This window comes from Variovorax sp. YR634, assembly GCF_900106655.1.
In the GTDB taxonomy this organism is placed as follows: Bacteria; Pseudomonadota; Gammaproteobacteria; order Burkholderiales; family Burkholderiaceae_C; genus Variovorax.
Map to the genome: position 1 here is coordinate 1 of NZ_FNOL01000018.1, position 112,613 is coordinate 112,613.

At 66.3% G+C, this 112,613-nt stretch carries 102 protein-coding genes and 2 tRNA genes (1 of these 104 running past the window's edge); 48 read left to right on the forward strand and 56 right to left on the reverse strand.

Annotation, left to right across the window (positions count from 1 at the left end; genetic code table 11):
* Positions 1-202: 202 nt before the first annotated feature.
* The 23 genes from BLV60_RS34175 to flgB form a co-directional block, all read right to left on the reverse strand.
* Positions 203-673: a hypothetical protein gene (locus BLV60_RS34175; RefSeq protein WP_143042634.1), complete on the reverse strand. Its 471-nt coding sequence runs from the start codon at positions 671-673 to the stop codon at positions 203-205.
* A gap of 497 nt (positions 674-1,170) precedes the next feature.
* Complete coding sequence (locus tag BLV60_RS24715; protein ID WP_218132249.1) at positions 1,171-1,686, reverse strand: HEAT repeat domain-containing protein; 516 nt, start codon at positions 1,684-1,686, stop codon at positions 1,171-1,173.
* Between the two features lie 19 nt (positions 1,687-1,705).
* Positions 1,706-6,322 (reverse strand): RHS repeat-associated core domain-containing protein, encoded by a 4,617-nt coding sequence (locus tag BLV60_RS24720; RefSeq protein WP_093057934.1) that lies wholly within the window; start codon positions 6,320-6,322, stop codon positions 1,706-1,708.
* 730 nt (positions 6,323-7,052) lie between these two features.
* Entirely contained in the window at positions 7,053-8,264 is a 1,212-nt protein-coding gene (gene flgL / locus BLV60_RS24725; protein ID WP_093057935.1) for a flagellar hook-associated protein FlgL, read from the reverse strand.
* Between the two features lie 38 nt (positions 8,265-8,302).
* The gene (gene flgK / locus BLV60_RS24730) at positions 8,303-10,267 is read right to left on the reverse strand and encodes a flagellar hook-associated protein FlgK (RefSeq protein ID WP_093057936.1); all 1,965 of its coding nucleotides are present in this window, start codon (positions 10,265-10,267) and stop codon (positions 8,303-8,305) included.
* A gap of 102 nt (positions 10,268-10,369) precedes the next feature.
* A complete protein-coding gene (locus tag BLV60_RS24735) occupies positions 10,370-12,085 on the reverse strand; it encodes a methyl-accepting chemotaxis protein (protein ID WP_093057937.1) in 1,716 nt (571 codons plus the stop codon).
* Between the two features lie 19 nt (positions 12,086-12,104).
* Positions 12,105-13,826, reverse strand: coding sequence for a methyl-accepting chemotaxis protein (locus BLV60_RS24740; protein ID WP_093057938.1), 1,722 nt, complete (start codon positions 13,824-13,826; stop codon positions 12,105-12,107).
* 3 nt (positions 13,827-13,829) lie between these two features.
* On the reverse strand, positions 13,830-15,770 hold the full coding sequence (locus BLV60_RS24745; protein ID WP_305449917.1) for a methyl-accepting chemotaxis protein: 1,941 nt from the start codon (positions 15,768-15,770) through the stop codon (positions 13,830-13,832).
* 77 nt (positions 15,771-15,847) lie between these two features.
* The gene (locus BLV60_RS24750) at positions 15,848-17,515 is read right to left on the reverse strand and encodes a methyl-accepting chemotaxis protein (RefSeq protein WP_093057940.1); all 1,668 of its coding nucleotides are present in this window, start codon (positions 17,513-17,515) and stop codon (positions 15,848-15,850) included.
* Positions 17,516-17,578: 63 nt separating this feature from the next.
* Complete coding sequence (locus tag BLV60_RS24755) at positions 17,579-18,103, reverse strand: chemotaxis protein CheW (RefSeq protein WP_093057941.1); 525 nt, start codon at positions 18,101-18,103, stop codon at positions 17,579-17,581.
* Between the two features lie 77 nt (positions 18,104-18,180).
* A complete protein-coding gene (locus tag BLV60_RS24760; RefSeq protein ID WP_093057942.1) occupies positions 18,181-19,899 on the reverse strand; it encodes a methyl-accepting chemotaxis protein in 1,719 nt (572 codons plus the stop codon).
* 18 nt (positions 19,900-19,917) lie between these two features.
* Positions 19,918-20,199: a hypothetical protein gene (locus tag BLV60_RS24765; RefSeq protein WP_093057943.1), complete on the reverse strand. Its 282-nt coding sequence runs from the start codon at positions 20,197-20,199 to the stop codon at positions 19,918-19,920.
* A gap of 7 nt (positions 20,200-20,206) precedes the next feature.
* On the reverse strand, positions 20,207-21,772 hold the full coding sequence (locus BLV60_RS24770) for a methyl-accepting chemotaxis protein (protein ID WP_093058057.1): 1,566 nt from the start codon (positions 21,770-21,772) through the stop codon (positions 20,207-20,209).
* A gap of 66 nt (positions 21,773-21,838) precedes the next feature.
* On the reverse strand, positions 21,839-22,321 hold the full coding sequence (locus BLV60_RS24775) for a chemotaxis protein CheW (protein WP_093057944.1): 483 nt from the start codon (positions 22,319-22,321) through the stop codon (positions 21,839-21,841).
* A gap of 34 nt (positions 22,322-22,355) precedes the next feature.
* Positions 22,356-23,336, reverse strand: a complete 981-nt coding sequence (gene flgJ, locus BLV60_RS24780; protein WP_093057945.1) for a flagellar assembly peptidoglycan hydrolase FlgJ — start codon at positions 23,334-23,336, stop codon at positions 22,356-22,358.
* 10 nt (positions 23,337-23,346) lie between these two features.
* Complete coding sequence (locus BLV60_RS24785) at positions 23,347-24,438, reverse strand: flagellar basal body P-ring protein FlgI (protein WP_093057946.1); 1,092 nt, start codon at positions 24,436-24,438, stop codon at positions 23,347-23,349.
* Positions 24,439-24,557: 119 nt separating this feature from the next.
* Positions 24,558-25,271 carry a flagellar basal body L-ring protein FlgH gene (locus BLV60_RS24790; RefSeq protein ID WP_371127402.1) on the reverse strand — a complete coding sequence of 238 codons (714 nt, stop codon included), beginning with the start codon at positions 25,269-25,271 and terminating at the stop codon, positions 24,558-24,560.
* Positions 25,271-26,053 (reverse strand): flagellar basal-body rod protein FlgG, encoded by a 783-nt coding sequence (flgG, locus tag BLV60_RS24795; protein ID WP_093057947.1) that lies wholly within the window; start codon positions 26,051-26,053, stop codon positions 25,271-25,273. Before flgG ends, BLV60_RS24790 begins: the two co-directional genes overlap by 1 nt.
* 54 nt (positions 26,054-26,107) lie before the next feature.
* Complete coding sequence (gene flgF, locus BLV60_RS24800; RefSeq protein ID WP_093057948.1) at positions 26,108-26,854, reverse strand: flagellar basal-body rod protein FlgF; 747 nt, start codon at positions 26,852-26,854, stop codon at positions 26,108-26,110.
* A 43-nt stretch (positions 26,855-26,897) separates the two neighbouring features.
* Positions 26,898-28,118, reverse strand: coding sequence for a flagellar hook protein FlgE (gene flgE, locus BLV60_RS24805; protein ID WP_093057949.1), 1,221 nt, complete (start codon positions 28,116-28,118; stop codon positions 26,898-26,900).
* Between the two features lie 49 nt (positions 28,119-28,167).
* Complete coding sequence (locus BLV60_RS24810) at positions 28,168-28,851, reverse strand: flagellar hook assembly protein FlgD (RefSeq protein WP_093057950.1); 684 nt, start codon at positions 28,849-28,851, stop codon at positions 28,168-28,170.
* A 50-nt stretch (positions 28,852-28,901) separates the two neighbouring features.
* The gene (gene flgC / locus BLV60_RS24815) at positions 28,902-29,324 is read right to left on the reverse strand and encodes a flagellar basal body rod protein FlgC (RefSeq protein WP_093057951.1); all 423 of its coding nucleotides are present in this window, start codon (positions 29,322-29,324) and stop codon (positions 28,902-28,904) included.
* A 24-nt stretch (positions 29,325-29,348) separates the two neighbouring features.
* Positions 29,349-29,759, reverse strand: a complete 411-nt coding sequence (gene flgB, locus BLV60_RS24820) for a flagellar basal body rod protein FlgB (RefSeq protein WP_093057952.1) — start codon at positions 29,757-29,759, stop codon at positions 29,349-29,351.
* Positions 29,760-29,979: 220 nt separating this feature from the next.
* Between flgB and flgA the strand changes: the two genes are divergently transcribed.
* From flgA to BLV60_RS24845, 5 genes are all read left to right on the forward strand, one after another.
* Positions 29,980-30,684 (forward strand): flagellar basal body P-ring formation chaperone FlgA, encoded by a 705-nt coding sequence (gene flgA, locus BLV60_RS24825; RefSeq protein ID WP_093057953.1) that lies wholly within the window; start codon positions 29,980-29,982, stop codon positions 30,682-30,684.
* 74 nt (positions 30,685-30,758) lie between these two features.
* Positions 30,759-31,082, forward strand: a complete 324-nt coding sequence (flgM, locus tag BLV60_RS24830; protein WP_093057954.1) for a flagellar biosynthesis anti-sigma factor FlgM — start codon at positions 30,759-30,761, stop codon at positions 31,080-31,082.
* Positions 31,079-31,537, forward strand: a complete 459-nt coding sequence (locus tag BLV60_RS24835) for a flagella synthesis protein FlgN (RefSeq protein WP_176928919.1) — start codon at positions 31,079-31,081, stop codon at positions 31,535-31,537. The genes flgM and BLV60_RS24835 overlap by 4 nt, the downstream gene beginning before the upstream one ends.
* A gap of 5 nt (positions 31,538-31,542) precedes the next feature.
* Positions 31,543-31,965, forward strand: a complete 423-nt coding sequence (locus tag BLV60_RS24840; RefSeq protein ID WP_256329568.1) for a YadA-like family protein — start codon at positions 31,543-31,545, stop codon at positions 31,963-31,965.
* A gap of 49 nt (positions 31,966-32,014) precedes the next feature.
* The gene (locus tag BLV60_RS24845) at positions 32,015-32,848 is read left to right on the forward strand and encodes a winged helix-turn-helix domain-containing protein (protein WP_093077324.1); all 834 of its coding nucleotides are present in this window, start codon (positions 32,015-32,017) and stop codon (positions 32,846-32,848) included.
* A 7-nt stretch (positions 32,849-32,855) separates the two neighbouring features.
* Here BLV60_RS24845 and BLV60_RS24850 read toward each other — a convergent pair whose 3' ends face one another.
* On the reverse strand, positions 32,856-33,104 hold the full coding sequence (locus BLV60_RS24850) for a hypothetical protein (protein WP_093057956.1): 249 nt from the start codon (positions 33,102-33,104) through the stop codon (positions 32,856-32,858).
* Between the two features lie 216 nt (positions 33,105-33,320).
* Between BLV60_RS24850 and BLV60_RS24855 the strand changes: the two genes are divergently transcribed.
* Positions 33,321-34,112 (forward strand): 4'-phosphopantetheinyl transferase family protein, encoded by a 792-nt coding sequence (locus tag BLV60_RS24855; protein ID WP_093057957.1) that lies wholly within the window; start codon positions 33,321-33,323, stop codon positions 34,110-34,112.
* Here the strand turns inward: BLV60_RS24855 and BLV60_RS24860 are convergent, their stop codons facing one another.
* Positions 34,113-34,940, reverse strand: coding sequence for a DUF7822 domain-containing protein (locus BLV60_RS24860; RefSeq protein WP_093057958.1), 828 nt, complete (start codon positions 34,938-34,940; stop codon positions 34,113-34,115).
* A 437-nt stretch (positions 34,941-35,377) separates the two neighbouring features.
* Between BLV60_RS24860 and BLV60_RS24865 the strand changes: the two genes are divergently transcribed.
* The 4 genes from BLV60_RS24865 (at position 35,378) to BLV60_RS24880 (ending at position 42,939) form a co-directional block, all read left to right on the forward strand.
* Positions 35,378-39,739 carry an ESPR-type extended signal peptide-containing protein gene (locus BLV60_RS24865; RefSeq protein WP_093057959.1) on the forward strand — a complete coding sequence of 1,454 codons (4,362 nt, stop codon included), beginning with the start codon at positions 35,378-35,380 and terminating at the stop codon, positions 39,737-39,739.
* 32 nt (positions 39,740-39,771) lie between these two features.
* Positions 39,772-40,641 (forward strand): OmpA family protein, encoded by an 870-nt coding sequence (locus BLV60_RS24870; RefSeq protein ID WP_256329569.1) that lies wholly within the window; start codon positions 39,772-39,774, stop codon positions 40,639-40,641.
* 129 nt (positions 40,642-40,770) lie between these two features.
* On the forward strand, positions 40,771-41,742 hold the full coding sequence (locus BLV60_RS24875) for a Bug family tripartite tricarboxylate transporter substrate binding protein (protein ID WP_176928921.1): 972 nt from the start codon (positions 40,771-40,773) through the stop codon (positions 41,740-41,742).
* Between the two features lie 147 nt (positions 41,743-41,889).
* Entirely contained in the window at positions 41,890-42,939 is a 1,050-nt protein-coding gene (locus BLV60_RS24880; protein WP_093057962.1) for a porin, read from the forward strand.
* A 121-nt stretch (positions 42,940-43,060) separates the two neighbouring features.
* Here BLV60_RS24880 and BLV60_RS24885 read toward each other — a convergent pair.
* Positions 43,061-43,150 (reverse strand) — tRNA-Ser (locus BLV60_RS24885).
* Positions 43,151-43,209: 59 nt separating this feature from the next.
* Positions 43,210-44,541 (reverse strand): serine--tRNA ligase, encoded by a 1,332-nt coding sequence (gene serS / locus BLV60_RS24890; RefSeq protein ID WP_093057963.1) that lies wholly within the window; start codon positions 44,539-44,541, stop codon positions 43,210-43,212.
* 61 nt (positions 44,542-44,602) lie between these two features.
* On the opposite strand from serS, the gene BLV60_RS24895 reads away from it, so the two are divergent.
* Positions 44,603-45,004, forward strand: coding sequence for a VOC family protein (locus BLV60_RS24895; RefSeq protein WP_093057964.1), 402 nt, complete (start codon positions 44,603-44,605; stop codon positions 45,002-45,004).
* A 7-nt stretch (positions 45,005-45,011) separates the two neighbouring features.
* Here the strand turns inward: BLV60_RS24895 and BLV60_RS24900 are convergent, their stop codons facing one another.
* Genes BLV60_RS24900 through BLV60_RS24910 form a run of 3 tightly spaced genes read right to left on the reverse strand, consistent with a single transcriptional unit; the run spans position 45,012 to position 47,382 of the window.
* Positions 45,012-45,977: a threonine/serine dehydratase gene (locus BLV60_RS24900; protein WP_093057965.1), complete on the reverse strand. Its 966-nt coding sequence runs from the start codon at positions 45,975-45,977 to the stop codon at positions 45,012-45,014.
* Positions 45,974-46,942: a 4-hydroxy-3-methylbut-2-enyl diphosphate reductase gene (ispH, locus tag BLV60_RS24905; RefSeq protein ID WP_093057966.1), complete on the reverse strand. Its 969-nt coding sequence runs from the start codon at positions 46,940-46,942 to the stop codon at positions 45,974-45,976. The genes BLV60_RS24900 and ispH overlap by 4 nt, the downstream gene beginning before the upstream one ends.
* Positions 46,939-47,382 carry an FKBP-type peptidyl-prolyl cis-trans isomerase gene (locus BLV60_RS24910; protein WP_093057967.1) on the reverse strand — a complete coding sequence of 148 codons (444 nt, stop codon included), beginning with the start codon at positions 47,380-47,382 and terminating at the stop codon, positions 46,939-46,941. The genes ispH and BLV60_RS24910 overlap by 4 nt, the downstream gene beginning before the upstream one ends.
* Positions 47,383-47,491: 109 nt before the next feature.
* Between BLV60_RS24910 and radC the strand changes: the two genes are divergently transcribed.
* Both radC and BLV60_RS24920 read left to right on the forward strand, forming a co-directional pair.
* Positions 47,492-48,169, forward strand: a complete 678-nt coding sequence (gene radC, locus BLV60_RS24915; protein ID WP_093057968.1) for a RadC family protein — start codon at positions 47,492-47,494, stop codon at positions 48,167-48,169.
* A complete protein-coding gene (locus BLV60_RS24920) occupies positions 48,169-48,825 on the forward strand; it encodes a Smr/MutS family protein (RefSeq protein WP_093057969.1) in 657 nt (218 codons plus the stop codon). Before radC ends, BLV60_RS24920 begins: the two co-directional genes overlap by 1 nt.
* A 30-nt stretch (positions 48,826-48,855) precedes the next feature.
* Here BLV60_RS24920 and BLV60_RS24925 read toward each other — a convergent pair whose 3' ends face one another.
* From BLV60_RS24925 to fabV, 4 genes are all read right to left on the reverse strand, one after another.
* Positions 48,856-50,919 carry a bifunctional 2',3'-cyclic-nucleotide 2'-phosphodiesterase/3'-nucleotidase gene (locus tag BLV60_RS24925; protein WP_093058061.1) on the reverse strand — a complete coding sequence of 688 codons (2,064 nt, stop codon included), beginning with the start codon at positions 50,917-50,919 and terminating at the stop codon, positions 48,856-48,858.
* A 142-nt stretch (positions 50,920-51,061) separates the two neighbouring features.
* Positions 51,062-52,285, reverse strand: a complete 1,224-nt coding sequence (locus BLV60_RS24930; RefSeq protein ID WP_093057970.1) for an NAD(P)/FAD-dependent oxidoreductase — start codon at positions 52,283-52,285, stop codon at positions 51,062-51,064.
* A 39-nt stretch (positions 52,286-52,324) separates the two neighbouring features.
* Positions 52,325-52,744 (reverse strand): group II truncated hemoglobin, encoded by a 420-nt coding sequence (locus BLV60_RS24935; protein ID WP_093057971.1) that lies wholly within the window; start codon positions 52,742-52,744, stop codon positions 52,325-52,327.
* A 27-nt stretch (positions 52,745-52,771) separates the two neighbouring features.
* Entirely contained in the window at positions 52,772-53,968 is a 1,197-nt protein-coding gene (gene fabV, locus BLV60_RS24940) for an enoyl-ACP reductase FabV (protein ID WP_093057972.1), read from the reverse strand.
* A gap of 186 nt (positions 53,969-54,154) precedes the next feature.
* Here fabV and BLV60_RS24945 point away from each other — a divergent pair, with 186 nt between their 5' ends.
* The 5 genes from BLV60_RS24945 to BLV60_RS24965 all read left to right on the forward strand — a co-directional run bounded on the left by BLV60_RS24945 (position 54,155) and on the right by BLV60_RS24965 (position 58,228).
* Positions 54,155-54,982: an ABC transporter substrate-binding protein gene (locus BLV60_RS24945; RefSeq protein ID WP_093057973.1), complete on the forward strand. Its 828-nt coding sequence runs from the start codon at positions 54,155-54,157 to the stop codon at positions 54,980-54,982.
* An 88-nt stretch (positions 54,983-55,070) separates the two neighbouring features.
* On the forward strand, positions 55,071-55,766 hold the full coding sequence (locus BLV60_RS24950; RefSeq protein WP_093057974.1) for an amino acid ABC transporter permease: 696 nt from the start codon (positions 55,071-55,073) through the stop codon (positions 55,764-55,766).
* 13 nt (positions 55,767-55,779) lie between these two features.
* A complete protein-coding gene (locus BLV60_RS24955; RefSeq protein ID WP_081265922.1) occupies positions 55,780-56,490 on the forward strand; it encodes an amino acid ABC transporter permease in 711 nt (236 codons plus the stop codon).
* Positions 56,487-57,230 carry an amino acid ABC transporter ATP-binding protein gene (locus BLV60_RS24960; protein WP_093057975.1) on the forward strand — a complete coding sequence of 248 codons (744 nt, stop codon included), beginning with the start codon at positions 56,487-56,489 and terminating at the stop codon, positions 57,228-57,230. The genes BLV60_RS24955 and BLV60_RS24960 overlap by 4 nt, the downstream gene beginning before the upstream one ends.
* Positions 57,227-58,228, forward strand: a complete 1,002-nt coding sequence (locus tag BLV60_RS24965) for an isopenicillin N synthase family dioxygenase (RefSeq protein WP_093057976.1) — start codon at positions 57,227-57,229, stop codon at positions 58,226-58,228. Before BLV60_RS24960 ends, BLV60_RS24965 begins: the two co-directional genes overlap by 4 nt.
* A gap of 267 nt (positions 58,229-58,495) precedes the next feature.
* Here BLV60_RS24965 and BLV60_RS24975 read toward each other — a convergent pair whose 3' ends face one another.
* Both BLV60_RS24975 and BLV60_RS24980 read right to left on the reverse strand, forming a co-directional pair.
* Positions 58,496-59,182: an HAD family hydrolase gene (locus BLV60_RS24975; protein WP_093057977.1), complete on the reverse strand. Its 687-nt coding sequence runs from the start codon at positions 59,180-59,182 to the stop codon at positions 58,496-58,498.
* Between the two features lie 79 nt (positions 59,183-59,261).
* Positions 59,262-60,602 carry an MFS transporter gene (locus tag BLV60_RS24980; RefSeq protein ID WP_093057978.1) on the reverse strand — a complete coding sequence of 447 codons (1,341 nt, stop codon included), beginning with the start codon at positions 60,600-60,602 and terminating at the stop codon, positions 59,262-59,264.
* A gap of 179 nt (positions 60,603-60,781) precedes the next feature.
* On the opposite strand from BLV60_RS24980, the gene cyoA reads away from it, so the two are divergent.
* From cyoA to BLV60_RS25020, 8 genes are read left to right on the forward strand one after another with little or no spacing between them, the layout of a single operon-like run.
* Positions 60,782-61,807 (forward strand): ubiquinol oxidase subunit II, encoded by a 1,026-nt coding sequence (gene cyoA, locus BLV60_RS24985; RefSeq protein WP_093057979.1) that lies wholly within the window; start codon positions 60,782-60,784, stop codon positions 61,805-61,807.
* A 1-nt stretch (position 61,808) separates the two neighbouring features.
* The gene (gene cyoB, locus BLV60_RS24990; RefSeq protein WP_093057980.1) at positions 61,809-63,812 is read left to right on the forward strand and encodes a cytochrome o ubiquinol oxidase subunit I; all 2,004 of its coding nucleotides are present in this window, start codon (positions 61,809-61,811) and stop codon (positions 63,810-63,812) included.
* Positions 63,805-64,458: a cytochrome o ubiquinol oxidase subunit III gene (cyoC, locus tag BLV60_RS24995; protein WP_093057981.1), complete on the forward strand. Its 654-nt coding sequence runs from the start codon at positions 63,805-63,807 to the stop codon at positions 64,456-64,458. Before cyoB ends, cyoC begins: the two co-directional genes overlap by 8 nt.
* On the forward strand, positions 64,455-64,853 hold the full coding sequence (cyoD, locus tag BLV60_RS25000) for a cytochrome o ubiquinol oxidase subunit IV (RefSeq protein ID WP_093057982.1): 399 nt from the start codon (positions 64,455-64,457) through the stop codon (positions 64,851-64,853). The genes cyoC and cyoD overlap by 4 nt, the downstream gene beginning before the upstream one ends.
* The gene (locus BLV60_RS25005; protein ID WP_093057983.1) at positions 64,853-65,647 is read left to right on the forward strand and encodes an SURF1 family protein; all 795 of its coding nucleotides are present in this window, start codon (positions 64,853-64,855) and stop codon (positions 65,645-65,647) included. The genes cyoD and BLV60_RS25005 overlap by 1 nt, the downstream gene beginning before the upstream one ends.
* Positions 65,604-67,040, forward strand: a complete 1,437-nt coding sequence (locus BLV60_RS25010) for an ATP-binding protein (protein WP_176928923.1) — start codon at positions 65,604-65,606, stop codon at positions 67,038-67,040. The genes BLV60_RS25005 and BLV60_RS25010 overlap by 44 nt, the downstream gene beginning before the upstream one ends.
* Entirely contained in the window at positions 67,021-67,566 is a 546-nt protein-coding gene (locus BLV60_RS25015; RefSeq protein ID WP_093057984.1) for a response regulator transcription factor, read from the forward strand. The genes BLV60_RS25010 and BLV60_RS25015 overlap by 20 nt, the downstream gene beginning before the upstream one ends.
* A 36-nt stretch (positions 67,567-67,602) precedes the next feature.
* The gene (locus BLV60_RS25020; RefSeq protein ID WP_176928925.1) at positions 67,603-68,292 is read left to right on the forward strand and encodes a PAQR family membrane homeostasis protein TrhA; all 690 of its coding nucleotides are present in this window, start codon (positions 67,603-67,605) and stop codon (positions 68,290-68,292) included.
* Between the two features lie 10 nt (positions 68,293-68,302).
* Here the strand turns inward: BLV60_RS25020 and BLV60_RS25025 are convergent, their stop codons facing one another.
* The 3 genes from BLV60_RS25025 to BLV60_RS25035 all read right to left on the reverse strand — a co-directional run bounded on the left by BLV60_RS25025 (position 68,303) and on the right by BLV60_RS25035 (position 70,278).
* Entirely contained in the window at positions 68,303-68,527 is a 225-nt protein-coding gene (locus BLV60_RS25025) for a SlyX family protein (protein ID WP_093057985.1), read from the reverse strand.
* A gap of 65 nt (positions 68,528-68,592) precedes the next feature.
* A complete protein-coding gene (locus BLV60_RS25030; protein ID WP_093057986.1) occupies positions 68,593-69,489 on the reverse strand; it encodes an SDR family oxidoreductase in 897 nt (298 codons plus the stop codon).
* Positions 69,490-69,534: 45 nt separating this feature from the next.
* Complete coding sequence (locus tag BLV60_RS25035) at positions 69,535-70,278, reverse strand: SDR family oxidoreductase (protein WP_093057987.1); 744 nt, start codon at positions 70,276-70,278, stop codon at positions 69,535-69,537.
* A 125-nt stretch (positions 70,279-70,403) separates the two neighbouring features.
* On the opposite strand from BLV60_RS25035, the gene BLV60_RS25040 reads away from it, so the two are divergent.
* Positions 70,404-71,300, forward strand: a complete 897-nt coding sequence (locus tag BLV60_RS25040; protein WP_093057988.1) for a LysR family transcriptional regulator — start codon at positions 70,404-70,406, stop codon at positions 71,298-71,300.
* A 7-nt stretch (positions 71,301-71,307) separates the two neighbouring features.
* Here the strand turns inward: BLV60_RS25040 and BLV60_RS25045 are convergent, their stop codons facing one another.
* The gene (locus tag BLV60_RS25045) at positions 71,308-72,819 is read right to left on the reverse strand and encodes an MFS transporter (RefSeq protein WP_093057989.1); all 1,512 of its coding nucleotides are present in this window, start codon (positions 72,817-72,819) and stop codon (positions 71,308-71,310) included.
* 107 nt (positions 72,820-72,926) lie between these two features.
* Here BLV60_RS25045 and BLV60_RS25050 point away from each other — a divergent pair, with 107 nt between their 5' ends.
* Entirely contained in the window at positions 72,927-73,853 is a 927-nt protein-coding gene (locus BLV60_RS25050) for a LysR family transcriptional regulator (protein WP_093057990.1), read from the forward strand.
* Here the strand turns inward: BLV60_RS25050 and BLV60_RS25055 are convergent, their stop codons facing one another.
* Positions 73,854-75,527, reverse strand: a complete 1,674-nt coding sequence (locus BLV60_RS25055) for an AAA family ATPase (RefSeq protein WP_256329571.1) — start codon at positions 75,525-75,527, stop codon at positions 73,854-73,856.
* A 93-nt stretch (positions 75,528-75,620) separates the two neighbouring features.
* Positions 75,621-78,137 (reverse strand): ABC transporter permease, encoded by a 2,517-nt coding sequence (locus tag BLV60_RS25060; protein WP_093057991.1) that lies wholly within the window; start codon positions 78,135-78,137, stop codon positions 75,621-75,623.
* A gap of 202 nt (positions 78,138-78,339) precedes the next feature.
* Between BLV60_RS25060 and BLV60_RS25065 the strand changes: the two genes are divergently transcribed.
* The 11 genes from BLV60_RS25065 to BLV60_RS25120 all read left to right on the forward strand — a co-directional run bounded on the left by BLV60_RS25065 (position 78,340) and on the right by BLV60_RS25120 (position 91,123).
* The gene (locus BLV60_RS25065) at positions 78,340-78,636 is read left to right on the forward strand and encodes a hypothetical protein (protein ID WP_093057992.1); all 297 of its coding nucleotides are present in this window, start codon (positions 78,340-78,342) and stop codon (positions 78,634-78,636) included.
* A 90-nt stretch (positions 78,637-78,726) separates the two neighbouring features.
* The gene (fdnG, locus tag BLV60_RS25075; RefSeq protein ID WP_143042635.1) at positions 78,727-81,804 is read left to right on the forward strand and encodes a formate dehydrogenase-N subunit alpha; all 3,078 of its coding nucleotides are present in this window, start codon (positions 78,727-78,729) and stop codon (positions 81,802-81,804) included.
* A gap of 3 nt (positions 81,805-81,807) precedes the next feature.
* On the forward strand, positions 81,808-82,773 hold the full coding sequence (gene fdxH, locus BLV60_RS25080; RefSeq protein ID WP_093057995.1) for a formate dehydrogenase subunit beta: 966 nt from the start codon (positions 81,808-81,810) through the stop codon (positions 82,771-82,773).
* Between the two features lie 10 nt (positions 82,774-82,783).
* Positions 82,784-83,407, forward strand: coding sequence for a formate dehydrogenase subunit gamma (locus BLV60_RS25085; RefSeq protein WP_093057996.1), 624 nt, complete (start codon positions 82,784-82,786; stop codon positions 83,405-83,407).
* A gap of 10 nt (positions 83,408-83,417) precedes the next feature.
* Complete coding sequence (gene fdhE / locus BLV60_RS25090; protein WP_093057997.1) at positions 83,418-84,446, forward strand: formate dehydrogenase accessory protein FdhE; 1,029 nt, start codon at positions 83,418-83,420, stop codon at positions 84,444-84,446.
* On the forward strand, positions 84,446-85,894 hold the full coding sequence (selA, locus tag BLV60_RS25095; protein ID WP_093057998.1) for an L-seryl-tRNA(Sec) selenium transferase: 1,449 nt from the start codon (positions 84,446-84,448) through the stop codon (positions 85,892-85,894). The genes fdhE and selA overlap by 1 nt, the downstream gene beginning before the upstream one ends.
* Before the next feature lie 41 nt (positions 85,895-85,935).
* Positions 85,936-87,051 carry an acyl-CoA dehydrogenase family protein gene (locus BLV60_RS25100; protein ID WP_093057999.1) on the forward strand — a complete coding sequence of 372 codons (1,116 nt, stop codon included), beginning with the start codon at positions 85,936-85,938 and terminating at the stop codon, positions 87,049-87,051.
* Between the two features lie 12 nt (positions 87,052-87,063).
* Entirely contained in the window at positions 87,064-87,924 is an 861-nt protein-coding gene (locus tag BLV60_RS25105; protein ID WP_093058000.1) for a phosphate/phosphite/phosphonate ABC transporter substrate-binding protein, read from the forward strand.
* Positions 87,890-89,095 (forward strand): ferritin-like domain-containing protein, encoded by a 1,206-nt coding sequence (locus tag BLV60_RS25110; protein WP_093058001.1) that lies wholly within the window; start codon positions 87,890-87,892, stop codon positions 89,093-89,095. The genes BLV60_RS25105 and BLV60_RS25110 overlap by 35 nt, the downstream gene beginning before the upstream one ends.
* A gap of 13 nt (positions 89,096-89,108) precedes the next feature.
* On the forward strand, positions 89,109-91,016 hold the full coding sequence (gene selB, locus BLV60_RS25115) for a selenocysteine-specific translation elongation factor (RefSeq protein ID WP_093058002.1): 1,908 nt from the start codon (positions 89,109-89,111) through the stop codon (positions 91,014-91,016).
* Positions 91,017-91,030: 14 nt separating this feature from the next.
* A tRNA-Sec gene (locus BLV60_RS25120) sits at positions 91,031-91,123 on the forward strand.
* Positions 91,124-91,270: 147 nt separating this feature from the next.
* Here the strand turns inward: BLV60_RS25120 and selD are convergent.
* Complete coding sequence (selD, locus tag BLV60_RS25125; protein WP_256329572.1) at positions 91,271-92,338, reverse strand: selenide, water dikinase SelD; 1,068 nt, start codon at positions 92,336-92,338, stop codon at positions 91,271-91,273.
* 83 nt (positions 92,339-92,421) lie between these two features.
* Between selD and BLV60_RS25130 the strand changes: the two genes are divergently transcribed.
* From BLV60_RS25130 to mnmH, 5 genes are read left to right on the forward strand one after another with little or no spacing between them, the layout of a single operon-like run.
* A complete protein-coding gene (locus tag BLV60_RS25130; RefSeq protein WP_093058003.1) occupies positions 92,422-93,279 on the forward strand; it encodes a putative selenate ABC transporter substrate-binding protein in 858 nt (285 codons plus the stop codon).
* 10 nt (positions 93,280-93,289) lie between these two features.
* Complete coding sequence (locus tag BLV60_RS25135) at positions 93,290-94,105, forward strand: phosphonate ABC transporter ATP-binding protein (protein ID WP_093058004.1); 816 nt, start codon at positions 93,290-93,292, stop codon at positions 94,103-94,105.
* The gene (locus tag BLV60_RS25140) at positions 94,102-94,932 is read left to right on the forward strand and encodes a PhnE/PtxC family ABC transporter permease (RefSeq protein WP_093058005.1); all 831 of its coding nucleotides are present in this window, start codon (positions 94,102-94,104) and stop codon (positions 94,930-94,932) included. The genes BLV60_RS25135 and BLV60_RS25140 overlap by 4 nt, the downstream gene beginning before the upstream one ends.
* Entirely contained in the window at positions 94,929-95,729 is an 801-nt protein-coding gene (gene phnE / locus BLV60_RS25145; RefSeq protein ID WP_093058006.1) for a phosphonate ABC transporter, permease protein PhnE, read from the forward strand. Before BLV60_RS25140 ends, phnE begins: the two co-directional genes overlap by 4 nt.
* Positions 95,730-95,762: 33 nt before the next feature.
* Positions 95,763-96,833 (forward strand): tRNA 2-selenouridine(34) synthase MnmH, encoded by a 1,071-nt coding sequence (gene mnmH / locus BLV60_RS25150; RefSeq protein ID WP_093058007.1) that lies wholly within the window; start codon positions 95,763-95,765, stop codon positions 96,831-96,833.
* Here mnmH and fdhD read toward each other — a convergent pair.
* From fdhD to modB, 6 genes are all read right to left on the reverse strand, one after another.
* Complete coding sequence (fdhD, locus tag BLV60_RS25155; RefSeq protein WP_093058008.1) at positions 96,767-97,684, reverse strand: formate dehydrogenase accessory sulfurtransferase FdhD; 918 nt, start codon at positions 97,682-97,684, stop codon at positions 96,767-96,769. The genes mnmH and fdhD overlap by 67 nt on opposite strands.
* A 31-nt stretch (positions 97,685-97,715) precedes the next feature.
* Positions 97,716-98,003 (reverse strand): hypothetical protein, encoded by a 288-nt coding sequence (locus tag BLV60_RS25160; RefSeq protein ID WP_093058009.1) that lies wholly within the window; start codon positions 98,001-98,003, stop codon positions 97,716-97,718.
* 28 nt (positions 98,004-98,031) lie between these two features.
* Complete coding sequence (locus tag BLV60_RS25165; protein ID WP_093058010.1) at positions 98,032-100,392, reverse strand: FdhF/YdeP family oxidoreductase; 2,361 nt, start codon at positions 100,390-100,392, stop codon at positions 98,032-98,034.
* An 84-nt stretch (positions 100,393-100,476) separates the two neighbouring features.
* Positions 100,477-101,268: an ABC transporter ATP-binding protein gene (locus BLV60_RS25170; RefSeq protein ID WP_093058011.1), complete on the reverse strand. Its 792-nt coding sequence runs from the start codon at positions 101,266-101,268 to the stop codon at positions 100,477-100,479.
* A complete protein-coding gene (gene modA, locus BLV60_RS25175) occupies positions 101,265-102,014 on the reverse strand; it encodes a molybdate ABC transporter substrate-binding protein (protein ID WP_093058012.1) in 750 nt (249 codons plus the stop codon). The genes BLV60_RS25170 and modA overlap by 4 nt, the downstream gene beginning before the upstream one ends.
* Before the next feature lie 28 nt (positions 102,015-102,042).
* Positions 102,043-102,726, reverse strand: a complete 684-nt coding sequence (modB, locus tag BLV60_RS25180) for a molybdate ABC transporter permease subunit (protein ID WP_093058013.1) — start codon at positions 102,724-102,726, stop codon at positions 102,043-102,045.
* 108 nt (positions 102,727-102,834) lie between these two features.
* Between modB and BLV60_RS25185 the strand changes: the two genes are divergently transcribed.
* Together BLV60_RS25185 and BLV60_RS25190 are read left to right on the forward strand one after the other, a co-directional pair.
* A complete protein-coding gene (locus BLV60_RS25185) occupies positions 102,835-103,077 on the forward strand; it encodes a hypothetical protein (RefSeq protein ID WP_093058014.1) in 243 nt (80 codons plus the stop codon).
* 17 nt (positions 103,078-103,094) lie between these two features.
* The gene (locus tag BLV60_RS25190) at positions 103,095-103,742 is read left to right on the forward strand and encodes a nitroreductase family protein (RefSeq protein WP_256329573.1); all 648 of its coding nucleotides are present in this window, start codon (positions 103,095-103,097) and stop codon (positions 103,740-103,742) included.
* Here BLV60_RS25190 and tsaA read toward each other — a convergent pair.
* Both tsaA and BLV60_RS25200 read right to left on the reverse strand, forming a co-directional pair.
* Positions 103,703-104,197, reverse strand: coding sequence for a tRNA (N6-threonylcarbamoyladenosine(37)-N6)-methyltransferase TrmO (gene tsaA, locus BLV60_RS25195; protein ID WP_093058015.1), 495 nt, complete (start codon positions 104,195-104,197; stop codon positions 103,703-103,705). The two genes, BLV60_RS25190 and tsaA, sit on opposite strands and share 40 nt — an antisense overlap.
* Positions 104,194-104,541: a winged helix-turn-helix domain-containing protein gene (locus BLV60_RS25200; RefSeq protein ID WP_093058016.1), complete on the reverse strand. Its 348-nt coding sequence runs from the start codon at positions 104,539-104,541 to the stop codon at positions 104,194-104,196. The genes tsaA and BLV60_RS25200 overlap by 4 nt, the downstream gene beginning before the upstream one ends.
* A 113-nt stretch (positions 104,542-104,654) precedes the next feature.
* Here BLV60_RS25200 and BLV60_RS25205 point away from each other — a divergent pair, with 113 nt between their 5' ends.
* Positions 104,655-105,197 carry a molybdopterin-dependent oxidoreductase gene (locus BLV60_RS25205; protein ID WP_143042636.1) on the forward strand — a complete coding sequence of 181 codons (543 nt, stop codon included), beginning with the start codon at positions 104,655-104,657 and terminating at the stop codon, positions 105,195-105,197.
* 12 nt (positions 105,198-105,209) lie between these two features.
* Here the strand turns inward: BLV60_RS25205 and BLV60_RS25210 are convergent, their stop codons facing one another.
* The 3 genes from BLV60_RS25210 to apbC form a co-directional block, all read right to left on the reverse strand.
* Positions 105,210-106,907, reverse strand: coding sequence for an OFA family MFS transporter (locus BLV60_RS25210; RefSeq protein WP_093058018.1), 1,698 nt, complete (start codon positions 106,905-106,907; stop codon positions 105,210-105,212).
* A 136-nt stretch (positions 106,908-107,043) separates the two neighbouring features.
* Complete coding sequence (locus BLV60_RS25215) at positions 107,044-107,988, reverse strand: LysR family transcriptional regulator (protein WP_093058019.1); 945 nt, start codon at positions 107,986-107,988, stop codon at positions 107,044-107,046.
* A 14-nt stretch (positions 107,989-108,002) separates the two neighbouring features.
* Positions 108,003-109,094 (reverse strand): iron-sulfur cluster carrier protein ApbC, encoded by a 1,092-nt coding sequence (apbC, locus tag BLV60_RS25220; protein WP_093058020.1) that lies wholly within the window; start codon positions 109,092-109,094, stop codon positions 108,003-108,005.
* Positions 109,095-109,169: 75 nt separating this feature from the next.
* On the opposite strand from apbC, the gene BLV60_RS25225 reads away from it, so the two are divergent.
* On the forward strand, positions 109,170-110,366 hold the full coding sequence (locus tag BLV60_RS25225) for a patatin-like phospholipase family protein (protein WP_093058021.1): 1,197 nt from the start codon (positions 109,170-109,172) through the stop codon (positions 110,364-110,366).
* A gap of 13 nt (positions 110,367-110,379) precedes the next feature.
* Here the strand turns inward: BLV60_RS25225 and BLV60_RS25230 are convergent, their stop codons facing one another.
* Both BLV60_RS25230 and BLV60_RS25235 read right to left on the reverse strand, forming a co-directional pair.
* Positions 110,380-111,624 (reverse strand): diaminopropionate ammonia-lyase, encoded by a 1,245-nt coding sequence (locus tag BLV60_RS25230; RefSeq protein WP_093058022.1) that lies wholly within the window; start codon positions 111,622-111,624, stop codon positions 110,380-110,382.
* 5 nt (positions 111,625-111,629) lie between these two features.
* On the reverse strand, positions 111,630-112,613 hold the 3' portion of the coding sequence (locus tag BLV60_RS25235) for a M20 aminoacylase family protein (protein ID WP_093058023.1). It continues 204 nt past the right edge of the window; the window shows 984 of its 1,188 coding nt (coding positions 205-1,188); the start codon falls outside the window, past its right edge — the gene reads right to left on this strand; it ends in the stop codon at positions 111,630-111,632.

The window sequence follows — 112,613 nt, forward strand, 5'->3', positions numbered from 1 at the left end:
CATCGCCCAGTTCTACGACGACGGGCAAGCCATCGACGAGATCAATGGTGTTTGACGCGGTATCCGCGTCAAGATGACATGACCGGTCGCTTACGATGCAGTCGCTGCGTGTTGCCCTAAGCAAAGTAAGTTCGCAATGAACACATTCAGCATCAACGGCAAGGACCTTCGCTGAGAAAAAACTGATCGAACGAGCATCCGACTAATGCCGTTCAGTGATCCAGGTTGCGATGTCGTATGCCATGACGACTTCGCCCGGAGTTTCTTGAAAAGCAAGGGGATCGTTGCGTTTCAATAGTTCTCTCTGCTTTGGTGGTAGAGACTCTTTGAGCCATGTCTCCAGCATCTCGTGCGTTTCTGTTTCAAGAGCAGAGCCCCTTTCCACAACCCGTCGCCACGGGAAGAACCAGAAAACGGCGTTGACCAAATACATCTTCTGTTGTGAGCGTTCTACTTCCAGGCTCCCAACTCGCTCAATGGCTAGCCTCTTGCCATTTGCTCCGCGAACTTCAAGCTGAATTGATCCACCATCCGCCCACGCTTGTGCGCCGAGGATCGTAAGTGGTTGCGTCAACTCGTGAGGATCAACACGAAATACAGGAAGGAGCGCAACCACGAACCCGATCATCAGAACTGCAATCAACAAGAGAGCTTGGCACTTTTTCAGCTTCATGTGTCACTTCTGTGGCGAGTGGGTGATCATCGATCCGGGAGACCCTTTGAAACCCCAAAGATACCAACTCCAAATGCCAGCGTATCCATAGCCTCCACGCAGCGTAGGCAGCATCGCCAGATAGCCATCTGGCCCTGTGACTTGCACGCCTAGCAACGCCGCCCGCCAACCCCAGTCTTAACGGCTAAGGAGTGGCAGGCGGCTTTTTTCTGTTGAAGATCAGGGGCAACGAGCAAGAACTGACCTTGACCCCCGCTAACTGCTGTATTCGAGAACTGGCTTCCCAAGTGCAGCAAGGTACAAATCGCAGTTGACTCGTAGCTCTTCAACGGTTTCGCCCGCAGGAACTGCCGGTTCCGCGCTGTGACCCCGCACCCTAGCGTCTTCATAGTAGTAGACCTCGTAGATAGCAACCGCGCCATCTCGGCTCATTACTCGATATTCCCAAGTCATAGAATTAGCGGGAGTCTGACTCCGATTACTACTTGAGACCGCCATCAATCCTCAGCCCAATAGCGCACCTTCTCATCAGAATCGCGGCTGAGCTTGTCGAGGCAAGCTATGGTTTTTTTGCTGCGAGGAAATCTGGCAAGAGCTGAGGCGACGCCCGCGCGAACTTCAGGGCTGCGATCAGTCGCTGCAGCGATCAGGGATTCAACGACCTCTATCGCTCTTAAATGCCCAAGAGCCGCAGCCGCCGACGCCCGCACGCAGGCCGCGGAATCTATCTTCAGTACCTCATTCAGCAACGGGATGCTTTGTTCTCGATATGGCAAGCTAGGTGTGCCAAGTTGACCAAGAATGAAGGCGCCCAATTCTCGGTCATGACGCTTTGCTGCTCTCAGCAAACCACGGGCAAGCTCAAACTCGGAGTCTCCGCCTTTCAATTGAATCGCTCTCGCCGCAGCCATTCGCACTCGGGTGCTTCCATCGGTGAGGAACTGGGGCAGCAAATCTACTGAATACAGTTCCAAAGCCTGCCAGATCAAGGTGTCAATTGCAGTGTTTGTCATATCAAGATGGGTGTGAATCTTAGCGACTCCTACCCCCTTTTCCATACCGAGAGCCTCGGCATCCCCATGCCTTTTGAGTGGCTTTTACTTGGTCTGGCCGGTACCTGCTCGCGTTTTGCGCGAGCCACGCGCATCGGTCCATCGGTACTCTCCCACAGAGCCGTTCATTCGCTGCATATGCTTCGTAGTCTTTGGCGATTTCAGTGTCCGCTTGATTGCCAGGGGCGGTCATCTGCGCCGGTTCAGATACAGACGGATCTGGCCAAGTTATTCCATTCCAATTCCACGTAGGCAACAGCGGGCTTGGCTTTGTCCAGCTCGATGGCACGGGACTTTGATTTTGAGTGGATCCGCCGCCAGGAACAACCGGCGGCCCAGGCATCGGACCAAAGGGTGTAGGCCACACCGTCTGCAATCCCAGCGGATCGGTCGCATTTAGCGGATCGCCATCCACATACCCGTATCTGTTGAATCCCCCATCAAGCCCAATGGGATCGGACTGGCTGTATCGGCCTGTCCTGCTGTCATAGCTGCGGAAATAGTTGTAGTTGAGCCCCGACTCCTCATCCGCATACTGCCCCGGATACCTCAGGTTGAACTTCACCTCCGAGAGGTTCGTGGTGCCCGGATTCGGCGTCGCCTCCAGATTGGCGAACCTGTTTCTTGCCGTGGTGGGCTTGTCCTCCCCGAACGCGCTGTAGCCCCACTGCCAGACAGCTTGCCCGTCTGCGTTGGTGAGCTTCCTCGGGGTGTTCAGGTGATCGCTGTGCACGGCATAGGTGCTGCCATTGATCACCGCCGCAACCGGCATCGGCCCATTGCCCGTCGGCAGATAGATGTACTGGCTCTGCCCCGCACTGTTCGTGCCCCCGCTGCCCACCTCCGCGATCAGCGTGCCCTGCTCGTTGTAGACGTAGGCATAGCCCAACTGCTCGGCCTGCGTCGTGCTCGGGCTCCACAGCTTCGTGAAGAACGCGATCAGGCTCTGCATGAAGCCCGGATCGGCCTCATCGCCCTGGCTGGGCGGGTACAGCGGCTCCGTCTTGAACACCCGCTGCCCCAGCGCGTTGTGCGCATAGCGCGTGGTCGGGCTGACATCGGTCGCACCCGTCGTCGCCGCGGCCAGCCGCCCTTCGGCGTCGTAGGCGTAGCTGCGCAGGCCGTCGCTCACCATGTCGCCGTTGGCGTTGTAGCCGTAGGTGACGCTCGTGCTGCTCGCGCCGTTGATGGTCTGGCTGAAGCCCGTGAGCTGGTTGCTTGTCGATCCCACCGTGTAGGTGCGGCTGGTGCTCGTGCCATCGACAGCGCGGGTGCTGCTGCTGCGGTTGCCGTTGGCGTCGTAGCCGAAGCCGGCCGTGTTGCCCGTGGCGTTGAAGCTGGTGATGCGCCCCACGCTGTTGTAGCCCACGCTCCAGGTGACGTTGGCATTGGCGATGGTGCTGTGGGTCGGGTCGGTGTCGCCGGGCTGGTAGAGGTTCTGCGTCAGGCTGGTGATGCGCCCGGCCGCGTCGTAGGTGTAGCTGCTGAACTCGGTGGCGGTCAGCCGGCCTGCGGTGTCGTAGGTGCGGCTGGCCGCGATGGAGGGGCTGGAGAACGCCCAGCTCCACGCCGTGGGCTGGCCCAGCGGGTTCCAGGCGATGCCGGTGACGAGCGGGTTGCCGTTCAGGCTCAGGCCTGTGAGGCGGCCGGTGCTGTCGTAGGTGTGCGTGAGCACGCCGCCGCCGTTGGGGTAGCCGATGCTCGCCAGCGTGCCATTGGGGTTGTAGGCGTAGCTGACCTGCTGGACGCTTCCATTGGCCAGGGTCTGCTTCTTGAGGGTGACCCGGCCGAAGGTGTCGCGGGTGTACTCGGTGGTGCCGCTGCGGTCGACGATCTCGGACAGATAGCCCTTGCTGGTGGCCGTGAGGTCGTAGCGCAGGGTGGTGGTTTTGCCGTCGGCGAAGACCAGGCCAGTTGGGCGGCCCAAGGCATCGCGCGTAATCGTTGTCGCCTGGCCGAGGGCGTCGGTGATCTGGCTGGGCAGGCCGAGGTTGTCGTACTGGGTGCTGGCGGTGCCTGTATCGGCGCTGGCTTCGACGGTGGCGTTGCCCTGGGCGTCGCGGGTGTAGGCGGTGGCCACGCCCTTGAAGTCCTTGGCTTCGGTGACGGCGTCGAGGGCGTTGTACTTCAGGGTGGCGTTGGCGTTGGCTGCGTCGGTTACCGCCTTGACGCGACGCAGATTGTCCAAGCCGTACTGGGTGCTCTGGCTCAGGCCGTTGGTCGAGCTGATTAGTTCGCCGTTGGCGTCGTAGCCGAAGGTGTTGGACTGATTGGGGCCTTCGGTCTTTGAGGACAACCGGTTGATGTTGTTGACCGTGCGGGCCACGCTCCAGGCCACGTTGCCAGCGCTGTCCTTGATCTGCTCGGCGGTGCGGTTGCCCATGCCGTCCAGGGTGTAGGTGCCGCTCTCGCCTCGGTTGTTGCTCCAGCCAGTCAGGCGATGGGCTGCGTCGTAGGTGTAGGTCAGGACGAGGCCGGCGGGCAACGTGACTGTCTCGACCGTGCCGTAGGGCTTGTAGGTCAGGACCGTGGTCAGACCGCCGACGGATTGGGTCAGCAGGCGGTCGCGCAAGTCGTAGGTGTAGGTGCTGACGAGGCCATTGGAGGCAGTCGAGCTGACGACGCGGTTGGCTGTGTCGTAGGCGTAGCTGGTGACGTGGCCCAGGGCGTTCGTGACGGTGAGAACGTTGCCTCGGGTGTCGTAGGTGTATGTCGTCACCGCGCCGCTGGGATCGGTGGCGGTATCGACCAACTGCGAAGAGTTGTAGGTCCACTGCCAGAGCTGGGCCTTGTTGGTCGCGGTGTCGGTCACCGTCTTCGACAGGGCATTGCCGACAGCGTCGTAGGTGTAGGCGGTGGTGCGGCCGGGCTCCATCACCAGCACGGGTAGCGAGAAGGTCGCATGCCATTGCGTCGTTACCGTACGCTCGTCGGGAGTGCCAGAGGCGTAGACCACGGTGATGGGCAAGCGGCGGGCAACGTCCCACGTCGTGGTAGTCGTTACCCCATTGAAATCAGTCTCCGAAGTGATCAGGCCGTTGGCATCCTGAACGCGGTTGGCGGCATCGCTCTTGCCTTCGCCCGAGGGCAACGAGCCACCGGTGACAGCCAACTTTCCTGCGTTGGAACCATAGCTATATGTGCGGCTTGTACCAAGTGGGTCGGTAACCGTGGCTGAGCCCTTGCTGGGATAACCAACCTCGTATCGATCGATTGAACTTGCGAGTTCGGAACTGACCGCTCGGCCCTGACTGTCATAAACAAAGGTGCCCCAACGTGCGCTGGATTCGTCGTCGATACCGGTCAGCGCGTGAGGGAATGCCGTGTTCTCATAAGAGAAGGTGCGCGTCTTGCCATCAGGATAGGTAACCGTTCGGAGGCGCCATTGAGAGTCGTAGCCATAGGTGACAGTTCGACCATCGTTGGTAGTGACGGTAAGGACCTGGCCAATTCCGTTGTAAGTGAGCGCAAGACTCCTGCCGAAAGCATTGCTGATCGTGCTCAGCTGACCCGAGACGTTGTAGGAGTACGTGGTGGTCCAGCCATTGCGGGTGACTTCCCCGAGAAGCTTGCCGGCACCATTGAAGGTTTGCGTCGTGTCGGTGCTCGCTCGGCGGTATGCCCAGCCATCAACGACTTGGGTGAGCGAATCTGCAGAGCCTGCACCGGCATACCAAACCGAGGTTCCAACTTGTCGCGTGAATGAACGGAAGTAGCCTTTGGAATCGATGATCGCGACCCCTGTCGCGGCTCCATTCGACTCCGTGCTGGTCACCTTGAGGCTAGTGCCATGGTTATGAGCCCAGACCTTGGCCATGGTTCCTTGAGTGCGCGAAGGATCGACGCCCCAACTGCTGCGGTAGGTCCGAGAGAACTCGAGCGGCGCAGCTCCGACATCGATCAAGTCAATTTCGCTTCGATATTTCTCACCGGTTGCAGGAAGAATGGGGTGCCCAGCTTGTCCGCCATCTGGTTGCGAAGCGTCAATGACACACATTGGACCCGTGACTCTTTCCGGCTCTGGCGGCTTAATACAAGCCGTGCGTGATGGATCTTCGAAAAATTGATCGGCGCACAGGCAGCCGCCAGACGTGGGGAGTGAATTGGCTGGACACGCATAACTCAGATAAGAGCGCACCTCCAAGCCTCCTCCCGCGCAGCCGCCAAATCCTTCGCCGACGTATTTGTATGTACTCGTGATGCCGCTGTATGGGGTGTAAGTCCAGCAGTTAGGTGACAAATAGCCGCGCACGGCGAGAGACTGAAGCTTCGCTTCCGCGAGGGAGTGAAGCGCGTTCACCCCCTCGGTAGAGGTTGTCCAGTTTGTGCCGGCTGGAGGCTGGTAGTTGTACTGCGAAGAATCCCAGTTCCATGGAGACCACGTACTCCACGTACCGACCATCGGCACCAGAGCCCAGGAAGGTGCTCCGATCACAACAAGAATGGCGATCAACAGCTGACGGAATCGTCTCGCCACGTGCAATCTCGTCGCCCTTGCGGGGCACGTCGTCGGTCCCATCAATCTTTCCTCCCTCGTGCTTACCCGTTTACGTGTTTGGACATCGACGGCTCGCTTTTCACGAGCCATGACTCTCATGGATTTCTTGAACGGACGGTCATCCTCCTCAGGTGACGCGCACCGCCACGCAGCGTACTCCGTACAAGTTGTTTCAGACTAGCTGAAAGACCACATGCAGACAACGACGGATCGATGGCTTGAGACGTTTTGATCGCGAGATGAACATGAAAGTACGCAGCCCATCGGGGCGCTGTTGTCGATGAGCGACTCCATGCGGGCCTGAGGCCGCGCCAGCCAAACACATGTCCATATGGTCATGGCGACCAGCGCCGACGCTCAAGAAGCATCGGCACATCGGCGCGAAGCGCCATGCATCCCAAGTGATGAGACCGCTTCCACTTTCTGGTCTAGGCTAAGGTCGTGTGCGCCAGCAGGGCGAAGGAGCGAAGCGACTGAGGTACAGCAGAGATAGACCTCGATGATGAATCTCAAAGAAGCATCACCCAAGGAATGCATGCCATTCGGGCCGAATGCTCGTGGCCCTGGGCTTCTCGGCCCGGATCGGCATGTAAATCACTGCCTCAGTTAACGGGGGGCTATCTATTAAAGAGAACCACCAGACCGACGACCCCCGTTAAGTCATGCCCGTGCCCAGCCCCTTGTGGTCGCTTTCCGGCCAGGGGCGAGGGCGGGAATCAACGGCTTCGCTTCCTTCTTCACATCTTCCGAAGAGATTCATGGTCAGATTTCATCTTCACCAAAGGACCTGAGAGAGGTTTCAACTGCCCCTAAACACAGCGGCGTCCCTCTACAAGTAGTTAAACAACGAAATGCTATTCAACTTAGCAAACGTCATCTGCGTCGCCTGCAACGAAGACTGCCGCTGATAAAACTCCGCAATCGCGCTGTACGGGTCCAGGTCTTCAATGGAAGACAGATAAGACTCTTCCTGCAGCTTGCGATCCCCACCACCCGAATCCAGCGCATCGATCTCGCTCTGCCTTGAGCCCACCGACGACAGCACCGTCAGCACGTTGTCGTGCGCATTCGTCACCTTCACGTTGGCTGTGGCCAGCGCGTTCTGCAGCTTCGCCTGCGCAGCCGCGCCACCACCGCTCAGCGGCGTGCGCAGCGCACTCACCAGTTCGCCGATCGCAGCGAACACATCGGTGCCGGCATTCTTCGCGGTAGACACATCAAAGCTGTCGCCAGCCGCCGGCGTGCCGGTGATCTTGATCTGCACGCCGCCGAAGTTGATGGGCGTGTCCGCCGAGATCGGGCCGGTGGCTGCGACTACGGGCGGCGTGTCCTTGGTCGTCACCGTGTAGTCGGTGGCGCTGAAGGTGATGGTGAAGTCCTTGCCGTAGTTGGGCGCGGTGGCGTCGGTCACGCTGACGGAGCCGAACACGCCGGTGCCGGTGTTGCCCGCGGCGCCTGACGCCACATAGCCCGCGCCGCCTTGCACCGACTGGAAGACGCTGCGGCCGTCGTCCGATGTGGACATCTGGCGCGCCACGTCGACCTGCATCAGCCGCTGGCCCTGGTCGCCGACGTACTGCACGCCGCCGCTGGTCGTGGCCACGAAGGGCGGGGAGCCGCTCTTGAAGCCTGCGAACAGGTACTGGCCGTTGCCGTCGTCGGAGTTGGCGATGCCCACCAGCTGGTCGTAGCTGCTCTGGATGGTGGTGGCGAGCGATGCGCGGTCGGCATCCGACAGCGTGCCGTTGCCGGCCTGCACGGTCAGGGCCTTGATGTTCTGCAGGATCGAGGTCACCGAGTTGAGCGCGTTCTCCTCGGTGGAGAGCGATCGCGACGCGCGCTGGCGGCTGGTGGCGTACTGCGAGATTTCCGACAGCGTCTGGCTGACGCCGAGTGCGCGGGCCGCGCCCACCGGGTCGTCGCCTGCCGAGAGAAATTTTGAATTGGTCGCCAGCTGCTGCTGGACCCTGAACAGTTTCTGCTGCTGCTGGCCCATGGCCAGTACGTTCTGTTCGTAGAAGGATTGGGTGCTGATGCGCATCGCTTTGCCTTGTTGAGTCTGCTTGACGTTGGGCAGGCTCAGCTGCCGATGCCGAGGATGGTGTCGAAGATGGTCGAGGCGGTCTGGATCACCTTCGCATTCGCCTGGTACATCTGCTGGAACATCAGCAGGTTGGCGGTTTCCTCGTCCTGGTTCACGCCCGAGATGGCCTGCTGGCTGGCCTTGATCTGGCTGGTAACGCTGTCTTGCGTGGTGGCTGCCACCTTGACGGCCATGGCGCGGTTGCCGACTTCGCTGACGATCTGCGAGTAGGCGCCGTTGAAGGTTGCCGTGCCGTTGGCCATGGTGGTCTTGCGCTGCAGTGCGCCCAGCAGCAGCGCGTTGCTGCCGTCGGATACGCCCGCGGTGTTCTTGCCAATGGTGAAGGTGTCGCCTTGCGCAGGCGCGCCGGTCATGGCAACGGTGATGCCGTCGAAGCTCATCTTCGCGCCGGCGGTGTAGGGCACGGGCGTGCCGGCCGCGTAGCTGGTGCTGGTGCCATCGGCCAGCGTGACGGTCACGGCCGAGGTGGCCGGAAAGCCGGTCAGGTTGCCGGTGGTCGCGTCGTAGCTCAGCGTGACGGTGCCGCCCAGCGGCGTTGCGGGGTAGCTCGCATCCACCGTGGCCGCGCCCAGCGCGCCGGAGCCCTTGTTGCCGACGGTATTGCCGGTGACGATGGGCGATGCCGCGGCCACCTTGGCGGGGTCGAGCGTCAGCACGTCGAGGTCGCGCGCGCCGGTGCGCGTGGGCTGCACCAAAAACGAGTCGCCGGCCTGCGCGGTACCGCTGACAGCCGTGAGGCTCACGCCGTCGAAGGTAATGGGGAAGGTGGTGAAGGAGCCCATCGACTGCTTGTCCGACAGGCGGGTGACCGAGTAGGTCAGCGTGCCGGCCACGTCGGTGACGCTCACGTTGTAGTCGCTGGTCGTGAGTTGCGACGTGTTCGAGAGCGTGCCGGTGAGTTCGAGGTTGCCCGCGTTCTTTGCGTTGGAGAGCACGCCCGGCACGGACTGCGTGAAAAAGTCTTTGCCCAGTGCGCCGCTGAGGTCCACGCCCAGCTTGCTCTGCGCGTTCACGGCGTCGGCCACCGACATGGCGAGCCGGCCGATGGAGTTTTGCGTGGGAATGAGCGTGTCGCGCCGAAAGCTCATGAGCCCGCCCAGCGTGCCGCCGGTGATGACGCCGTCCGACAGCTCGGTCGTGTTGCCGGCAAAGCCCTGCAGCGCCACGGCCTTGCGCGACGGGTCGGCGGCGGAGTTAACTGCCGCCATGGTGGCGGCGTAGTCGCCCGTCACCAAAGACTGGCCGGTGGCGATGAACACGTTGTACTTGCCGTTGTCCTGCTGCAGCACCTTCACGTCGACCACCTGGCTCAGCTCGCTCACGAGCTGGTCGCGCTGGTCGAGCAGGTCGTTGGGCGGCTGGCCGCCGGCCATGGCGCTGATCTGGCTGATCTGCTGGTTGAGGCTGGCGATCTTGCTGGCGTAGGTGTTGATCTGGTCCACGCTGCCGACGATCTGCTCATTGACGGAGGAGTTCAGGTCCGACAGGTACTGGTCGGTCGCGCGAAACTTGCTGGCCAGCGCCTGCGCCGAGCTGATCATCTGCTGGCGCGCCGCCGGGTCCGCCGGTGTGTTGGCCACGCCCTGCACGCTGGTGAAAAAGCTCTGCATCAGCGGCGCGATGCCCGAGGTCTTGTCGGCCAGCAGGGTATCGATGCGGTTGATCTGCGTGCTGTTGGTGGCAAGCGCGGCCGAGGCCGACTGCGCAATAGAGAGCTGCGCCGTCAGGTAGCGGTCGTAGCTGCGCGAGACGGTCGTGACGTTGGCGCCCGAGCCGATGAAGCCCGAGCCGGTGCCAGTGGCGTTGCCCGTGGCGATTTCTGCCACCTGGCGGCTGTAGCCGGCGGTATACACGTTGGCTGTGTTGTGGGCCGTGGTCATCAGCGCGGTGCGTGCAACGCCGAGGCCGCTCAGACCCGTGTAGAACAAACTTCCGGACATATGGCTTTACCTGTCGATGAGGTGTGTGAAATGAGGTGGCATCGCCTGGATGCCTCTGGGTCTATATCGGCAGCGCCGGCCGAAAGTTGAGGGCCGATCGGGTCAGAACTCGGTCCAGTCGCCCTTGGCGTCGTTGGCCATGGCGAGTTGCGGGGCGCCAGAAGGCTCGCGCCGGGTGGGCAAGGCCTTGGCGGGGCGCTTCGGCGCTGGCTTGGCGGGCTTCGGGATCGGCGTGATGCGCGTGAAGCCGGGGCGCGTGGTGGCGACTGCGTTGGCGTCGAGCTTGAAGACGCTTACTGCCTGTACGAGGCTGCCGGCTTGCTCCTGCAGCGATTGAGCGGCTGCCGAAGCCTCTTCGACCAGCGCGGCGTTCTGCTGCGTGACCTGATCCATCTGCGTGATGGCCTGGTTGATCTGCTCGATGCCTGACGTTTGCTCCTGGCTGGCAGCGGTGATCTCGCCCATGATGTCGGTCACGCGCTTCACGCTGCCGACGATTTCGTCCATCGTGCGGCCAGCCTCTTCCACCTGCTTGCTGCCTTCTTCGACCTTTTCTACCGAGTCGCCGATCAGGGTCTTGATCTCCTTGGCTGCTGCAGCGGAACGTTGAGCCAGGCTGCGAACTTCTGAAGCCACTACGGCAAAGCCTCGGCCTTGCTCACCTGCGCGGGCAGCTTCGACCGCTGCATTCAGCGCCAGGATGTTGGTCTGGAAGGCAATGCCGTCGATCACGCCGATGATGTCGACGATCTTCTTGGACGATGCATTGATCGAGCCCATCGTGTCCACCACTTGGGAGACGACGCTGCCGCCCTTCACTGCAACTTCAGAGGCAGACACAGCCAGCTGGTTGGCTTGACGCGCGTTGTCCGCGTTCTGCTTGACGGTGCTGGTCAGCTCTTCCATCGAAGCAGCCGTCTGCTCCAGCGAACTCGCCTGCTCTTCGGTGCGCGAAGACAGATCCTGATTCCCCGAAGCGATCTGCCCCGAAGCAGTAGCTATCGTCTCCGTGCCCGTACGCACCTCACCCACTACCTTCGCCAGGCTCGCATTCATCTCTCGCAGCGCATGCATCAGCTGCCCTGTCTCATCGCGGCTTTCCACCTCGATGTGCGTGCTCAAGTCGCCGGCGGCCACCGTCTCTGCCACTTCCACCGCATGCCCCAGCGGACGCACGATGCCCAGTGTCAGGCGCCATGCAAACAACGCCCCCAGCACCAGCGCAATGCCCGACAGCACCATCAACGTGGTCTCGCCGGTCGTATGGTTGGCTTCGATGTCTTGCGCCAGTCCGTCGATGCGGTCGCGCTGATACGCCGCGAGCTTGGCCACGGCCTCCTCGTAGACGGTGAGTGCGGGCGCGAACTGGTTGTCGGCCATTTCCATGGCCTCTTCGTTCTTCCCCTCGGTCTTGAGCTTGTTGATCTTCCCGATGGTCGCGAGCACGACGCCGCGAGCGTCAGCCACGCCGGCATACAGCTTCTTCTCTTCCGGAGAGGTCAGCAGTTCCTCGAGCTTCTTCTGCACCGGGTTGATCAGCGCCGACTTGTCGGCCCGGCCCTTCTCGAAGTAGGCGACCGCCTTGGGGTCTGTCGCCTTGACCATCGCGAACGAATTGACGATTGCCGGCCCGAGCAGGTTGGACCACTGGTTGGCCAGGCGCTCCTTGACCAGCGCGTTCTGCATCATGTCTTCCGTGGCCTTGCCCACACTCGCAAGGCGCTGCATGCCGGTGGCGGCAATGACCAACATCAGGAGCAGCACGACCGCAAAGCCGAGGCCCAGGCGGGTGCCGATTTTCAGGTTCTTCAAGTTCATTTGATTTCCTCCAGCAGACTCAGAATTCCGTCCAGTCGCCCTTCGCATCCCCAGCTACGGCGAGCTGTGGGGCTGCGGCGGGTTCGCGGCGGGTGGGCAAGGCCTTGGCGGGGCGCTTCGGTTCGGGCTTGACGGGCTTGGCGATCGGGGTGATGCGCGTGAAGCCGGGGCGTGTTGTGGCCGCGGCGTTGGCGTCGAGCTTGAAGATGCTGACGGACTGCACGAGGCTGCCGGCCTGCTCCTGCAGCGACTGGGCTGCGGCCGAAGCTTCTTCGACCAGCGCTGCGTTCTGTTGCGTGACCTGGTCCATCTGCGTGATGGCCTGATTGATCTGTTCGATGCCTGACGTTTGCTCCTGGCTCGCGGCGGTGATCTCGCCCATGATGTCCGTCACGCGGCGGACACTGCCGACGATTTCATCCATCGTGCGACCAGCCTCTGCAACCTGCTTGCTGCCCTCTTCGACCTTTTCTACCGAGTCGCCGATCAGGGTCTTGATCTCCTTGGCTGCAGCAGCGGAGCGTTGAGCCAGGCTGCGAACTTCTGAAGCGACGACAGCAAAGCCACGGCCTTGCTCGCCGGCGCGTGCCGCCTCGACTGCCGCGTTCAACGCGAGGATGTTGGTCTGGAATGCGATGCCATCGATCACGCCGATGATGTCGACGATCTTCTTGGACGATGCATTGATCGAACCCATGGTGTCGACCACTTGCGAGACAACGCTGCCGCCCTTCACTGCTACTTCCGAAGCAGAAACCGCAAGCTGGTTCGCCTGCCGCGCGTTGTCCGCGTTCTGCTTCACCGTCGAGGTCAGCTCTTCCATCGAGGCAGCCGTCTGCTCCAACGAGCTAGCCTGCTCTTCCGTGCGCGAAGACAGATCCTGATTCCCCGAAGCAATCTGGCTCGAAGCCGTGGCAATGGTGTCGGTCCCCGTGCGCACTTCACTCACGATCTTCACGAGGCTGTCGTTCATGCCCTTCAGGGCCTCGAGCAGTTGCCCGGTTTCGTCCGTCGTCCGCGCCTCGATGCGGCTGGTCAAGTCGCCTGCCGCCACCGACTGCGCCACCTTCACGGCTTCCGCCAGCGGCCGCGCGACGATGCGTGCAATCCACAGCGCCAGCCCCAGGCCGAGCGCGATGCTGCCCAGCAGCAGGCCCAGCACCCAGAGCCTGGCTCGCCCGTGCACCGCGTCGGCCGTCTGGCCCGCGCGAAGGGCGCCTGCCAGGTTCACCTGCGTCAGCTTGTCCAGCGTCGCGTTCATCTCGCGGCTCAAAGTCTGCGACTTTCCGCGAATCAGATTGGCCGCCTGGTCGATGTCCTGCGTATTGGAGATGGCGACGATCTTGTTGTGCTCGAGCGCGTATTGCGCCAGCAGCTTCTCGAACACCGGATAGAGCTCGCGCTCCTCGGGCTCCGAGATGAGCGTCGCATATTCGGCGCGCTTCTTCTGTAGCACCGCCCACGACTCGTCCATCGCCTTCTCGTGCGCAGTCATTTCGGTGAACGAACCCAACAAGGCATGCTCTGTCTCCTGCGCGCGGTAGCTCGCCACCAAAGTCTTCAGCTCCAGCAGCGAGCGCGTGGCGGGCAGCCAGTTGGTCGAGAGGTCCGTGGACATCTCGTGAACCTTGCCGAGCTGCATCACCGAAATCACACCGAGGCAGGCCGTCAGCACGAGGACGGCAATGAACGACGCAAGCAGCTTGGTCGCGATCTTGAGGTTGTAGAAAGACTTGATCATTTTTCAGGCCGAGAAGGCCAATACCGTGTGTTGCCGGCCTTCGCCGAGCTTGAAGATGCTGACGGCCTGCACGAGGCTGCCGGCCTGTTCCTGCAGCGACTGGGCTGCGGCCGAGGCTTCCTCGACCAGTGCCGCGTTCTGCTGCGTGACCTGGTCCATCTGCGTGATGGCCTGGTTGATCTGTTCGATGCCCGAGGTCTGCTCGTGGCTCGCGGCGCTGATCTCACCGATGATGTCGGTCACCCGCTTCACGCTGCCCACGATCTCTTCCATGGTCCTTCCGGCTTCGCCCACCAGGGCGGTGCCCGCATCGACCTTGCCTACCGAGTCATCGATCAGGCCCTTGATTTCCTTGGCCGCTGCTGCCGAGCGCTGCGCGAGGTTGCGCACCTCGGCGGCCACCACGGCGAAGCCCCTGCCCTGCTCGCCTGCGCGCGCGGCCTCCACCGCGGCGTTGAGCGCCAGGATGTTGGTCTGGAAGGCGATGCCGTCGATCACGCCGGTGATGTCCACGATCTTTTTTGACGAGGCATGGATCGAGGCCATGGTGTCCACCACCTGGCTGACCACATCGCCGCCCTTGAGCGCCACCTCGGAGGCCGACAACGCCAGCTGGTTGGCCTGCCGCGCGTTGTCTGCGTTCTGCTTGACGGTGCTGGTGAGCTCTTCCATCGATGCAGCGGTCTGCTGCAGCGAGCTCGCCTGTTCCTCCGTGCGCGTCGAAAGATCCTGGTTGCCGGCGGAGATCTGGCCCGACGCGGTGGCGATGGCATCGGTGCCTTCGCGCACGCCGCCCACAACGCCGGCCAGGCCCTCGCGCATGCTTTCCACGGCGCGGGTGATCACGCCCATCTCGTCACGGCGGGCCGAGTCCAATCGCTGCGACAGGTCGCCCTGGCCGAGAGCCTGCACATGCTCGCTCAGCAGGCTCAGTGGCCGCACGGTGCGGCGGATGAAGACGACCAGCGCCGCCCCCAAAACGAGGGCCGCCAGCGCAATGCAGGCGCCGATCCAGGCCATCTGGCGATAGAGCCCGGCGAGCACCTCCGAAGCGGGAAGCTCGGCCACCACCAGCCAGCCCGTCGCTTCGCTCCTGGCCACAGAGGCATAGCGCCGCTGCCCGTTCGCTGCGGATGCAAGCACCGCCCGCGCGTCGTCGATCCACATGGCGTCGGGCGCCGCGACCCGCGACAGCCAGGCGGTCGACTCGTCACCAGGCAGAAGCTCACTCAGCTTCTTGCCGGCCGCCGTCGGATGAAAGACCAGCGTCGCCGCATCGGCACCGCCGCTGGGGTTGACGATGTAGAGCCCGCCGGTCTCGAAGATCCGCGTCTTGCCCACGGCTTCGCCGAAGGAAGCCTGCTGTTGAGAAATGTCCAGCCCGATGTAGAGCACCGCGACGACGCGGCCGGCCGCATCGCGCACCGGCTCGTAGACCGTCATGTAGGGGCGCCCGAACAGCATGACGCGCCCCACGAAGCGCTTGCCCTCGCGCAGCACCGGATAGGCGCCGCTCTTGCGATCCAGCAGCGTGCCGACGGCGCGTTCGCCGCTTTCCTTCTTCACCGAAGTGGTGACGCGGCGGAAATCTTCGCCTTGCGCTACGAACACCGTGGCATTGGCGCCGGGGAAATCGCGCGCGAAGGCATCCACCTCCGCGATGCGCTTGGCGTCGATGGGCGTGCCGTCGCTGCTCAGCGCTCCCTGCGCGGCTCCGTCGAGAACGAAGCTGGACGCGAATTGGCGGCGGAAGACGCCGAAGGCGTTCTCCGCCGTGAGGCGCATGGTCTGGTCGAAGATGTCCAGCGAGCGGGCGATGGCTTCGGCCTTGGCATTGGCGTACTGTGCGGCACTGCGCTGCTGCTGCGAAGAGGCCAGCGCGTAGAAGACGGCCAGCACCAGCGTCACCACCAGGAGCATGCCTGCGACGGCGCCGAGGGTCATGGTGCGAGCCAGGGAGACGAAGGCGGGATCGCGCCTCGCGGGGTTCGCGGTTTTCATAACTACAGAAAGCCTATGGTTCAAAACTCGCGCCAGTCACCGGCACCGGCCACCGCAAGCTGCGGTGTCGCAGGCAAGGGCGACCCGACGCGCTTGGCCGGCTGCGTTCTGGCCTGCGTGCGAGGCGCGGCTTGGCGGCCTTCGTCGAGCTTGAAGATGCTGACGGCCTGCACGAGGGCGCCGGCCTGCTCTTGCAGCGATTGAGCTGCGGCCGAAGCTTCTTCGACCAGCGCTGCGTTCTGCTGCGTGACCTGGTCCATCTGCGTGATGGCCTGGTTGATCTGCTCAATGCCCGACGTTTGTTCCTGGCTGGCAGCGGTGATCTCGCCCATGATGTCCGTCACGCGCTTCACGCTGCCGACGATTTCGTCCATCGTGCGGCCAGCTTCTTCCACCTGCTTGCTGCCCTCCTCGACCTTTTCTACCGAGTCGCCGATCAGCGTCTTGATCTCTTTGGCTGCAGCAGCCGAGCGTTGAGCCAGGCTACGAACTTCCGAGGCCACCACTGCGAAACCTCTGCCCTGCTCACCTGCACGCGCAGCCTCGACTGCTGCATTGAGCGCCAGGATGTTGGTCTGGAATGCGATGCCATCGATCACGCCGATGATGTCGACGATCTTCTTGGACGATGCATTGATCGAGCCCATCGTGTCGACCACTTGCGAGACGACGCTGCCGCCCTTCACTGCGACTTCCGAAGCAGAGACCGCAAGCTGATTCGCCTGCCGCGCGTTGTCGGCGTTCTGCTTGACGGTGCTGGTCAGCTCTTCCATCGAAGCAGCCGTCTGCTCCAGCGAACTCGCCTGCTCTTCAGTACGCGAAGACAGATCCTGATTGCCCGAAGCAATCTGCCCCGAAGCAGTGGCGATCGTCTCCGTGCCCGTGCGCACTTCGCCCACCACCTTCGCCAGGTTGGCGTTCATGTTCTTCAGCGCCTGCATCAGCTGCCCTGCTTCGTCGCGGCTTTCCACTTCGATGTGCATGCTCAGGTCGCCGGCAGCGACCGTCTCGGCCACCTGCACGGCTTGCGCCAGCGGGCGCACGATGCTGCGCGAGATGAAGAACGCGAAGATGCCGCCGCTGACCACCGTCAGCACCGTCAGCAGCAGTTGCAGGTTGAAGCTGCGCGTGTTCGCCGCGTCGATGGCCTGGCTCATGTCGTCGATGGCCTGGCGCTCCATCGACAGCAGGTCGAGCACGCGGGTTTCGTAGGCCTTGGCGGCCGGCTGGAACGACTCCTTGAAGGCGCGCGCGGTGTCCACCGCATTGCCGCTGGCCTTGGCCTTGCCCACGTCGTCCTTGGCGGTCTGGTACTTCGCGCGCAAATCGAGAATGGACTTCAGGACGGCCTTCTCCTCCTCCGTCACCAGCAGTTTCTCGACCTTGGCAATGGTCTCGCTGCCCTTCTTCACGCTGTCGGAGATCACGTCGGCAAAAACGACCGGCAGGGTCTCGTCGGTCGTGCGCGCGATCATCGAGGTGCGGGCGATGGCCGAGTAGGTGAGCACGTACCAATCGGAGATGAGCCGCTCCTTCGCGAGCGGGCTCTGCATCATGACCCGGGTGGCTTCCGCGTTGTTGCGCGAGGAGACCAGGGCGATCGCGGTCGAGATCACGGTCAGGCCCAGCACGATGGCGAAAGCCACGGCCAGCCGGTTGCCGATGCGGAGGTTCGAGAGAAATTTCATGGTGCAGGCCTTGAAAGGTGAAGATGTGGAGCCGAGCCTGGCCATGCGGCCATGGCACCGGTGTCAGGCAGTGGCGGCGGCTTCGACGAGCCCCATTTCTTCGCTGGACATCAGCCGGTCGATGTCCACCAGGATCAGCATCCGCTCTTCCAGCGTGCCCAGCCCGATCAGGTAGTCGGCGTCCAGCACCGAGCCCATCTCCGGCGCAGGCTTGATCTGATCGCCCGTCAGCGTGATCACGTCCGACACGCTGTCCACCACCATGCCCACCACGCGCCCTGCGATGTTCAGCACGATCACCACCGTGAACTGGTCATAGGTCGGGTCGCCCAGCTTGAACTTGATGCGCATGTCGATGATCGGAACGATGATCCCGCGCAGGTTCACCACACCCTTGATGTACTCCGGTGCATTGGCAATACGCGTCACCGCGTCGTAGCCGCGCAGCTCCTGCACCTTCTGGATGTCTATGCCGTATTCCTCTTCGCCCAGCTTGAAGGTCACGACCTCCAGGCGGTTCACGCCGGTGGACGCTGGCGAAGCCGAGGCGGCTTTCTGCAGCGGATCTCTTGCCTTGTTCAGACTCATTGCTCTCTTCCTTCGATAACAGGGAACGGGTTCATCCTGTTATCGGCATCGGATCGCTGAACTTGAGTCCTTTTTTCTCAAAACTCGGTCCAGTCGCCCTTGGCGTTGCCGGCCATGGCGAGTTGCGGAGCGCCAGAAGGCTCGCGTCGGGTGGGCAAGGCCTTGGCGGGGCGCTTCGGTGCCGGCTTGGCGGGCTTCGGAATCGGCGTGATGCGCGTGAAGCTGGGCCGCGTGGTGGCGACGGCGTTGACGTCGAGCTTGAAGACGCTCACAGCGCGCACGAGGCTGCTGGCTTGTTCCTGCAACGACTGGGCTGCAGCCGAGGCCTCTTCAACCAGTGCGGCGTTCTGCTGCGTGACCTGGTCCATCTGCGTGATGGCCTGGTTGATCTGCTCGATACCGGAGGTTTGTTCCTGACTTGCGGCAGTGATCTCGCCCATGATGTCCGTCACGCGCTTCACGCTGCCGACGATTTCGTCCATCGTGCGGCCGGCTTCTGCAACCTGCTTGCTGCCTTCTTCGACCTTCTCGACCGAGTCGCCGATGAGCGTCTTGATTTCCTTGGCGGCGGCTGCCGAGCGCTGCGCGAGGCTGCGAACTTCTGAAGCCACCACCGCAAAGCCCCTGCCTTGCTCGCCCGCGCGGGCAGCTTCGACCGCGGCGTTGAGCGCGAGGATGTTCGTCTGGAACGCAATGCCGTCGATCACGCCGATGATGTCGACGATCTTTTTCGACGACGTATTGATCGAGCCCATGGTGTCGACCACTTGGGAGACGACACTGCCGCCCTTCACCGCAACTTCCGAGGCCGAGACTGCAAGCTGGTTCGCCTGCCGCGCGTTGTCGGCGTTCTGCTTCACGGTCGAGGTCAGCTCTTCCATCGAAGCAGCCGTCTGCTCCAGCGAACTCGCCTGCTCTTCCGTGCGCGAAGACAGATCCTGATTGCCCGAGGCGATCTGGTTCGAAGCCGTCGCAATCGTCTCAGTGCCCGTGCGCACTTCACTGACGATCTTCACCAGGCTCTCGTTCATTTCCTTGAGCGCGAGCATCAGCCGGCCGGTCTCGTCCTTCGACTGCACCTCGATGCGCGAGCTGATGTCGCCCGCCGCCACCTTCTCGGCCACCTGCACGGCCTCGCCGATGGGCCGGGTGATCGAGCGCGTGATGAGCCATGCAATGGCCGCACCAGCCAGGACCGCGAGGGCGCCCAGTGCCAGCATCAGGTTGCGCGACCATACGTAGCCGGCGTGGGCCTCTTCCTCGGCCTCCTGCGACAGCTTGCCCTGGCGTTGGCTCATGGCGTCGAGCTCCTCGAGCAGCGCCCGCGTGGCCGGCTGGAACTTCGAGATGAAGATTGCAGTTGCCTCGTCGTTCCTGTTCTGCAACGCGAATTCGGACAGTTGAGCGCTCAGCGGCACGAGCACGGCCACCTTCTCGTCGATGCGCGCGAGCAGCGCCTTGCCATCGGAAGTGGCCAGCAGCTTCGCCAGCACGGCGCGGTTTTCGGTGAAGCGGTCGCGCGCGGCGGCAACCTTCTTCGACTCTTCGCGCATGGCGTCGGTGTCGGTCAGCAGGATCAGGTTGCCATCGAGGATGGCGATGTCGCGGACCGCGTCCAGCATCTTGTTGACCGAGGCCACCTTGACGTTGTTGCCGTTGACGATGCCGTCCAGCCGCAACTGGATGTTCGACATCGCGCTGAGGCCGAGGCCGGCAATGCCGGCCAGCAGCAGGAGCACGGTGGCAAAGCCCGCGCCGAGACGGGTACCGATCTTGAGATTGATGAATGAGTTCATGGGGTGGAGAGCTTGTTTTCAGGAATCCTGGGCATTGACGTGCTGGAAGACCCTGTCGAGCCGGTCGGAGACCTTCGCGGCGTCGTGGGTCGAACGGGTGACCGAACTCGTGACGAGCCACGCGACGACACCGGCGGTGAGCAATGCAGCCACACCCAATGCACACACCGTCAGGCGCGCCCATTCGTAGCCGGCGCCGGCCTTGAAGCCGAGGCTCAGCGCGACGGCCAGCAAGAGCAACAGAATGGCGAAGCCCACGCCGAGGCGCAGGGCAAGCCTGGGGCTGAGACGTGTGCGCATGGGTGCTTCAGACCGTCTCTACTTCTTCGACGTCGGCGTCGAGCTTGAAGGTGCTGACGGCGCGCACGAGGTTGTCGGCCTGCTCCTGCAGCGACTGGGCAGCGGCCGAGGCTTCTTCGACCAGCGCGGCGTTCTGCTGCGTGACCTGGTCCATCTGCGTGATGGCCTGGTTGATCTGCTCGATGCCTGATGTTTGTTCCTGGCTGGCAGCGGTGATCTCGCCCATGATGTCGGTCACGCGGCGCACGCTGCCCACGATTTCCTGCATCGTGCGGCCGGCTTCACCAACCTGCTTGCTGCCGGCCTCGACTTTTTCGACCGAGTCGCCGATGAGCGTCTTGATTTCCTTGGCCGCTGCTGCCGAGCGCTGCGCCAGGTTGCGCACTTCCGACGCGACAACGGCAAAGCCCTTGCCCTGCTCGCCGGCGCGTGCGGCTTCGACCGCCGCGTTCAGCGCGAGGATGTTGGTCTGGAACGCGATGCCGTCGATCACGCCGATGATGTCGACGATCTTTTTCGACGATGTATTGATCGAGCTCATGGTGTCGACCACTTGCGAGACGACACTGCCGCCCTTCACCGCGACCTCGGAGGCCGAGACGGCCAACTGGTTCGCCTGACGTGCGTTGTCGGCGTTCTGCTTCACCGTCGAAGTCAGCTCTTCCATCGAAGCCGCCGTCTGCTCCAGCGAGCTGGCCTGCTGCTCGGTGCGCGACGACAAGTCCTGGTTGCCGGCCGCAATCTGCCGCGAGGCCACCGCGATCGAATCGGTCGAAGCCTTGATGCGCGTCACCAGATCGGTGAGGGTGTCTTCCATCTCGCCCATACCGCGCAGCAGCCGGCCGAAGTCGCCTCCGCGCTCGGTCTCGAATTCCTGGCTCAGGTCGCCGGAGGCCACGGTCTCGGCGATCAGCAGTGCCTCGGCGATGGGCTGCACGATGCTGCGCGTCAGCAGCCATGCGATCACCGATCCGGCAACGACCGCGAAAGCAGCCAGCCCGACGAGCCAGGCCCGGCCCGACCGGTACTGCGCGCCGATGCCGGCAGCGGTCCTGTCGATCTCCTTCTGCTGGTGGCCCACCATGGCACGGATGCTCGCGTCGTAGCCGTCGAGCGCGGGCAGCAGTTGCGTGTCGGTCAGCTTCGTGGCCTCTTCCTTGCGGCCGTCGGCCTTGAGCTTAAGGATCTGGTTGCGCAGCTCGACGTATTCGCCGCGCTTCTTCTTGATGTCGGCGCTCAGCGCCAGCTCTTCTGGCGACGCCAGCATGGCCTCGAGCTTCTTTTGCGTTTCGGTGATGACGGCGCTGGTGGCCGTGATGTTCTTCTGCAGATACTCCTGCACGGCCGCGTCATCGCTCTTGAGCAGGGAGAAGGTGCGCACGCTGTTGGTGTTGGTGCCCAGCTGCCAGGCGGCCGCCAGCCGTTCCTTTGTCAGCGACTGCCCGGCCATGGCCTCCGTCGCATCGCCCACGCCCTGCAGGCGCAGCACGCCGATGGCCGCGGTGATGACCACCAGCGCCAGCACCAGTGCAAAGCCGGCACCCAGGCGCCGTCCGATCTTCCAGTCTTTCATGTGCGTCTCCTCGCGGAACCTCTGTGTGTCGTTGTTCTGATTGGCGTTGACGTGCACGCCCGGCCGTCAGGCGGCGATCTTTTCGACGAGACCCATCTCGTCGCTGGACATCAGTCGGTCGATGTCCACCAGGATCAGCATCCGCTCTTCCAGCGTGCCCAGCCCGATCAGGTAGTCGGCGTCCAGCACCGAGCCCATCTCCGGCGCAGGCTTGATCTGATCGCCCGTCAGCGTGATCACGTCCGACACGCTGTCCACCACCATGCCCACCACGCGACCTGCGATGTTCAGCACGATCACCACCGTGAACTGGTCGTACGTCGGGTCGCCCAGCTTGAACTTGATGCGCATGTCGATGATCGGCACGATGATCCCGCGCAGGTTCACCACACCCTTGATGTACTCCGGCGCGTTCGCTATGCGCGTCACCGCGTCGTAGCCGCGCAGCTCCTGCACCTTCTGGATGTCTATGCCGTATTCCTCTTCGCCCAGCTTGAAGGTCACGACCTCCAGGCGGCTGCCTGCTGCGGTTTCTTGGGTCTTTGCCATGGGGTTTCCTTGATGTGGTGTGCGCGAGCGCGGCTCACCCGAATTTCTGCATGATGCGAACGAGCTTCTCGCCGTAGCGCGGATCGGTGGCGTAGCCCGCGCGCTGCAGGCCGTGCGCGGCCTCGGTCGGGTCGTCGGTGGCCAGCACGTTCGCGTAGCGCGGGTTGCGGGTGATGAAGCGCGCGTAGTCGGTGAAGGCTTCTTCGTACGAGGCGTAGGCGCGAAACTTGGCGCGCACCTTCTGCGGCTCGCCGTCGACGTATTCGGTGGTGGTGGTTTCGACCGTTGCGCCCTTCCAGCTGCGGTCGGCCTTGATGCCGAACAGGTTGAAGCTCTGCGTGCCGTCGTCGGCGCGAATCTCCCGCTTGCCCCAGCCGGACTCGAGCGCGGCCTGCGCAAGGATCAGCGGCGCGGGCACGCCGCTAGCCGTGCTGGCAGCCTGCGCGGAAGCACCCATGCGGCCCACGAAATCATCGACCTGCCCTTGCAGCGAGGCATTCGCACTACCAGCACCGGGTGCGCGGCGCTCGCTGTTGAATTGATAGACGCTCAGGTCGGCCCCAACGCGGGCGGTCGGTGCCGAGCCAATGGGAATGCCCGCGCGCGGACCGTACGGCAAGCCGCCGCGCGGTTCGAGCGACATGGGCTTGGTGCCGATTTCGGCGTCGGCATCCGCATCGGGCGGACCCGACGGCATGCTGCGCCGCAGCTGCGCGAGCATGGCCTCGGCCAGCCCCACGCCGCGCCCCGAAAGGTTCTGCGTGAGCTGCTGGTCGAACATCGAGAGGTACACCTTCTGGTCCTGGCTCTCGAACAGCCCGCTGGAGGGCGTTGCCTCGCGCATGCTCTTGAGCACCATGTTCATGAACAGCGCCTCGAACTGCCGCGAGACCTGCTGCAGGCCTTCTTCCGGCGAAGTGCGCACGGTGCGCCGCAGGGCATCGACGCCCTGCACGTCGAGCGCAAAGCGCTGGTCGAGCGCGCCGCTGCGGTCGGTAGTGGCCGGTAGCGTCATCGCATCGACCTCAGATGATTTCCAGCTCGGCGCTCAGTGCGCCGGCCGACTTCATGGCCTGGAGGATGGACACCAGGTCCTGCGGATTCGCGCCCAGGCTGTTGAGGCCCTTGACCACGTCCGACAGCGACGCGCCACCGCGCACCATCTGGATCGCGCCGCCGCCCTGGTTCACCGAGATCTGCGATGTCTGCGCCACCACCGTGCTGCCGCCCGAAAGCGCCCCCGGCTGGCTGATGACAGGTTCGGTGTTGATGACCACCGACAGGTTGCCGTGCGCAACGGCGCAGTCCTTCACGCGAACGGCCTGGTTCATCACCACCGACCCGGTGCGCGCATTGACCACCACCCGTGCCCCGGCCTGCGTGGGCGTCACTTCAATATCTTCGAGTCGCGCGAGAAAACCCACGCGCTGCTGTGGCTCCGGCGCACGCACGCGAATCGACCGCGCATCGACCGCCTCGGCCGTGCCCGAGCCGAACTGCCGGTTGATCGCATCGACCGCGCGCTGCGTGGTGCCGAAGTCCGACCGGTTGAGCTCGATCGAGAACGTGCCTTCAGCACCCACCGGCGCTTCCACAGTGCGCTCCACCAGCGCCCCGGCCGGAATGCGCCCCGAGCTCAGCTGGTTGACCTGCACCTTGCTCCCGTTGGCCGCGGCACCCGCGCCGCCGACCACCATGTTCCCCTGCGCCACTGCATAGGTCGCCCCATCGACACCCTTCAGCGGCGTCATCAGCAACGTGCCCCCGCGCAGGCTCTTCGCATTGCCCATCGAAGACACAGTCACGTCGATGTTCTGCCCCGGCCGCGCGAACGAAGGCAGCGTGGCCGTCACCATCACCGCCGCCACGTTCTTCAGCTGCATGTTCACGCCCTGCGGAATCGTGATGCCCAGCTGCTGCAGCATGTTGTTCAGGCTCTGCGTGGTGAACGGCGTCTGCATAGTCTGGTCGCCGGTGCCGTCCAGACCCACCATCAGCCCGTACCCGATCAACGGGTTGTCGCGCACCCCCTGAATGCTGGCGAGCTCCTTGAGCCGCTCCGCATGCACAGGCGCAAAAAACAAAGCACCAAACACGGCCAACGCCGCGATGCGCAAGCGAGCCGAAAAATTCGTGGAATGCCGCGGAACCGGCTCTGCCGGGCCGCAGGCGTTGCCCCCTGCAAGGGGGGGGGAGTAGCGACACGAAGTGCGCGAAGCCTGGGGGTAAGTCATTTTTAAAATGGCATGACGTTGAGGAAGATGCGCTGCATCCATCCCATGGTCTGCGCCTCGTCGATGTAGCCCTTGGCCGAGTACTCGATGCGCGCATCGGCCACCAGCGTCGAAGGCACGGTGTTGTTGCCCGACACGGTGCGCGGGTTCACCACGCCCGAGAAGCGGATGTACTCGGTGCCCTGGTTGATGCCCATCTGCTTCTCGCCGCTCACCAGCAGGTTGCCGTTGCCCATCACGTCCGTCACCGTGACCGTGATCACGCCGTTGAAGGTGTTGTTGGCGTTGGCTCCGCCCTTGGCGTCGAGCTTGTTGGTGCCCGAGAGATTCGTGCCCTGCCCGTCGAGCAGGCCGCCGATGAGCTTGGGAATGGCGGAGAACACGCCGGTCGTGCTGCCCGTGCGGCTGGCGTTGGCGCCGGAGTTCTTGGTGGCATTGACCTTCTCGCTGATGACGATGGTCAGGATGTCGCCGACGTTGCGCGGGCGGCGGTCTTCGAACAGTGCATTGGCGCCAGGGCCGTCCTGGAAGATCGCGCCGGGCGCGCGCCGCGGCTGCATAGCCGCGTAGTTGTCGGCGCGCGCAGTCATCGGCTGGTGCACCAGCGGCTCGCGCGGAATCTGCGCGCAGCCCGTGGCCAGCACCGCGGCGGCAAGAAGCAGCAGCGCTCTCGCGGCCGCGCCACTCCCACGAAGAAGACGCACACCCCGCAACATCACAGCTGGGCCAGGCGCTGCAGCATCTGGTCCGAAGTCTGGACTGCCTTGCTGTTGATTTCGTACGAACGCTGCGTCGCGATCATGTTGACCAGCTCTTCCACCACGTTCACGTTCGAGGCTTCGACGTAGCCCTGGCTCAGCACGCCAGCGCCGTCGATGCCGGGGTTCACCTGGTTGGGCGCACCGGAAGCGTCGGTCTCGGCATACAGGTTCTCGCCCTTGCTCTGCAGGCCCGTCGGATTGACGAACGTCGCAAGCTGAAGCTGGCCGACCTGCACGGTGTTCGTGTTGCCCGCCTGCACCACCGAGACGATGCCGTCGCGGCCCACGGTGATGCTGGTGGCGTTGGCCGGAATGGTGATGGCCGGCTGCACGGGAAAGCCGCTGGCCGTAACGAGCTGGCCGTCGCGGTCGGTCTGGAACGAGCCGTCGCGCGTGTACGAGGTGGTGCCGTCGGGCATCAGCACCTGGAAGAAGCCGCTGCCGTTGATGGCCACGTCGGTGGGCTTGTCGGTCTTGGTGAGGTTGCCTTGCGAGTGGATGCGCTCGGTGGCGACCACGTGCACGCCGGTGCCGACTTGCAGGCCCGAAGGCAGGCGGGTCTGGTCCGACGACTGGCCGCCGACCTGGCGCAGGTTCTGGTAGACCAGGTCTTCGAACACGGCGCGGCTGCGCTTGAAGCCGGTGGTGCCGACGTTGGCGAGGTTGTTCGAAACCACGTCGAGCTGCGTCTGCTGCGCGTCGAGGCCGGTCTTGGCGATGTAGAGGGAGCGAATCATTTTTTGAAGAATCCTGCGGGTGTGTTGCGGGGCGCGCTGCTACGGATCAGCGGATCAGCCGTAGGCCAGCAGCTTGTTGGCGGCCTGCGCGTTGGTGTCGGCGGTCTGCAGCGACTTCATCTGCATCTCGAAGCTGCGCGCGTTGGCGATCATTGCCACCATGGCCTCGACCGGGTTGACGTTGCTGCCCTCGACCACGCCGGTAACGAGCGTGACGGCCTCGTCGGCCTCGGCGGGCGGCTGGCCGGCGCGCATGCGGAACAGGCCGTCGTCGCCGCGTTCGAGATCGGCGACCGGCGGGTTGACCAGCTTGAGGCGGCCCACTTCGGCAATGCCCGTGAGCGTGGTCGAAGATGCGTCGCGCGAACCCACCAGCCCGTTGGTGGCAATGCTCACGCTGGAGCCGGGCGGAACGGTGAGCGCGCCGTTGTCGCCGACCACCGGGCGCCCGCCCATGGTGGTGAGCTGGCCGTCGGCGCTGATCTGCAGGTTGCCCACGCGGGTGTAGGCCTCGCCGCCGTCAGCCGTCTGCACCACCAGCCAGCCCTCGCCGCTCACGGCCACGTCGAGCTCGCGGCCGGTTTCGGTCAGCGGGCCGTGGGTGAAGTCGGCGCCGGGCGTGGTGGCCGCCACGAAGGCGCGCGTGGGCGCCTCCTGGCCGACCACGGGCACCGCGCGGAAGTTGGCAATCTGCGCGCGGAAGCCCGGCGTGGAAACGTTCGCCATGTTGTTGGCAACCGAGGCCTGCTGTTCCATGACCTGCTTGGCGCCGCTCATGGCGACATACAACATTCGATCCACTGGGTGCTCCTGGTGTCAGTCGTTCTGCGTTGCTGTTGCCGCGTCAGCGGATGTTCATCAGCGTCTGCATGACCTGGTCCTGCGTCTTCACGGTCTGCGCGTTGGCCTGGTAGTTGCGCTGCGCGACGATCAGGTTGACCAGCTCGGAGGTGAGGTCGACGTTGGACGACTCGAGCGCGCCCGACTGCAGCGCGCCGAGCTTGGTGCCTTCGCCCGGGGTGCCGGTGAGCGCGTTGCCCGAGGCCTGCGTTTCAGCCCACACGTTGTCGCCCTTGGGCTCCAGGCCGTTCGGGTTGGCGAACGACGACAGCACGATCTGGCCCAGCAGCTTGGTCTGTTCGTTGGAGAACTTGCCGGTGATGGTGCCGTCGGCGTTGATCGAGAACGAGGTGAGTTCGCCCGAGCGGTAGCCGTCCTGCGCGAGCTTGCTCATGGCGTTGGCCGCGCCGAACTGCGTGGTGCCCGAAAGGTCGACCGTGGCGCTCAGCGCCGCGGCGCCGTTGGTGAAGGTGATGGGGCCGATGTTCAGCTGGCCGTTGGCCGGCGCGGTCATCTTGCCGGCGGAGTCGAAGGTCAGCGTGGTGAGCGCTGCGCCGGCGTTGAGCGCCGCGCCGTCGGAGGTGCCGTACACGCTCCAGGTGTTGGCGGGGGTGGCGCTCTTCACGAAGTACACGGACACGTCGTGCGGGTTGCCCAGCGAGTCGTAGATGGGCCCGACGGCGTTCGAGTAGTTGAAGGTGTCGGAGTCGGCCGCGTTGAAAGGCGTCTTGGTGGGCGTGGTGAGGCGCGCGTCGAGGTTGAACTCGGCGTTGATGCCGGTCGTGGCCTTGGGCGTCATGGCCGCGGTGGGGATCTGGATGGCCGCCGGCGTGCCGCCGCTGATGCCGCCGCTGGCGTTCACGCCGAAGCCGGTGAGGCGCAGGCCCGATGCGTTGACGATGTAGCCGTCCTTGTCGCGCGTGAACTGGCCGTTGCGCGAGTACATGACTTCACCGCTGGGGCTGCTCAGGCGGAAGAAGCCGTCGCCGTTGAGGATGGCCACGTCCAGCGGGCGGCTGCTCGACTGCGTCACGCCCTGCGTGAAGTTCTGCGTCACGCCCGACACCGATGCGCCCAGGCCGACGCGCGAGCCCGCGTACACGTCCTGGAAGGTGGCGGCGGCCGACTTGAAGCCGACGGTGCCCGAGTTGGCGATGTTGTTGCCGATGACGTCGAGGTTGGCTGCGGCCACGCCGAGTCCGCTGATGCCCTGGGAAAAAGCCATGTTGGTTCCTTGGTTCGATGCTGCGTTGAATGCGTTTTGAGAAGAAAGCTCAGAGGAACAGCCGCACGTCGGACAGGCTGATGTTGTTGCCCGTCATCAGTTCGAGCGAGACCCCGTTGGTGCCCTGCTTGACCGCGGCCACCTGCGAGAAGGTGAGCGAGGTGGCCTTCACGGTCGCGCTGCCGTTGGTGGCTTCGACGGTGAAGCGGTAGGCGCCCGCAGGCACCACGGCGCCCGTGTCGTCCTTGCCGTCCCATGTGACGGCGTTGACGCCTTCGGTCATGGAGCCGGCGCTGATGGTGCGAACGACCTTGCCGGTGCCGTCGACGATCTTGATGTCGACGTCGGAGGCAGTGCCCGGCAGCTCCACGGCAAAGGCCTGCGAGGCAGGTTCCTTGCCCTCTTCGGGAGCCTTGGTGGTGAGCGTGTCGCCCGGCGACAGCACGTTGTAGCCAATCAGCGAGGTGGCCTGCAGCAGCTGGTTGGAGCTGGTCTGGTTCACCAGGCCGGAGAGCGTGCTGTTGAGCTTCTCGATCCCGCTCACGGTGCTCATCTGCGCGAGCTGCGAGGTGAGCTCGGCGTTCTGCATCGGGTTGAGCGGGTCCTGGTTGTTCAGCTGCGTGACGAGCAGCTTGAGAAAGCGCTGCTCGCTGTCTTCGTTCGAGACGTTGCTGCTGGTCGCCGCTGAAGTGGCGTTCTGACCGGTGATGGACGAGGTGTCGGAGATGGCCATGGCGTGGTGCCTGTTCTGTTCTGGTGGATCTGATGAATCTGGCGAGAGGTTTACTGGCCGATGGACAGCGTCTTGACCATCAGCGTCTTGGCCGTGTTGAGCACCTCGACGTTGGCCTGGTAGCTGCGCGAGGCGGAAATCATGTTGGTCATCTCCTCGACCACGTTGACGTTGGGCATCGCCACGTAGCCTTCGGCGTTGGCGTGCGGGCTCTTCGGATCGAACACGAGCCGCGGCGGCGACTGGTCTTCGATGACGCCCGCAACCTTGACGCCGCCGATGTCCCCGGCGCCGTATGCCGACGGCTCGACCTGGAACACCACCTGCTTCGCGCGATAGGGCATGCCGTCGGGGCCGGCCACGCTCTCGGCGTTGGCCATGTTGCTGGCGGTCACGTTCATGCGCTGCGATTGCGCGGTCATGGCGGAGCCCGCCACGTTGAAGATGTTCATGGAGGTGCTGTTGAAGGGCATGGTGGCGGCCGCTCTTCTTTCTTGTTACTGCTGGATCGCCGAGAGCAGCGACTTGATCTTCGAATTGATGACGGTGAGGTTGGACTCGTAGCGCAGTGCGTTGTCGGCAAAGGCGATGCGCTCGACGTCCATCTCTACGGTGTTGCCGTCGAGGCTCGACTGGTTGGGCACGCGGTAGAGCAGGTCTTTGTCGGACGCGGCTTGCGCCTGCCCTGCAAGGTGGCGCGACGAGGTGGTGGCCAGCGACACCGACTGCGCCGACGCGCGGCCGCGCTCGACGGCTTCGCTCAGGCGCGAGCCGAAGTCGAAGTCGCGCGCCTTGTAGTTGGGCGTGTCTGCATGGGCGATATTGGCCGCGAGCACTTCCTGGCGCTCGGCGCGGAGGTTGAGGGCTTCGCGGTTGAAACGAAGCGCCGCATCCAGCTTGTCGATCATCTTTTTTCCATCCGTTGAGGCGTCGCCAATGCGCAAGCGCAGCGACAGATGGAAAGCGAGTCTATGCATGCATCGCGTTTGCAATCGCCCGAACAAAGGGGGTTTTCGCCTGCTGCTCGCACCTTCGATCGGCGGGCGGATTTCTAGAATTTCCGGGCGGCGGCATGCGCCCTCTTGCTGTGGCGCGCCGCAATCCAGGCCCTCTTTTCCGACACACCCGATGACCCTCTTCAAGCTTCGCAACCGCAGCCTGCCGGCACTGGTGGCCGTGGTGTGCACGGCGTCCGCGTTCGCCGCCGCTGCCGATGCCAATGCCGCCGATGTCGATACGGTCATCGAGAAATACCTGCGGGTGCAGACGGCGGGCTTGCCGGGCAAGGTGACGATCAACATCGACGCACGCAGCACCTCCAACCTGCCCGCCTGCGATGCGCCCGAAGCCTTTCTGCCGCCGGGCGCGACACCCTGGGGGCGCGTGTCGGTGGGCGTTCGCTGCCAGGCGGAGCGGCCGTGGACGCGCTACGTGCAGGCACACGTCGCGGTGGAAGGCAGCTATTTCGTGGCCGCGCGCGCCATCGATTCGGGCCGACCGCTGGGCGCGGGCGACGTTGCCGAGCGCACCGGTGACCTCACGCGGCTGCCGCGCTCGGTCATCACCAGCGCGGCCGAACTGGCCGGCGTGGTGACGGTCAACCGGGTGGCGCCGGGCGCGCCGCTGCGCAAGGAGCTGGTACGCGGCGTTACCGTCATCCAGCAGGGGCAGGCGGTGAAAGTCGTGGCGCAGGGCCAGGGCTTCGTCGTCAGCACCGAGGGCAAGGCCATGACCGGGGCCGTCGTCGGTGCCGTGGTGCAGGCCAAGACCCGCGACGGGCGGCTGGTCAGCGGCGTGGCGGACGAAGAGGGACAGATCCAGCTCGCCCAGTAAGCAGCTTCGTGCACGCCCTGCCTAAAGTTCTTGCCCAAGCTGCCGATATACGGGTCAGCCCCTGAGGAATCACCTTGAAAATCGATCAACCCGCCCCTTCGGCCACGCCCCCTCATCGCCCAACGCCCGCGCCGGGCGCGGCTACGGTGACCGGCGCCGAAGCCGCCCAGCGCCCCAAGGAGGCGGCGCCGGCTTCCGCGCACGTTCATTCGCTGCCCAGCGCCGCGGGCACTGCCAGCGATTTCGATGCGGCCCGCGTGGCGGCGATCCGCGAGGACATCCGCGCCGGGCGCTACCAGATCCGCCCCGAGCGCATCGCCGACGGCCTGCTGGCAAGCGTGCGAGACCTGCTCGACCCCAGGCTCGACCCGAACAGCGGCAAGGGCGGCAACGAATGAAGCCCACCCTGCTGACCCACCTGCGCACCGAGAGTGCCTGCATCGAGGAATTCCTGTCGGTGCTGGACCGCGAGGCCCAGGCAATGTCGGACGGCGCGTTCACCGACCTGGCGGCCATTGCCGGCCAGAAGACCGTGCTGCTCGACCGCATGGCCGAGCTGGACACGCAGCGCGAAGCCATGCAGGCGGCGCTGGGCTTCGAGCCTGGCCGCGTGGGTGCGGATGCTGCCGCAGCAGCCGGCGGCCCGGACGTGATGCAAGCCTGGGCTGCATTGCTGGAGCTTGCCGGGCAGGCAAGAGGCCACAACCTGCGCAACGGCTCGATGGTCTACGCGCATCTCGATTTCACGCAACAGGCCCTGCACTTCCTGCAGGCCAGCGCGCAGCTGTTCTACGGACCGGACGGCGTACGCAAGACACAGGCGGGCAGCGGCAACCGCCTCGCGGCGGGCTGATCGCCGTGCGGGCCGGGCTGCTGGTCATGCTGTGGCTGTACGCCACCGCCGTGCACGGCGTGGCGAGCGCGGCGGACGGCGTGCTTGTCACCAACGTGGCGCCGGGCGCCCTGCCGGGCGACGTGATCAACCTCGGCCAGCTGCAACAGGTGCCCGCTGCCTTGCGCGACGTGGAGCGCATCGCGTACTCAGGTACGGCGATGGCCGTGGCCATGTCGGCTGCGTACGTGCCCACGCTCTACCCCGGCGAGAAAACTGTGGGCCTGGCCGTCGGCACCTACAAGGGCTACACGGCGGCGAGCCTCGGCTTCAAGACCCTGTCGGACGACGGGCAGATGGCCTGGGGCATGGCCATCGCCAATGCAGGCCGGGACTGGGGCTTCAACGCCGGCATCGGCTGGAAGCTGCCGCGCGCGGGCGACCGCTGAAGCAGCCCTTCCACCCTCACCATCACCAACACACGGACCCCTCGACATCATGAACAACGACGCTCACGGCGGCTCGCGCCAGGTGGCCATGGTGGGTTGCGACGAGGCCCAGGCGCAGGCATGGGGACAACGGCTGAGCCTGATGGGCTGCGCGCCGGTTTCCTTCGACAGCAGCGACGACTTTCTGCGCGCGGTAACGCGCGGCACGCAAGGGAGCCACTTCGACCTGCTGCTGGTGGTGCTGAAGGACGAGGGCGCGTGGCCGGTGCTGACGTCGATGTGCAAGGCGCTGCGCCTGCCGATCTTCCTGGTCGCCAATGCGCTGCAGCGCGAGCTGCTGGCCGAGGTGCTGCTGGCGGCGGAGCCCGAAGCGCAGGGCGCGAGCATCGATTTCGCGGTGCTGCCGGTCGACGACTTCGAGGTGGAGTTGCGCGTGCGCGAAGCGCTGCGGCGCAATGAGACGCTGCTGCATCCGCCATCGGTGAATGCGCTGTTCGGCGACTACCAGTTCATCGGCAGCCGCAAGGTGGTGGTGCACAAGGGGCAGGACATCCGCCTGAAGCCGCGCGAATTCGAGCTGGCGCTGCTGCTGTTTCGCAATACCGGCCGGCTGCTGGAGCGCGACTGGCTGCTGGGCTCGCTGTGGATGGACTCGCAGGTCGAGCGCAGGAGCCGGGTGCTCGACTGCTGCGTGGCGAACATCCGTCGCAAGCTGTCGCTGCACAAGGACAGCGAGTTCATGCTGCACTCGGTGTACGGACGGGGCTACGAGCTTCGCCATGTGCCGGGCTCGCCGATTGCAGGCACCGTGGACGACTCGGGATTTCCGGACACGTCGAACGAGCCGATCTGGCTGGGGGAAATCTCCCAGGCACGGGCGTAGGAGCCTGTCAGGCCTGGGAATCGCTCCCGCGGCGGCGCCGGGTCGTCCATTCGTCGACGAAATACCGGGCGCGGGAGCGGACCCGCTCGAGCGCTGCTTCGCGCGAGGGCTGTTGCGTCAGCACGAACACGCAGCGCTGCACCCGTCCCTGCCGGAGTTCGGCCTTGCCGGCATAGGTGCCTTCCAGGGTCTTTTTGAGGTCCAGCCGGCACGTCCAGCCTTCAGGGAGATTGAAGTCGACGGGGTCTTGGGTCATGGCGTATCGAAGAATAGTTCTCCGCAGGCCGTTTGAAAATGTGACGATCGCCAGCCTCGAGGAACCGCCACCAATGGGCGGGTGCCTGAGCGACCTCTACCAACGCCAGCAGACCGTCCACCCGAGTATCAGCCGGCAACCTTAAGCCGAACTGAAGGCCGGAAAATAAGAGCGCTGGCGTCATGGAAGATCGCGCCACCCGAGCAAGAATTGCGGATGCAACAACTGCAGATCGACTCGCACCAGGTTCACCTGTGGCACCTGTACGTCCCCGAACAGGACGACGACGCCACCTGCGAAGAAAAGGGCATGGCCCTGCTGGCGCCCGAAGAGCGCGAAAGGCACGGGCGCTTTCACTTCGCCCGTGACAGGCGCCGCTATCTCATGACGCGGGGCCTGATCCGCTCGCTTCTCTCCTGCTATGCACCCATCGCCCCGCAGGACTGGGAGTTCGAGAACAACGCCTATGGGCGCCCGCGGATCGCCAACGCACTGCCGCAGGCACAGCGCCTTCGCTTCAATATTTCGCACAGCGCCTCGCTCATCGTGGCGGCGCTGACAGTGGAGCGCGAAGTGGGCGTGGACGTCGAGCACACGGCAAGGGCCGCCCCGCTGGAGATTGCTGAGAACTTCTTCTCCGCCAGGGAGGCGAAAGAGCTGCAGCAGCTTCCGGCCGGGCTTCAGCCTTCACGCTTCTGGGATCTCTGGACGCTCAAGGAAAGCTATATCAAGGCGCGCGGAATGGGGTTGTCTCTGCCGCTGGACCGGTTTTCCTTCAGCTTCGACGACGCCAATCGCGTGGCAATCGACTTCGAGGACGGCCTCGAAGATTCCGCAGCACGCTGGCAGTTCTGGCAGCTTCAGCCGGACAACGCGCACGCCGTGGCCCTCTGTCTTGAGCGAACTCAACCGCAAGACGTGCAGATCCTGTGCCGGAAGGCAACGCCGCTGCTTGCGTCGTTCGGGGAATTCCAGGGCACGGTGACGCGCCGGTCAGCAGGCAGCTGACTACTGACTGGCTGATTGGCCGCGCTCCGCCTCGAATTCGGCTCGGTTCCACAGGCCGAAATACAGCACCTCGGACCATTGCAGACCGAGCGGGTGCTCCGTGGCGCCGGTGCGGGTGCTGTCGCAGTCATCGTCCAGCCGCAGCCCGAAAAAGGCGTCGAGCGGGGCGGCGCACTTCTGCGTGGTCGCCTGTTTCAGCTGTCGCCCTGCCTCGGCGATGTCGGCCGGCAGGGCATCGATGGCAGCGCCCACGCGCAGGCACCGCGCGATCTCCTGCTCCACGCAGGCTCGCAGCGCCGCCTCATCTGATTCGGACATGGTGTCGAGCTCGATCGTCTCCAGCAGCAGGTAGCGGTCGCGATGGGCTTCGAGGAAGGCGATCGTCTCGTCGAGCCAGATGGGCAGATGCACCGGCGCCGTGGACGCACTCGCCGGTACAGCAGGGGCCGCTTCCGTCTGTGGCGAAACCAGCCGCTTGAGGCGCCCGAGGAAAGACACCGGCTGCGCTGAAACGGCAGGTTGCGGCTCGGGTGCTGATGCTTGCGCCGCGAGGAGAGACCGCACGATGTCGATGAAACGCCGCACGCGCTCGAAGCCCGGATCGAAGCTGCTGCTGATCGCATGGAGCCTGACCTTGTGCTCCGGCTCGTCGTCATCGAAGCCATCCGACACCAGCGAGGCGCACAGCTGCGGATCGCCCGACATGAGAAGCCGGTACATGAACGGCACGTCGTACGGCCATTCGGACAGGCCCGAAATTGTTTCCGGGCGGTCGGCATATGCGCCGGGCCGATTGCTGACGCTGTAGAGATAGGAACGGTTGGCCATCTGGAACTCCCTGATTCGCGCGCCATTGTTCGAGCGCTACTGCCCGATTCTAGGAGGTAGGCCCGGCTGAATGACTATTCCCAGGAAACCTGAAATTAAGAAAAAACTTCAACAAAATCAAAGACGCACCAATAAGAGGCATCACTTTTTTGTCGCCATCGATATCAAAATAGTGATTCAGAAAAATAACTACATTGAAAAAATAAAACAACTGTGATATTCATTTAATTAACTAGTATTTTCATATTACTATTCATCGATAACGCTCGATTTAAAATACAAATCAATTTGACACAATGACTCCAAAATGCGACATGGCTAGTTGCAAATACCCGCCCTCCTTTTAAGATTTATTTAGAAATAATAATTTCCAAGTGTTTCTTAAGTGGAATGGCCTCACGACCATTCAATAGTTTTCCAACGGATGGATGGGGCTCATGAACACAACTTATCGCTCGCTCTGGAACGAATCCCTTGGCGCCTGGGTAGCGGCGTCGGAACTCACTTGCGCACGCGGCAAGCGCAGTGGGAGTTGCGTGACGGCCGGTGCACTCACGCTGCCCCCGTCGAGGCGCCTGCGCTCGGGGATCATGACCGCGCTGCTGACCATGGGCGGGCTTGGAGGGGCCTCGCTGGCGCAGGCGCAAGCGATCTGCACTGCGGGGCCGTACTACGTCTATAGCGGCAGCTCGACTTGCGCAGGTCAGCAGTCCCAAGCGACTATGGGCGGAGCCACAGCTATAGGCTTTAACGCCAGCAGTACGGGGCTGAATGCCACGACTCTCGGCTACGGCGCTATTGCCTCGGCGGTCAATGCTCTTTACCTGGGCGCGCGTACCGCTGGAGGAACCGGAGCAACCGGAGAGTCGTCGATTGCCATCGGTACGGATGTCGCCTCCACTGGAGCGGGGTCCATCGGTATCGGCGTGCAGTCGAAAGCAACTGGAAACGGCGTTGCCGTGGGTGCGTCAGCCGTTGCCTCGGCGACGGGCGTGGTCGCAGTGGGCGGTGGCGCCACGAGTTCGGCAGTCAACGGTGTAGCTGTTGGCTCCGGAGCCAGTGCGTCCGGAGTCAACTCCATTTATCTAGGCGCACGCACCGCCCCGACGGCAGGTTCGCTGAGCGAGAGTTCGATCGGAATCGGTACGGACGTGACTGCGAGCGACACGTACGCAACCGCCATCGGCTTCAACACGAAGGCGACCGGGCTGCGCAGCGTTGCCCTTGGATACCTCGCAAATGCGGCCGCATTGGATACCGTTGCGCAAGGTACCCGCAGCCAGGCAACAGCTCAGAACGCCATCGCCGTCGGCTTCCAGTCGATCGCGTCCCAGCTGAATTCGGTCTACATCGGCTCGCGTACCGGCGCGGGAACGGGGGCCACTGCAGTCGGCGCCGTCGCCATCGGCACGGATGTGACGGCGTCCCAGCTCAACACCACAGCCATGGGGTTCCAGAGCCAGGCGACCGGACAAAGCGCAGTGGCTGTCGGGTCGACTGCGGTCGCTTCGGGTACCTCTGCAATGGCGCTGGGGACGGGCACGCTCGCAAACAACGTCAATGCTGTCGCGCTCGGCGCTTCCGCCAATGCCACCGCGGCCGGCGCCAGCGCCCTGGGCACCTTTGCCAATGCTTCGGGAGCGAACTCCACAGCGGTCGGTGTCAGCTCGACGGCCAGCGGCTTGCGCGGGTTCGCTGGCGGCTGGGGGAGCAACGCCGTAGGCGCCGATGCCGCAGCCATCGGCACGTCGGCCAACGCGGCAGGAACAAGCTCGGCAGCGCTCGGCAACCTCGCCAATGCTTCGGCGGATTTCTCGCTGGCCATGGGCAATCAAGCCCTCTCGAGCGGAGTCGGCTCGGTCGCGGCGGGGTCGGGAGCCAACGCCGCGGCCGACGGGACCGTGGCGATGGGCAACAACGCTGCTGCAACCGTCACGCGCGCAACCGCACTGGGATTTGGCTCGGCTGCGAGCGGCCAGAACGCTACTGCAGTGGGCGCACTCGCCAATGCGTCCGCAGCGCAGGCGGTCGCTATAGGCAACAGCGCCAATGCCTCGGCGCTCAATGCGATAGCGATGGGCACCAACACCGTCGCCGACTCCGCCGATGCGGTCGCGATCGGCAACAGTTCCAAGGCCACCGGCGGCAAGGCGGTGGCCATCGGCTCCGGCAACGTCGCCAGCGGCAATGGCGCCGTGGCGATCGGCGACCCGAACACCGCCACCGGCAACGGCGCGATCGCGAATGGCCTGGACAACACCGCCACCGGCAACGGCTCTGTGGCCATGGGCAACACCAACAAGGTCGGCGGTGGCGGCCAGGATGTGAGCGTGCCCGGCACGGCGGCTCAGGGCGCAGTCGGCATCGGCTACCAGAACACCGTGGTCGGCCAGGGCAGCGTGGCCATCGGCAGCACCAGCAAGGCGCTGGCCGCGGGCGCGGTCGCGTTCGGCGACACGGCGGTGGCGAACAATGCTCGCGACGTGGCGCTGGGCTCGGGTTCAGTGACGGCGACAGCGGTGGGAACCGCTGGCATCACGATCAACGGCACGCCTTACACCTTCCAGGGCACCACGCCAACGAGCACGGTCAGCGTCGGCTCGGCGGGCGCCGAACGCACGATCACCAACGTGGCGGCCGGCAGGATTTCCGGCACCTCGACCGATGCGATCAACGGCTCGCAGCTGTCCGCCACCAACTCGGCGATCGCCGACGTGGCAACGACGGCGGGCAAGGGGTGGAACCTGAGCGCCAACGGCGGGGCGCCGCAAAATATTGCGCCAGGCGGGACCGCGGATTTCGCCAACGGCAGCAACACGACCGTCACGCGCACGGGCAACCAGATCAGAGTCGATGTGGTGGCGGATCCGACCTTCAATTCCGTGACCACCGGCAACACAAAGATCGACAACAACGGCCTGACCATCGTGGGTGGTCCGAGCGTGACGCTGACCGGCATCGACGCTGGCAGCAAGGTAATTACCAATGTGGCGCCCGGCGTGGCAGGTACCGACGCCGTGAATATCGACCAGCTGACCACCACGGTGGCCGGCAGCAAGACCAGGTACTACCAGGTCAACTCCACAGGCGGGGGCAACGAAGCCAACGACGGCGCGACCGGCGCCGACGCCATCGCATCGGGCAAGAACGCAACGGCCGCAGGTGCCTCGAGCGTGGCCATGGGTTTGGGTGCCACGGCCGGCACCGCCAACAGCGTAGCGCTGGGCGCGGGCTCGGTCACGGCGACGGCAGTGGCGACGCCGAGCACGACGATCAACGGCACGGTCTACAACTTCCAGGGCATTGCGCCGGTGGGCACGGTCAGCGTCGGCACGTTCGGCGGCGAGCGCACGATCACCAACGTGGCGGCCGGCCGGATCTCCGGCAGCTCGACCGATGCGATCAACGGCTCGCAGCTGTCCGCAACCAATCAGTCGATCGAGGACCTCAGCACCACCGTTACTGCCAACAAGATCAGGTACTTCAGCGTCCAATCCACCGGTGGCGGCAATGAAGACAACCTCGGCGCGCAGGCAGCCGACGCTGTCGCCGTAGGCAAGGACGCCAGCTCGACCGTCAACGGCGGGGTCGCCCTCGGCGCGGGTTCCGTCTCTGACCGCGCAGTCGCAGGCAGCACCGGCAACATCCCCGCGGGCAGTTCGCTGATCCCCTTCAACACGACCGACCGCACGCTGCTCGGCGCCCTCTCTGTCGGCAGCGCCACCACCTACCGCCAGATCACCAACGTGGCCGACGGCACGCAGGCGCAGGACGCCGTCACGGTGCGCCAGCTCAGCGGCGCGCTGCAGTCGTTTGCGGTCACGCCCATCCAGTACTTCCACGCCAACTCCACGGCGGCCGACTCGCTGGCCATCGGCACGGAGTCGGTGGCGGTCGGCCCGCAGACGGTGGTCAACGGCAACAACGGCGTGGGCATCGGCAATGGCGCCATCGTGCAGCAGAGCGCACCGGGCGGCATTGCAATCGGCCAGGGTGCGACCTCGCACCTGGCCGACTCCATCGCGCTGGGCACGCAGTCGTCGGCCGCCGCGGTGCAGGGCGTGGCGCTGGGCGCAGGCACCAGCGTGACGCAGGCCGGCGGCGTGGCGCTGGGAGCTGGCTCGGTGGCTTCGACTGCGGCAGGCGTGGCAGGCTATGTGCCGCCCACCGCCACCGACGCGCAGCGCATTGCCATAGGCGCGACCACCAGCACGCTGGCGGCCGTGTCGGTGGGCAATGCCGCCAGCGGCCAGTTCCGCCAGATCACCGGCGTGGCCGCGGGCACGGCCGACAGCGACGCGGTCAACGTCTCGCAACTGCGGGGCGTGCAAGGCCAGGTGGCAGTGATCGATCAGTCGACGGTCAAGTACGACACCAACGCGGACGGCACGACCAACTACAACAGCGTGACCATGGGCGGCAGCAATGCCACCGGGCCCGTCACGGTGCACAACGTGGCGCCGGGCGTGGCGGGCACCGACGCGGTCAACGTCAACCAGCTCAATGCGGTCAGCGGCGGCCTCAACAACCGCATCAACGCCCTCAGCGACCGCCTCGACGGAGTCGAGAAGAACGCCTATGCAGGCGTTGCCGCGGCCATGGCGCTGCAGATGCCCGGAAGCTACGTTCCGGGCAAGACGGTCATGCGCATCGGCGCGGGCTCCTTCAAGGGCCAGAGCGCGGTGGGCGTCAGTTTCCGGCGTACCTCCGAGAACAACGCCTGGAGCATCACCGGCGGCGTGGCCACCAGCCGTGCCGGCGTGGGCGCCACCGTGGGCGCGGAATGGGTCTTCAACTGATCGCCGTACGAATGAACTGGACGCACCCCATCATGAACAAGCTTCTTCAAGCCAAGGCCCCTTTCACTGTTCTCTGCCTCGCGGCACTGCTGGCTGGCGGCTGCGCCAGCCCGAGCTACACCATCACGCCGGAGATGCAGGCCCGAGCCGCTTCGGAGAACCCGGCGCCGCCGAAGGACGAAGACTTTCCCGCGCTGAACTCGGCCAAATGGCAGCAGGGCGCGTTCCCGAGCCTCGAGGCCTTGCGCAACATGCGCACCGGCCTGGGCAAGGACCAGGTGCGCGAACTGCTGAGTTTTCCGCACTTCAGCGAAGGGCTGGGCGGCGTGCGCGAATGGAACTACATCTTTCACTTCCGCACCGGTGCGGGCCCGGAGTACATCACCTGCCAGTACATGGTTCGCTTCAATGCAGACGTGCTGACCAACGGGATGTACTGGAAGGGGCCGGGCTGCGCGGATGTGCTCAAGCCACCCGTGGTGACGAGGCCTGCCGCGGCCGCTCAGCCGGCGGTTGCTCCTGCGAAGACGACGCTCGGTGCCGACGGCCTCTTCCGCTTCGACGGCCGCTCGCTGGCCGACTTGCTGCCTGAAGGGCGACGCAAGCTGGACGCCCTGGCAAGCGACATCAAGGGCAGCGTCAAATCGGTGGACACGATCAGGGTCACTGGCCACACCGACCGGCTCGGCAGCAGCACCTACAACCAGGCACTCTCGCTGGCGCGCGCCAACACCGTACGCGACTACCTCGTGCAAGCTGGCGTGCCCGCGCAGAACATGCAGGTGCAAGGCAAGGGCGAATCGGAACCGAAGGTGCAATGTGCGCAGACACGGCGGGCAGAGCTGATCGACTGTCTCGCCCCGAACCGCCGCGTCGAGATCGAGGTCTTCGCGCAGCGCTGAACTCTTCGGCGGGCCTCGCATACTCATTCATCAATACGAAGGAGGTATAAAAAAGCATCTCGAATGAGTATTTCCAGATATGGATTTGTCTCCCTAGGATGCGCCCACAACTATCAGGAGACGAGACATATGAAGAGGATCACCACTCTGGCTTTGCTATGGGCCGCCGGCTTGCAATGCACCATGGGCACTGCACTTGCACAGAGCGCGCCATGGCCCCAACGAGCCATCAAGATCGTGACGCCAACGCCACCCGGCGTCGGCTCCGACATCTTCGCGCGCAGCTATGCCGACCAGCTCTCGCGATTGCTGAAGGTGCCCGTGATCGTGGAGAACAAACCGGGCGCACTATCGACCATCGGCACGGACGCGGTGGCCAAGGCAACGCCCGACGGCTACACGGTGCTGTTCTCGACGAGCAACCCGTTCACGATGACGCCGTTTCTCCTCTCGAAGCTTCCCTACAACCCGAAGGAAGATCTTGTGCCTGTGACGCAGGCACTCAAGGGCGGCTCATTCATCGTGGCGAACAACGCGGTGCCCGCGCGCAATACGGAAGAACTGGTCGCACTGGCCAAGCGCCAGCCGGGGCATGTGAGCTTCGCGTCTTACGGCTCGGGCAGCACCTCGCACCTGGGCTTTGAGCTGCTGCAGGAAGCAGCGTCCATCGAGATGCTGCACGTTCCCTACAAGCAGGGCGCCATGCCCGATGTGATCGGTGGGCAGGTGATGCTGGGCTTCGAGCCCCCGATCTCGGCATTGCCGAACATCAAGGCGGGCCGGGTGAAGGCACTGGCCTATACCGGCAGCCAGCGCAGCGCGGCACTGCCCGACGTGCCGACCGTTGCAGAGCGCTATCCCGGTTACGACGTGTCGACCTGGCTCGGCTTCTGGGTGCCCGCGCGCACGCCCGAGGTCATCGTCGAGCAATTGAACCGGGCGATCACCACCGTGACGCGCTCGCCGGAGATGGCGCGGCAGATCGCCGATGCCGGGCTGGAGCCGATGACGACGAATTCCACCGACACCCGCGCCATCATCGAGCGCGAGGCCCAGACCATGGGCCGGCTGATCAAGGCCAAGGGCATACGCATCGACTGACGATGCCCCGGCGCGGCTGAACGAACGCCGCTCCCCATTCTTCTTCTGAGGTTTTCACGCCGTGGTGCTTGCAGCGCAAGCACCGCGCGCCGACACGCGCCAACACGCGCCATTTCCGCACGCCATTTCTACAACGAGGAGACACGCATGAAGACAACAACCACCCCACCCTTTCGCCGCCGGCTGCCGCACACCATTGCGGGCGCGCTCTGCATCGCCGCCAGCGCTGGCGCGACAGCTCAATCGAGCGTCCAGCTCTTCGGCACGCTGGACATGAACCTCACGTACACGAAAAGCGACCGGCGCTCCGTCAAGTCGATGGACCAGGGAGGCAACATCTTCCCCAGCCGCCTCGGCTTTCGCGGCACGGAAGACCTGGGCGGCGGGCTGGCCGCGAGCTTCTGGCTGGAGATGGCGCTGCTGCCCGACACGGGCGAGGTCCAGGGCGTCGGCTTTCACCGGCGCTCGACGGTGAGCCTGTCGCACAACAGCGTCGGCGAGCTGCGGCTCGGGCGCGACTACACGCCCACGTTCTGGAACATCTCGCAGTTCTCGCCCTTCGGCACCGTGGGCGTCGGCGGCTCGGCCAACATCGTCGAAGGCTGGCCCTTCGGCCTCGGCGGCGCGCGCACGCTGGCGCGGGCCAACAACTCCGTGGGCTACTTCCTGCCCAAAAACCTGGGCGGCTTCTACGGCCAGGCGATGTACGCCCTGCCCGAAGGCGAGGACGGCGCCCGCTACCGCGGCGGGCGGCTGGGCTGGACCAACGGCACGGTCGATGTTGCGGCCGCCTACGGCGTGACACCGGTCGGCCCCAACGACTACAGCGTGGCGAGCCTGGGCGGCACCTACGACTTCGGGCTCGCAAAGCTCTACGCGAACTACTACCGGCAAAAGACCGAGGGCGACAAGCAGGTCAACGTGATGCTGGGCCTGGGTGTGCCGGTCGGCCCGGGCGTGATCAAGGCCTCGGTGGCCCGCTCCAACCGCTCCGGACCGGGCATCGACAGCGACGACGCGACGCAATATGCCGTCGGCTACGTGCACTACCTCAGCAAGCGCACCGCGCTGTACGGCACCTACTCGCTCGTCCGCAATCGCGGCAATGCGGCCTACACGGTTGCCGACTCGGCGCCGGCCACCACGCCGGGACGCGCAGCGCGCGGGCTGCAGTTGGGCATTTCGCACAACTTCTGATCGGGTCAGCTGCAAGAAAAAAGCCGCAGTGAAAAATCACTGCGGCTTTTGATAGTGGCTTTGCCAGCAGAAAAATGAAAGGCCAGAAGGCTTTCAGCAATCAACCGCTTGCAAGCGTATTTGGAGGAGAGGGAGGGATTCGAACCCTCGGTACTATCGCTAGTACGCCTGATTTCGAGTCAGGTACATTCGACCACTCTGCCACCTCTCCGGTGCTGTCGAGCCTGCGATTATAGCAGACAAAAATTGGGCTTTTGAAGCTCCCTGCGATCAACCGCGCAGAACTTCGAGCCCGCCGAGGTACGGACGCAACGCCGCAGGCACGTTGATCGAGCCGTCCTCGTTCTGGTGGTTTTCCAGCACGGCCACCAGCGTGCGGCCCACAGCGAGGCCGGAGCCGTTGAGCGTGTGCACGAGCTCGTTCTTGCCCTGCGCATTCTTGAAACGCGCCTGCAGGCGGCGCGCCTGGAAGGCCTCGCAGTTCGAGACGGAGCTGATCTCGCGGTAGGTGTCCTGCGCCGGCAGCCAGACTTCGAGGTCGTAGGTCTTGCCGGCGGTAAAGCCCATGTCGCCGGTGCACAGCAGCACGACGCGGTACGGCAGCTCCAGCGCCTGCAGCACGGCTTCGGCATGGCCGGTCATCTGTTCGAGCGCGTCGTAGCTCTTCTCGGGATGCACGATCTGCACCATTTCGACCTTGTCGAACTGGTGCTGGCGGATCATGCCGCGCGTGTCGCGGCCCGCGCTGCCGGCCTCGGAGCGGAAGCACGGCGTGTGGGCAGTGAGCTTGATCGGCAGTTGCGACTCGGCCACCACCTCGTCGCGCACGAAGTTGGTCAGCGGCACTTCGCTGGTGGGAATGAGGTACAGCGCCGAATGGTCGGGCGCGGGTTCGCCGTCCTGGCCGCCCTTCTTCGCGGCGAACAGGTCGCCTTCGAACTTGGGCAGCTGGCCGGTGCCGCTGAGCGTGGCGGCGTTGACGATGTAGGGCACGTAGCACTCGCTGTAGCCGTGCTTCTCGGTCTGGATGTCGAGCATGAACTGCGCGAGCGCGCGGTGCAGGCGGGCGATCGGCCCCTTCATGACGGTGAAGCGCGAACCCGCGAGCTTGGCGCCCATCTCGAAGTCGAGGCCGAGCGGCGCGCCCAGGTCGACGTGGTCCTTCGGCGCGAAGGCCAGCGGCGTGGCATTGGCGCCGGCGCCGCCTTGCGGGCTCCAGCGGCGCATTTCGACGTTGCCTGTCTCGTCCTCGCCCACCGGCACACTGGCGTGCGGCAGGTTGGGCACGGCGAGCAGCAGCGCGTGCAACTCGGGCTGGATTTCTTCGAGGCGCTTCGATTGCGACTCTTGCTCGGCCTTCAGCGCATTGACCTCGGCCATCAGCGCATCGACCGACTCGCCCTTGGCCTTGAGCGGGCCGATCTGCTTGTTCAGCGTATTGCGGCGCGCCTGGATTTCCTCGGTGCGGGTTTGCAGCGTCTTGCGTTCGGCCTCGAGCGCGGTGAACGCCGACACGTCGAGGTACGGCTGGTTCTTCTTGCGTTTTTCGAGGCCGGCCACAGCGGAGGCCAGGTCTTTGCGGAGCAGGGTGATGTCAAGCATGGGGGGATTTTAGGTGGGCGTAGCATCGCGGTCCCACTGACCCACCTCGAAGGGAAAAACGATGGAAGCCTATCTGACATTCAACGGCAATGCCGCCGAAGCGCTCGCGTTCTATGGCAAGGCGCTGGACGGCAAGGTCGTCTTCAGCATGACCTTCGGCGAAAGCCCGGCGGGAGCCCAGACGCCGGCCTCCTACAAGGACAAGATCATGCACGCCACGCTCGAGGCCCGCGGCCACAAGCTGATGGCCTCCGATGCGCCACCCGAGTGGCCTTTCGAGGGCTACAAGGGCTTCTCTCTATCGGTGCAGGCCGACAACGTCGACGAAGGCAAGAAGCTGTTCGACGCGCTCGCCGAAGGCGGCAAAGTGACGATGCCCTACGGCCCGCAGTTCTGGGCCACGGGCTTCGGCATGCTCACCGACAAGTTCGGCGTCGCCTGGATGGTCAACTGCGAGAAGTAAGAACCGATCAGGCAACCGTCGCAGGATCGACGTTCGCCCCGCAGACGATCAGGCACACCTTCTCGCCTTCGCGCGGCACGTAGGCGCCGGTCTGCAGTGCAGCGAGCGGCAGCGCGGCGGCCGGCTCCACCGCCAGCTTCAGCTCTTTCCAGAGCCACTGCTGGGCTGCGCGGATGGATTCGTCGGACAGCAGCAGCGCGTCTTGCACCTGCTGCTGCGTGATCTCCCAGGAAATGGCACCGATGCGGCGTGCGCCGAGCGAATCGGCCGCGATGCCGCCCACTTCCACGTCGACCGGCTCGCCGGCTTCGCGGGCACGGAGCAGCGTGGGCGCTTTCTCGGGTTCGAGCGCCACCACGCGGGCGCGCTTCTCGAACCAGCCGGCAAGGCCGCCGATCAGGCCGCCACCGCCCACGCTCACGAGCACCGAATCGGGCAGACCGCCCTGCTGTTCGATCTCGCGGCCCAGCGTGCCGGCGCCGGCCACCACTTCGAGCTGGTCATAGGCGTGCGTGAGCAAGGCGCCGGATTCCCTCTGGCGCGTCAGGCAGGCGGCCAGCGCATCGGGGTACAGCTCGCCGACCACGACCACTTCCGCCCCCAGCGCACGCAGACGCGCGCGCTTGGCTTCGGGCGACACGCCGGGCAGGAACACCTGGCAAGGCACACCCAGCGCGCGCGCAGCGGCGGCCGTGGCAATCCCCGCATTGCCACCCGAGGCCACGACCACGCCGCTTTGCGGAATGTCGTTGGCCAGCAGCCGGTTCATCATGCCGCGCGCCTTGAAGCTGCCGCTGACCTGCATGTGCTCGAGCTTGAGCCAGATCTCCGCGCCCGGCACCTCAATGCCGAAGGCGCTTGCCGGCAGCTTCCACAGCGGGGTTTCGCGCAGGAAGTGGCCGGCGCGTTCGCTCAGCCTTCGGGCGGCGCTGTCTATTTCAGAGCGCCAGTCGGTTGTTTTCGTATCGTTCAAGAGATGTGTCCTGGAGGCGGAATGTCGTCGAGCTTGAGGCCCTTGGGGAGCGGAAACTTGATGGTTTCCTCGATGCCGTCCATCTTGCGGACCGACACCGCGCCGAACGCGCGCACGCGGTCGATCACCTCGCGCACCAGCACTTCGGGGGCCGAGGCGCCAGCCGTGAGGCCGATGCGCGTCTTGCCCTCGAACCACTCGGGTTTCAGCTCTTCGGCCGAATCGACCATGTAGCTCTGGGTGCCCAGCCGCTGCGCCAGTTCGCGCAGCCGGTTGCTGTTGGAGCTGGTGGGGCTGCCCACCACGATCACGAGGTCGACCTGAGGGCTCATGATCTTCACCGCGTCCTGGCGGTTCTGGGTGGCGTAGCAGATGTCCTGCTGCTTGGGCTCGCGCACCTCGGGAAAGCGCGCGCGCACCGCGGCGGCGATCTCGGCGGCGTCGTCCACGCTCAGCGTGGTTTGGGTGACTACCGCCAGCTTGGAGGTCTGCGCTGGCGAGACCTTCGCCACGTCACCCACGTCCTCTACAAGGTGGATGCCGCTCGACAGCTGCCCCATCGTGCCCTCGACCTCGGGGTGCCCCTTGTGGCCGATCATGATGAACTCGTAGCCCTCTTTCGCGAGCTTGGCCACCTCGACGTGCACCTTGGTCACCAGCGGGCAGGTGGCGTCGAAGATCTCGAAGCCGCGGTCGCGCGCCTCCTGCTCCACGGCCTTGCTCACGCCGTGCGCGCTGAACACCAGCGTGGCGCCGGGAGGCACATCGGACAGTTCCTCGATGAAGATCGCGCCCTTGGCCTTGAGCTCGTTCACCACGTAGGTGTTGTGCACGATCTCGTGGCGCACGTAGATCGGCGCGCCGAACTTGGCGATGGCACGCTCGACGATCTCGATGGCGCGGTCGACGCCCGCGCAGAAGCCGCGCGGCTCGGCCAGGATGACTTCTGAGATCTCGGAGTTCATAGCACCCCGATCAGCTTCACTTCGAAGGTGACGGGCTGGCCGGCCAGCGGATGATTGAAGTCGAAGCGCACACCGGTCTCGTTCGACTCGATCACCGCGCCGGCGTAGCTGCCGGTGCCGTCGGGCGTGGGGAACTGCACGACGTCGCCAACGGCGTACTGCTCGTCGGGGTCGCCCATCTGCGCGAGCAGCTTCCTGGCCACCCACTGCTGCATGTCGGGGTTGCGGTCGCCGAAAGCCTCGCCTGCGGGCAGCTCGAAGGTGGCGTGCGTGCCCTCTTCCAGGCCCATCAGGCGCTGCTCCATGGCAGGAGAAAGCTCGCCGGTGCCGAGAGACAGGGTCGCGGGTTTGTCGGCGAAAGTATTGATGATGTCGCCCGCCGGGCCGGCCAGCCGGTAATGCAGGGTCAGAAAGGAGCCGGAAGTCACGACTTGGGACATGGGGGCAGCGGAGGTAGGCAAAGACAAGGTGGGTGTCCCGATAAACTGGGCCTCATTTTAAGGACCGGGGCTTCCACCCGGCTCCGCAAAGGTTTCACCCCAGGGTTTCATGTCATTCAAGGATCTCCCCCTAGACGCCCGTCCCCGCGAAAAACTCATCTCGCGGGGAGCGTCCGCGCTGGCCGATGCCGAGCTGCTGGCCCTGCTGCTGCGCACCGGTGTGGCGGGCAAGAACGTGCTGCAGCTGGCGCAGCAACTGCTCGAGCGCTTCGGCGGGCTCTCGGGGTTGCTGCACACCGGCGCCGAAGACCTCAAGGCCGTCAAGGGCATGGGCGGCAGCGCCAAGCGCTCCGAGCTGATCGCCGTGCTCGAACTGGCACGCCGTGCCATGGGCGAAAGGCTCAAGGAGCGCGCGGTGTTCGACTCGCCCGGCGCAGTGAAGCAATACCTGCAGTTGCACATCGGCTCCTGCTCCTATGAAGTTTTCGCGGTGGTTTTCCTCGACGTGCAGCACCGCATGATCGCGCTGGAAGAAATGTTCCGCGGCACGCTCACGCAGACCAGCGTCTACCCGCGCGAGGTCGTCACGCGCGCCATCCACCACCAGGCCGCAGCCGTGGTGCTGGCGCACAACCACCCGAGCGGCAACATCGAGCCCTCGCGTGCCGACGAGTCGCTCACGCAAACGCTGCGAGCCGCCCTGGCGCTGGTGGACGTGCGGGTGCTCGACCACATCATCGTGAGCCCCGGGCAGAGTTTTTCGATGGCCGAGAGAGGGCTGCTCTGATGGGCTCGCGCGCTCCCTCGCTCAAGAACCTCGCCGACCTCAAGCAGGTGCAGCGCGCGCTCGCCGAAACCCGCGAGCGCGAAGCCGCCGAGGCGGCCGCCAAGGCAGCGGCCGAACGCAAGCGCGCCGCCGAGAAAGACCTGTTCGCCCGGGCCATCGGCGCCACCGAACCATTGCGCCGCAAAGCCGCCGTGCCGCTCGCGCCGGAGCCGCCCGCGCCCATCCCCGTGCAGCACCAGCTGGACGAGCAGCGCGTGCTGCGCGAGTCGCTCTCCGACGAGTTCGACGTGACCACGCTGCTCGACGTGGACGACGCCATGAGCTTCCGCCGCCCCGGCATCGGCACCGATGTGACGGCGCGGCTGCGCAAGGGCGACTGGGCGATCCAGGCGCAGGTCGACCTGCACGGGCTGCGCAGCGACGAGGCGCGCGAGGCGCTCGGCGGCTTCATCCGCACGGCCTACAAGCAAGGGTTGCGCTGCGTGCGCGTGGTGCACGGCAAGGGACTGGGTTCGCCGGGCAAGCAGCCGGTGCTGAAGACCAAGACCCAGCGCTGGCTGATCCAGAAGAACGAAGTGATCGCCTTCGTACAGGCCAAGCCTGCTGAAGGCGGGGCCGGCGCCCTCGTCGTGCTGCTGGCGCCCGCGCGGCGCTGAGCCGCACGGGACGCCGGTTTCTCTTTTGCCTTACTGGCTCAGATCGAGCTTGTAGACCGAGCGGCCCTTGCCGCTGCCGTCATCGGCCGTCAGCAGCGAGATGTTCGTCAATCCGGCATCCGTCGCAGCGCTCAGTTGACCCTGCCCCGACGTGAACACCACATTCCCCGCCGTCGTCACTTGCGTGAAACGCCAGCTGCGCGCCGCACCGTTGGTTGCACGCGTGATGGTCTTCTTGGCCTTGATGTAGTCGATCAGCACGTCGCGGTTCGCATCCGGCGATGCATAGATCGTCGCGCGCCCGTCCAGCGCGGGGATGAAGCTCGCACCGCTCGTCGCACGGTAGTTGTTCGTCGCGATGACGAACTCCTTCGCCGGGTCGATCGCAGCGCCCAGGTACGTCAGGTTCTTGATCCTGCTGCCCACGTCCTGCGTCACGTCGATCTCGTACTGCACGTCGGGCGTGGTGAACATGTCGAAGTTGTAGCCCGGAAAGGTGCTGATGAGCTGCTGGTCGGCCGTGGCCGTCAGGCTGATCTTGTTGAAGCGCTTGGCCGCTGCTTCGAGCCAGCTCTTGATTTCCGCGCCCGTCACCTTCACCGCATACACCGTATTCGGGTACAGGTACAGGTCGGCCGCATTGAAGATCGCCAGGTTGCCCACGGCCACGTCGGTGTAGTCGCGACCGCCTTCGTAGCCCGACTTGAAGGGCGCGCTCACCGACAGCACCGGCAGGCTCGCGTACTGCGACAGGTTGGCCTGGATGTAGGCCTTCACGTAGTCGGCCTGCGCCTGGTTCACGATCTGGATCGCACCCGGGTCGCCCACGTCCGCGAAGAAGGTGTTCATGCGGAAGTCGGTACTGCCGATAGGCGTCTTCACGTAAGTGATCGCGGCCTTGTGCTGCGTATCGACCAGCGGAGCGATCGCAGGGTCGGCATCGACGTACACGGCCTTGTTGGCGCTGTCCTTGCCTGTCTGCGTGGAGCGCGCGTCGACCACGGTCTTGCTCTTGTCCACGCTCCAGGCCTTGCCGTCGTACTCCAGCTCCAGCTTGATGAGGCCCAGCGACTTGCCCCACGACGAAGCCATCACCGCCGGCACACCGTTGACGGTGCCGGCCGTGTTGTCCACGCCGGCCTGCGTGAAGCCGGGCTTGGCGCTGCGGTCGGGGAAAACGGCGTGCTGGTGGCCCATCATCAGCGCGTCGATGCCCGGCACCTTAGCGAGGTACAGGGCCGAGTTCTCCATCGTCGGCGAGTAGGCCGATCCGTCGATCCCGCCGTGCTGCAGCGCGACCACGATGTCGGCGCCCTTGGCGCGCAGTTCGGGGATGTACCGGGTTGCCGCTTCCACCGTGCCCTCAGTGCGCAGCTTGCCTTCGAGGTAGCGCTTGTCCCAGTTCATGATGCCGGGCGTGGTGAAGCCGATCACGCCAACCTTCAGCGGCACCGTAACGCTCTTGCCGTCGGGCCCGGTCGCGGTGAACTGCTTGTTCAGGATGACGTACGGCGCGAGCAGCGGCTTGCCGGTCTTCACGCTCTGCACGTTCGCCAGCACCAGCGGAAAGCTCGGCCCGACGCACTTCTTGGTGGCGTCCACGCCATCGACATCGAGCCCGCCGCCGATTGCCTGATTGAGAAACTCCAGGCCGTAGTTGAATTCGTGGTTGCCGAGCGTGCCGGCATCGAAGCCCGTGGCGTTCATCGCCTTGTACATCGACAGCGGCTGCGTGCACGGAATGCGGTTGATCAGCGCCTCGTAGTCGGCCAGCGCCGTGCCCTGGATGGTGTCGCCGCTGTCGAACAGCATCGTGTTGGCGAACTCCTTGCGCGCCGCGTTGATCAGCGTGGACGCGCGCTCGTAGCCGTACGACTTGTCTTCGGCAACCTTGAAGTAGTCGAAGCTCAGCACGTTGAAGTGCAGGTCGGTGGTTTCGAGCAGGGCCACCGTGGTGCGCGTGCCCTTGGCCACCGGTGCGGGCGTGGTGGGCGTGGGGTCCGACGTCACCGGCGGAATGACGACTGTGCCGCCGCCGCTTCCGCCACCGCAGGCGGTGAGCGCGGCGGCCAGGACGGCGGCACAGGTGGTCATGGGGACAAAACGCGAAAGCGACGTGGCCGCTGCATCGTTCTTCATCGAGAGGTCTCCCTGCAAATTAGAGGAAGACCAGTCTCTGAAAGCAGAGTGACAGGCCAGTGAACCGGGCCCGACCTGCGGCACTCTTACGACAGGTTCACGACAGGTGATTCTTTAGTGGTACCGCCGCATCCGCCACCGCCGCCGCATCGGGGTTGCGCCCCGCTTCGAGCAGCTTGCGGCTCATCATGTGATCGACCGGCGCATTCACCGACTCCACGCACACGAGCTGCCCGTCGACGTAATGGAACAGCGAGAACGCATCGGGCTTCGGCCCCGCGCGGCGCACGCTGCTCAGGCCCGGCGTGCCTTCGGCCGGCATCAGGCCGACCATCTGCAGGCGCATGCCGCCCTGGTCGGACCAGAACCACGCGACCGCGTCGTGCGCGCGCGCCGCGCCGGTCAGCGTGGCCACTGCGGTGCGCGCCTGGTCGTTGGCGTTCTGCACCGATTCGAGCCGTAGCACCCGGCCCGCGCGGCGGTCGGGGAAGCGCGTGCAGTCGCCCACCGCGAGCACGTCGGCCGCGCTGGTTTGCATGTGGCCGTCGACCACGATGCCGTCCGCGCATTCGATGCCAGCCGCTTGCGCGAGCGCGGTCTCGGGAACTGCGCCGATGCCGAGCAGCAGCAGGTCGACAGGCTGCTTCACGCCGTTGACCTGCACCGACACCAGCCGGTCGCCTTCGACTTCGAACGCGCCGGTCTGCGCGCCGAGCACGATGTCGATGCCGGCCGCGCGGTGCGTGGCGAGCACGTGCGCCGACAACTCGGGCGACACCGCGCGCCCCAGCAGCCGCGGCGCGCTCTCGATCACCTGCACCGACTTGCCGAGCGCCTTGGCGGTGGCCGCCACTTCGAGCCCGATGAAACCGCCGCCGAGCACCGTCACATGTTCGGCCGCCGCGAGCCGCGTGCGCAGGCGATGCGCTTCGTCGGCCGCGCGCAGGCTCGCGACGTTTTCCAGGCCCGGCTTCAGGTCGGGCATCTGGCGCGCGCGGGTGCCGGTGGCCAGCACCAGTTGCTGCCACGGCAGGATCGCGCCCGAACGCAGAGTGACGGTGTGCGCCTCGCGGTCGATGGCCACGGCGGCATCGCCCAGGTGCAGCGTGATGCCCGCCTCGCGATACCAGTCGGCGGCCTTGTGCGGCTGCGTGGTTTCTTCCGCGCTCTTGAGAAAGGCCTTGGACAGCGGCGGGCGGTGATACGGCTCGCAGGCCTCTTCGCAGACCAGGTGCACGCGCGCGCCCTGCCCTGCTTCGGCAAGGCCGGCGCAGAGCTGGGCCGCGGCATGGCCGCCGCCGATGATGACGATGGAATTCATGAGAGAAGCGTCTTTCGAAATCGTTGTGTGATCGGTCGGTCACTCGCCGCGGTTGCGCATCCAGTCGGCGGTCTTGAAGAAGGAGTCGCGCAGGCGCTCGCGCAAGTCTTCCGGCACGCCCGTCTCGCCCATGGCCTGGTCCATGCAGGCCAGCCACTGGTCGCGCTCCTTGATGCCGATGGTGTGGCCGCCGATGCTCTGCGGCAGGTGGCGCGCCCGCAGCATCGGATGGCCGAAGCGGTCGGTGTAGTGCTGCGGCCCGCCGAGCCAGCCGCACAGGAACCAGAACAGGCGCTGGCGCGCGTTGTCGAGGCTGGTGCCGTGCACTGCGCGCAGCTGCGCATAGGCGGGCTCGAGGTCCATCAGGTCGTAGAAGCGCTCGACCAGCGCCTCTACCTTCGGTTCGCCGCCGATCCAGTCGAACGGCGTGCCGGCGGGCGGCTTTTCTTGAATCTGCATGGGCGGGAGTATCCCTCCAGGCGCTTGCTAGAGCTGCACGAGGCCGGGAATGGCCACGTCGGGGTTCACGTCGGCCTCGTAGTCCACGCCCTCCACCGAGAAGCCGAAGAGGCGCAGGAACTCGGTCTTGTAGCCGGCGAAATCGGTGAGCTCGTCGAGGTTGTCGCCGGTCACCTGCGGCCAGAGCTCCAGCACGCGAGCCTGCACCTGCGGCGCCAGTTCCTTGTAGTCCGCGCGCAGGCGGCCGTCCTCGTCGATGTGCGGTGTGCTGCCGTAGAGGCTTTCGGCAAAGAGCCCGTGCACCTGCTCGATGCAGCCCTCGTGCGTGCCCTGCGCCTTCATCACCTTGAACAGCAGCGACAGGTACAGCGGCATCATCGGAATGGCCGAACTGGCCTGCGTGACGACCGCCTTCAGCACCGACACGCGCGCATCGCCGCCCTTGGCGGCCAGCTGCGCGCGGATGCCCAGCACCTTCTGGTCGAGGTCCTTCTTGGCGGCGCCGATGGAGCCGTTCCAGTAGATGTCGTGCGTGATCTGCTCGCCCAGATAGGTAAAGGCGGTGGTCTTCGCGCCGTCGGCCAGCACGCCGGCCTGCTGCAGCGCGTCGATCCACATCTGCCAGTCTTCACCGCCCATCACGGCCACGGTGTTGTCGATTTCTTCCTGCGTCGCGGGTTCGAGCACCGTTTCCTTCACGGCTCCGCTGTCGGTGTCGAGGCCGCGCAGGTTCACCGACTTGCCGATGGGCTTGAGCACCGAGTTGAAGACCTGCCCGGTCTTCGGGTGCGTGCGTCGCGGCGCGGCCAGGCTGTAGACGACGAGGTCGACCTGGCCGAGGTCGGCGCGGATGGTGTCGATGACCTGCTGCTTCACAGCATCGGAGAAGCCATCGCCGTTGATGCTCTTCGCGTAGTGGCCTTCGGCTGTCGCGGCGCGATGGAAAGCGGCGGTGTTGTACCAGCCGGGCGAGCCGGGCTTGGTTTCGCTGCCCGGGCGTTCGAAGAACACGCCGAGCGTGTCGGCGCCGCTGCCGAAAGCGGCGGTGATGCGCGCGGCCAGGCCGTAGCCGGTCGATGCGCCGATCACCAGCACCTTCTTCGGGCCGCCCGCGATGGGCCCCTGGGCCTTGACGTAGTCGATCTGCTGCCTGACGTTGGCTTCGCAGCCGGTGGGATGGGTCGTGACGCAGATGAAGCCACGTACGCGGGGTTTGATGATCATGAGGATCTCGCTGGATGAGATGCGGGAAGAAAACGGCGGGAGCGCGTTTTTGGCGCCGCGAATTTAACCCAGCCCGTAATAACCGCCTTCAGCTTGTCCATATGCATATGTCGATTGACGATTTAATAATCAGGGGTTTTATTGATATGGTTCGACCCTGAATTTCCTTTAGGAGAGAGACAACCTATGCGCCATACCATGCTCGCCGCGGCCGTCGCCGCTTCCACCTTCCTGCTCGGCACCGTCGCCCACGCCGACCAGCTGGCCGACATCAAGAAAAAGGGCGAACTGGTCGTCGGCGTGCTCGGCACCGACGAGCCCGCGACCTTCGTCGATCCGAAGACGCGTCAGATCGTCGGCTACGAAGTCGACCTGGTGAACGCCATCGCCAAGAAGATCGGCGTGAAGCCGGTGCTCAAGCAGATCGCTGTGGCCGCGCGCATTCCGGAGCTGCAGCAGGGCCACGTTGACCTGGTGGCAGCCGGCCTCACGCACAACAAGGAGCGCGAGGCGCAGATCGACTTCTCTCTCACCACCTTCGTCACCGGCCAGAAGGCCATCGTGAAGAAGGACAGCGGTATCAGCGAAGTGCCGCAGCTCGCGGGCAAGAAGGTGCTGACCATCCGCGGCGGCACGCAGGAGCCCAACATCCGCAAGGCCGTGCCCAACGTCGAGGTCGTGACCTTCGACACGAGCCAGCAGGCCTTCCAGGCGCTGCAGCAGGGCAAGGGCGTGGGCTATGTGGACGACGAGGCCGCACTGCTGCGCAGCTACGCCAAGCTGGGCGCGCAGAAGGCGCAGTACGTGGTGCTCAAGCAGAACCTGAGCACCGAGGCGCTGGCCATCGGCATCAAGAAGGGCGAGACCGGCTTGAAGGCAGTGGTGGACGACACGCTGCGCGAGCTCGAGAAGTCGGGCGAAGCGCAGAAGATCTTCATCAAGTGGTACGGCCCGACGACGGCTTCTGGCTTCCAGACGCGCGACTTCAAGCTCGACTCCGACAAGATCGACTGAGCCCGCGTTTCTCCTTCCCCCGCTGGGGGAAGGCCGGGATGGGGGCACGCGGCCCCGGCCCTTCGCGGCGGTGATACTGTCGCCCCCCATGCCCCTGTTCGACTATTCCTTGCTGCTGACCGGCAAGTACCACGATATGCTCATCGCGGGCCTGCTGCTGTCGCTGCAGCTGCTCGCGGCCGCGCTGGTGCTGGCGCTGCCCATCGCACTGGTGGTGGCGCTCCTGCGGCTGTCGCCCTTCGCGCCGCTGCGCTGGCTCGGCTTTGCGTACGTGGAGTCGATCCGCAACATCCCGCTGCTCGCGCACATGCTGTTCTGGTACTTCGGCGCGCCCGAGCTGCTGCCCGAGGGCATCAAGCAATGGCTCTACGCGGGGCATATCGAGGCCTACAGCGCTGTGATCGCGCTGGCGCTGTACACGGCCGCCTTCATGGCGGAAGACATCCGCAGCGGCATCCGCGCGATTCCTTCGGTGCAGTTCGAAGCCGGCCGCGCAATAGGCTTCAGCTACCTGGCCACCATGCGCCGCGTGGTGCTGCCGCAGGCGCTGCGCGTGACCATTCCGCCGCTCATCTCGCAGACGCTGAGCCTCTGGAAGAACACCTCCATCGCCACCGTGATCGGCGTGGCCGAGCTGATGTATCAGGCGGGCCAGGTCGAGAGCGCGACCTTCCGCAGCTTCGAGTCTTTTGCGTTCGCGAGCGCGGCGTACCTGACGGTGTCGCTGGCCATCACCGGGTTGGCGACCTGGTACCACCACCGTTACCCGGTGCGGACCATCTGAGGGCACCAACGCGATGTTGCAGATCATCAACGACTACTGGGTCTACTTCCTCATCGGGCAGTACCCCAACGGCCCGCTCGGCGGGCTGGTGCTCACGCTGCTGCTGGCCTCCTGCGGGCTGGTGCTCGCACTGCCGCTGGGCATCGTGCTCGGGCTGGCGCGCGTGAGCCCGTGGCGCTGGCTGCGCTGGCCGGTCACGGGCTTCGTGTTCGTGGTGCGCGGGCTGCCGCTGCTGATGGTGATCTTCTGGGCCTACTTCTTCCTGCCCAGCGTCACGGGCGTGAAGACCGACCAGTTCACGACCATGCTGATCGCGCTCGTGGTGTTCGATGCCGCCTACCTCGCCGAGATCGTGCGCGCCGGCATCCAGGGCCTGCCGCGCGGTCAGATGGAAACGGCCCGCGCACTGGGCCTGGGCTATGGCCGAGCGATGCGGCTCGTGGTGCTGCCGCAGGCGCTGCGCAGCATGCTGCCCTCGCTGGTGAACCAGTTCGTCTCGACCATCAAGGAAACCTCGCTGGGCTACATCATCGGGCTGGCCGAGGTGTCGTTCATCGCGACGCAGATCAACACGCAGGTGTTCACCAAGCCCGCGCAGATCTACCTGATATTGGGCGGGACGTATTTCATTCTCTGCTTCGGCCTGTCGCGCTTCGCCTACTGGCTGGAACGCCGGCTCGCGCGCCGCGGCATCTCTACAGCCACCGCCAAGGTGTCCGCATGATCGAACTCGAAAAAGTCAACAAGTGGTACGGCAGCTACCACGCGCTGGTCGACATCAGCGAGACCATCCACAAGGGCGAAGTCGTCGTGGTGTGCGGACCCTCGGGCTCTGGCAAGTCGACGCTGATCCGCACCTTCAACCGGCTGGAGCCGATTCAATCGGGCCGCATCGTCGTCGACGGGCAGGACATCCATGCGCCGGGCCTGGACGTGAACGCCTTCCGCTCGCGCATCGGCTTCGTGTTCCAGCAGTTCAACCTGTTCCCGCATCTCACGGTGTTGCAGAACTGCACGATGGCGCCGATGCAGCTGCGCGGCCTCACGCGCAAGGAGGCCGACGAGCGGGCGATGGCGCTGCTGCACCGCGTGGGCCTGTCGAACAAGGCCAACGCATGGCCGAGCGAACTGTCGGGTGGCCAGCAGCAGCGCGTGGCAATTGCACGCGCGCTCGCGATGCAGCCGCCGCTGATGCTGTTCGACGAGCCCACCAGCGCGCTCGACCCCGAAATGGTCGGCGAGGTACTGCTGGTGATGCGCGACCTGACACGCGACGGCATGACGATGGTCTGCGTGACGCACGAAATGGGCTTCGCTCGCGAGGTGGCCGACCGCGTGCTGTTCATGGACGAAGGCAAGGTGCTGGAGCGCGCCACGCCGGACGACTTCTTCAACCAGCCACAGCATCCGCGTGCGCAGCAGTTCCTGTCCGACATCCGATCGCCTTTCGCGAGAGACGCATGACCGACACCACCCTCCCCCTCATCGACGTCGCGCCGCTCGTGGCCGGCACACCCGGGCGCGACGCCGTCGCCGCGCAGATCGGCGCCGCCTGCCGCGCCCACGGCTTCTTCTACGTGACAGGCCACGGCGTCGATGCGGCGCTGGTGAAGCGGCTCGAAGAGCTGAGCCACCGCTTCTTCGAGCTGCCCGAAGAAACCAAGATGCAGTGGCGCATGGCCCTCGGCGGACGCGCCTGGCGCGGCTTCTTCCCGCTCGGCGGCGAGCTGACCTCGGGCCGGCCCGACTGGAAGGAAGGCCTCTACCTCGGCACCGAACTGCCCGCCACGCACCCACTGGTGCAGGCGAAAACGCCAGTGCACGGGCCAAACCTGTTCCCCGACGTGCCGGGCTTTCGCGAGACCATCCTCGACTACATAGCGGCTGTCACGCAGTTGGGTCACCGGCTGATGGAAGGCATTGCGCTGAGCCTCGGCCTGAGCGCGGGCTACTTCGCCGAACGCTACACGGCCGACCCGCTGATCCTGTTCCGCCTCTTCAACTATCCGACGCAGGCCGTGCCCGAAGGCCTCGACGTGCAGTGGGGCGTGGGCGAGCACACCGACTACGGGCTGCTCACGATCCTGCACCAGGACCAGATCGGCGGCCTCGCGGTGCACACGCCAGGTGGCTGGATCGACGCGCCGCCCGTGGCGGGTTCGTTCGTCTGCAACATCGGCGACATGCTCGACCGCATGACCGGCGGGCTCTACAAATCGACGCCGCACCGGGTGAAGCGCAACACTTCAGGGCACGACCGGCTGTCGTTTCCGCTGTTCTTCGACCCGAACTTCGAGGCGCGCGTGCAGCGCATCGAAGGCCTCGCAGGCGCCGAGGCGCGCGACGACAGCGCCGAGCGCTGGGACCGCGCCAACGTGCACGCCTTCAGCGGGCGCTATGGCGACTACCTGCTCGCGAAGGTGTCGAAGGTGTTCCCGCAGTTGCGCGACGAAGTGCTCTGAACGGCTGGCGAAGGCTCGTCGAGGAAGGCGTCTTCCCAGCGTTCGATCTCGGCATTGGGGTCGGAAATGGGCACGAGCTTGTCGCTGCGGCAATAGAAGGTCCAGCCCTCGAACAGCACGTCGTAGTACGTGCCGGGCAGGTAGCGCTCGCTCGGCGCCTCGTAGGGCGGCGAGACGAGACCACTTCCACGATCCGGCCCACCGCACGCTCCGTGAAGGGCGACGCCAGGCAGCTGTCGACTACATGGCAGAGCGTGCCGATCTTGATCATGAGAGCCTTGCTGCTGCCTCACCGGGAAACCAGCGCGACAGGTGCGGCACCGCTTCGTGCAGCGACTCGAGCACATGGAAGGCCCGCTCGATGATGGATGCGGGCGGGTGCTTGAGGTCGGGCACGACCACGACACGCATGCCCGCCGCGAGCGCCGCCTTGGCGCCGTTCTCGCTGTCCTCGAAGGCGATGCATTCCGCCGGGTCCACGCCCAGCCGTTCGGCCGCGAGCAGGTAGAGCGCCGGATCGGGCTTGGCGCGCGCAACCTCGTCGCCGCCCGCGAAGGCCGAGAAATGGTGCAGCACGCCCAGGCTGCCAAGGCAGGCCTGGATCTGCCCGCTGGTCGATGACGAGGCCACGGCGCAGCGCGTGCCGCGTTCGCGCAGCGCGCTCAGGAATTCGGCCGCGCCGGGCTTGATGGGAAACAGCGGCGCACCGTCAGAGCGCTCCAGCTGCAGGCGCTGGCGGACATGAGCCACGGCGTGGTTGTAGGCATCCGCACCGCCCAGCAGCGACGCGAGGATGTGTTCGGACTCGGTCATGGCCAGCCCGACGACCTGCAGGTACTGGCTGTGCGAAAGCTCGATGTCGAGCGTGCGGGCGGCCTCGATCCAGGCGGCCATGATGGGCCGCTCCGAATCGATCAGCAGCCCGTCCATGTCGAAGATTGCGGCGGCGAACATCGGAGCATCCTAATGAAAAAGGGGCCGAAACGGCCCCTTTTGAAAGAAACGGCGGCAGTTGGCTGCCTTGTGCAAGTCGTCAGTCCCGCGCCAGTGCCCGGTTCAGCCCCAGCGCGCCCAGCGTGGCGATGGCACCCGACAGCAGGTAGATACTGACGTAGGCCAGACCGAAGTGGGCCGACAGGCCGAGGGCAACCAGTGGCGCGAACGCCGCGCCGATCAGCCAGGCCAGGTCGGCCGTGAGTGCCGCGCCAACGTAGCGGTACTTGGGCGCGAAGTTCGAAGTCACGGCGCCAGCCGCCTGGCCGTACGACAAGCCCAGGATCACGAAGCCCAGCAGGATGAAGATGTCCTGCCCGACACGGCCGCCATCGAGCAGCGTGGGGGCGAAACCACTGAAAGCCGCGATCACGGCAGCCAGGCCGCCCAGCGTGAAGCGTCGGCCGATGCGGTCAGCCAGCAGGCCCGAAGCCACGATGCCGGCGGCGCCGAGCACCGCGCCGATCATCTGCACGATCAGGAATTCGGTGACCGACTGGTCGGAATACAGCGTGATCCACGACAGCGGGAACACCGTGATCAGGTGGAACAGCGCGTAGCTGGCCAGCGCGGCGAAGGCACCGATCAGCAGGTTGGCGCCCTGCGAGCGAACCAGTTCGCTCACGCTGGTGGGCTCCAGTTCACGCTCTTCGAGCAGGCGCGAGTATTCGTCGGTGGCCACCAGGCGCAGGCGGGCGAACAGCGCCACCACGTTGATCGCGAAGGCCACGTAGAAGCTGTAGCGCCAGCCCCAGTCGAGGAAGTCTTCGGACGGCAGGCTCGAATACAGGTAAGCGAACAGCGCGCTGGCAATGAAGAAGCCGATGGGCGCACCCAGCTGGCCCAGCATGGCGTACCAGCCGCGGCGGTTGGCCGGGGCATTCAGCGCCAGCAGCGACGGCAGGCCGTCCCAGGAAGCGCCCAGCGCCAGGCCCTGGCCGAAGCGGAACACCGACAGAAGCACGATGGCCGTGAAGCCCAGGCTCGCATAGCCCGGCAGGAAGGCGATGCCAGCGGTGGAGGTGCCCAGCACGAAAAGTGCCGACGTGAGCTTGGCCTCCCGCCCGAATCGTCGCTGGATGACCATCGAGATGACAGTTCCGAATGGACGCGCAATGAAGGCGAAGGAGAAGATCAGGAACGAATAGAGAACGCCCTCGAGGTGCTGCTCGAACGGAAAGAAGACCGCCGGGAACACCAGCACCGAGGCGATGCCGTAGACGAAGAAGTCGAAATATTCGGAGGCGCGGCCGATGATCACGCCGACCGCGATCTCGCCGGGGGCGATGTGCGAGTGGTCGTCGCCCTGCCGGGCGCCGCCGTGCTCGGGCGAGTTCGGCAGCGGCTGTGCGCCTTGCGGACTGATGCTGGACGTCGTCATTGCTTGCTGTAATTCAGGTGTCACGCCGGGGCGCGACACCATAAGACCATGGAGATCCCAGAGCGTCGCACCGAATCACATTTACCGCCATAGGACAAAACGTCCAATAGGCGAAACCCGTCTTCAGGCGTAGATTGTGGGGTCTTTTTGCGTCGCCCCTGCACCTCTTTTCCTTCGGCATGCACATCCTCAAGAACCTTCGCCGATCACTCCTGCTGCTTTCCGCCATGCTCCTGGCGGGCTGCAACACGGTGCTGATGAACCCATCCGGCGACATCGCCAATCAGCAGGGACGCCTCATCGTCGTCTCCACCGTGCTGATGCTGATCATCATCATCCCGGTGATCGCCCTGACCATCTTCTTTGCCTGGCGCTATCGCCAATCCAACAAAGAGGCCACCTACAGCCCCGACTGGGACCACTCGACCCAGCTCGAACTGGCGATCTGGGCGGCGCCGCTGCTCATCATCATCGCGCTCGGCGCCATCACCTGGATCAGCACCCACACGCTCGACCCCTACCAGCCGCTGCGCCGCCTCGACGCCCAGCGCGCGATTCCGGCCGAAACCAAGCCGCTGGTGGTCGAAGTGGTGGCACTCGACTGGAAGTGGCTCTTCATCTACCCCGAGCAAGGCATCGCCACGGTGAACGAGCTGGCCGCCCCGGTGGACCGCCCGATCAGCTTCAAGATCACGGCGTCTTCGGTGATGAACTCGTTCTTCATCCCCGCGCTGGCCGGCCAGATCTACGCCATGCCGGGCATGGAAACCAAGCTGCACGCGGTGATCAACAAGCCGGGCGAGTTCGAAGGCTTCTCCGCCAACTACAGCGGCGCCGGCTTCTCGGGCATGCGCTTCAAGTTCCACGGCCTGAGCAACGGCGACTTCGACCAGTGGATCCAGAAGGTCAAGGCCGGCAAGGACGGCGAACTCACGCGCGATCTCTACAAGAAGCTCGAAGTGCCGAGCGAGCGCGAGCCCGTGCGTCACTACGCCGCCGTGGACCCTGCCCTGTACGACGCCATCCTCAACCTGTGCGTGGACCGCAACAAGATGTGCATGAAGGAAATGATGGCCATCGACGCCGACGGCGGCATGGGCAAGCCCGGCGCCTTCAACGTTGCCACCAAGCAAGCCTGGCAGGTCGATTCACTCGACACGCCCAAGCGCAAGTACGTCACCGCGATGTGCACCACCGAAGAATAAGATGTTGCAGAACCTAGACCTGACGAAGCTCGTCTTCGGCCGCCTCTCATGGGAGGCGATTCCCTTCCACGAACCGATCCTGCTCGCGACCTTTGCGGGCGTGGTGCTGGGCGGCATCGCCGTCCTCGGCGCACTGACCTACTTCAAGCTGTGGGGCATGCTGTGGCGCGACTGGATCACCAGCATCGACCACAAGAAGATCGGCATCATGTACATCATCCTGGGCCTGGTGATGCTGCTGCGCGGCTTCGCCGACGCGCTGATGATGCGGGCCCAGCAGGCGATGGCCTTCGGCGACAACGCCGGCTTCCTTCCGCCGCACCACTACGACCAGGTCTTCACCGCCCACGGCGTGATCATGATCTTCTTCGTGGCGATGCCGCTGGTCACGGGCCTCATGAACTTCGTGGTGCCGCTGCAGATCGGCGCGCGCGACGTGGCCTTCCCGTTCCTGAACAACTTCAGCTTCTGGATGACCACCTTCGGCGCCGGCCTCGTGATGGCGTCGCTGTTCGTCGGTGAATTCGCCAAGACCGGCTGGCTGGCCTACCCGCCGCTGTCGGGCATTCTCTTCAGCCCCGACGTGGGGGTCGACTACTACATATGGTCATTGCAGATAGCGGGGGTGGGCACATTGCTATCCGGCGTGAACCTGCTGGCGACCATCGTGAAGATGCGAGCGCCCGGCATGACGATGATGAAGATGCCCGTGTTCACCTGGACCGCGCTGTGCACCAACGTTCTGATCGTTGCAGCCTTCCCGGTGCTGACCGCCGTGCTGGCCCTGCTGTCGCTCGACCGCTACGTCGGCACCAACTTCTTCACGAACGACCTCGGCGGCAACGCCATGATGTACGTGAACCTGATCTGGATCTGGGGCCACCCCGAGGTGTACATCCTGATCCTGCCGGCCTTCGGCATCTTCTCGGAAGTGGTCTCCACCTTCTCCGGCAAGCGCCTCTTCGGCTACGCCTCGATGGTGTACGCCACGGTCGTGATCACCATCCTGTCGTACCTCGTCTGGCTGCACCACTTCTTCACCATGGGCTCCGGTGCCAGCGTGAACTCGTTCTTCGGCATCACGACGATGATCATCTCGATCCCGACGGGCGCGAAGATCTTCAACTGGCTCTTCACCATGTACCGCGGCCGCATCCGTTTCGAGCTGCCCATGATGTGGACCATCGGCTTCATGATCACCTTCGTGATCGGCGGCATGACCGGCGTGCTGCTGGCCGTTCCCCCGGCCGACTTCGTGCTGCACAACAGCCTGTTCCTGATCGCCCACTTCCACAACGTGATCATCGGCGGCGTGCTGTTCGGCATGCTGGCGGGCATCACCTACTGGTTCCCGAAGGCCTTCGGCTACAAGCTCGACCCGTTCTGGGGCAAGTGCTCGTTCTGGTTCTGGATCGTCGGCTTCTGGTTCGCCTTCATGCCGCTGTACATCCTGGGCCTGATGGGCGTCACCCGCCGCATGAACCACTTCCAGGACATGTCGCTGCAGATCTGGTTCCAGGTTGCCGCCTTCGGCGCCGTGCTGATCGCGCTGGGCATCGCCTCGTTCATCATCCAGCTGGTGGTGAGCTTCATTCGCCGCGAATCGCTGCGCGACACCACGGGCGACCCGTGGAACGGCCGCACGCTCGAATGGTCGACCTCGTCGCCCCCGCCGGCCTACAACTTCGCGTTCACGCCGCGCGTGCATGACAACGACGCCTGGTCCGACATGAAGGCCCGCGGCTACCAGCGTCCGCTGGAAGGCTTCAGCCCGATCCACATGCCCAAGAACACGGCCGCCGGCTTCATCATCGCAGCGCTGGCCGCGGTGGGCGGCTTCGCAATGATCTGGCAGATGTGGCTCGTGGCCGGCATCGGCTTCGTCGCCATGCTCGCCGCAGTGATCATCCACACGTTCAACTACAAGCGCGACTATCACATCCCCACGGAAGAAGTCGTCAGCACCGAAGACGCGCGCACGCGCCTGCTAGCTGCCCATGTCTAACACCACCGCTCTTTCCGCCGGCAGCGCCGGCCAAGCGTCGAACGCGCCCGCGTTCGAGGTCTTCAACGTACGCAACGAAGACCATCACCCCGAGAACGGCACGCTGCTGGGCTTCTGGCTCTACCTGATGAGCGACTGCCTCATCTTCGCGTGCCTGTTCGCGGTGTACGGCGTGCTGGGCCGCAGCTACGCGGCCGGCCCCTCGGGCGCCGACCTGTTCGACCTGCCGCTGGTGGCAATCAACACCTCGCTGCTGCTGCTGTCGTCCATCACGTACGGCTTCGCCGTGCTCGAGATGCAGAAGCGCCGCATGGGCGCCGTGCTGGTCTGGCTGGCCATCACCGGCCTGCTGGGCGCGGGCTTCATCGGCCTGGAGCTGTACGAGTTCGCGCACCTGATCCACGAAGGCGCGGGCCCGCAGCGCAGCGCCTTCCTGTCGTCGTTCTTCGCACTGGTGGGCACCCACGGCCTGCACGTGACCTTCGGCATCGTCTGGCTCATCGTCCTGATGATCCAGCTGCCCAAGCACGGCTTCACCGCCGCCAACCGCCGCCGCCTGATGTGTCTGTCGATGTTCTGGCACTTTCTGGACGTGGTCTGGATCGGCGTCTTCACCTTCGTGTATCTGATGGGATCGCTGCAATGAGCGCGCACACCGAAACCGCCGGCCACGGCGCACATGGCCATGACAGCCACGACGATGGCCCGGTGAGCCACAGCACCTTCAAGGGCTACATGACCGGCTTCGTGCTGGCCGTGATCCTCACCGCCATTCCGTTCTGGCTCGTGATGGCCAAGGTCTTCGACAAGCCCAACACCACCGCCCTCGTCATCCTGGCCTTCGCCGTGGTGCAGATCGTGGTGCACATGGTGTACTTCCTGCACATGGACGCCAAGTCCGAAGGCGGCTGGAACATGCTGGCGCTGATCTTCACGCTCGTGCTCGTGGTCATCACGCTGGCCGGTTCGCTGTGGGTCATGTACCACATGAACACCAACATGATGCCGGCCTCGATGCACGACATGAAGAACATGCCCTGATGGCGGCAGCGGTCCGCCAGCGTTCCACCGCCGCGCGGGTGGCGCTGGCGGTCGGCGCAGCCCTCGCCTTTGCCGGCTTCTTCGCGCTCGGCACCTGGCAGGTCGAGCGCAGGGCCTGGAAGCTCGATCTCATCGCCCGCGTCGAACAGCGCGTGCATGCCCCGGCTGCCGCGGCGCCCGGGCGAACCGAATGGCCCACGGTCAACGCGGCCAACGATGAATATCGGCATGTCCGCCTTGCCGGCACTTTTCTCCACGACAAAGAGACGCTGGTGCAAGCCAGCACCAAGCTCGGCGCCGGCTTCTGGGTGCTGACCCCGCTGCGCAGCGCGGACGGCACCGTGGTGCTCGTCAATCGCGGGTTCGTGCCGCCTGAAGCACGCGAACGCCCGGCCCGCACCGCGCAAGAGCCGCAGGGCGAGACCACCGTGGCCGGCCTGCTGCGCCTCACCGAACCCAAGGGCGGCTTCCTGCGCAAGAACGACGCGGCCGCCGATCGCTGGTTCTCGCGCGACGTGCAGGCCATTGCCGCGGCGCGCGGCCTGAACAATGTCGCGCCCTACTTCGTCGATGCCGAGGCCGCGCCCGCGCAGGCCACAGCCAGCATCGACACCCCCGCATGGCCCGCCGCCGGCCTGACGGTCATCGCCTTTCCCAACAGCCACTTGGTTTACGCCCTGACGTGGTACGGCTTGGCCCTGATGGTGCTGGTCGCGGCCTGGTTCGTACGGCGCAGCGAAAATGCGGCCCATGCCGAAGCCCGCCCCGCCCAAGATGCTCGCCGCGACGACTGACACCGCCGCGGTCGCAGGCGAGCTGCACGCCCCCCGCGCCGGCGTCGCGAGCCTCGACAACGCCACCGGCCACCAGAACATGCAGCAGCTGATCCAGCTGCGCTGGTTCGCCGTGGTCGGGCAGGTCGTCACCATCCTGGTGGTGCACTACGGCTTCGCGATCCGGTTGCCGCTGGACCACATGCTGCAGGTGCTGACCTGCCTTGCGCTCTTCAACATGGTGAGCCTGCTGCGTTCGCGCAGCCACCGGCGCGTGACCAACGGCGAACTGTTCCTCGCGCTGCTGGTCGACGTGGCCACGCTCACGGCGCAGCTCTACCTGAGCGGCGGCGCGACCAACCCCTTCGTGTTTCTGTTCCTGCTGCAGGTGACGCTCGGCGCGGTGCTGCTGAAGCCCTGGTCGACCTGGACCATCGTGGTCATCACCAGCATCTGCTTCGCCGGGCTGGCGCTGTTTTCGCGCCCGCTCGCGCTGCCGCTGGACCACAACCGCGGCCTGTGGAGCCCCTACATCCAGGGCATGCTGGTGTGCTTCGCGCTGAACGCGGCGCTGCTCGTGATCTTCATCACCCGCATCGGCCGCAACCTGCGCGCGCGCGACGCCCGGCTGGCCGACCTGCGCCAGCGCGCCTCGGAAGAAGAACACATCGTGCGCATGGGCCTGCTGGCTTCGGGTGCGGCGCACGAGCTGGGCACGCCGCTGGCCACGCTGGCGGTGATCCTGGGCGACTGGCGCCGGCTGCCGCATTTCAGCTCCGACCCCGAGCTGCTGACTGAGGTGGCCGAGATGGAGCTGCAGATCCAGCGCTGCAAGAGCATCGTGAGCGGCATCCTGCTGTCGGCCGGCGAGGCGCGCGGCGAGTCATCGGAAGAAACCACGGTCAGCACCTTCCTCGACGACCTGATCGAAGAGTGGCGCACCACCCGCCCCGTGGAAGACTTCGAGTACGACAACCGCTTTGGCCGGGACCTGCCCATGGTCTCCGACTCGGCCCTCAAGCAGATGATCTGCAACGTGCTCGACAATGCGCTGGAGGCGTCGCCGCACTGGCTGCGCCTCGAGGCGGCGCACGACGCCGACGCGCTGACGATCACGGTCACGGACGCAGGCCCCGGCTTCCTGCCGGCCATCCTGAAGGAGTTCGGCAAACCCTATCAGTCGAGCAAGGGCCGCCCCGGCGGTGGGCTCGGGCTGTTCCTGGTCGTGAACGTGGCGCGCACTGTCGGCGGCCGCGTCGCGGCGGCCAACCGGCCCGAGGGCGGCGCCATCGTGAAGATCACGCTGCCGCTCGCGGCCATCGTGCTGGAAGAAGAAGAGACGGAAGAGGACGACGAAAAGGTCCTCGACGGCGAGACCATCGAAGTGGAAGGCAATGACCGAAACCGAAGCTGAGCGCCAGTTGCTGATCGTCGAGGACGACGACGCCTTCGCGCGCGCGCTCGGCCGCTCCTTCGAGCGCCGCGGCTATGCCGTGACGCAGGCAGGCAACCTCGCGGAAGTCGACGCCCTGCTGGCCACCGCGTCGCCCGGCTACGCGGTGGTCGACCTGAAGCTCAACGGCGAGGCCTCGGGCCTGGCCGCCGTGCAGATGCTGCACCGGCACAACCCCAAGATGCTGATCGTGGTGCTGACCGGCTTCGCCAGCATCGCCACCGCGGTGGAAGCCATCAAGCTCGGCGCCTGCCACTACCTGGCCAAGCCGTCGAACACCGACGACATCGAGGCCGCCTTCGGCCGCGCCGCCGGCACAACAGAGGTCGAGCTGACCAACCGCTCGACCTCGATCAAGACGCTCGAATGGGAGCGCATCCACGAGACGCTGGCCGAAACCGGCTTCAACATCTCGGAGACCGCGCGCAGGCTCGGCATGCACCGGCGTACGCTGGCGCGCAAGCTGGGCAAGCAGCAGGTCAAGTAGGCAACCACTACATCCCTCCATCTGCATGAGGTTCCGATGACGACAGCTCCCCCCCAGACGCAACCCTCGCAGCGCACCTCCGTGCTGGCAGCCCGCGACCAGACGGCGATGGAAGAACTCTTCAATGCCCTGAGCCACGGCCTGGGCCTGGCGCTGGCCATCGCCGCGCTGCCCATCCTGGTCTACAACGCGGTGCAGAAGGGGCAGGCCGCGGGCGTGGTCGGCGCCTGTCTTTTCGCGGGCACGGCCATCGTGCTGTACCTGATCTCCACGCTGTACCACGCACTGCCCATGGGCCGGGCCAAGGCCTGGTTCAACCGGCTGGACCACGCGGCCATCTACCTTTTCATCGCGGGCAGCTACATGCCCTTTCTCTTCGGCGTGCTGCGCGGGCCGCTGGGGTGGACGCTGTTCGGCGCCATCTGCGCGGCGGCCGTGCTGGGCGTGAGCGCCAAGCTGTTCAACCGGCTGCAGCATCCGCTGTGGTCGACCGGGCTCTATGTGGCGATGGGGTGGATGGCGCTGATGGCTGCGGTGCCGCTGTACGAGCGCATGTCACCGGCGGGGCTGGGTTGGCTCGTGGCCGGTGGGCTCTTCTATACGGCGGGAGCCGTGGTGTTCCTGTTCGACAACAAGGTGCGCTTCGCGCATTCGGTGTGGCACCTGTTCGTGCTGGCGGGCAGCACCTGCCATTTCTTCGCCGTGCTCTGGCACTCGCACGGCTGATCTTCCTGACTCAGTAATGCGGCGGTAGCTCGTCGCGCGGGTTGCGCGCGGCGCCGTCCTGCATCGCGTTCTGGCTCTGCTCCTTGAGTTGCGTCACCTGCAGGATCAGCCGGTCGATCTGCTGCTGCTGGCGGTAGATCGTCATGTTCAGCTGGTCGAGCAGGTCTTCGGCGTAGCTCGACTTGATCTCGAGCTCGGTCACGCGTTCCGCGAGGTCGTGGGGTGGGTTTTCCATGCCGCTATTGGACAGGAAGACCGACCCACCTTTTATGACGCCTCCCTTAGCCTCCTCTTGGCCTCTTAGCGCCGTACCTTCGCTTCGAGCAGATCGCCCATGCCGATGCGCTTCGCGAACTCGATGCGCACACGCTCCGACACCTCGAACACCTCCGTCGCACCGTCGCCCACGAAGTCGATCAGCGAGCGCATCGGCCGTGTGCCGGCGGGCAGGCCCACGATGCGCACGATCTCGTCGGCCACGGCCTGCGGGTCGGCGTTGTCGGGCGTCAGCGCCGAGAGGCGTTCGCCGATCTGGTCCATCACGCCGTCGTAGCGGCTGTAGGCGGCGGCGGTCGCGGCATCGGCCGGCTTGCCCGCGCTCGGGAAGTGGTCGGTGCCCCTGGTGAAGGCGCCCGGCACGACGATGGAAGTCTCGATGCCGAAGCGCGCGATCTCGTAGGCCAGCGTGACGGCCAGCGAATCCATCGCCGCCTTGGCCGCGCCATAAGGGCCCATGAACGGCGGAAAGCCGCCCTTGGTGGTGGTGCTGCTGATCCACAGCATCAGCCCCGACTCCTGCCTGCGCAGGTACGGCAGCACCGCGCGGTTCACGCGCTGCGCGCCGAGCACGTTGGTGTCGAACACCTTCACGATCTCCTCGGGCGTGAAGGCCTCGGTCGGACCGACCACGAGGTGGCCGGCGTTCTGCATCACCACGTCGAGGTGGCCCTGCTCGCGCACGATGGTCGCGGCGGCGGCATCGGCCGAGTCCTGCGAGAGCACGTCGAGTTCGAGCGGGTGCAGCTGAATGTTCTTCGCCGCAGCGAGCGAGCGCAGTTCGGCGGCGCGGCCGGCATTGCGGCCCGCGATGTCGCGCATCGACGCGTAGACGACGTGGCCGGCTTCGGCCAGCGATTGCGCGCTGAGCTTGCCAATGCCGGTGCCAGCACCGGTGACCAGGATGATCTGCTTTTGCATGAGGTTTCTCCGTATGGGTTGGGTTGATCCGAGAAAGCGAATGCCTCAGGCCACGCCGCCGTTGGCGCGCAGGACCTGCCCGTTGACCCAGCCCGCGTCCGGGCCGGCGAGGAAGGCCACCACCGAAGCGATGTCCTCGGGCTGGCCGAGGCGCTGCAGCGGGGGCATCCTGGCGAAGGTCTGGATCTGTTCTTCGGTCTTGCCGTCGAGGAACAGCGAGGTGGCGATCGGGCCCGGCGCCACGGCGTTCACCGTGATGTTTCGGCCGCGCAGTTCCTTGGCGAAGACGTGCGTGAAGGCCTCGACCGCCGCCTTGGTGGCGTTGTAGATCGCATAGCCGGGCATGTTCAGCGCGAGCGTGGTGCTCGAGAAGTTGACGACGCGCCCGCCCTCGTTGAGGCGCGGGGCGGCTTCGCGCAGCGTGTTGAAGGTACCGCGCACGTTGATGTCGAAGGTCTGGTCGTAGAGCGCGTCGGTGTGTTCGGCCAGCGGCACGGTCTTGAGCACGCCGGCGTTGTTGACCAGCACGTCGACCTTGCCGAGTTGCGCCTCGACGGCGTCGAACATGGCGCGCACTTCGCCGGCGCTGGCCACGTCGGCCTTGACCGCGAAAGCCTTGCCGCCGGCGGCCTGCAGTTCGGCGACGAGGGCGTCGGCCTGCGCCGGGCTCGACGCGTAGTTGACGGCGACCGCGAAGCCGTCCTTGGCGAGACGCCGCGCAATGGCGGCGCCGATGCCGCGCGATGCGCCAGTGACGAGGGCGACTTTGGAGTTGGAGGGCTTGTTCATGGCTGTTTTCCTTTGCAGTGGTTGGTTGGTGAGACGAATGATCGATCGTTCCCATCCAAAGATAATCAGCCTTGAATCGCCATTACCATTCCATTTACTTCAACAATAAATTCCAAGATCACCCCATGGACCGCTTCCAGGAAATGCTGGCCTTCGTGCGCATCGCCGAGCGCCAGAGCTTCACGCAGGCGTCCGAAGACCTGCAGATTCCGCGCGCCACCGTCACCAACCTGATCAAGCGCGTGGAGCAGCGCCTGGGCACCCGGCTGCTGGAGCGCACCACCCGCACCGTGCGCCTCACGCAAGACGGCGAGGCCTACTACCGCCGTTGCGTGCGGCTGCTGGCCGACGTGGAAGAGGCCGAAGGCCTGTTCCGCGACGAGGCGCCCAAGGGGCTGCTGCGCGTGAACCTGCAGGGCACGCTGGCGCGGCATTTCGTGGTGCCCGCGCTGCCGGCGTTCCTGGCGCGATATCCCGATCTGGAACTGCACATCGGCGAGGACGACCGGCTGGTCGACCTGGTGCGCGAAGGCGTCGACTGCGTCCTGCGCGCGGGCACGCTGCAAGATTCATCGATGGTCGGGCGGCGCGTGGCGCTGTTGCCGCAAGTCACGGTCGCGAGCCCGGCCTACCTGGCGCAGCGCGGCGAGCCCGAGAGCGTGGAAGCGCTGTCGGTGCACCGCGCCATCCACTACATCTCCAGCGCCACGGGCAAGGCGGTGCCGCTCGAATTCACGGTCGACGGGCGGGTGACGAGCGTGCAGCTCGGCGGCATCGTCTCGGTGACGGGCGCCGACCTGTACACCGGCTCGGCCGTCGCGGGCCTGGGGCTGGTGCAAGTGCCGCGCTACCGTGTGGCCGCGGAGCTGGCGGACGGGCGACTGAAGGTGCTGCTGCCCGGCTTCGCACCACCGCCGATGCCGGTCTCGGTGCTCTATGCGCAGAACCGGCAGCTGTCGTCGCGGGTGCGAGTGTTCACGCAGTGGCTGCGCGACATCTTCGAAGCGGCAGCGCAAACCTGAGCAGGTCTCAACAGGCCGTCGACTCCAGCGCCACGGCACCAGCCTCAGCGTGAGTCTCGCCACGCAGGAACGCAAACACCACCAGCGCCGTCACCACCGTCACGCCTGCCAGCACGCACAGCAGCGTGCCGAATGCGGCACCGTAGGCATGCAGCAGCGCCGCGCGGTCCATGCCGGGCAACAGGGCCAGCGCCTGCGACATGTTCCCGGTCGTGACGCGCTGCGCCGCCTGCGATGCGGCGGCGGCATGCCCCAGCTGCGCCGTCACAAGTGCCGTCAGTCCGGCCCCTACCAGCGCCAGCGCGATCCCCTCCCCCGCCACTCGCACGGTGTTGAAGATGCCCGATGCCATGCCCGCCCGTTCGCGCGGCACCACACTCACGGCCAGCCCGTCCATCAGGCCCCACGGCAGGCCGATGCCGGCGCCGATCAACAACAGCGGCCACACGATGTCGTGCAGCGGCGTGCCCGGCGCGCAGCGGCTGAGCCAGAACAGCCCCGCCGCACACACCAGCAGCCCCACGGCCGAAATCACGCCCGCCGAGAACCGGTACGCAAGCGATGCCGCCAGCGTCGGCACGATGAGAATCGGCCCCGAGAGCGCGAACATGAAAGTCCCCGCCTCGATCGCGCTGCGCCCTTCGAGCCCGATGAAGCGGATCGGCAGCAGCACCAGCAGCACGACGAAGCCATAGGCCGGCGCGGCAGCCAGCAGTTGCACGCCCACGAAGCGCGGAAAACGGAACAGCGACAGATCGAGCATGGGATGCGCCACGCGCCGCTCGATGGCGATGAAAGCCGTGCCCATCAGCGCCGCGCCCGCCAGCGCGCAAAGCACCCACGGGCTGCCCCAGCCGCTGTCGGGCGCCTGCAGTACGCCGAGCGTCAGCAGGCTCAGCGCGGCGGTGAAAGTCGCCGTGCCCGGCATGTCGAGCCCCATGGCATCAGGATTGCGCGACTCGCGCATGCTCGGCGCGGCGATGCACAGCGCCACGAGGCTGACCGCGCCAGGGCTCAGCATCACCGCCTGCCAGCCGAAGCTCTCGGCGAGCCAGCCCGAGAGGATGGAGCCGCACGACAGCCCCACGCCGAACGAAGTGCCGATCAGGCTGAAGGCCTGCGTGCGCGCCGCGCCGTCGAACACCTGCGCCAGCGCGGCCGTGCCCGCCGCGAAGGCCGCGGCCGAGCCCAGCCCCTGCAGGGCCCGCGCCAGATCGAAGGCGACGATGCCGGGGGCCAGCGTCAGCAGCGAGCTGCTCAGCGCCACCACCGCGAGCCCCAGCAGGAACACGCGCTTGCGCCCATAGGCATCGGCCAGCGCCCCGGCCGCCATCAGCGTGGCGCCGAAGCTCAGCATGAAGGCGTTGGTCACCCAGTTGAGCTGCACCGGGCTGCCGCCCAGCGCATCGCGGATCGCGGGCAGCACCACCGCCGGGCCGGTGAAGCTCAGCGGCATGCCCAGCGCCGCCAGGCAGACGGTGGCCAGCAGCCAGTTCTTGTTGGGGGAAGACGTGGACATCGAAGGCTTTCACGCAGGAGAAAGGAAGCCACAGAAGATAGAAAGGAATCAATGGAATGAAAATGGCGTCATTGATCCTCACACTCCCAACCCAGGGTTGCTAATCCATGGACAGCTTCAGCGGACTCGAATCCTTCGTGCGTGCGGCCGACCAGCTGAGCTTTGCCAAGGCCGGCCGGCAGCTGGGCATCTCGGCTTCGGCGGTGGGCAAGAACGTCGCACGGCTCGAGCAGCAGCTCGGCGTGCGCCTCTTCAACCGCACCACGCGCCACACGCGGCTGACGCAGGAAGGCGCGCTCTTCCACGAGCGCTGCCGCCGCATCCTCGACGAGCTGGACGATGCGCGCGCCATGATGCAAGACGCCGTCGCCGCCCCGCGCGGCCGCCTGCGCGTGAGCCTGCCGACCATCGGCTACCGCTTCCTGCTGCCGATCCTGCCGGACTTCAAGGCGCGCTACCCCGAGATCGAGCTCGACCTCGACTTCAACGACCGGCTGGTCGACGTGATCGCCGAGGGCGTCGACGTGGCAATTCGCAGCGGCGACCTGGTCGATTCGCAACTGGTGGCGCGGCGGCTCGGCCCGTTCCAGTTCGTGCTGGTGGCGTCACCGGCTTATCTCGAACGCCACGGCGTGCCGCAGGTGCCGGCCGACCTGATACAGCACGCCTGCCTGCGCTACAAGTTCGTGACCGGCGGCAAGGTCGAGGAATGGGACCTGCCCGGGCTGCCCGCGCAACTGCCGCCCGGCCTGCTGTGCAACAACATGGAAGCCATGCTGGGCGCGGCCGTGGCCGGACTCGGCGTGGCCTACATGCCCGACTTCCTGGCGCGCGATTCGCTGTACCGAGGCGAGCTTCAGCGCGTGCTGGCCACGCACCTCGTGCGGCAGGGGCAGTTCTCGGCGCTGTGGCCGTCGAGCCGGCAGTTGTCGCCGAAGGTGCGGGCGTTTGTGGACTTTGCGGGGGAGCGGATGTTCAAGGAGGGCGACGAAGTCCCGCCCACCCCGGTCACGAGGCAGGCCACGCGCGGATGATCAGCCCGGTTCCACCTGCTCGGCGACCGCCTCGGCAGGCGCGACCATCGGCGCGGGAGTCGAAGCCACGGTGACGGGTGGCACCGCGACCGGCGCGACGACCGGTGCGGCGACAGGCTCAACGACTGCGGCAACGGGCGCCACGTCGGCAGGCGCGGCCACGGCGGCAGGCATCACCTCCGCGGGCTTGGCCGCCCTGACAGGCTTCACGCCCTCTGCAGTCACCGTTTTTGCAGCCGCCGGCTTCGTCGGCTCCGCCTTCACAGCCACCGGCTCGCTCCCAAGCCGGCTCAGTGCCAGTGCAGCCTTCAGCGGGAACAGCGTGCGCTCATCGCCCTCCGCGGCATTGCTCACAGTGGTGCCGCTGGTCTCGCCGAGGCTGGCCGTGCGCACCGAGTCGAGCCGATGCGCAGGCACCATGAACGGCGAGTGCGTGGTGTAGATGATCTGGTTGCCGAAGTCTTTCTCGAAGTGCGCCAACAGGTCGGCCTGCGAGTGCGGGTGCAGGTGCAGCCCGGGTTCGTCCAACAGCAGCACCGCGTCTTCCGCACGCCCGCCCTTCGTGTCAGCAAAGAACGCGATGTAGAACGAGAAGAACCACTGGAAGCCGCGGCTGCGCTCGTCGAGGTTCACTTCGACCTCGTAGGCGCCGTTCGGGTCGGACACCAGCGTGTCGAGGTACTGGCCGTCGAGGTTGAAGCGCACTTTCAGCGGACGATCTTTCCAGAGGCGGCGGATCTCTGCCGTCACCACCGAGCCGGCACGGTTGACGAGCTGGTTGCGCGTGGCCTGGTCGTTCTTTTCGAGCAAGTTTTGCAGCTGCTGCGGGTCGAGCCCCGCGACCTTGCACAGCTTGCCGAAGCTCTGCTGCTCGGGCGTGAGCTGGCCCCAGCCCTGGCGCCCCAGGTACTCGGCAATGTTCTGGCGGCCGGGCAGTGCCGGGTATTCGTCGACATAGACGAAGCGCGGCAGCTTTTCGATCACCCAGGCCTGCGCGCGGGCGAGCGCGGGCGTGTCGTTGGAGATGGACAGGGCCATGTCTTCCAGCTCGGCCAGCATCTGCTCCTGCTTGTCGCTGAGTTCGGCGCCCGCCACGGCCAGCGCCTTGCGCAGGGCCTGCGCCGCCTTGACCGCGCCGGCCGACCACTTGATGTAGTCGGGGCTCATGATCATCGCGGCGTCGAAGGTGTCGGCCTCCTGCTCGAGCGTGGCCTTCGCTTCCTCGGCGACCTTTTCTGCGGCGGCCTTCACGGCCGGCACGATCTTGCGGACCTTGCCCTTGATGTCGCTCACGTCGAGCGACAGCGCCGTGAGCCCTTCGAGCCCGGCCTGGCGCGCCGTGCCATAGCCGCGGGCGGCGGTAACGTGGCGCACGCCCGCCGCGCGCGGCAGGATCGCGGCCAGTTCGGCCTGCTCGCTCTCGTCCAGGCTCCAGCGCGTGAAGACGACGGGGGTGTCACCGGTGCACTCTTCCAGGCGCCGGTGGCGGGGAAAGTCCTTGATGGGGCTGAGTTCGGCCAGGCCCTCTGCGGGGTTCAGGCTGTGGAGTGCGCGCAGCAGGTTCGATTTGCCGCTGTCATTTCGACCGAGGATCGCCGTGATCTGTGTGGAGTCGATGAGGCCGCTGTCGTTGATCGAGCGAAAGTTGGTGATCTGGAATGACGCCAAGCGCATGTAGAAAGATTCTTCCGAGTGAATTGAATACGGGGTCGGGGAATGTATTGCATTCCACGACCCCGTTCGGCTCGACCCCGAAGAAAAAGATGGCTACTCGGCAGCGCGTCGCAACGTGTCGACCACCGGGCGGCGCAGCACGTCGCGCAGGCCCCACCATCCCGCACCCAGCGCCAGCACCGCGCCGGCCAGTGCGCCCGCCACCGGCACGATCGGCGAAGCAGTCCAGGTGAACTCGAACACAAAGCGCGCCAGGGCCCAGCCGATCACCGAAGCCACGATGCTCGCGAGAAAGCCCGCAAGCAGCCCGACGCCCACGAGCTCGGCGCGCTGCACCTGCCGCAGCAGGCTGGCGCGCGCGCCCACCGCGCGCATCACCGCGAATTCGCGCGCCCGCTCCTCGCGCGTGGCCGTCACCGCCGCGAACAGCACCACCAGCCCGGCCGCTAGCGTGAAGCCGAACAGGAACTCGACCGCGCGGATCACCTGGTCGAGCACGCGCTGCACCTGGTTGATGGTGGCGCTCATGTCGACGTTGGTCACGTTCGGGTAGCTGCGCACCAGTGCGTTGTCGAAGCCCCGGGTCTCGGGCGCGCGGAAGGCGCCCATGTAGGTGGTAGGCACGTCGGCCAGCGAGGCCACCGTGTACATCACGAAGAAATTGGCGTGCATCGAGCCCCAGTCGACCTTGCGCAGCGAGGTGATGCGAGCCTCGTTCTGCATGCCGCCGATGTCGAAGCGCAGCATGTCGCCGAGCTTGAGGCCCAGCGCCTCGGCCAGGCCCTCTTCCACGCTCACTTCGCCCGTCGCATCGGGCGTCCACTTGCCCGAGGTGATGGTGTTGTGCGCGGGCGCATCCACGCTGTTGCTCAGATTGAACTCGCGGTCCACCAGGCGCTTGGCGCGGTCTTCGGCGTAGTCGTCGGGCGTCACGGGCTTGTCGTTGATGGCGATCAGGCGGCCACGGATCATCGGGTACCAGTCGAACTTGCCCACGCCCGCGTCGCGCAGCGACTTCTGGAAAGCGTCGCTCTGGTCGGGCATGACGTTGATGACGAAGCGGTTCGGTGCATCGGGCGGCGTGGCCTGGCGCCAGCTCGCGACGAGGTCGGTGCGCAGCAGCACCAGCAGCACCAGCGCCAGCAAGCCGACCGACAGCGCGCTGACCTGCACCACCGCGTACGCCGGCCGCGCCGAAATCTGCCGCGTGGCCAGCACCAGCCAGCGCGGCGCCGTCGTTTCGTTGACGCTGCGTCGCAGCACCTTCACCGCCAGCCAGCTCAGCAGCGCGAACACCGCCACCGCACCCGCGAAGCCGCCGACCGCGATCAGCCCCAGCTTGATGTCGCTGCTCGCCGCCATCAGCAGCGCCGCGAAGCCCGCCACGCCAACGCCCAGCACCGCGAGCGATGCCGGCTTGAGCCCGCCCACGTCGCGCCGGATCACGCGCAGCGGCGGCACTCGGGCCAGCTGCAGCACAGGCGGCAGGCCGAAGGCGAACAGCAGCGTGAGCCCCATGCCGAGCCCGAAGGCGACGGGCCACAAGGTGGCCGCGGGCAGCGCGGTTTCGACCAGCCCCGCCAGCAGCAGCACGAACACGTAGTGCACCGCGAAGCCGATCGCCACGCCCAGCCCGCTGGCCACGATGCCGATCACCGCGAACTCGAAGGAATAGGCCACGGCGATGGTGCGCTGGCTCTGGCCCAGCACCCGCAGCATCGCGCAGTCGTCGAGGTGGCTGGCCGCGAAGCCGCGCGCGGCCAGCGCCACCGCCACGGCCGACAGCAGCGCCGCGAGCAGCGCGACCAGGCTCAGGAATTTCTCGGCGCGGTCCAGGGTCTGGCGCATCTCGGGGCGGCCGCCCTCGAAGGAATCGAGCCGCACGCCGCGCAGCTCGCCCTTCTTGATGGTGGCGTCGGCCCAGTCGCTGAAGCGTTTCACCGCCGCGTCGCTGCCTGCCACCGCGTAGCGATAGCCGACGCGGCTGGCGGGCTGCACGAGCCCGGTGCGCGGCACGTCAGCCTGGTTGAGCATCACGCGTGGCGAAAAGCTCATGAAGCCGGCGCCACGGTCGGGCTCCAGCGTGATGACGCGGCCGACGCGCAGGCCGGTGTCGCCCAGCAGCATCGTGTCGCCGACCTTGAGCGCGAGCGAGTCGAGCAGCGAGGCATCGACCCACACCTCGCCCGGCGGCGGGATGTCGCGCGTGACGGCGCCCGGCCCGTCGACGGTGGTGGAGGTCTGCAGGTTGCCACGCAGTGGGTAACCAGCGGCCACGGCCTTCAGCGCCACCAGCTTGCTGGCGCCGCCCTGCGCGTCCCCGGCCCGCGCCATGGTCGGAAAGCCGTAGGTGCCGCTGCCTTCCAGGCCCAGCGATTTCGCCTGCGCCACGAAGGCCTCGGGCGTCGGGTTGTCGCTGACGATCACCGCGTCGCCGCCCAGCAGCTGGCGCGCGTCGCGCTTGAGCCCGCCCTGCAGGCGGTCGGCGAAGAAGCCGACAGCCGTGAGCGCGGCCACGGCCAGCACCACGGCAACGATCAACAGGCGCAGTTCGCCGGCGCGCAGGTCGCGCCAGAGCGTGCGCCAACCCAGGCGGAGGGAGGCATTCATGGCGCGAACGATAGCCGACGGTAGGGGGCACGGCTGGATTCAAGGGTTATTGCGCCCTTTCGGCCCTTGATCCCGACAGGATGCTGTCGCATGATGCGACAAACGTATCCCGTTTGTCGCAAACCGGGCACTCCCGGCAAGCGAAAAACGAGGCCATAAAAACAGCCCGTTGTCAGACCCGTCCTTCCCCCAAGGAGTGTCGATGCCCCGATGTCAGCGTTTGCAGATCGTCGGCCTGTGCCTTGTCGCAGGCATGCTGGCGAGTGCCTGCGATCCCAAGGTCCCCACGCCGAAGGCCGATGGCGGCACCACCGGCGCGAGCCCGACGGGCATCAAGCCCGCCGAGTCCGGCGACAAGGTCGAATCCTCCGCTTCCCACAAAGGCCCGTCCGAAGGCGGCACAGCCATCGGCGGCATGAGCGGCCCGGGCGGTGGCGGCTCTTCCGGCGGCGCGGCGCCCGCGCCGAGCGGTGGCGACGGCACTGCGGCGCCCAAGTAGCGCGGCCCGACTGATTCATTCAATCAAGTTTCCCGGCAAAAAGAAGATCACGATGAAACACCCCACTTCACCGCTGCAGGAGGTCACGTCATGGACATGAACCGCCGGCAATTCTTCCGCGTCAGCAGTGCGGGGCTGGTCGGCTCCAGCATCGTGGCGCTCGGCTTCTCGCCGACCGCCGCGCTGGCCGAGGCCCGCAACTTCAAGCTCGCGCGCACCACCGAGACCCGCAACACCTGCCCGTACTGCTCGGTGGGCTGCGGACTCATCATGTACAGCCTGGGCGACAAGGCGAAGAACGTGGTGTCCGACATCCTCCATATAGAGGGCGATGCCGACCACCCCGTGAACCGCGGCACGCTGTGCCCCAAGGGCGCGGGCCTGCTCGACTTCGTGCACAGCCCCAACCGCCTGAAGTACCCCGAGGTGCGCGAGGCCGGCAGCACCGAATGGAAGCGCATCGGCTGGAACGAGGCGCTCGACCGCATCGCCAAGCTGCTCAAGGCCGACCGCGACGCCAACTTCCAGACCACCAACGCCGAGGGCAAGACCGTGAACCGCTGGACCAGCAGCGGCATGCTCTGCGCCTCGGCCTCGTCCAACGAAACGGGCTACATCACCCACAAGGCATTCCGCTCGACCGGAATGCTGGTGTTCGACAACCAGGCACGCGTTTGACACGGACCTACGGTGGCCAGTCTGGCCCCGACGTTCGGACGAGGCGCGATGACCAACCATTGGCAGGACATCCAGAACGCGGATGTCGTGCTGATCATGGGCGGCAATGCCGCGGAGGCGCATCCGTGCGGCTTCAAGTGGGTCATCGAGGCCAAGAAGCAGAACAAGGCGCGCCTTGTCGTGGTCGACCCGCGCTTCACGCGCTCGGCCGCCATGGCCGACTACTACGCCCCGATACGCGCGGGCTCGGACATCGCGTTCCTCGCGGGCGTCATCAACTACCTGCTGGGCAACGACAAGATCCAGACGGAGTACGTGCGCAACTACACCAACGCGCCGTTCATCGTCGGGCCTGACTACAAGTTCGAGGACGGCCTGTTCAGCGGCTACAACGCCGAGAAGCGCAACTACGACCCCAAGTCGTGGGGCTACGCGCTCGACGAGCAGGGCATGGCCAAGGTCGACATGACCATGCAGGACCCGCAGTGCGTGCTGCAGGTGATGAAGCGGCACTACTCGCGCTACACGCCCGAGTTGGTGAGCCGCATCACCGGCACGCCGCAGGACAAGTTCCTGAAGGTGTGCGAGTACATCGCGAGCACCAGCACGTCCACGCGCACCATGACCATCATGTACGCGCTGGGCTGGACGCAGCACAGCCAGGGCTCGCAGATGATCCGCACCGGCGCCATCGTGCAGCTGCTGCTGGGCAACATCGGCGTGCCCGGCGGCGGCATGAACGCGCTGCGCGGCCACAGCAACATCCAGGGCCTGACCGACCTGGGGCTGCTGTCGAACTCCCTGCCCGGCTACATGTCGCTGGCGCGTGACAGCGAGCAGACGCTGGACGTCTACTACAAGACCCGCGCGCTGAAGCCGCTGCGTCCCAACCAGATGAGCTACTGGCAGAACTACCCGAAGTTCTTCGTCAGCATGCAGAAGGCGTGGTGGGGCAACGCGGCCACGGCGGAGAACGAGTGGGCCTTCCACTACCTGCCGAAGATCGACAAGCTCTACGACATCCTGCAGGCCTTCGAGCTCATGAACCAGGGCAAGCTCAACGGCTACATCTGCCAGGGCTTCAACCCGGTGGGCTCGTTCCCGGACAAGAAGAAGATCGTCGATGGGCTGTCCAAGCTCAAGTTCCTCGTCACCATCGATCCGCTGATGACCGAGACCAGCGAGTTCTGGCGCAACTTCGGCGAGTTCAACGACGTCAAGACCACCGACATCCAGACCACGGTGTTCCGACTGCCATCGACCTGCTTCGCGGAGGAAGACGGCTCGCTCACCAACTCCAGCCGCTGGCTGCAGTGGCACTGGAAGGGCGCGGAGCCGCCGGGCGAGGCCAGGGGCGACATCGAGATCATCGCGGGCATCTTCAACCGCATTCGCACGGCGTACACGAAGGACGGCGGCGCGTATCCCGACCCGATCGTCAACCTCACCTGGCCCTACAAGATTCCGCACTCGCCTTCCGCGCAGGAACTGGCGATGGAATACAACGGCCGCGCGCTGACCGACCTGCTCGACCCGAAGGACCCGACCAAGCCGCCGACAGCCAAGGCCGGCGAGCAGCTCTCGGGCTTCGGCCTGCTGCGCGACGACGGCAGCACCGCCAGCGGCTGCTGGATCTACAGCGGCGCATGGACACAGGCCGGCAACCAGATGGCACGGCGCGACAACGCCGACCCGTACGGCATCGGCATGGTGCAGAACTGGGCGTGGGCCTGGCCCGCTAACCGGCGCATCCTCTACAACGGTGCCTCGACCGATCCGGCCACCGGCAAGCCATGGATCGCCAAGCGGGGCCTCATCGCGTGGAACGGCAAGCAGTGGACCGGCGCCGACGTTCCCGACATCCGGCCCGACGCGAACCCGACGGAAGCCGACGCGGTGCGCCCCTTCATCATGACGGCCGAGGGCGTGGCCCGGCTCTTCGCACCGACGGGCATGGCCGAAGGACCGCTGCCCGAGCACTACGAACCCTTCGAGTCGCCGCTGGTCAACAACCTGATGCACCCGAACAACGAGAAGGCGCGCGCCAACCCCGCGGCACGCATCTTCAAGGGCGACCTCGAGCGTCTCGGCGTGCCGAAGGACTTCCCGTACGTGGCGACCAGCTACCGGCTCACGGAGCACTTCCACTACTGGACCAAGAACGTGCGCACCTCGGCCATCATCCAGCCGCAGCAGTTCGTCGAAATTGGCGAAGAGCTTGCCAAGGACAAAGGCATCGCCAATGGCGACATGGTGAAGGTGTCGAGCAAGCGCGGCTTCATCAAGGCCGTGGCGCTGGTCACCAAGCGCATCGTCGGGCTGCAGGTCGATGGCCGCACGGTGCACACGGTGGGGCTGCCGAACCACTGGGGCTTCGTCGGCGTGGCCAAGCCGGGGTATCTGGTGAACACGCTCACGCCTTTCGTGGGCGATGCGAACACACAGACGCCCGAGTACAAGTCGTTCACCGTGAACATCGAAAAGGCCTGAGCGATGTCTTCCCTTCAAACCCTGGACATCGCTGCCCGATCGGCCACGACCACGCCGTCGCCCGACATCCGCAGCCACCCGCAGGTGCAGCAGGTGGCCAAGCTGATCGACGTGTCGACCTGCATCGGCTGCAAGGCCTGCCAGGTCGCATGCATGCAGTGGAACGACCTGCGCGACGACGTGGGCACCATGCATGGCACCTACGACAACCCGGTCGATCTCACGCCGTCCTCATGGACGGTGATGAAGTTCTCCGAAGTCGAACCCGAGGCCGGCAAGCTCGAATGGCTGATCCGCAAGGACGGCTGCATGCACTGCGACGACCCGGGCTGCCTGAAGTCGTGCCCGGCGCCGGGTGCCATCGTCAAGTACAGCAACGGCATCGTCGACTTCATCAGCGAGCATTGCGTGGGCTGCGGCAACTGCGTGACCGGCTGCCCCTTCGACGTGCCGCGCATCAGCAAGGCCGACAACAAAGCCTACAAGTGCTCGCTGTGCTCAGATCGCGTGGGCGTGGGCCTGGAGCCGGCCTGTGTCAAGGCCTGCCCCACGGGCGCGCTGCATTTCGGCACCAAGGAAGACATGCACGAGTACGCCTCGGAGCGCATCGTCGACCTGAAGGAGCGCGGCTTTTCCAACGCCGGCGTGTACGACCCGGCCGGCGTGGGCGGCACGCACGTGATGTACGTGCTGCAGCACGCCGACCGGCCGGGCCTGTACGCCGACCTGCCGAAAGACCCGCACATCAGCCCGCTGGTGTCGCTGTGGAAGGGCGTGGCCAAGCCGCTCGCGATGGTCGCCATGATCGGCGCCGTGGTGGGCAGCTTCTTCCACTACATGAAGACCGGCCCCATCGAGCCGAAGGACGAGCATCCGGATGCCGACCGCGATGGCAAGCCCGACGACGTGGTGGTGATCGAAGAGCCGCCTGCGTCACCCCCCGCACCATCCACCGCGCCCCGTGCATGAGGAGAAAGCGATGACACGCTATTACCTTCGCCGCTACCGTGACGCCACGCGCATGAACCACTGGTTCGTCGCGATCATGTTCTTCGCGGCCGCGCTCTCGGGCCTGGCCTTCTTCCACCCTGCCCTGTTCTTCCTGAGCACGCTGTTCGGCGGCGGGCCGTGGACGCGCATCCTGCATCCGTTCATGGGGCTGCTGATGGTGCTGGGCTTCGTGTTCCTGTTCGGCGCGATGTGGCGCGAGAACATCCTCGACCGCAGCGACCGCGAGTGGATCGCCAAGGCGCCGAAGATGCTCAAGGGCGACAAGTCATCCATGCCGCCGGTGGGCAAGTACAACGCGGGGCAGAAGCTGGTGTTCTGGGCCTTCGGTGTCAGCCTGCTGCTGTTGCTGGTGACGGGCTTCATGTTCTGGAGCCCGTGGTTCGTCGGGTTCTTCCCGATCCTCCTGCGGCGCATCGCGGTGGTGGTGCATTCGGTGTCGGCCGTGGTGCTGATCATTTCGGTCATCACGCACATCTACGCGGCCATCTGGGTCAAGGGCACGCTGCGCGCGATGACGCGCGGCACGGTCACGGAAGGCTGGGCCAAGCTCAACCATCCGCTCTGGCATCGCAAAATGACGCGAGGTGAGTGATACTGCCCCGATGACGAGTTCCACCGGCAGCCCACCGCCGATCCGGACCACCCGCATCCTCGATCCTGAACAGATCGCGATGCAGGCCGGACGGCAGATGCCGTTCCTGCGTTTGCCGGTTCGGTCCCTCGTGTTCTCCGACCGGCAATTGCGGCTGCGCCAGCTCGCGGCTTCGCATTCGATGCGGGAGTACCTGATCTTCATCGCCGATCTTGCGCAGGCACAGCACCAGGTGCTGCAGGACTACGCACCGGTCACGTTGCCTGAATCCGATTCGCTCGAAGCCGCATCGAAGGTGCTGAAACCGCCGATGCCCGCTTTCGGCTGGACGCGCGATCCGGTGTGGCTGCAGGAGCTTCGCCGTCTGCTCGGCCTCTTCCGCGCACGGCTGCCCGAAGGCCCTGCACGCGGCACGCTCGACCGCGTGGTGGCGGCCGACGATGCGTGGATCAACGAGCAGGCCGACCGGCTCTCGCGCCGCATCATGTTCGGCCTCGACCTCGCAGCCGCGCCGCTGATTGCCGCAGGGCTGCAGGCCTACTGGACGCAGCTCGTGCTGCAGGTGGCCGACCGCGAAGGCGAGAACATCTTCGGCCGCACCGACCCCGGCAACGAATGCCCTTGCTGCGGCAGCGTGCCCACCGTGAGCATCACGCGCATCGGCGCCGACGAAGCGGGCTTCCGCTACCTGCACTGTTCGCTGTGCAGCACCGAGTGGCACTACGTGCGCATCAAGTGCACGCACTGCGAGAGCACCAAGGGCATTCACTTCGAATCGCTCTCCCCGCAACCCGGCGTGGAGCTGCCGGCCACCGGCGCGCGCGAAGGCGCAGTCAAGGCCGAGTGCTGCGACAGCTGCGGCCACTACCTCAAGCAGATAGCGATGGAGAAAGACCCCGAGGTCGAGCCCGTCGCCGACGACCTCGCCAGCGTCACGCTCGACCTGCTGGTGTCCGAAGCCGGCCATCAACGCAGCGGCCACAATTTGATGCTGCTGTTCGGCGACCCCGAAATCCCCGACGACGGCGGAGGCGGCTGATGGCAGCGCCCGAAGAGTCCGTGGTCCACGGCTCGACGGCAAGGCCCCAGGATCTGCCTTCTGTCGATCAACTGCTGCGCCTCGCCGTGCCGGGCGCATTGCTGGCCGAGCACGGCCATACGCTGGTGGTGAAAGAGGCCCGTGCGCTGCTCGAAGGACTTCGCGCACAGGCCGTGGCCGGCAAGCTGATGGCCGCCGACGTGCTGCACGACGCACTCGGCGATGCGCTTGCAGCGCGCATCCAGGCCCGCCTCGCACCACGCATGTGCGCCGTGCTCAACCTCACCGGCACCGTCATCCACACCAACCTCGGCCGCGCACTGCTGGCCGACGCAGCGCTGCAGCGGCTGCTCGCGGTGATGACCTCGCCCAACAACCTCGAATACGACCTCGCCACCGGCAGCCGAGGCGACCGCGACTCGCTGGTGGAAGAGTTGCTGTGCAGCATCACCGGCGCCGAGGCCGCCACGGTGGTCAACAACAACGCGGCCGCCGTGCTGCTCACCATCGCGGCACTGGCACGCGATCGCGAAGTGATCGTCTCGCGCGGCGAGCTGGTGGAGATCGGCGGCGCCTTCCGTATGCCCGACGTGATGGCCAGCGCGGGCGCGCGCATGGTCGAGGTCGGCACCACCAACCGCACGCATCCGCAGGACTACGAGCGCGCCATCAACGAACACACGGCGCTGGTCATGAAGGTGCACACCAGCAACTACGCCGTGCAGGGCTTCACCGCCGCCGTCGACGAAGCCACGCTCGCCGGCATCGCGCATGCGCGCGGCGTGCCGCTTGCCACCGACCTGGGCAGCGGCTCGCTGATCGACCTAGCCCACTACGGCCTGCCGCGCGAGCCGCTGCCGCAGGAGATGCTTGCAGCCGGCTGCGACGTGGTCACCTTCTCGGGCGACAAGCTGCTGGGCGGTCCGCAGGCCGGGCTGATCGTCGGCAGCAAGGCCGCCGTGGGCCGCATCCGCAAGTTCCCGATGAAGCGCGCGCTGCGCATGAGCAAGCTGCCGCTGGCCGCGCTCGAAGCCACGCTGTCGCTGTACCTGCGGCCCGAGCGTCTTGCGCAAGACCTGCCGACGCTGCGGCTGCTCACACGGCCCGCCGATGCGATCCGCGAAATGGCCGAGGCGTTGAAGGCGCCCGTGCAGGCAGCGGTGTCACCGCGCTTCACCGTCGAAGTCGTGCCGCTGCTCGGGCAGATCGGCTCCGGCTCTCTACCTGTCGAGCGGCTGCCCTCGGCCGGCCTTGCGCTCGCGCCGGCCGGCACCTCGAAGAAGGGCACGGGCACCGCGCTCGACGCCCTCGCCACCGCGCTGCGTGGCCTGCCGCTGCCGGTGATCGGCCGCATCGCGGAAGACCGCCTGCTGCTCGACCTGCGCTGCCTGGAAGACAGCGCGCCCTTCACGGCCCAGCTCGGCGCACTGCGCGAGCGGCTTCAGTAGACCGATCCCTCACTCAACCCACCACCTGTCTGGAGAAAGCGATGAATCCCCTCGAAGTGCTCGCCGGTATCGAAGCGCAAACGCTGCAGCCCTCGGCCCAGCGCACCGACAGCGAGGGACGCTTTCCACGAGAGACGATCCAGGCGCTGGGCCAGGCCGGCCTGCTCGGGCTGGTGTCGGCCACGTCGGTCGGCGGCCAGGGCCTGGGCCTGAAGGAAGCCGCGCAGGTGGTCTCTCGCATCGCGCAGACCTGCCCGTCCACCGCGATGGTCGTGTGCATGCACTACTGCGCCACGGCCGTGCTCGAACAGCAAGGCCCCGAGGCCGTGCGCCGCGCCATCGCCGAGGGCAAGCACCTCAGTACGCTGGCCTTTTCGGAAGCCGATTCGCGCAGCCACTTCTGGGCCCCCACCGGCACCGCCCGCGCAGATGGCGCGAACGTGGTGCTCGACGCCCGCAAGAGCTGGGTCACCTCCGCCTTCGAGGCCGACAGCTACGTGTGGTCGAGCAAGCCGCTCGCGGCCGAAGGCGCCAGCACGCTGTGGCTGGTCGATGCGAAGTCCGACGGCCTGAGCCAGCCCGGCCGCTTCGACGGACTGGGGCTGCGCGGCAACGCCTCCACGCCGATTACCGCGAAGGATGTGCGCATCGCGGCCAGCGCCCGGCTCGGTGAAGACGGCAAGGGCTTCGACGCCATGATGGGCGTGGTGCTGCCATGGTTCTCGGTGCTCAGCGCCGCCTGCTCGACGGGCCTGATGGAAGGCGCCCTGAGCCGTGCCATCGGCCATGTGAGCCAGACGAAGCACGTGCACCTCGATTCGTCGCTGGCCGACCTGCCGACCATTCGCGCCTACCTGGCACGTGCGCGCATCAAGACCGACATGGTGCAAACGCTACTCGACGACACGGTGGCGGCCATCGGCGCGAGCCGCCCCGACACCATGCTGCGCGTGCTCGAAGTGAAGGCGGCTGCCGCCGAAGCCGCGCTCGAAGTCACCGACATCGCCATGCGCGTATGCGGTGGCGCGGCCTTCCGCAAGGAGGCAGGCATCGAGCGACTGTTCCGCGATGCGCGCGCATCGAGCGTGATGGCGCCGACCTCCGACGTGTTATACGACTTCATCGGCAAGGCCATTACCGGCCTGCCGCTGTTCTGAAGGAGCCTCCTCATGCCGGAACCGACACTGATCATGGGCGCTGTGGCCTACGCGCCCAAGGTCGTCACCATCTGGGAGGGCTTCAAGACCTTCTTCGTGGAGAACGGCCTGCCCTTCGACTACGTGCTGTATTCGAACTACGAAAGCCAGGTCGAGGCGCAGTTCGATGGCACGCTGCACCTGGCGTGGAATTCGCCGCTGGCCTGGGTGCGGGCCGACCGCATCGCGCGCAGCCGCGGCCAGCAGGTGCAGGCCGTGGCGATGCGCGACACCGATTGCGATTTGCGCTCGGCCATCGTCGTGCGTGCCGACAGCCCGGTGCAGTCGCTGGCCGATCTGCGCGGCAAGACCGTCGGGCTGGGTGCGCTCGATTCGCCGCAGGCCACGCTGATCCCGCTCGACCACCTGCGCACCGAAGGCCTGGTGAAGTCGCGTGACTTCCAGGTGCGCTACTTCGACGTGCTGGGCGGCAAGCATGGCGACCACATCGGCGGCGAGCGCGATGCGGCCATCGCGCTGATGGCCGGCGAGGTCGACGCCTGCTGCCTGATCGACGGCAACCACCTGGCCTTCGGCCTCGACGGCACGCTGCCGTCGGGCAGCACGCGCGTGCTGGCGCGCACCGGGGCGTACGACCACTGCAACTTCACCACCAGCCCCGGCGCACCGGCCGCCTTGATCGACCGCTTCGTGTCGCTGCTGATGGCGATGCGCTGGGACGACCCGCAGGTGCGCCCACTGCTCGAACTCGAAGGCCTGCGCGAATGGCGCGCCGGACGCACCAGCGGCTACGCGCTGCTCGAGCGCGCGGTGGACGACGAGCATTTCTACGACGGCGATGGCCGCATCACCAACCCCGACTATCGATATTGAGTCGCTGGGCCTCGACCAGGGCGCCCTGCTGCTCATTCGCCGCGCGCTGGCTGAAAGGCCGGTGGGCGGCGAGCTGCGCGTGCGCGGGCAATCGCCGGACTGGCGGATGCACCTGGAAGCCTGGTGCCGCAGCCAGGGGCATCCGCTGCGTTTCGAGGCAACGGAAGAGGCTTTGGTCACGCGCGGCCCGCATGCCGAGGGCCGCTGGCTCGGCGCGCAATCGACCGGCGCCGCGCAGGGCGACGCCAACGGTGCGCCCGCCGAAGACGCCGCGCCCGGCTGGGGCCTGGCCGCGCGCGGCGCCACGGTGGAGGCCGGCAGCCCGCCCTTCTTCTTCGCCCTGCATCGCCGCGACGAAGTGTGGGCCGCGACGGCGGGCGAGCTCTACCGGCAGGCAGCAGCAGCCCAATGGGACCCGGGCACGGCCATCGACTGGGACGCGCCCTTCGACCTGTCGCCCGCCGTGGAAGCAGCGGTCGTGCAGGTGATGACCTATCTCATCGAAAACGAGAATGCCGCGCTGCTGGTGCCGGCGCGCCACCTCGGGCAGATCCATCCGCATTTCCGCGAGGTGCTGCAGTTGCTCGCGCTGCAATGCGCGGACGAAGCGCGGCACGTCGAAGTCTTCACGCGCCGCGCCACGCTGCGCGGCCACCAGCCTGCGCTGTCGACCGCCGGTGGTCAGGCCTCGCTGCGCACGCTGTTCGATGCGCCCGATTTCTCCGTCGCCACCTTCCTGCTGGCCGTGCTCGGCGAGGGCAGCTTCGTGAACCTGCTCAACTTTCTGCATGCGCATGCGCCCGACCCGGTGACGCGGCAGATCGCAAGGCTCACGGCGCGCGACGAGGCACGCCACGTCGCCTTCGGCATGGCGCATCTCGAATACCGGCTCTCGGTGCAGCCCGACTACCAGGCGCGGCTGCGCAACGCCATCGAGGTGCGCTACGACACGCTGGCCAGCACTGCGGGCCTCAACGAGGAGGTGTTCGACGCGCTGGTGCTGCTGGCGGCCGGCGAACTCTCGCCTACTGCCGTCGCACGCGGCCACGCGGCCGTGCAGCAGCTGCAGCGCGACATGGCAGCCGGACGGCGCTCGCGTCTCGCACGGCTGGGCTTCGACCGTGACGAGGCGCAGCGGCTGTCCGAGCTGCACACCCGCAACTTCATGTGACGACGCCCCCACGATGATCATCGGCACCGCAGGCCACATCGACCACGGCAAGACCACGCTGGTGCGCGCGCTCACCGGCGTCGACACCGACCGGCTGCCCGAGGAAAAGCGCCGCGGCATTTCCATCGAGCTGGGCTACGCGTACCTGCATGCGCCCGATGGCGTGTCGCTCGGCTTCGTCGACGTGCCCGGCCACGAGCGCCTGCTGCACACCATGCTGGCCGGTGCGACCGGCATCGACCACGCACTGCTGGTGGTGGCCGCCGACGACGGCGTGATGCCGCAGACGCGCGAGCATCTGGCGGTGGTGGCGCTGCTGGGCGTGCGCGAGGCGACGGTGGCCATCACCAAGATCGACCGCATCGACGAGGCCGTGCGCGAAGCACGGCTCGCCGAGGTACGCGCGGACATCGCCACGCTGCTCGCGCCAACGCCGCTCGCGCAGGCGCCCATGCTGGCCGTGTCGGCGACGACCGGCGAAGGCATCGATGCGTTGCGGGAGCGGCTGCTCGACGTGGCGCGCCAGGAGCACGCGCGCGAAGACGACCTGGCGTTTCGCCTCGCCGTCGACCGCGCCTTCACGCTGTCGGGCGTCGGCACCGTGGTCACAGGCACGGTCTTCAGCGGCACGGTGCGCATCGGCGACGAACTGCGCGTGGTGCCCGGCGACCGCACGGTGCGCGTGCGCGGCATCCATGCGCAGAACCAGAAGGCCGAATCGGCGCGCGCGGGCCAGCGCTGTGCGCTGGCGTTGGCCGGCGTCACCAAGGACGAGATGCATCGCGGCGACTGGATCTGCACACCGTCCATCGCGCTTGCCACCGACCGCATCGACGTGCTCCTCACGCTGTGGCCCGACGAGGCCAAGCCTCTGCGCTCAGGCGCGACGGTGCACGCGCACCTCGGCGCGAGCGATGTGATGGCGTCTGTCGCGCTGCTCGACCGCGATGCGCTCGCGCCCGGCGAGACGGCATTTGCACAGCTGGTGCTGCGGGAAGCAGTCGGCGCATGGCATGGCGACCGCGGTGTGTTGCGCGATGCCTCTGCCACGCGCACCGTGGCCGGCGTGCGCGTGCTCGATCCGTTCGCGCCGGTGCGCTACCGCCGCACGCCCGAGCGCCTGCGCACGCTGGCGGCCTGGGCCATCGACGACCGCGATGCGCGCGTGGCCGCGCTGCTGCACAACGCGCCGCTGGGCGTCGACATTGCACGGATGGCGCGCGCTCTCTCGCTGGCCGACGAAGGTGCGATGCCGCTGCCCGGCGACGCCGTGCGCATCGACCACACGGCCATCGCGCAAACGCATCTGGACATGCTTGAAGAACAGATCACCGGGCGCCTCGCGGACTTCCATCGCACCGCGCCAGACGAAGTCGGCCCCGATGCGCGCCGCCTCAAGCGGCTGGCCGGGCCACGCGCGGACGATGCGCTCTGGCGCCATGCGCTCGATGCGCTGGTCGCGCGCGGTGCGCTGGTGCGCAGCGGCACCTGGCTGCATCTGCCGGACCATGCGGCACGCCTCGGCGAAGCAGAACAGAAGCTCGCACAGAAGCTATTGCCCAGGCTGGCCGATGGCGGCTTCGATCCGCCATGGGTGCGCGATCTTGCGAAGGACTGCGCGGTGAGCGAGCCGATGGTGCGGCAGACGCTCGCGAGTCTCGCGCGGCGTGGCGAGACCTTTCAGGTGGTGAAGGACTTGTACTATCCGTTGGCGACCATCGAGCGGTTGGCGGCGTTGGCGCGCGATTGCCTCGATGGTCCTGAAGGCTTGCAGGCCGCGAGTTTTCGCGATGCGGCGGGATTGGGACGCAAGCGCGCAATCCAGTTGCTCGAATTTTTTGACCGTGTGGGCTATACGCGGCGCGTGAAGGACACGCACCTGCTGCGGCCCGATACGACGTTGTTCGGGGCGAGGCCTTGAACGACAAGAGTCATGGGAGGGGATCGTCCCTGGTGGGGCGGCTGGGCTTCAAACCCAGTGGGTGGCGCCAGTCGTCGCCGGGAAGGTTCGACTCCTTCCCCCTTCCGCCGTCGAGCGGGCATTCGCCTGCTGCGCGGTCCGATCTTGCACCTGCGATGCTCGACGTACCCATGTACGTCTGCGCTTCTCGGCGCAAGCTCGAACCGCTCGCGACGGCGACTGCCCACTCGACGAGTCGGCATAGGACCGCTCTGTCAGGGCACCACGCGCAGCGAGGGCTCACCGGCCTCTACACGACCAATGACCGCCGCTTGCGCAAAGCCTTCGTCGCGGAAGATCTTCAGCACGGCATCGACCGCTTCGGGCGCGCAGCTCACGAGCAAGCCGCCCGAGGTCTGCGGATCGCTCAGCAGGTTCTGCGCGGTGGCATGCAGGCCGGCGGCCAGCTCCACGTCGGCGCCGTAGCCGGCCCAGTTGCGCCCCGAGGCACCGGTGACCATGCCCTCGGCGGCCATCACCACCACGTTGTCGAGCAGCGGCACCTTCGACCATTCGATCATCGCCTTGAGCTTCGCGCCGCGCGCCAGTTCGAGCGTGTGGCCAGCGAGGCCGAAACCCGTCACGTCGGTCAGCGCATGCACGCCGTCGAGCGCCGCGAGCGCGATGCCGGGCGTGTTAAGCTTCGTCGTGTTCTCGATCAGCTGGCGATAGCCGGTCTCGGAGAGCTGTTCTTTCTTGAGCGCGGCCGACAGCACGCCAACGCCCAGCGGCTTGCCCAGCACCAGCACGTCGCCCGCCTTCGCATCGGCATTGCGCCGCACGCGGTCGGGGTGCACGAGGCCCATGGCGACGAGCCCGTAGATCGGTTCGACCGAATCGATGGTGTGGCCGCCGGCAATCGGGATGCCGGCTGCGCGGCACACGTCCTGCCCGCCGCGCACGATCTCGGCGATGACTTCCACAGGCAGCTGGTTGATCGGCATGGCCACCAGGGCCAGCGCCATGATCGGGCGCCCGCCCATCGCGTACACGTCGCTGATCGCGTTGGTCGCGGCGATGCGGCCGAACTCGTAGGGGTCGTCCACGATGGGCATGAAGAAGTCGGTGGTGGCGATCAGCGCCTGCTGGTCGTTGAGCCTGTAGACCGCCGCGTCGTCGGCGGTCTCGATGCCCACCATGAGCTCGGGCGGGATCATGCCGCCCGCATGGTTCTTGAGGATCTGCGACAGCACGCCGGGCGCGATCTTGCAGCCGCAGCCGCCACCATGCGAAAAGCTCGTGAGGCGCAAAGGCGCGAGCGGGTTCATGAGCGTTGGGTTCATGGGCCGATTATCGAAGCGGCCCTGCTTTCTACAATCCCGTCCTTTCCTTTCCCACACCCGCTGCACGTTTTCGAGGCACATCCATGAAGAAGACTCTCACCCAGGTGGCGCTCGCGCTGGCCTTTTCCGCCGCCAGCTTCGGCGCCCTCGCCCAGGGCGTGCTGCGCGTCTCGGCCATTCCCGACGAAGCCCCCACCGAGCTGCAGCGCAAGTTCACACCGCTGGGCGACTACCTCAAGAAGGAAACCGGCATGGACGTGCAGTTCACGCCCGTGACCGACTACGCCGCCGTGGTCGAAGGCCTGGCCACCAACAAGATCGACCTGGCCTGGCTCGGAGGCTTCACCTTCGTGCAGGCACGCATTCGCACCAACGGCGGCGCGGTACCGATCGTGCAGCGCGCGGAAGACGAGGTGTTCACCAGCAAGTTCATCGTGCCGGTCGACAGCACCGCCAAGACGCTGGCCGACCTGAAGGGCAAGACCTTCGCCTTCGGCGCGCCCTCGTCCACCTCGGGCAGCCTGATGCCGCGCTACTTCCTGCTGCAGGCCGGCATCAACCCCGAGAAGGACTTCAAGACGGTCGCCTTCTCGGGCGCGCACGACGCCACGGTGGCCTTCGTGGCCGCATCGCGCGCCGAGGCAGGCGTGCTCAACGCATCGGTGTGGGACAAGCTGGTCGAGTCGAAGAACCCCAACGCCGCCAAGGTGCGCGTGCTGGCAACCACGCCGACCTACTACGACTACAACTGGACGGTGCGCCCGGGGCTCGATCCGGCCATTACCAAGAAGCTGACCGACGCGTTCCTGAAGCTCGACCCGGCCAACCCGGCGCAGAAGGAAATCATGGCACTGCAGCGGGCTAGCAAATTCATTCCGACCAAGTCGTCGAACTACGACGGCATCGAGACGGCGGGCAAGTCGGCTGGCCTGATCAAGTGAGTTTGCGCGGATGAGTTTTTCGCTGGAAGGCGCGGGTGTCGTGCACCCCAATGGCCAGCGAGCGCTGGCCGGGGTGACGCTGGCCGCGCACGACGGCGAACGCATCGCCGTCATCGGGCCCTCGGGCGCCGGCAAGACCACGCTGCTGCGCGTGCTCGGCGCGGCGCTGCGGCCCACGGAGGGCGAGGTTCAGGCCTTGGGCGCCAGGCCTTGGCAATTGCCAGCCGCGGCGCTGAAGAAGCTGCGCGCCCGCATCGGCACCGTGCACCAGTCGCCGCCGATTGCGCCGCGCCTGCGCGTGGTCACAGCCGTGCTCGCGGGTCGGCTCGGCGAGTGGTCGACACTGCGCGCGCTGGGCTCGCTCTTCCATCCCTCGGACATTGCCGGTGCGCACGAAGTGCTGTCGCGCCTGTCGCTGGAAGACCGCCTGTTCGACCGCTGCGACCGCCTTTCGGGCGGCCAGCTGCAGCGCGTGGGCATTGCGCGGGCCCTGTATCAGCGCCCCGCCCTGCTGCTGGCCGATGAGCCCGTGTCCGCGCTGGACCCCACGCTGGCCGACGCCGCCATCGGCCAGCTTGTCGCGCAAAGCGAATCGACGGGTGCCACGCTGATGGCCTCGCTGCATGCGGTGGACCTCGCGCTGCGCTGGTTTCCGCGCATTGTCGGCATGCGCAACGGGCAGGTGATGTTCGATCTGCCCGCCGCGCAAGTAACAGCCGCGATGCTCGACGCGCTCTATGCGAGCGAAGGCGGCATCGCAACGCAGCGGCCGCAGTCGGCAAGTGCGGCAATGGAAGCGGCTTTCCATCGGCCGGACTGCCCTTGACGAGCACCGCCATCGCCCACCGCGACCCGCACGCCGCGCGCCGGCTGGCTGGATGCGTCGCCGCGCTCGTCATCGCATGGCCGATGTTGGCGCTGTCCGAATTCAAGCCGTGGGCGCTGTTCGCCGGCGGCAACCTCGCGGTCATCGGCGGCTTCCTGGCGGGCTTCTTTCCACCCGACGGCTCGGCCGCCTTTCTCGCGCTGCTCTTCAAGGCCACGCTCGAAACGCTGGCGATGGCCACGGCCGGCACCGCGCTGGCGTTGCTGATCGGCGCGCCACTGGGCTTCGTGACGACACGCGTTCTCTCCATCTCGCGCATTGGCCCAGGCCCCGGCCGCGTGCAGGCGGGCATCGTGCGGCAGGCCGCGCGCTGGCTGCTGATGGTGCTGCGGGCGATTCCCGAAATTGTCTGGGCTCTGCTCTTCGTGCGCGCGCTCGGGCTCGGCCCCGCCGCGGGCGTGCTGGCGCTGGCCATCACCTACGGCGGCATGCTGGGCAAGGTCTACGCCGAGATCCTCGAATCGACCGACACACGCCCCGCGCGAGCCCTGCTCGAAAGCGGCAGCGGCCGGCTCGCGGCGCTTTGCTATGGGCTGCTGCCGAACACGGCGCAGGAACTGGCCTCGTACACCGTGTACCGCTGGGAATGCGCGGTGCGTGCGTCGGTGGTGATGGGCTTCGTCGGCGCAGGCGGACTGGGGCAGTTGATGGACCAGTCGATGAAGATGCTCAACGGCGGCGAGGCCAGCAGCATCCTGCTGGTGTTCCTGGCGCTCGTGCTGCTGGCCGACCTGCTGAGCAATGCGTTGCGCAGGCTGCTGGCATGACGACGATGCTGCCCCCACGCCCGCCGCCTTGCTGGCGTTGCCGCATTGCCCTGCTGCTGATCGGTGTGGCGGTGATTGCGAGCTTTGTCTACCTGGGCATCGATTACCGCGCGCTGGGCTCGTCGGAGTCGCTGCGGCTCATGGGCAAGTTCATCGCCGAGTTCTTCCCGCCCGATGTGTCGCCCGAGTTTCTCTCCAAGGTCGGCAATGGCGCGTTGCAGACGCTGGCCGTGTCTGCCCTTGGCACGGTGCTGGCGGCCATCGCGGGCGCGGTGCTCGCGTTGCCGGCCTCGGGCCGCGCCGGCTGGCTGCCGCGCCATGTGGCGCGCTTCGTCCTGAACTTCCTGCGCAGCGTGCCCGAACTCGTGTGGGCCGCGCTGATGGTGCTCGCCGCCGGCATCGGCCCTTTCGCTGGCGCGCTGGCACTGTCGCTGCACACCACCGGCGTGCTGGGCCGCCTGTTTGCCGAAGCGCTGGAAAACGCCCCGCGCGAACCCGAGCACGCGCTGACGCTCTCGGGCGCCAACCCCGTCACCACCTTCAGCTACGCCAGCCTGCCCATCGTGCTGCCGCAGTGGGTTGCCTACGCGCTCTACCGCTGGGAGATGAACATCCGCATGGCAGCAGTGCTGGGCTTCGTGGGCGGCGGCGGGCTGGGGCAGCTGCTGTACTTCCACCTGTCGATCTTCCAGCAGCAGCAGGCGATGACGGTGCTGATCGCGATGTTCGTGCTGGTCACGCTGGTGGACTTTGCGAGCGCTCGCTTGCGCCGTGGCCTTGGACCTGCATACGCCTGACTACCCGACAATCGGGGGCATGAGGTTCCTGCCATGAGTCATCGCCAGCCCGTGCGGGTCGGCGACCGCCACGCCTTCGATACGCTGATCGACGCCCGCTCCCCGGCCGAGTTCGCGCTCGACCACATCCCCGGCGCCATCAACTGCCCCGTGCTCGACGACGAGGAGCGCCGCATCGTCGGCACCGTCTACGTGCAGACCGGCGCCTTCGAGGCGCGACGCATCGGCGGCGCGATGGTCGCGGCCAACATCGCACGGCATCTGCGCGACACGCTGGCCGACCGGCCCGAGAACTGGAAGCCGCTGGTCTACTGCTGGCGCGGCGGCATGCGCAGCGGCTCGATGGTCACGTGGCTGCGCCTCGTCGGCTGGGACGCGCAGCAGCTCGCCGGCGGCTACAAGAGCTTTCGCCGGCACGTGATCTCGCAGATCGACACGCTGACCCCGAAGCTCGACCTGCGCGTGATCTGCGGCGCTACCGGCAGCGCCAAGACCCGCGTGCTGCACGCGCTGGCCGCGCGCGGCGCGCAGGTGCTCGACCTGGAAGATTTCGCCAGCCACAAGGGCTCGCTGCTCGGCTCGCTGCCGGGTGTGGCGCAGCCTTCGCAGAAGCACTTCGAGACGCTGATCGCGGCGGTACTCGAAACCGTCGACCTCTCGCGCCCGCTGTATGTAGAGGGCGAGAGCATCCGCATCGGGCGGCTGTCGCTGCCGTTGTCGCTGGTGGCGCGGATGCGGGCGGCGCCGTGCATCGAGGTGGCAGCCACGCCCGACGCGCGGCTGGCTTATCTGCTGCGCGACTACGCCTACCTGGGCGACGACCGCGAGGCACTGGCCGACAAGATGGGCGTGCTGAAGGAAATGCAGGGGAAGGAGACGGTGGCGCGCTGGCAGCAGTGGGCGCATGAGGCGGATCTACCGCATCTGTTTGCGGAGCTGATGGCGCTGCATTACGACCCGCATTACCAGAAGTCGCAGGAGCTGCACTTCAGGGCATGGGCTCAGCGCAAGAGCGTGGCGGCGGGCGATCTGTCGGATCAGGGGATCGAGGCGGTTGCTGATGCCGTGCTGGCGCTCGAAAAGGGTGCGAGTCCATCGGCATAGAGCACACCGCGCGGCGCGCGGCACAGCCCCCAGAAGCGAAGGCCGCAGAGCTCGGCCATGCGCACCCCCATCGAGGTTGGCGCAGAAATGGTCGCCATCGCAGCGATGCCCAGGCGCGCGCACTTGCGCACGAGCTCGTGACTGCCTCGGCTGGACATCAGCACGAAGCCCGGTTCTTCGAGGCGCCCTGCCAGCGCGAGCTTGCCGAGCAGCTTGTCGAGCGCGTTGTGGCGGCCGACGTCTTCCATCAGGTCGGTGAGTTCACCGCCGACCGTGGCCCATGCTGCGGCATGGATCGCGCCGGCTTCGGCGTTGAGGACTTGGCGCGGCGACATGGCTGCGAAGGCGCGCAGCACCGTCGCCAGGTCGACGCGTTCGATCCAGTCGCGTTGCGGCACGCGCTGCGGCGAGAGATCGAGCCCCGCGAAGCTCTCGACGCCGCACACTCCGCAGCCGGTACGGCCGGCAAGGCTGCGGCGGCGGTCTTTCAGGCGTTCGAAGCTGCGGGTGGAAATTTCGAGCTGCACCTCGATGCCGGGCATGCCTTCGGGCAATCCGGCATCGGAGGCGTCGACCGTATGCACTTCAATGCCGCGGCAATCGGCGGCGGTATCGAGGATGCCTTCGCTCAGCGCGAAGCCGAGCGCGAAGGCTTCGAGGTCTTGCGGCGTGGCCATCATCACCGCGTGCGAGACGCCATTGAACACCAGCGCGACCGGCACCTCGGCCGCCAGGGTGTCGTCGCGCACCACGCCTTCGGGCCCAACGCCGCGCTCGCCGAAGACGTGTACGGCATGCCGGGAGAGCGGTGGCAGGGTGTCTTCGGAATCGGCGAGGTCTGGCTGCGACATGGTGGCTCCGGGTGGGCCTGCCATTGTCGGCTCAGTCTCCCATTTCGTCTTCAGGGGGCAGCGTTTGCACCTGCGCCCGTCCGGGCTCCTGGAGGTGTGCGACCCAGCGGCCATCCTGCTGCTCCACGCGCACCCAGCCGGGGCCGCGCACGCCGCCGATGGCCGCATCGCCCATCAGCGTGAGCCGGCGCATCAGCACACTTGCGCCCTGCCCGAGCCGTTTGCCGAGGCGCGGCAGCGAAACGCCAGCGTCGTCCGGCGCCTGCGCGAGCATGCGCAGGATCGCCACGGAAAGGTCGTCCTGGAGCAAGGCGCTCATCTGATCGCCTGCGCAGCGGCCCGGTGGCTCATGCAGCCACCATCCCGTCCGCCTGGTCCTCCGCCAGCTTCTGGATCGGCAGCTCGTGCGGCACCAGCACCACGGGAATCGACTTGGAGGTCGGCGTGCCCGCGTTCTCGGCCACCGACGACAGCGGCACCAGCGGATTGGTCTCGGGGTAGTAGGCTGCGATGTTGCCGCGCGGGATGTCGTAGGCCACCAGCTTGAAGCGGTCGGCGCGGCGCTCCTGGCCGTCGTTCCACACGGTCTGGATGTCGACCCAGTCGCCGTCCTTCATGCCGAGCTTGTGGATGTCTTCCTTGTTGATGAACACCACGCGGCGCTGGCCGAACACGCCGCGGTAGCGGTCGTCCATGCCGTAGATGGTGGTGTTGTACTGGTCGTGCGAACGCGTGGTCAGCAGCGTGAAGACGATGGTGTCGCCCTTCTTCGCGAAGCGCGCGCGGGCGCGGTGCGAATGGGTGTCCAGCGGCACGGCGTGCGTGAAGAACACGGCCTTCTTCGACGCGGTGTTCCACACGCGCTCGCTTGCGGTGTTGCGCAGGCGGAAGCCACCGGGGTGCGCCACGCGCGTGTTGAAGTCCTTGAAGTCGTCGAACACGGCTTCGATCTTGTCGCGGATGCGTGCGTAGTCTTCGACGAGCCACAGCCACGGCGTCTTGCTGCGCGCGCCGATGGTGGCGGCCGCAAGCTGCGCCACGATGGCCGGCTCCGACAGCAGGTGCTGCGACGCAGGCGGGTTGATGCCCATCGAGATGTGCACCATGCTCATCGAGTCTTCCACCGTCACGCCCTGCGGGCCGGCAGCCTGCATGTCGATCTCGGTGCGGCCCAGGCAAGGCAGTATCAGCGCCTCGCGCCCGTGGACCACGTGGCTGCGGTTGAGCTTGGTGGTCACGTGCACCGTCAGGTCGCACTGCTGCAGCGCCTTCCAGGTCTGGTAGGTGTCGGGCGTGGCGGCCGCAAAGTTGCCGCCGAGCGCGAAGAACACCTTGCCCTTGCCCTCGAGCATGAGCCGGATGGCCTCGACCGTGTCGACGCCGTTCTGCCGCGGCGGCTCGAAGTCGAACACCTTCTGCAGGCGGTCGAGCAGCGCTGCCGGCGGCTTTTCCCAGATGCCCATGGTGCGGTCGCCCTGCACGTTGCTGTGGCCGCGCACCGGGCATGCACCCGCGCCTTCGCGGCCCATGTGGCCGCACAGCATGAGCCAGTTGCCGATCATCTGGATGGTGGCGACCGAATGCTGGTGCTGCGTGATGCCCATGCCCCAGCAGGCGATGACCCGCTTGGCGCCCAGGTACACATCGGCCGCGGCGCGGATCTGCGCTTCGCTCAGGCCCGACTCCTGCACCAGGATGTCCCACGACTCGGCGCGCAGATCAGCCGCCAGCGCCTCGAAGCCGGTGGTGTGGGTGGCGATGAATTCATGGTCGAGCACCGAAGGCTCGCCGCGCGCGACCGCTTCGTCTTCGCGCTCGATGACGTGCTTCATCATCCCCTTGATGACGGAGAAGTCGCCGCCCACGCGCAGCTGGAAGTAGTGCGTGCTGATGGGCGTGGAGCCCATGGTCGCCATCTCGAGCTTGTCCTGCGGGTCGGCAAAGCGCTCCAGTCCGCGCTCGCGCAGCGGGTTGAAGCTCACGATGCGCGCGCCGCGCCTGGAAGCCGAGCGCAACTCGCCGAGCATGCGCGGATGGTTGGTGCCGGGGTTCTGGCCGAAGATGAAGATCGCGTCGGCCTTCTCGAAGTCGTCGAGCGTGACCGTGCCCTTGCCCACGCCGAACTGCGGACGCATGCCGCTGCCGCTGGGCTCGTGGCACATGTTCGAGCAATCGGGAAAATTGTTGGTGCCGTACTCGCGCACGAACAGCTGGTACAGAAAGGCCGCCTCGTTGCTCGCACGGCCCGAGGTGTAGAAGATGGCCTGGTTCGGGTCGGGCAGCGCGTTCAGATGCTTCGCGATGCGCGCGAAGGCATCGTCCCATTCGATGGGCACGTATTTGTCGCTGGTCGCGTCGTAGGCCATGGGGTGCGTGAGGCGGCCCTGGTCTTCAAGCCAGAAGTCGCTTTGCTCAGCGAGTTCGGCCACGGTGTGCTTTGCGAACAGCTCGGGACCGGCGCGGCGCGCGGTGGCTTCGGCGGCCACGGCCTTGACGCCGTTCTCGCAGAACTCGAAGGTCGAGGCGTGGTTGCGGTCGGGCCAGGCGCAGCCGGGGCAGTCGAAACCGTCGGGCTGGTTGGCCGACAGCAGCGTCTTCGCGCCCTTGATGGGAATGTCCTGCCGCAACAGCGCGGCCGTCACGCTGCGCAGTGCGCCCCAACCGCCCGCAGGGCCCTTGTAAAACTCGATCTTCTGCTCACTGCTCATGCCGGCGAGTGTTCGCCGTGGGCCTGCGGAGCGTCAAATTGAATCGGGACATGCGGCGATTCAAAAAGGAAATGAAGCGGGGTCTCAGGCGCCTCGCGTGTCTTGCATCAGCAGCCCGCGCAGCTTGCTGCGCAGCGGCGTCTCTTCAACAGCCTGCACGCCAGCGATATCGCGCAGCGCAAAGTCACGGCTTTCTGCGTTGTGCAGGTCGATCTCGCGCACCACCTGCCCATCCTTGTAGACGAAGGCCACGTCGGCCAGCGCGAGCACGTCCTCGATGTCGTGCGTGATCATCAGCACCGGAATGCCCCACTGCCTGCGTACCTGCGCGAGCTCGTTGCGCAATTCCGCGCGCAGCATGGGGTTGAGCGCGGCAAAGGGCTCGTCGAGCAGCAGCACCTGCGGCTCGCAGGCCAGCGCGCGCGCGAGCGCCACGCGCTGCTGCTGGCCGCCCGACAGGTTCTGCGGCCGGCTGTCGGCCAATGCCGCGAGGCCGAAGCTTTCGAGCAGGGCGTGCACGCGTTCGGCGTCTTTCGCGGCCGGCTTGCGGCGGTGCCATGCGGTCAGCCCGAAGGCCACGTTCTCGCGCACGCTCAGGTGCGGGAACAGCGCGTAGTCCTGGAACAGGTAGCCGATGCGCCGCGCCGGCGCGGGCACGTCGATGCCCTGGGCCGAGTCGTACAGCGTGCGGCCGTCGAGCCGCACGTGGCCCGACGAAGGATGCAGCAGGCCGGCAATGGCCTGCAAGGTCAGCGACTTGCCCGCACCCGAGGGGCCGTAGAGCGCGGCAAAGGGCACGTCCGTCGCGAAACGCACCGCCAGATCGAAGCGCCGACGGCCGTCGGCCACCGTGAGCTTCAGATCGACATCGATCATGGCTTGCCGAATCCGTAGCGCGTGAGCACTTCCTGCGCGGCAGGCGTCGAGAGGAAGGCGATGAAGTCGCCGGCCAGCGCTTTCTGCTTGCTCTCGGCGACCACGGCGATGGGGTAGGTCACGGGTGTGTGGCCGGTGGGCGTGAAGGCGATCTTCACCTTGTCGCCGGCCACGGCCGCGTCGGTGCGGTAGACGAAACCGGCCTCGACTTCGCCACGGCTCACGTAGTCGAGCACCTGGCGCACGCTGTCGGCCTGCACGAACTTGGGTTCGAGCGTGGTCCAGAGGTTGGCGTTGTCCAGCACCTGCTTGGTGTAGCGGCCGACCGGCACGGTGGCGACCTTGCCGACGGCGATCTTCTTCACGTTGGCGCCGCCCAGGTCCTGCAGCGTCTTGAGGCCCACGCCTTCCTTGGCGGGCTCGATCAGCACCAGGCTGTTGGTGACGAAGTCCTTGCGCGTGGCGGCGTCGATCGCCTTTTGCTCGACGCCGCGGTTCATCGTTTCCTGGTCGGCGCTGGCGAACACGTCCACCGGTGCGCCCTGGCCGATCTGCTGCAGCAGCACGCCCGAGGCCGCGAAATTGAAGCGCACCGTGGCACCCGTCTTGGCAGCCTCGAACTTGGGGCCGATTTCCTTGAATGCGTCGGTCAGGCTGGCAGCGGCGGACACGGTGATCTGCTGGGCGCCCGCAACCAGCGGCAAGGCGAGTGCAAGAACCAACGACAGAAAGCGAAACGGACGCATGGGCAACTCCAGATTATTGAAAATGAAATCAGCGAAGAGAGAAGAAGCGGTTCGACAGCACCAGCACGGTGATCGACAGCAGCGAAGTCACGATGACCAGCAGCAGCGCAAGGTCGTCGTGCCCTGCCTGCACCGCGTCATAGATGGCCATCGAAAGCGTCTGCGTCTGCTTGGGGATGGAGCCGGCCACCATCAGCGACGCGCCAAATTCGCCCATGGCGCGCGCGAACGCGAGCAGCGTGCCGGCCAGGATGCCGGGCCAGGCCAGCGGCAGCGTGACGCGCAGGAAAACCGAAAACGGCGACTGCCGCAGCGTGCTTGCCGCCGCTTCGAGCGAGCGGTCGACGCCCGAAAACGCCGCGCTGGCCGACTTGAGCACCAGCGGCAGCGCAACCACGGCCGAGGCCACGACGGCGCCGTGCCAGCTGAAGATGATGGTGTAGTCGAGGTGCTCGCGCAGCCACGCGCCCAGCGGGCTGCGGCGCCCAGCCGCCACGAGAATCGCGTAGCCGATCACCGTGGGCGGCAGCACCAGCGGCAGCATGAACACGGCCTCGAGCACGGTGGCGCCGAAGAACTTCTTGCGTGCGAACACCCAGCCCAGCGCCACGCCGACGATCAGCGCCAGCAGGGTCGCCACGGCGGCGACCTTGAGCGACAGCACCAGCGGAAACCAGTCGGTCGAAGCGATGAGCGAGTTCGTCGTGTTCATGAAAATACGGCGAGATTGTTACACGATGAGCCCTAAGGTTCTCACGGGGGTGCGCAAAGCCATGAGTCTTCATATACTGAGGAATACAGCGTAGGAGACATCCCACCCATGCGCCCTTCCATCCACGACACCGTTGTTCGCTCGATCTCCGGCCGGCCGGAGCTTCGCCACCATGTGACGCAGGTGCAGGAATGGCGCATCGAGCGCACCATGGATGCAGAAGGCTTCGTGCTGTCCATCACCGGCCCCGATGGCGCGAGCCAGTCCTTCTTCGTGGCAACGGCCGACGCCGGCGACATCGGCGAGGTGCTGCGCCGCCAGGCGGTGTGGGTCGACCACCGGGAGCAGTGACGCGCATGTGGAGGCACATGACGGGTGCGGAGCGCATCCTCGAAGTTTTGCTGACGCGGCGCTCGGTGTCGCCGCGTCGCCTGCAGCCGCCCGGCCCCAACCCCGATGAACTCGACGCGATCCTCCAGGCCGGCCTGCGCGCGCCCGACCATGGCGGCCTGCATCCGTGGCGCGTGATCGAGTTCCGCCCGCAGAACCGCGAAGCGCTGGCCTGGTGCTTCGAGCAGGAAAAACTGCGGCGCGATCCACTGGCCAGCCCCGCCGACCTGAAGCGCGCACGCGAACATGCCACTCGGCCGCCGCTGCTGCTGGGTTTCGTGGTGTCGCCGCGCGAACGCAGCAAGATCCCGGCGCGCGAACAGTGGCTGAGCGCGGGCGCGGCGCTCGGCAATCTGCTGAGCGCCGCGCACCAGCTGGGCTATGGCGCCATCGTGCTGAGCGGCGAACGCTGCTTCGACGAAACGCTGGCGCGGCAGGTAGGCGTGCTGCCGGGCGAATACCTCGCGGGCTTCATCAGCATGGGCAGCATCGGCGAAGCACCGCCGCAGGCGCGCGAGGTGCTGTCGCAGAGCGTGTGGTCGTGCTGGCAAGGCTGGCAGGACCCGCCGGAAGGCACCCCGCCCGATCAGCCCATCCTGCCGTCGGAGCGGGTGCGCGGCAGTTGATCGAGCCTGGCGCCGAACCAGCCGATGCGGTCGGTCTCGCGCACGTCGAACTTCGGCACATAGGGCTTGATGTCGAGCACGGGCGTGCCGTCCATCATGTCGTTGCCGCTGAAGTGCAGCGTGGTGCCCTCCACCGAGGTGAGCCGCACGATCGACAGGCCCAGCCGGTTCGGCCTTGCGGGCGCGCGCGTGGCGAAGACGCCGTGCAATGCGTTGTCCAGAAAGGGCACCACCTCCAGGCGCTCGTGTGCGCACTGGTGCAGGTGGGTGACGAGGATCAGGTAGTCGAAGCCTTCGATGTCGCGCAGGCCCGGCGCGAACTCGGCGAACACTTCGACGCGCCCCGTTTCTTCGGGTGCGCCGGCCGTCTGGATCGGCATGCCGGTGGCCTCCGTGAAGCGGCTGCGCACCAGGCCGACCGGGCGGCAGACGACATCGGCGGCCTCGGAGCTCATGGCGCCAGCAGGCGCGTCAGCGCACGAATGTCGGCCGCCGTGGCAAGGCGCGCCGCGTTCTCGATGGCCCGGTAGTGCTTGACGATTTCCTCGCCCACCGGCGTCAGCGCCGTGCCGCCGCCGCGCGAGCCGCCGGCGGCGGTGTTCACGGCCGGCGAGGCCAGCGACTGGTTCATCTCGTCGATCAGCATCCAGGCCCGGCGATACGACATGCCCAGCAGCCGGGCGGCCGCCGAGATCGAGCCGGTCTCGGCCACGGCTTCGAGCACGGCGATCTTGCCGGGGCCGATGGCGATGGTGTCGTCCCGGTAGACGCGCAGACGGAACTGGACTTTGGATTTCATGTTGGCGCCAAGCGTAAACCAATGCGGGCCGCCATTGTCCGCCCGCGTTGGGCGGCCGTCGCCATGCAAGAATGAATACGACGCTACCCGCCTTGGGGAAACGAGGAGTTCCAGTGAAAGACCGCACCCTGTTCCTGTTGTCCCTGTTGACCGTGCTCGCAGGTTGTGCCGGCGGCAGCCCACAGACAGGCGCCATGACGCCGCACGTTACGGCCGCCACCAACGAAGGCATCTCGCCCTCCTTCACCGTCTCGGGCATCGTCGGCAAGCGCGCCACCTTCGACCTCGCAGCCCTGCAGGCTCAGCCCGCCGTCACGCTGACTGTCGGCAGCAACACCTACACCGGCGTGAGCCTGTGGACCCTGCTGAACGATGCGTCGGTCGGCCTCAAGCCGGACACCGCGGTGCGCAACCCGGTGCTCTCGATGTATGCGGTGGTGGTCGGCAGCGACGGCTACCGTGCGGTGGTCTCGCTCGCGGAGATCGCACCCGAATCCGGCAACCGCATGGCGCTGGTTGCCTACAGCCTGAACGGCACGCCGCTGGGTCGCAACGGCATGGCGCGGCTGGTGGTAGCCGGCGATGTGAAGCCGGGCCGTTCGGTGGCCCGGCTGGCGGCGATCGAAGTGTTCGCCGCACAGCCCTCGGGCCGCTGATCGCTCGGAGGATCAGCCGAAGAACTTGGCCGCGCTGATCAGGGTCTTGTAGACACCCCAGGCCAGCGGAATACCCACCGCCACCCAGGCCAGCGCCACCACCGCCGGGCTCACCGTATCGGCACGGCCCGAGCCGCTGCCCACTTCGGCTGCCGAAGCTTTCTCGTGCGCCAGCTTCTTCTCGATGGCCAGTTCGTCGTCGGTCATGAAGTGCTTGTCGGCCACCGGGCGCACCAGCAGGTTGGCGATGAAGCCGATCACCAGCATGCCCACGAGGATGTACATGGTCTGGTTGTAGACCTGCTCGCGCGGCAGGCCCAGGCCCAGCTGGTATTCGCGCATGTAGTTCACGACCACCGGGCCGAGGATGCCGGCCGTGGCCCACGCCGTGAGCAGGCGGCCGTGGATGGCGCCCACGAACTGCGTGCCGAACAGGTCGGCCAGGTAGGCCGGCACCGTGGCGAAGCCGCCGCCGTACATCGACACGATCACGCAGCAGGCGCCCACGAACAGCAGCTTGCTGCCCGCGCCGGCCGACGAGGGAATGCTCGCGTACAGGATGCCGCCGAGCACGAAGAACACCGTGTAGGTGAGCTTGCGGCCCAGCTTGTCCGACAGGCTGGCCCACACGAAGCGCCCGCCGATGTTGAACAGCGACAGCAGCGCCGTGAAGCCGCCCGCCACCACTGCGATGGCCGCGAGCTGGGTCTTGTCGAGCTGGCCGTACTTGGCCGGCAGGTCGATCAGCGCGCCGCCGAACACTTCCTGCAGCATGGGAGAAGCCATGCCGATCACGCCGATGCCGGCGCTCACGTTCATGCACAGCACCAGCCACACGAGCCAGAACTGCGGAATGCCCCAGACCTTTTTCACGTGCACGTGGCGCTGCGTGATCATGGTGTTGGTGGTCTGCGCCGGGGGCGGGGTCCAGCCTTCAGGCTTCCAGCCCGAGGGCGGCACGCGGTAACCCAGCGCGCCGGCCATCATGAACACGAAGTAGCCCAGCGCCATGACCACGAAGGTCTGCATCACGCCCACGTCGGTGGCGGTGCTGAAGCGCTTCATCAGGTCGACCGCCAGCGGCGAACCGATCATCGCGCCGCCGCCGAAGCCCATGATGGCCATGCCGGTCGCCATGCCGCGGCGGTCGGGGAACCACTTGATCAGCGTGCTTACCGGCGAGATGTAGCCCAGCCCCAGGCCGATGCCGCCGATCACGCCCGAGCCGAGGATCATCAGCCAGAACTGGTGCAGGTGGATGCCCACCGCCGACAGCAGCATGCCGCCGCACCAGCACAGCGCCGACACCACGCCGGCCTTGCGCGGGCCCGCGCGTTCGAGCCAGCCGCCCCACAGGGCTGCCGAGCAGCCGAGGAAGACGAAGAACAGGGTGTACATCCAGCCGAGCGTGGCCACGCGCCAGTCGCAATTGGTGGCGAAGAGCTCGGCGAAGAAGCTCATGTCCTTGGCGCAAGCTTGTGCGCCGGTGCCGGCAGTGCCGAGCGCCTTCGACAGCGGCAGCCAGAACACCGAGAAGCCGTACGCCATGCCAATGCACAGATGAATGGCCAATGCAGCCGGCGGAACCAGCCAGCGATTGAAGCCGGGGCCCGCGATGATGCGTTCTTTTTCCAGGAAGCCGGGTTGCGTCTGCGCCCCTCCCCCAACGACGCGTTCTCCATCGAGAACGCCTGCAGATGAACCTGCCATATTTCTCCTTGTTCGCCGGATGTGTAAGTTATTGCTAATCCGGGTCGCGGAGTGTGAGCTAACGGTTAAATTTCCGTCAAATTCGATCAGGGCATGGCCTGATTCAATAACTAAATGATTAGGCCTTTGGTTCCTGTCATTCGCCGAGCGCGCCGCTGTGCTGCTGCAACTGCTCCTGCCACTCGGGCGTCTGCAGAAAGGCCAGTGCCGCTTCGAGCGCGCGCGAGACGCGCACGCCGTCCTGCGTCATGAAGCCGATGGGCGTGCGCACGTCCGGCGCCATCAGCGGCAGCGCTTCCAGCTCGCGATGGCTTCGCACGGCCGCGACCATGCCGCCGGGCAGCACGCTGTTGACCGTGCCCGCGCTCACCGCCAGCGCCAGCGCGAGCACCGAATTGGTCTCGATGGCGGGCATCACAGGCACGCCGGCTTCGCGCAGCGCCTGGTCGACGATGGCGCGGTTGTGCATGTCGGACGTGAGCAGGCACAGCGGCAGCTTGCCCGCCTCGGCCCACGAGATGGGCTCGCCGATGCGCAGTTCATCGGTCGAGGCCTTCTTCGCGCGGCGCAGCAGGAAGTAGTGCTCGATGCTCTGTGGCCAGGCCGTGAGCTTGATGCCGGGCAGGTGCATGCGCTCGGTGTAGCCCAGCGCGAGGTCGATCGACAGGCTTTCGAGTCCCGTCTCCAGGTCCTGCGAACTCATCGACAGCACGGCCGGCACGATGCCCGGGTGCCGCTGCTGCAGCATGGCCGCAAAGCGCGAGAGCATCGGTATCGCCGTGGGCACTGCGGCCATGCGCAGGCGGCCGTGCGGGTTGTCCACGTCGCTGCGCAGTTCCTGCAGCAGCACTTCGTTGTCGCGCAGCATGCGTTGCGCCGTGGCGAGCACTCGTTCGCCTTCGTGCGTGAGGCCGACATACACGCGGGCACGCTTGACGATGACGACGCCGAACTCGGTCTCCAGCGCGCGCAGTGCATTCGACAGCGCAGGCTGCGTGATGTGGCAGGCCTGCGCCGCCCGGCCGAAGTGCTTGTGCTCGTTCAGCGCTACCAAGTAGCGCATCGAGGCGAGCAGGTTCATCGAGACGCCGTTCCTCAGGTGTTCTTGCTGATCGAGATCGTCGGAAACTTCGCCGAAAAGTCCTTGGCCTTCTCCGCAATGCCGACGGCCACTCGACGTGCAACCGCCTTGTAGATGCCTGCCACGTCCCCTTCAGGATCGGACACCACAGTCGGCGCCCCACTGTCGGCCTGCAGACGGATCTTGATGTCCAGCGGCAGCGCGCCGAGGTATTCCATCTGATATTCAGCCGCCATCTTCTTGCCGCCGTCCGCGCCGAAGATGTGTTCGGCATGGCCGCAGTTCGAGCAGATGTGCACTGCCATGTTCTCGACGATGCCCAGGATCGGCACGCCGACCTTCTCGAACATCTTGATGCCCTTCTTGGCGTCGAGCAGCGCGATGTCCTGCGGCGTGGTGACGATCACCGCGCCCGTCATCGGCACGCGCTGGCTCAGCGTGAGCTGGATGTCGCCGGTGCCCGGGGGCATGTCGACGATGAGGTAGTCGAGGTCTTTCCAGTTGGTCTGGCGCAGCAGCTGCTCCAGCGCCTGCGTGGCCATGGGGCCGCGCCAGATCATGGCCTGGTCCTGGTCGACCAGGAAGCCGATGGACATCACCTGCACGCCGTGGCGCTCCATGGGCTCCATGGTCTTGCCGTCGGCGCTGTCGGGGCGGCCTTCGATGCCCATCATCATGGGCTGGCTCGGGCCGTAGATGTCGGCGTCGAGCAGGCCGACCGTGGCGCCCTCGGACGCCAGCGCCAGCGCCAGGTTGGCCGCCGTGGTGCTCTTGCCCACGCCGCCCTTGCCCGAGGCCACCGCGATGATGTTCTTGACGTTGGGCATCAGCTGCACGCCGCGCTGCACCGCATGGCTGATGACCTTGGTGACGATGTTGACCGACACGTTCTCCACGCCCGGCACCGCCTTGGCGGCCGCCACCAGCGCCTTGCGGATGGCCGCGTGCTGGCTCTTCGCCGGGTAGCCGAGTTCGAGGTCGAACGAGACGTCGCCCTCCGAGATCTGGAGGTTCTTGAGCGACCGGGTCGCCACGAATTGCTTGCCGGTGTTAGGGTCCGCGACGGCCTTGAGCGCGTCCATGAGCCCATCTGGGGTGAGTGCCATTGATCTAACTCCTGAATGGCGGGTAGTCTAGTGCGCTCTCCGAGCCAGCATCGAACAGCCTCCCAATAACCAAAAATGCCAGAGACAAGCCCCGTCGCCACCGGCCTCCTGCTCACCGGGGGCGGCGCCCGGGCCGCCTACCAGGTGGGCGTGCTGGAGGCCATTGCCGAGATCCGGCGCTCTGTCGGCCCTGCCGCCGGCACGGGCAACCCCTTTCAGGTCATCACCGGCACCTCGGCCGGAGCCATCAACGCAGCCGTGCTGGCCTGCGGCTGCGACAACTTCGACCACGTGGTGGCACACATCGCCGAGGTCTGGGGCCAGTTCCGCGCCGAACAGGTGTACCGCGCCGATTCTCTTTCGGTGATTGGCAGCGGCGCGCGCTGGCGCATGCTGCTCGGGCTCGGGCGCTTCGCGGCCAACTGGATGCGCATCAAGCCGAAGTCGCTGCTCGACAACACGCCGCTGGCCGAGCTGCTGCAACGCATGGTGCCGCTCGACCGGCTGCCGCAGCTCATGAAGGAAGGCCACCTGCAGGCGCTGGCCGTGACGGCTTCGAGCTACAGCTCGGGCGAGCACGTCACTTTCTTCGAGGCGGCCGTGCCGATGGAGCCATGGGTGCGCTCGCAGCGCCTGTCGGTGCGCGACCGCATCACGCACACCCACCTGCTGGCGTCGTCGGCCATTCCCTTCGTGTTTCCGGCCACGGCCTTGCCAATGCAGGGGCACACCGAGTACTTCGGCGACGGCTCGATGCGCCAGTCGGCGCCCATCGCGGCAGCCATTCACCTGGGCGCGCAACGCATCGTGGTGATCGGCGCGGGCCGCATGCACGAGCCGCGCGACGCCGACGCGCCCAACACCCACAGCGGCTATCCGACGATGGCGCAGATCGCGGGCCATGCGCTGTCGAGCATTTTTCTCGATGCGCTGGCGGTGGACATCGAGCGCTTGCGCCGCATCAACCACACGCTGGGGCTGATTCCCGAAGAAGCGCGCGCGGCGAGCGCGCTGCGCCCGCTCGACCTGCTGGTGATCTCGCCGTCGGAGCGCCTCGACGTGATCGCGGCGCGCCACGTCGACGCCCTGCCCGGCGCGGTGCGGCATCTGCTGGGCGGCTCGAAGGTAGCAGCCGATGTGAAGGGCGGCGCGCTCGCGAGCTACCTGCTGTTCGAGTCGGACTACACGCGCGAGCTGATGGCGCTGGGGCGCGCCGATGCGATGAAGCAGCGCGACGAGGTGCTGCGCTTCTTCGGCTGGAACGTGGCCTGAGGGGTCTGGCCGCTCAGGTGGCGGCCTGCTCGACCATGCCCTCGCGTGCCATCCACTGCCGCTGCGCCGCGAGGACCTCCTCGCCTGATCGCCCCGTCAATGCACGATACACACCGGGCGCGGTCGCGCCTTCAGTACTGATGAGCAGCACGCGCGCATCGGGGCCCAATCCCGAGGTATCTCGGGCCGCGGGGTCGCCTGCCAGCACCTGCAGCGCCGCCAGGCCGGCCGCGCCGGACTCACCGCTCAGCACGGGCACGTCGCCCGCCTCGCCGCTCGCGAGCGTGCGCATGGCGTGTTCGGCCTGCGCGTCGGTCACTGTCATGAACAGGTCGACGGCCGGTTGAAGAAAGCGCCATGCAAGCGGCGAGGTTTCGCCGCAGGCCAGCCCCGCCATCACCGAATCGACCGAGCCCGTTGCGTGATCGGGCCGGCCGCTGCGCGCGCTTTGCAGCAGGCAGTCGGCCTGCTCGGGCTCCACCACGATGAAGCTCGGTCGCGCCGTGCCGTAGCGCTCCCAGAAATGGCTGACGACGCCCGCGGCCAGCCCGCCCACGCCGCCCTGCACGATGACGTGGGTGAACGGGCACGGCGCACCGGCGGCAACGTCTTCGAGCAGCTCGTCGGCCAGGATGCCGTAGCCCTGCATCACATCGCGCGGCACCTCTTCGTAGCCGTCGTAGGAGGTGTCCGAAACCACCTCCCAGCCGTTGACGCGGGCAAGGCGCGCGGCCTCCTCGACCGACTCGTCGTAGTTGCCGGCGATGCGCACGATCTCCGCGCCGAGCGCGGCAATCGGCGTTTCGCGCTCCTCGCTGACCTGAGCATGCAGCACGATGACGCAGCGGCAGCCAATGCTCTGCGCAGCCGCAGCGAGCGCGCGGCCGTGATTGCCGTCGGTGGCGCTGACGACCACGAAGTCGCGCAGCGCCGCTGCATGCCTGCCCGCCAGAAGCTCCGCGGGCGTCCATCCGCGGTCGGGCCATCGGCGCAGCACGAGCCGCAGCAGCGCAATGGGCGCGCCCAGCACCTTGAAGCTGCCGAGCGCCGAGCGCTTGGATTCGTCCTTGACGACCACCTGTTCGATGCCCAGCTGCGCCGCCAGCCGGGGCAGCGGCCATGCCGGCGTGGGGTGCGGCGCGAGCCGGTTCCAGTGCGACAGCCACTGCCGGCTCTCCTGGCCGCGCGCGATGTTCATCACCTCGCTCAACGATTCGTCATAAGCGCTACGCCGCGCCTGGGGGTTGGTGAACAGCATGCCGGTCAGTCTCTTGTTTCGTTGTGCCGGGGAAGGCGCAGGCGGACGATCTCCGCGAAATAGCGGGCGCCCGTCGCGAGCACCTCGTCATTGAAGTCGTAGCTGCCGTTGTGCAGCGGCGTGCCGCCCGGCTCGCCTTCGGCGCCGTTGCCCAGGAACACGAAGGCGCCGGGCACGGCTTTCAGGAACGCGCCGAAGTCTTCCGAAATCATCATCGGCGCCACGTTGGCATCGACGTTCTCCGCGCCCACGATGGCCGCGGCGGCGGCAACCGCCGTGGGCACGCATTCGGCCCAGTTCACGGTGGGCGCGAACTCGTGCGTGTAGCTGAATTCGCATTCGGCACCATGCATGCGGCAGATGCCCTCGCTGATCTCGCGCATGCGCTTGGCCAGCATCTGCTGCACCGCCGGGTCGTAGCTGCGCGTGTCGCCCTTGATGACGACGTTCGACGGAATTGCATTGCGGATGCCGTCGGTGATGAACTCGGTGCACGAAACCACCGCCTGCGCGCCCGGGTCGAGCGTGCGCGAAACGATGCTCTGCAGCGCCAGCACGATCTGCGCACCGATGACGATCGGGTCGATGCCCATGTGCGGCCGCGCGGCATGCGTGCCGCGGCCCTTCACGTGGATCACGAAGTTGTCTTCGCTCGCCATGAGGCCGCCCGTGCGCGTGGCGATGGTGCCGGCGCGCATGCCGGGCATGTTGTGCAGGCCGTAGATCTCGTCGACCGGAAAGCGATCGAACAGGCCGTCGTCCATCATCGCCTTCGCGCCGCGGCCGTGCTCCTCTGCCGGCTGGAAGATGAAGCGCACGGTGCCGTCGAAATCCTGCCGCTCGCGCAGCAGCTGCGCCGCGCCGAGGATGATCGACATGTGGCCGTCGTGGCCGCAGGCGTGCATCTTGCCGGGCGTGCCGGAAGCGTACGCGCGGTCGGTGGGCAGCTCGGTGATGTTGAGCGCGTCCATCTCGGCGCGCAGGCCGAT

Excerpts from the sequence above, each read along its gene's own strand:
- BLV60_RS24930 (WP_093057970.1), bottom strand. The coding sequence starts at position 52,285 with ATGAATTCCATCGTCATCATCGGCGGCGGCCATGCCGCGGCCCAGCTC.
- fdxH (WP_093057995.1), top strand. The coding sequence starts at position 81,808 with ATGTCTTCCCTTCAAACCCTGGACATCGCTGCCCGATCGGCCACGACC.
- flgE (WP_093057949.1), bottom strand. The coding sequence starts at position 28,118 with ATGGCTTTTTCCCAGGGCATCAGCGGACTCGGCGTGGCCGCAGCCAAC.
- BLV60_RS24790 (WP_371127402.1), bottom strand. The coding sequence starts at position 25,271 with ATGTTGCGGGGTGTGCGTCTTCTTCGTGGGAGTGGCGCGGCCGCGAGA.
- BLV60_RS24910 (WP_093057967.1), bottom strand. The coding sequence starts at position 47,382 with ATGTCCCAAGTCGTGACTTCCGGCTCCTTTCTGACCCTGCATTACCGG.
- BLV60_RS24870 (WP_256329569.1), top strand. The coding sequence starts at position 39,772 with ATGAACAAGCTTCTTCAAGCCAAGGCCCCTTTCACTGTTCTCTGCCTC.
- BLV60_RS24895 (WP_093057964.1), top strand. The coding sequence starts at position 44,603 with ATGGAAGCCTATCTGACATTCAACGGCAATGCCGCCGAAGCGCTCGCG.
- cyoA (WP_093057979.1), top strand. The coding sequence starts at position 60,782 with ATGCACATCCTCAAGAACCTTCGCCGATCACTCCTGCTGCTTTCCGCC.
- BLV60_RS24740 (WP_093057938.1), bottom strand. The coding sequence starts at position 13,826 with ATGATCAAGTCTTTCTACAACCTCAAGATCGCGACCAAGCTGCTTGCG.
- BLV60_RS24765 (WP_093057943.1), bottom strand. The coding sequence starts at position 20,199 with ATGCGCACACGTCTCAGCCCCAGGCTTGCCCTGCGCCTCGGCGTGGGC.
- selB (WP_093058002.1), top strand. The coding sequence starts at position 89,109 with ATGATCATCGGCACCGCAGGCCACATCGACCACGGCAAGACCACGCTG.
- BLV60_RS24965 (WP_093057976.1), top strand. The coding sequence starts at position 57,227 with ATGACCGACACCACCCTCCCCCTCATCGACGTCGCGCCGCTCGTGGCC.
- BLV60_RS24850 (WP_093057956.1), bottom strand. The coding sequence starts at position 33,104 with ATGACCCAAGACCCCGTCGACTTCAATCTCCCTGAAGGCTGGACGTGC.
- BLV60_RS24960 (WP_093057975.1), top strand. The coding sequence starts at position 56,487 with ATGATCGAACTCGAAAAAGTCAACAAGTGGTACGGCAGCTACCACGCG.
- serS (WP_093057963.1), bottom strand. The coding sequence starts at position 44,541 with ATGCTTGACATCACCCTGCTCCGCAAAGACCTGGCCTCCGCTGTGGCC.
- BLV60_RS25085 (WP_093057996.1), top strand. The coding sequence starts at position 82,784 with ATGACACGCTATTACCTTCGCCGCTACCGTGACGCCACGCGCATGAAC.
- BLV60_RS24735 (WP_093057937.1), bottom strand. The coding sequence starts at position 12,085 with ATGAACTTGAAGAACCTGAAAATCGGCACCCGCCTGGGCCTCGGCTTT.
- radC (WP_093057968.1), top strand. The coding sequence starts at position 47,492 with ATGTCATTCAAGGATCTCCCCCTAGACGCCCGTCCCCGCGAAAAACTC.
- BLV60_RS24720 (WP_093057934.1), bottom strand. The coding sequence starts at position 6,322 with ATGAGAGTCATGGCTCGTGAAAAGCGAGCCGTCGATGTCCAAACACGT.
- BLV60_RS24845 (WP_093077324.1), top strand. The coding sequence starts at position 32,015 with ATGAACAACGACGCTCACGGCGGCTCGCGCCAGGTGGCCATGGTGGGT.
- BLV60_RS25045 (WP_093057989.1), bottom strand. The coding sequence starts at position 72,819 with ATGTCCACGTCTTCCCCCAACAAGAACTGGCTGCTGGCCACCGTCTGC.
- flgK (WP_093057936.1), bottom strand. The coding sequence starts at position 10,267 with ATGTCCGGAAGTTTGTTCTACACGGGTCTGAGCGGCCTCGGCGTTGCA.
- BLV60_RS24980 (WP_093057978.1), bottom strand. The coding sequence starts at position 60,602 with ATGACGACGTCCAGCATCAGTCCGCAAGGCGCACAGCCGCTGCCGAAC.
- tsaA (WP_093058015.1), bottom strand. The coding sequence starts at position 104,197 with ATGAGCTCCGAGGCCGCCGATGTCGTCTGCCGCCCGGTCGGCCTGGTG.
- BLV60_RS25065 (WP_093057992.1), top strand. The coding sequence starts at position 78,340 with ATGCCCCGATGTCAGCGTTTGCAGATCGTCGGCCTGTGCCTTGTCGCA.
- BLV60_RS24945 (WP_093057973.1), top strand. The coding sequence starts at position 54,155 with ATGCGCCATACCATGCTCGCCGCGGCCGTCGCCGCTTCCACCTTCCTG.
- BLV60_RS25050 (WP_093057990.1), top strand. The coding sequence starts at position 72,927 with ATGGACAGCTTCAGCGGACTCGAATCCTTCGTGCGTGCGGCCGACCAG.
- BLV60_RS24880 (WP_093057962.1), top strand. The coding sequence starts at position 41,890 with ATGAAGACAACAACCACCCCACCCTTTCGCCGCCGGCTGCCGCACACC.
- BLV60_RS25215 (WP_093058019.1), bottom strand. The coding sequence starts at position 107,988 with ATGAACCTGCTCGCCTCGATGCGCTACTTGGTAGCGCTGAACGAGCAC.
- BLV60_RS25165 (WP_093058010.1), bottom strand. The coding sequence starts at position 100,392 with ATGAGCAGTGAGCAGAAGATCGAGTTTTACAAGGGCCCTGCGGGCGGT.
- BLV60_RS24920 (WP_093057969.1), top strand. The coding sequence starts at position 48,169 with ATGGGCTCGCGCGCTCCCTCGCTCAAGAACCTCGCCGACCTCAAGCAG.
- fdhD (WP_093058008.1), bottom strand. The coding sequence starts at position 97,684 with ATGTCGCAGCCAGACCTCGCCGATTCCGAAGACACCCTGCCACCGCTC.
- BLV60_RS24755 (WP_093057941.1), bottom strand. The coding sequence starts at position 18,103 with ATGAGTCTGAACAAGGCAAGAGATCCGCTGCAGAAAGCCGCCTCGGCT.
- BLV60_RS25135 (WP_093058004.1), top strand. The coding sequence starts at position 93,290 with ATGAGTTTTTCGCTGGAAGGCGCGGGTGTCGTGCACCCCAATGGCCAG.
- BLV60_RS25170 (WP_093058011.1), bottom strand. The coding sequence starts at position 101,268 with ATGATCGATGTCGATCTGAAGCTCACGGTGGCCGACGGCCGTCGGCGC.
- BLV60_RS24860 (WP_093057958.1), bottom strand. The coding sequence starts at position 34,940 with ATGGCCAACCGTTCCTATCTCTACAGCGTCAGCAATCGGCCCGGCGCA.
- cyoD (WP_093057982.1), top strand. The coding sequence starts at position 64,455 with ATGAGCGCGCACACCGAAACCGCCGGCCACGGCGCACATGGCCATGAC.
- BLV60_RS25040 (WP_093057988.1), top strand. The coding sequence starts at position 70,404 with ATGGACCGCTTCCAGGAAATGCTGGCCTTCGTGCGCATCGCCGAGCGC.
- ispH (WP_093057966.1), bottom strand. The coding sequence starts at position 46,942 with ATGAACTCCGAGATCTCAGAAGTCATCCTGGCCGAGCCGCGCGGCTTC.
- BLV60_RS24810 (WP_093057950.1), bottom strand. The coding sequence starts at position 28,851 with ATGGCCATCTCCGACACCTCGTCCATCACCGGTCAGAACGCCACTTCA.
- BLV60_RS25020 (WP_176928925.1), top strand. The coding sequence starts at position 67,603 with ATGACGACAGCTCCCCCCCAGACGCAACCCTCGCAGCGCACCTCCGTG.
- mnmH (WP_093058007.1), top strand. The coding sequence starts at position 95,763 with ATGAGTCATCGCCAGCCCGTGCGGGTCGGCGACCGCCACGCCTTCGAT.
- flgL (WP_093057935.1), bottom strand. The coding sequence starts at position 8,264 with ATGCGCATCAGCACCCAATCCTTCTACGAACAGAACGTACTGGCCATG.
- BLV60_RS25130 (WP_093058003.1), top strand. The coding sequence starts at position 92,422 with ATGAAGAAGACTCTCACCCAGGTGGCGCTCGCGCTGGCCTTTTCCGCC.
- BLV60_RS24925 (WP_093058061.1), bottom strand. The coding sequence starts at position 50,919 with ATGACCACCTGTGCCGCCGTCCTGGCCGCCGCGCTCACCGCCTGCGGT.
- BLV60_RS24975 (WP_093057977.1), bottom strand. The coding sequence starts at position 59,182 with ATGTTCGCCGCCGCAATCTTCGACATGGACGGGCTGCTGATCGATTCG.
- BLV60_RS25210 (WP_093058018.1), bottom strand. The coding sequence starts at position 106,907 with ATGGCAGGTTCATCTGCAGGCGTTCTCGATGGAGAACGCGTCGTTGGG.
- cyoC (WP_093057981.1), top strand. The coding sequence starts at position 63,805 with ATGTCTAACACCACCGCTCTTTCCGCCGGCAGCGCCGGCCAAGCGTCG.
- modB (WP_093058013.1), bottom strand. The coding sequence starts at position 102,726 with ATGAACACGACGAACTCGCTCATCGCTTCGACCGACTGGTTTCCGCTG.
- BLV60_RS25030 (WP_093057986.1), bottom strand. The coding sequence starts at position 69,489 with ATGCAAAAGCAGATCATCCTGGTCACCGGTGCTGGCACCGGCATTGGC.
- flgB (WP_093057952.1), bottom strand. The coding sequence starts at position 29,759 with ATGATCGACAAGCTGGATGCGGCGCTTCGTTTCAACCGCGAAGCCCTC.
- BLV60_RS25110 (WP_093058001.1), top strand. The coding sequence starts at position 87,890 with ATGGCCGCATCACCAACCCCGACTATCGATATTGAGTCGCTGGGCCTC.
- BLV60_RS25160 (WP_093058009.1), bottom strand. The coding sequence starts at position 98,003 with ATGAGCGCCTTGCTCCAGGACGACCTTTCCGTGGCGATCCTGCGCATG.
- selD (WP_256329572.1), bottom strand. The coding sequence starts at position 92,338 with ATGAACCCAACGCTCATGAACCCGCTCGCGCCTTTGCGCCTCACGAGC.
- BLV60_RS24935 (WP_093057971.1), bottom strand. The coding sequence starts at position 52,744 with ATGCAGATTCAAGAAAAGCCGCCCGCCGGCACGCCGTTCGACTGGATC.
- BLV60_RS25185 (WP_093058014.1), top strand. The coding sequence starts at position 102,835 with ATGCGCCCTTCCATCCACGACACCGTTGTTCGCTCGATCTCCGGCCGG.
- BLV60_RS25060 (WP_093057991.1), bottom strand. The coding sequence starts at position 78,137 with ATGAATGCCTCCCTCCGCCTGGGTTGGCGCACGCTCTGGCGCGACCTG.
- flgC (WP_093057951.1), bottom strand. The coding sequence starts at position 29,324 with ATGCCCTTCAACAGCACCTCCATGAACATCTTCAACGTGGCGGGCTCC.
- BLV60_RS24745 (WP_305449917.1), bottom strand. The coding sequence starts at position 15,770 with ATGACCCTCGGCGCCGTCGCAGGCATGCTCCTGGTGGTGACGCTGGTG.
- phnE (WP_093058006.1), top strand. The coding sequence starts at position 94,929 with ATGACGACGATGCTGCCCCCACGCCCGCCGCCTTGCTGGCGTTGCCGC.
- BLV60_RS25200 (WP_093058016.1), bottom strand. The coding sequence starts at position 104,541 with ATGAAATCCAAAGTCCAGTTCCGTCTGCGCGTCTACCGGGACGACACC.
- BLV60_RS24775 (WP_093057944.1), bottom strand. The coding sequence starts at position 22,321 with ATGGCAAAGACCCAAGAAACCGCAGCAGGCAGCCGCCTGGAGGTCGTG.
- fabV (WP_093057972.1), bottom strand. The coding sequence starts at position 53,968 with ATGATCATCAAACCCCGCGTACGTGGCTTCATCTGCGTCACGACCCAT.
- apbC (WP_093058020.1), bottom strand. The coding sequence starts at position 109,094 with ATGGCACTCACCCCAGATGGGCTCATGGACGCGCTCAAGGCCGTCGCG.
- fdhE (WP_093057997.1), top strand. The coding sequence starts at position 83,418 with ATGACGAGTTCCACCGGCAGCCCACCGCCGATCCGGACCACCCGCATC.
- BLV60_RS24865 (WP_093057959.1), top strand. The coding sequence starts at position 35,378 with ATGAACACAACTTATCGCTCGCTCTGGAACGAATCCCTTGGCGCCTGG.
- flgA (WP_093057953.1), top strand. The coding sequence starts at position 29,980 with ATGACCCTCTTCAAGCTTCGCAACCGCAGCCTGCCGGCACTGGTGGCC.
- cyoB (WP_093057980.1), top strand. The coding sequence starts at position 61,809 with ATGTTGCAGAACCTAGACCTGACGAAGCTCGTCTTCGGCCGCCTCTCA.
- BLV60_RS24835 (WP_176928919.1), top strand. The coding sequence starts at position 31,079 with ATGAAGCCCACCCTGCTGACCCACCTGCGCACCGAGAGTGCCTGCATC.
- BLV60_RS25055 (WP_256329571.1), bottom strand. The coding sequence starts at position 75,527 with ATGCGCTTGGCGTCATTCCAGATCACCAACTTTCGCTCGATCAACGAC.
- modA (WP_093058012.1), bottom strand. The coding sequence starts at position 102,014 with ATGCGTCCGTTTCGCTTTCTGTCGTTGGTTCTTGCACTCGCCTTGCCG.
- BLV60_RS24750 (WP_093057940.1), bottom strand. The coding sequence starts at position 17,515 with ATGAAATTTCTCTCGAACCTCCGCATCGGCAACCGGCTGGCCGTGGCT.
- BLV60_RS24770 (WP_093058057.1), bottom strand. The coding sequence starts at position 21,772 with ATGAAAGACTGGAAGATCGGACGGCGCCTGGGTGCCGGCTTTGCACTG.
- BLV60_RS24715 (WP_218132249.1), bottom strand. The coding sequence starts at position 1,686 with ATGACAAACACTGCAATTGACACCTTGATCTGGCAGGCTTTGGAACTG.
- flgJ (WP_093057945.1), bottom strand. The coding sequence starts at position 23,336 with ATGACGCTACCGGCCACTACCGACCGCAGCGGCGCGCTCGACCAGCGC.
- BLV60_RS24855 (WP_093057957.1), top strand. The coding sequence starts at position 33,321 with ATGCAACAACTGCAGATCGACTCGCACCAGGTTCACCTGTGGCACCTG.
- BLV60_RS25015 (WP_093057984.1), top strand. The coding sequence starts at position 67,021 with ATGACCGAAACCGAAGCTGAGCGCCAGTTGCTGATCGTCGAGGACGAC.
- BLV60_RS25005 (WP_093057983.1), top strand. The coding sequence starts at position 64,853 with ATGGCGGCAGCGGTCCGCCAGCGTTCCACCGCCGCGCGGGTGGCGCTG.
- BLV60_RS24950 (WP_093057974.1), top strand. The coding sequence starts at position 55,071 with ATGCCCCTGTTCGACTATTCCTTGCTGCTGACCGGCAAGTACCACGAT.
- BLV60_RS25035 (WP_093057987.1), bottom strand. The coding sequence starts at position 70,278 with ATGAACAAGCCCTCCAACTCCAAAGTCGCCCTCGTCACTGGCGCATCG.
- BLV60_RS25105 (WP_093058000.1), top strand. The coding sequence starts at position 87,064 with ATGCCGGAACCGACACTGATCATGGGCGCTGTGGCCTACGCGCCCAAG.
- BLV60_RS25225 (WP_093058021.1), top strand. The coding sequence starts at position 109,170 with ATGCCAGAGACAAGCCCCGTCGCCACCGGCCTCCTGCTCACCGGGGGC.
- flgG (WP_093057947.1), bottom strand. The coding sequence starts at position 26,053 with ATGATTCGCTCCCTCTACATCGCCAAGACCGGCCTCGACGCGCAGCAG.
- BLV60_RS25230 (WP_093058022.1), bottom strand. The coding sequence starts at position 111,624 with ATGCTGTTCACCAACCCCCAGGCGCGGCGTAGCGCTTATGACGAATCG.
- BLV60_RS25100 (WP_093057999.1), top strand. The coding sequence starts at position 85,936 with ATGAATCCCCTCGAAGTGCTCGCCGGTATCGAAGCGCAAACGCTGCAG.
- BLV60_RS24760 (WP_093057942.1), bottom strand. The coding sequence starts at position 19,899 with ATGAACTCATTCATCAATCTCAAGATCGGTACCCGTCTCGGCGCGGGC.
- BLV60_RS25190 (WP_256329573.1), top strand. The coding sequence starts at position 103,095 with ATGACGGGTGCGGAGCGCATCCTCGAAGTTTTGCTGACGCGGCGCTCG.
- BLV60_RS24875 (WP_176928921.1), top strand. The coding sequence starts at position 40,771 with ATGAAGAGGATCACCACTCTGGCTTTGCTATGGGCCGCCGGCTTGCAA.
- BLV60_RS34175 (WP_143042634.1), bottom strand. The coding sequence starts at position 673 with ATGAAGCTGAAAAAGTGCCAAGCTCTCTTGTTGATTGCAGTTCTGATG.
- selA (WP_093057998.1), top strand. The coding sequence starts at position 84,446 with ATGGCAGCGCCCGAAGAGTCCGTGGTCCACGGCTCGACGGCAAGGCCC.
- BLV60_RS25025 (WP_093057985.1), bottom strand. The coding sequence starts at position 68,527 with ATGGAAAACCCACCCCACGACCTCGCGGAACGCGTGACCGAGCTCGAG.
- BLV60_RS25010 (WP_176928923.1), top strand. The coding sequence starts at position 65,604 with ATGCCGAAGCCCGCCCCGCCCAAGATGCTCGCCGCGACGACTGACACC.
- BLV60_RS24955 (WP_081265922.1), top strand. The coding sequence starts at position 55,780 with ATGTTGCAGATCATCAACGACTACTGGGTCTACTTCCTCATCGGGCAG.